Origin of the sequence: Pedobacter gandavensis, assembly GCF_032678465.1 — a bacterium.
Classification (GTDB): domain Bacteria; phylum Bacteroidota; class Bacteroidia; order Sphingobacteriales; family Sphingobacteriaceae; genus Pedobacter; species Pedobacter gandavensis_B.
In genome coordinates this window covers 57,672-171,431 of sequence record NZ_JAVTSK010000011.1, presented here as the reverse complement: position 1 = coordinate 171,431, position 113,760 = coordinate 57,672, and the positions used below count along the sequence as shown (strand labels likewise).

Below are 113,760 nucleotides of genomic sequence, written 5' to 3'. Positions count from 1 at the left end.
CCAGATTGCCTACTTTTCCTTTGAAGTGGCCATGTGGGCCGTTTACAGCTATTGCCATATGAGCGTCGTTAATGGTTTAGTGTTCAGTTAACTATCGTTCGAGATGAACTGTATGAAGATAATAAAAAACTTTATAGTGATCAGTAAAAGAGGTTATATTTTTTTAATGAGGATTCAATAACCTAATGGGTTTATTAAAGAGGCTGATTGGGCTATAAGCTATATTAGGCCCTATCAACCTCCAATAATCTATCGAGTAATACTCACATAATTATAACCTCAATAGGAAGTCACTATAGACTTCGTGTATTGGATGTCAGGGAATGGGATTTATTCAGTACGGAAGGAATAGGGAGGATTTCAGAATGATTGTAATACAATGCTATTTATGAATTCAAATGATTTATTTATAAATTCATTTAATTTTTAGCGTTATATCCTAACAATACTTATAATTAACCAGCTCTCTATGAATTTTTGGATAGCTTTCAACTAGTTCACATTTAATGTCTGAGATAGACTCTGCTAAGATAACCTAAAACTTAATAAGATGAACAAATTTTTGAAGTGCCTGTTTTTTACATTAATCTTAAATGCAACTATTGTAAATGCTCAGGATAAATCAACTACTATGGCTGGTACGATGCTTGTGAGGATGTCTGAAATCGAGATCCATCCAGAATATCTGGAGGCATATCAGGTAATTTTAAAGGAAGAAGCGCTGGCTTCAATAAAAGTTGAGCCAGGCGTTATTGCCATCTTTCCGATGTCCGAAAAAGATCGTCCTAATCAGATCAGGATTGTCGAGATCTACGCCGATAGGCAGGCTTATTTATCGCATTTGGAAACCCCACACTTTAAACATTACAAAACCAGCACATTGAAAATGGTAAAGTCGTTAAAATTAATAGATATGAATGCGATTGATCCGGAAACAATGGGTTTAATCTTTAAAAAGATGCAGAAATAATAAATCAAATAGATTTTGGGCTAAATTCATGCATAATAGATTAATGCTGATCTCTCTTCACTAATTTTTTGCCAATCCAAATCAGTAAAAGGGACAAGGCCAGAAATAAGATCAACAGGTAAAAACTGTTCATCATCACTTTGTGGTAACCCAGGGTAAGTACATCCACAAATGGATATGGATAGAAGCCGGAAAAGCTTCCTCTGACCAATATAAACACCAGGTAAGCGAAAGGATAGATCAGCCAGGAAATCGCATATGACCATTTCAGGCCAGTTTTAGGATCAAAGACCAACCAGTAAATCAGGAATAAAACAGGGATAAATAAATGGAGTAATTCATCTACAATTCGCTGTAATCCTTGTGGTTGCCAGGTAAAACGCAATATCAGATTATAAACCAGGCCAACTACAAAAATGTATAGGGTTACTGCGGTTAAGGTTCTGGATTTCAGGCTGAAAAAGTTCTCTTTTTTATTGATGTCGAAAAACAATATAGTAAAGCACAATGCCACCATGATGTTGGTTAGAATAGTGAAGTAACTGAAATACCTGGATATAGCTTCAATAACTGGTATGTCATTGTTAAGGATGATGAGGTAGAATTGTGTAATTAATGCGAACCATCCGCTTACACAGCCTGTCAGCAAAAGTATCTTATGGGTCGTACCTTTATTTCCTGTAATCATTGTATTGTTGTTTATTTCAGTCGTAATTTAGGTAGCTTTTGGATGATCTGATGTTTCATTTACCAACTGTAGTGAATTTAGCAAAATAAGTTCGACTTTATCCAGGCATGAATTCAGGTTCTAAACTGTAGGAACAATAAATTATGGAAAGTCAGCCATTCTTTTAATTAAATGTGCAAAAGGAGCTAATTTTGTCGGATCTTAATTCCTAATTTGCAGCCCATGTCTACAGAGAAAAATATCCAAAGAGTTTATAAAATGTCTTTTGCCGGAGTTTATCCCCATTACATTCAAAAAGCAGAGAAAAAGGGGCGTACTAAAGAAGAAGTGGATGAAATTATATTTTGGTTGACGGGTTATGATCAGGAACGTTTTCAATGGCACCTTGAACACAAAACAAATTTTGAAGACTTTTTTGCCCAGGCACCGCAAATCCATCCAAATGTTTCAAAAATTACTGGTGTGATCTGTGGGTATCGTGTAGAAGAAATCGAAGAGGAGCTGATGCAAAAGATCCGTTATCTGGACAAGCTGATAGATGAATTGGCGAAAGGTAAGGCGATGGAGAAGATTCTAAGAAAATAGATTAAGTTTTCTACCTTTGTAGTATTATCAATCTATTTGAGCCTTGAGTCATGTAATATCATTTTCATATATCATGTTAAATGACCTTTCCCGCCCGGGAAGGGAGTAATTACTTTTTATTTTTTACTTTACTTATTACAATATGGCTATTTCACAAAAATATGGTCGTACTTATCATTATCCGTTTTCGCAAGGGACGACTAGTGATGACAGGATACAGCAGGATTATTGGCAGCATATTCAACAAATCCCGACATTGATACATACTGAGAAACTGGATGGAGAAAACAATTGCCTGTCCAGATTGGGTGTATTTGCCCGTTCTCATGCGGCGCCTACGGTATCACCGTGGACAGAAAGTCTGAGGCGCTTTTGGCAATTGATTAGACATGATCTCGGAGATTTGGAAATCTTCCTGGAGAATCTGTATGCGGTTCACTCTATTGAGTATCGTCGACTCGAACAACATTTTTATGTGTTTGGTATTCGGGAAAATGACCGCTGGCTGAGCTGGGAAGAGAGTCAGTTTTATGCACAATTGTTGGATTTACCAATGGTTCCGGTCGTTAAAATAGAACAGCAAGCCCAAAATCAGCAGCAATTCGAAAGAGAAATGCTCGAACTCGTTAATGGTGCTGGTGCTTTTGATCCTTATGATGTAAATGATCATAAACAAACCACAATGGAGGGAATTGTGAGCAGGAATGCGGATGGCTATCCGGTAAATGCTTTCGCAGAAAATGTATTTAAATATGTACGTAAAGGCCACGTTAAAACGGATGAACATTGGAGCCGAAACTGGAAACGGGCCTCATTAATCAATGAAAGAGGTAAGTATGTGGACCTTTAGCGAAAATAAAAATTGGGAAGTGCTGGAGCAGCATTTTGAATGGATAAATAGAATGCAGGAGGTAGAGCAGGATCCTCGTTATCATGCAGAAGGAAATGTAGCTGTGCATACACAAATGGTGATCCGGGCCTTACAAAATGAACAGGATTTTAAGCAGTTATCTGCTCAGGATCAGGAGATTTTATGGGCATCGGCTTTACTGCATGATGTGGAAAAATACAGCACTACTGTAATGGAATCTGATGGGAGTATTACCTCAAAAGGACATGCGCGTAAGGGCGCTCAGTTTGCCAGGACTTTACTCTACTTACATGAGCCTGCACCATTTGAAATCCGTGAGCAAATTGTAGGGCTGGTAAAGTATCATGGTTTACCCATCTGGTTGTTCGAAAAACCAGATCCGTTAAAAGCATTGGTCAAAGCCAGTATGGAGGTAAATCTGCAATGGTTAGCTTTATTGGCAAGAGCAGATATGAAGGGCAGAGTTTGTGCAGATCAGGAAGAGATGTTGTATCGGATCGACTGTTTTGAAGAGTTTTGCAAAGAGCATAATTGCTGGGGAAAAGCTCGTCAGTTTGAATCTGATCAGGCACAAATGTATTACATGCAGCATGAGGATGCGTATCTGGATTACATTCCATTTGAAAGTCCATCGGCAGAAGTAGTGCTGATGAGTGGTTTACCAGGTGCTGGAAAGGACAGACACATTAAAACGAATTATGAAGATTGGCCGATCATTTCATTAGATCGGATCCGTCTGGAAATAGGAGTTGCGCCAACGGATAAGGCAGGTAATGGAAGGGTGATTCAGCAGGCAAAAGAACAAGCAAGGGTTTATTTAAGGAAGCAGCAATCCTTTGTTTGGAATGCCACCAATACGACCAGTCAGATGCGCAGTCAGCTGATTGATCTGTTTAGTACCTATAAAGCGAAAACCAGGATCGTATATATAGAAGTGCCCTATCAGCAGGTACAAGGGCAGAATAAAAACAGAGATGCAGTTGTACCGACTGCAGTTTTAAATAAACTGGTTCGTAAGTTGGAAGTACCTGCATTATGGGAGGCACATCAGGTAGATTATTATCTTTAGAACCTGCTATCCGCATTATTTTAATAAATTAATGCGGATAGTTTAGTTAAAATTCAAAATCCTATTTCTAATTTGCGGTCAAATTAAATAAATATATATGGCCTCAGGGATTTTTGCGATTTTGGATGATATAGCTGCGTTAATGGATGATGTTTCCATTGCGGCTAAAGTAGCAACGAAAAAAACTGCGGGGATTCTGGGGGATGATTTGGCGGTGAACGCTGAAAAGGCCACCGGTTTCCTTTCCTCACGTGAATTACCCGTGCTTTGGGCGATTACCAAAGGATCATTAATCAATAAGATCATTATTGTTCCTATTGCTTTAATACTGAATGTGTTTTTCCCGATTGCAATTAAAATTGCTCTGGTTTTAGGCGGATTTTATTTGGCTTATGAAGGAGTAGAAAAAATAGTTGAGTATTTATTTCACAGGTCAAAAGAAAGCCATGAAGTAGTAGCAGAGGTTCAGCAGGATGGCAATGAGGCAGAAAAGGCAAAGATCAAATCTGCAGTAACAACCGATTTTATTCTTTCTGTAGAGATTGTAATCATTGCGCTTGGAACAGTGTTGACAGAAACCTTGCCGATACAGATTCTAACCGTTTCAGTTGTTGCATTAATTGCGACAATCGGTGTTTATGGTATTGTGGCAATGATTGTGAGAATGGATGATATGGGTTACAAATTGATCAAACATTCTAAGGAAAAAGGAATATTGGCAAGCATCGGAACTTTACTTGTGAAGTCCTTACCGGTGATCATCAGGGTTCTGGGTGTGGTAGGAACCATTGCATTGATTCTAGTTTCTGGTGGGATCTTTGTTCATAATATTGAATTTTTACATCATTTATGGCCAAATATGCCAGCAATGCTGAAAGAAGCATTGATTGGATTTGTAGTAGGATTGTTGGTGGTTGGCGTACTCACTTTTGTGAAAAAAGTAATTTCTGCGTTTAAACGATCGTAGAGAATACAACCATTTGCTCCTTTCAAGGGCTGAGGAGCAAATGGTAGTAAAGAAGGATTAACCATCATTTCCTAACTATGGGAGTATAGGAACGGCAATTAAGGACCGTACCATCTTCGCAATTGCGGAAGCGCTAATCCCGGCATCTTCTAATAATTCCTCCATTTTTCCGGAACGCGAAATGTGTGAGACGGCCATTTTCCTGACTTGTAATATTCGCTCAGATGAACTTAGGGCGGAAATGGCAAAGTCGCCCATCCCACCATGCGCAAAATGATCTTCAACTGTGATCAGGATAGGGTATTGAGTTTCAATTATACATTTTTTTAGGCTGGATTGATCGATAGGGCTGATGCAATAACAGTCCAGTATTCTGACGTTGATTCCCTCTTTCTTTAATAAATCTGCAGCTTTCAGCGCTTCAAAAACTGTAATGCCTGATGAGGCAATGGTCAGTTGATCGTCTGCAGAGGATCGTAATACTTTTGATCCTCCTACTTCAAATGATTCCTTCTCATCGTATAAAAGGGGTGTTTTAGATCTTAAGGTACGCAGGTAAACCATTCCAGGATGATCAATCATCTTTGCGGTTAATTTTGCTGTAGACACAGCATCTGAAGGCTGAAAAATAATGGTGTCCGGCAATGTTCCAAACATAGCAATGTCTTCCAAACCCATTTGTGAAGGTCCGTCTTCGCCAATTGCAACGCCCACATGCGAACCCACAAATTTGATGTTTGCTTCAGAGACTCTGGCCATCCGGATTTGATCAGCAGCTCTGGTTAGAAATGCAGCGAAGGTGGCTACTACGGGTATTTTACCTAATCTGGATAAACCAGCAGCTACAGAAACCATATTTTGCTCAGCAATAAAGCATTCAATGAAGTGTTCAGGAATTGCCTTTAAAAAGTCTAATGAGAATGTTGAATTCTTAACATCGGCATCTAATACATAGATATCGTTATTTTCTTTACCCAATTCGGAGATGGCCTGGCCAAAAACTTCCCGTGTTGCATATTCCTGATCCTTGTTAAAAGGTAGGTTGGTACTGGAGTTTTTAGTGTGATGTTGCGGTAATAATATAGAATTGGGCTGTTTTAAATCAAAATGCAATTGATCCTCGGTCGGTCCTAATTCTGTTAATGCTTTTTTGAGTTGATCTTCATCAAGTGCTTTTCCATGCCAACCTTCTTTGTCTTCCAGAAAGGAGATGCCTTTCCCTTTAATGGTTTCGGCAATAATGGCGATGGGTTTGCCCTGTTCAGAATTCATCGCCTGATGGAAAGCGTTGTCTATTGCTTTTAGGTCATGACCATTGATTTCTATGACCTCAAAGCCGAATGCCCGAAAACGCGCTGCATATTTCTCTAGATCATGGCCAAACATGGTGGGCCCACTTTGTGCCAGTCTGTTGATATCCGCAATAGCGATCAGGTTATCCAGGTGGTGGTAACCGCAGAAATTTGCAGCTTCCCATACTTGTCCCTCAGCCAGTTCGCCATCTCCCAATAGAATGAAAGTTTTGTTGTCGATTTTTTCTCTTTTTGCCAATAACGCAAGCCCGGCACCAACTGAAAGTCCCTGGCCCAAAGAGCCTGTTGCTGCTTCCGCATAAACGAATTTCGGGGTAGGGTGTCCTTCAAAACGACTGTCGAATTTTCGTAATCTTAAGGTTTCTTCTAAAGGATAGGCGCCTGCCATGCCGAATAAGGCATATAATAAGGGAGCAGCATGTCCTTTAGAGAGTACAAAGCGGTCGTTATGTAGGTTGAGGGCTTCTTCCAGATTATAGCTAAAGTACCGGTCAAAAAGGACAGCACCAAGGTCGGCAGCAGATAAACAGGAGGTAGGGTGCCCGGATCCTGCAGTGGTAGTGGAGCGTAAACACCATTTACGAATGAGCTTTGCCTTTTGTTGTAATTCCTTATATTTTTCCATTTTCTTATCAATTGGTCTTACCATGAACAGTATCGATGAGGACGATTACTTTTTTAGGGAGTGATGATCCTTTCCCGTTGTTTTTCATTCTCATTTCTGGGATTGCCCAGATCGGTATGTGGTAAATTTTGCTGGGAGATGTTGTTTTCATTCTCATCTGCCTGATCATTCAGGTTTTCAGTAGCAGGTAATTCATGAGCAGCCCTACGGTCTGTGCTGCTATGAAATTGTGGAACATTAAGATGTTCTGGCTTTTCGGCATTATAGTCTGCCGAACCCGGTTTTGGCGTGCTGCGATTTTTCATAATGAAATTTTTTATGTGGAGCGCTCAATAAGTATAAAAGATAACATTCCGGATAGTAAATGGTTTGTGCTAAGCTGCTTAGTTCAATTCAGGGGCCTGGTCAATAAATGATGAAAACACGCTGATCCAAATTATATTTGGCGAGTCATATAAAAATGACAAACAAATGAATTGCTAAATGATTGATATTCTGACTTTTCTTTGTGTGAATTATACCAGATCAAAGGAAAGTGGGCTGTCAATAGAGGTAATTTTATTAGAATAAATGAAAATATTACAGAATTTTGAGAATATACAGCTGATGTTGGCCTGATTTTTTACCAGCCTTTTTTGGAATTTTCAGAATTAACAGAAATAATTCGTAAAACATCTTGTTTTTTGAGGGTTTATTTGATAAGGTATTGTATTTTTGCATAAAAATTCAAATAAATGACTCGTAAGAATAGTAATTCGGAAAAAACTGCGGATGTTGTATTGATTGGAGCAGGGATAATGAGCGCTACGCTAGGTGTATTACTCAAAGAATTGCAGCCGGATATCACCATAGAAATTTTTGAAAGACTGGACGTGGCTGCAGCAGAGAGTTCTGATGCCTGGAATAACGCCGGGACAGGGCATTCTGCATTTTGTGAGCTAAATTATACGCCACAATTAGCAGATGGTTCAGTAAAGACTGCAAAAGCGATTGAAATTGCAGAATCTTTTGAAGTATCCAAGCAGTTTTGGTCTTTCCTGGTTAACCATAACCTTGTAGGATCGCCCGAAACTTTTATTAAGAGTATTCCTCACGTAAGTTTTGTGTGGGGAGAGAAGAATGTTGCTTTTCTAAAGGAACGTTTTGACCGACTTCAGGAGAATCTCCTTTTCGAAGGGATGAAATATTCTGAAGATCCGGAACAATTGAAGAAATGGATGCCTTTGGTGATGGATCAACGTGATCCAAATGAGAAGGTAGCTGCGACAAGAATGACGATGGGAACAGATGTGAATTTTGGTGCTTTAACCAGAATGATGTTCAATACCCTTCAGAAAATGGATGGTGTGACCATGCATTTCTCTCATGATGTCAAAAAACTAAAGCAAAAAGATGGGCTTTGGGAACTGAAAGTGAAAAACCTGGCTACAGGAGATAAGCGTGTGGTGAAAGCTAAATTTGTTTTCATTGGTGCTGGTGGTGGCTCGATGCCATTATTGGAGAAATCCGGAATTCCTGAAGGTAAAGGCTTTGGTGGCTTCCCGGTAAGTGGACAATGGTTGAAATGTATCAATCCGGATGTCATTGCGAGCCATGAAGCTAAAGTTTATGGTAAGGCTTCGGTTGGTGCCCCTCCAATGTCGGTACCACACCTGGATACCAGAATGATCGACGGTAAAAAAGCATTACTTTTTGGTCCTTATGCTGGATTTTCAACAAGATTCCTGAAAAATGGTTCTTTAATGGACCTTCCTATGTCGATTAAAGTGAATAACATCCGTCCGATGATTTCTGCTGGTCTGGATAATTTACCATTGACAAAATATTTAATCAATCAGGTACGTCAGTCTCCGGAAGATCGTATGACCGCTTTAAGAGAATACCTGCCTACCGCTAAAATGGAAGATTGGGAACTGGAAACTGCTGGTCAGCGTGTACAGGTGATCAAGAAAGACGAAGAGCATGGTGGTATTTTAGAATTTGGAACGGAAGTGGTGACTGCTGCTGATGGTTCTATCGCGGCTTTATTGGGAGCTTCTCCTGGTGCCTCTACCGCTGTTTCTATCATGATTACTTTAATGGAGCGTTGCTTCGGCGAACAGCTGAAAAGTAAAGATTGGCAGAAAAAAATGACTGCGATGATTCCTTCTTATGGTCATGCTTTAAGCAAGAACATGAAAATGACAGCAGATATCAGATCGAATACGACGAAAACATTAAACTTACGCGAAGCGGAATAAGTTTTTAAAGATCATATATAGCATAGAAGGGGCTTTTAGTGTAGAAACTAAAAGCCCTTTTTTATGCTACATAAAATCAATGGATTATTGCGCTTCTAATATCCATTGTTGATTGGCAGTGCCTGTAGTTCCATTCATGGAGTATAGGACAAGCCTTTGACCATTTGTGCTACTACTGCCAGGATTGTCTAGAATATAATGATTAGACATATTACTCTGAATGACATATTTATTTGTGCCCACAGAGACCAGGTTCCATTGCTGGTTGATGGCATTGCTTACGGTATATTGGATCACATTAGCACCTATGGTTTGAGTTCCTCCGGAAATGTCTATGGCTTTATTGCTGTTGCTGTTGATCAGTACTGTGGCTCCATTTTGTGTGCTTAATTTCCATTTTTGTTCTGCTCCGGCACTACTGATTGATTGTACAATATAGGCGCTATTTGCCGTGCTGCTTCCTTCAACGGACAAGTATAGTCCACTGGATACATTTTTCAGTCTATACCAGGTTACAGGCGGATCTCCAGGAATCAGTGTGGAGCTGATTGCAGGAGCTACCTGGTTAAAGATATCGGTAATGGTTACCCTGGCGGTATAGGTACCACTTCCCAAGGTTACATTGCTGAAGCTGGCAGATCTTTTTTGAGGAAGGACTTCATCAATTGTATTGATCACTGTTCCAGCAGGGTCGATCAATTCTACTTTTGAAGAGAACTGAGGGGTTTTTATGCTATTGTTGGTCCAGCTGATGTAAATGGTATTTCCTGAATAAACAGCAGCTACAGATTGGGTTTCTCCAACAGTAATGACTGGTGCAGTTCCCTGATTGGTTTGTGCTGGAAGGGCTAATGTTCGGCCTGAACCAAAAGCGGCATTGGGTTGTATGCTGCCGCCATGTTCCATAAAATAGGCATCTTCTGTTGCATCATATCCGGAGTTAAAAGCACGATCGTAAATGCCATTTCTACCTTCATCACCAGAATTGGCGCTAAAACTTCTGCTGGTATGTTTTTGCCATACGTTGCTGGTACTTAGGTTCCAGCAGTCTTTGAAAAAGGCTTTCCTGATGAAACTGCCATCATAGGCCGGGTTGCCACCTGTCCAGTTTTCGAGAAAGGAATCATTTCCAGCGCCTAAAAAGGTTGTTCGCTCCGGAATGGCGAGGGTAGAAGTATGAAACCAGATGCCGGTACTCATGTTTTGAACGAATGTGCCGATAAACAGCTCTCCATTGAGCTTCCAAGACCTGATGGCAATGTTGTACCAGGTATTGAGGGCCCATTGATATGGATTAATGGTTTTGTAACCATCACCTTCACCACCGAATCTGCCGCTGATGGTATTTGTTGCGGTGTAGGCTACTCTGGAGAACACACCGCCTGCGGTATTAGGATCCCAATGTGAGGCAATCAGGATGTTTGGTGTGCCAAAAGAATTGTCTGGGGTTTGTTGAAATCCATTGTAACCCCCTGAGTAATTGTGAACAGAGAAATATTCTGCATTGGCCGATTGGGTAATCTTAATCTTGTGAATTTTTGCAATGGCATCCGAAGGAAAAGAAAAGAAAATGTGTTGTGATGGTGCTGCATTTTCGGTACCAGCGAGGGCTAAACTGCTGTTCAGTTCCCGCTGCTGCTTTTCCATGTTTTCTGCAAGAATGGACTTTTGACAGGAGCTCAGATAGGTAAATAGGAACAGCAGCAGTAAAACCGGCCTGAAATAGAGATTGGTTAATTTCATAATGATTGGGTTTAGGAATAGATTTAATTATCATATAAGTTCAGGAGAAGGATTGATAGTCAGTTGGTTTAGTGTTGCGCAAACGGTTGTGTAGGCTGGTGTGATCTGAATAAGGATTGTAGGAAAAGATATTCGTTTTTCTAAGCCCTGTCTGAGGATGTTATTTTGCTTTCTATTGTTAATTGAGAATTTTAAAAGGTTTTTTTGCCATTTATCTTTTTAACAGCCTATGCAAACGTTTGTGTAATAGTTGAGAAAGAATACAAGTACCTATAGTTTTTAGTCAAAACATTTTCATTAGTTTCGGTATTTATAAAGAAAACTAATCACAAAAGATATGACTTCAGTAAAAGCGTACGCAGCTCATAAAGCAGATAAACCATTGGAACCTTATCAGTTGACTCGTCGGGAGCCGGGTGCAGATGATGTGGAGATTAAGATTTTATACTCAGGAGTATGTCATTCAGACATTCATACCGCAAGGAATGAGTGGGGAGGTACAATGTATCCTGTAGTTCCGGGGCATGAGATCGTCGGAAAAGTAAGCCGCGTAGGGGCTAACGTTAGTAAATTTAAAGTAGGAGATACCGTAGGTGTAGGTTGTTTTGTAGACTCTTGCGGACATTGTCATAACTGCAAAGACCATCAGGAACAGTATTGCGAAAATGGCCACTCACAGACCTATAATTCCTTTGAACAGGACAAGAAAACGATTACTTATGGTGGCTATTCTACGCATATTGTGGTAACTCAAGGTTTCGTGTTGAGCGTTTCTGATAAATTACCTTTAGAAAAAGTAGCGCCATTGCTCTGTGCGGGAATCACTACTTATTCTCCTTTGAAACATTGGGGGGTGAAGAAGGGCGATAAACTTGCGGTGGTAGGTTTAGGTGGTTTAGGTCATATGGCTGTGAAACTTGCGGCTTCTATGGGTGCAGAGGTGACGATGTTGAGTCGTTCTCCAGGAAAAGCGAAAGATGCCGACGAGTTGGGGGCACACCATTTTGCTTTAACCACAAATGCAGAAACGATGAAAGGTTTGGCCAATACTTTTGATTTCATTATTGACACAGTTTCTGCAGAACATGATTATAACCAATACTTAGCTTTATTGCGTACCAATGGGGTTATGGTTTTGTTGGGCGTTCCGCCAACACCATCTGATGTACACGCGGTACAGTTGATTTTTGGCCGCCGTAGCCTGGTGGGATCTTTGGTAGGTGGAATAAAGGAAACTCAGGAGATGTTGGATTACTGTGCGGAACATGGCATCACTTCTGATGTAGAAATGATCAGAATGGATCAGATTAATGAAGCCTATGAACGTACCTTAGCAGGTGACGTCAGATACCGTTTTGTCATTGACATGGCTTCCATAGATTAAAGATTTTTTTAGAATTCTGACCCGGTAGGCATATGCTTATCGGTTTTTTTGTTTTAAGGGTGTTTTTTTATAAATTGAGGTAATTGTCTTTCAAGCCAGTTCACCGCAAACAATTTGATAGTTAAAAACGTTAGCTTTTTACACATGGAAAAAATGCCTCGCTGGTCTAGAATTGCACTCAGAATATTTGTTGGTTTAATCGCTTTTATAGCGCTTATTTTTATAGGGCTCGGTTTGTATGTCAATGCAAATAAAAAAACTTTACTGGCCACAATTACAGAAAAGTTGAATCAAAATCTGAGTGGTTCGCTCAGTATTGGGAGTATGGAGACTACCTTTTTTAAAGGATTTCCCAGGGTATCTATTAGTCTTAGAAATGTGGTGATCAAAGATAGTCTCTGGACTCGTCATCAACATACTTTACTGGATGCAAAAGATTTAGATGTATCGGTAAATACCATGGCCCTCTTGAGGGGCACTATTGAGATCAAAAAGATAGGGATCAACAATGCTAAAGTTGACTTGTTCACGGATACTACTGGTTATAGCAACACTGCTGTTTTCAAGAAAAAGGATAAGAAAAAGCCACAGTCTGATCAGGGCAGTACAGATGCACAGTTGAAACTATTCAGCCTGAATAATGTGGATTTCAGAGTCGACAATAGAAAGGGAAATAAGTTGTTTCATTTTGTGGTAGATGATCTGGAAGGAAAGATGGACTACTCCTTGTCGGGATGGGATGCTCAGTTGAAATTAAAGACACTGGCGAAAAGCATGGCTTTTAACACCAGAAGAGGTAGCTTTATTAAAGATCAGGTATTAGAGGGGCCTTTTAAGATCAATTACAATGAAGATACGGGAATAATCCTGGTGGCTCCTAATCAATTGAAAATTGGAAAAGATCCTTTTGTCATCGGGGCTAAATTTGATACTTCAAAAGAGAACACTGATTTTACGATAGACATTAAAGCACCCTCTATCTTATGGAAAGATGCGGCAAATCTTCTAGCGCCCAATATTACAGAGAAATTATTGATGTTTGATTTGAAAACTCCCATAGATGCGAGTTGCACTTTAAATGGGAATATGGGGCCAGGTGGAGATCCGGAAATTAACGTAACTGCATTGGTAAAAGACAATGTGTTGAAAACCCCTGGAGCCTTGATTGATAGCTGTAATTTTAAAGGGGTTTTTACTAATAATTATGAAAATGGGAAGGGTTTTACGGATGCAAACTCAGCGATAAAGTTGTACCAGTTTAAAGGAGCCTATACAGAAATGCCTTTTTCAATTGACACAGTGATGATCCTTAATCTCGAGAAACCTATTGCCACTGGCGTTTTCAAATCAAAATTCAGTGTTGCGAAATTGAACAAGGCCATTGGCACGGAAACCTTGAAATTTGGGAAGGGAACTGCTACGGTGAAACTGGCTTATAAAGCAGATATTGTTGATTTTAAATTACACAAACCATTCGTTACGGGCTTGATAGATGTAGTGAACGCAGATGTGAGCTATGTGCCAAGAAAATTGAATTTTACCAATACTGCGGTTTCTTTAAACTTCACTACGGATGATCTTTTTATCAAGAATATTCGTTTGCAGAGCGGAAAGAGTATTGTTACGATGGATGGCCGGATTCGTAATTTTCTGAATTTATATTATAATGATCCTGAGAAAATATTACTGAACTGGCAGATCAGAAGTCCGCAGTTACATTTAGCAGAATTTTTAGGTTTTCTGGGGACCAGAAAGCCGGCCAGGGCTACAAGAAAAACGGGTAAAAATACCAGCCTTTCTGAAGATGTTAACGACTTGTTTGAAAAGAGCAAGGTAGATATGCACCTGAGAGTAGCAAAAGTATATTATAATAAGTTTGTCGGTACGGATGTCATGGCCGATTTGTTCCTTTCTGAGGCAGGTATCGGCATGAAAAACATTAGTGTGAAACATGGTGGCGGTTCAATGAAAGTTAACGGAAATATCGTCCAAAAAGGAAATATGAATCGTTTTTTGGTGAATACCATTTTGAACAATGTGGACATTAAAAACTTCTTTTATTCTTTTGATAATTTCGGTATGACCACACTGACCTCTAAGAATTTGAAGGGCTATCTTTTCTCTAAATCAACGATAGGAGGCTTAATCACCGATCAGGGAAAATTGGTTACGAATTCCTTAGATGGTAATATCGACTTTGATTTAAAACAAGGTGCATTGCTAAAATTTGAACCAGTCAAAAGTGTTGGGAAATTTGCTTTCCCTTTCAGAGATCTGGACAACATCACTTTTAGCAACCTGAACGGGAAATTTGATGTGAGAGGTCCATTGATTACCATTGCGCCAATGCAGGTGAATACCAGTCTTCTAAATATGGACATTTCCGGCGTTTATTCGATGTCGAAAGGAACGAATATTGCCGTTGATGTACCTTTGAGGAACCCTAAAAAAGATGCGGATATTACGGATAAAAAAGAAAAAGAGGCACGTAGAATGAAAGGGATTGTCCTCCATTTACTGGCCACCGATGGGGAGGATGGTAAAATCAAAATTAAGCTCAATAAGAATAGGAATAAGGGAAAATAAATACTTGATTCTTGTTTAATCTATTTCGATTTCAAACAATGCCAGAATGATGTTCTCATAGTGCTTAGGTAAAATATCGGAGGCTTCAGGAACCACATTCCCAAGATAGTCGAATCCACATCGCTCATAATAAGCGATCAGTTTTGGATTGTCACCCCAGGTGTCTAATCTGATGTATTTCTTTTCTTTTTGAGTACCATAATCTTTAGCCCAATCTATGATGATGTTCACAAAATGATGGCCTCTGAAAGCAGGATTGGTCACAATTCGGTGAATATAAACAGCGGGATCTTTGTCTTTCTCCTTCCAGATGAGTGGGTCATTGAAATCAATCGCAAAAATACAGGCGGTTTGTCCATCAATGAGGATCTTCCATTGTCTGCTTTCCTGAATTTCTCTTTCAATTAACTGACGTTCAAATCCCTGCCAATGTTTTTTAAATACTGTCTTTTGATAGGCAATAGCATCATCATAAAGTTCAAAAATGCGCGCTATATCTTTTGGCTCAGAAGGTAGTATGGTAAAGTCTTTTAACATTATGCTTAAATTGAATTAAAGTAAAAGTCGCAATTTTATGCTAAACAGAATGGATACAGAATCAATTTATTTAATGATCACAGTTTGAATGATGACAAATAAAAACGGAATAAATTGGTAAATTTATGAATAGAGATAAAACGGTTAGCTCAATCAATTTTTGAATCTTGTAAAATTTAAATTATGAAACGTAATGCAACAGCTGTTTGGAATGGCAACATCAAAGAAGGTGCAGGACACCTGAGTACGGATAGTAAAGTATTGGATCAGACCCAATATTCCTTTAACAGCAGATTTGCCGATGGGATTGGAACCAATCCTGAGGAACTTCTGGCTGCTGCCCATGCTGGCTGTTTTACCATGAAGTTGAGTCTGGATTTGACTGAGGCGGGTTTCACCCCGGATAATCTGGAAACCAAAGCCACGATTTCTTTAGACAACGGAGTGATCAGCAGTTCTCATTTGGTGTTAAAAGCAAAAGTTCCGGGGATTACAGAAGAGCTGTTTCAGGAAATCACTAAAGGAGCAAAAGTAAATTGTCCGGTGAGTAAGGCCTTTGCGATGGAAATCACTTTAGATGCGAGTCTGGTGTAAGTAAATTAATATCTTTTAATAACTATAGGATAAAACTGTCGATTCTGAATGTTTCAATTTGATAGTTTTATCTTTTTTAATTTGTTTTATTCCGGTATATCGGAATAAAAACGATGGAACTGCTTAAACCAATTGAAAATAAAGGAATTGATGAGAAAAATAAGGTAAAATTTCTATTTTAGGCTTTCAATCGAAAAACATCAAATTCCATAGAAATGAATAAGCCGATCCTTGTTTTGAAATTAGGTACTGCCTCTATTACTACCCAAAAAGGAGAGTTAGATGAGGCTGTAATTGCCAATGTTGCCGTACAGGTGGCGCAGTTAGCGAAGGAATACCGGTTAATTCTGGTATCATCCGGTGCTGTTGCTGCAGGAAAGCAATACATTAAAAATTACAAAGGGAAAATCTCCGAAAGAAAAGCTGCGGCTGCCATCGGAAACCCCATCTTGTTAAATACCTATTCAAAGCATTTTTACCCCTATGGCATTCAGATGGCGCAGAGTCTTTGCGAGCGCCGGCATTTTTCGAACAGAACACAATTTCTACAGCTGAAAGAAACTTACGAAGAACTGTGGAAAAATGGGGTCATCCCGATTGCCAATGAAAATGATGTGGTGAGTGATCTGGAGTTGCGTTTTTCTGATAATGATGAGTTGGCTACGCTTTTAGGAGTCGGTTTTGGAGCATCGCTGATCCTTTTGGGAACTTCGGTTCCGGGGGTCCTGGATAAAGAAGGAAAAGTAGTGGCGAAAATTGATACGATTAATACTGAGGTGTTCTCTCTGGCAGACAAAAAGACTTCTGATCTTGGATTAGGCGGTATGGTTTCCAAGCTTACTTTTGCTCATCTGGCCTCTACGATGGGTATTAAGGTGGTGATTTTTGGTATCAGAACTGCCAATGGTATCCTGGATGCGGTGCAGGAAAAAACCGGGACGGTCTGTGCACCTAAGAATTGCTCCATCCCTGCAAGAAATAAATGGCTGGCTAGTGGAAGTCTGGTGACGGGCAGGCTCATGGTAGATGAGGGGGCATGTGAAGCCATTAGAAATCGTAAAAGCCTCCTGGCTGTAGGTGTAGTCTCCGTAGTTGCTGCATTTGAACACGGAGAAATATTTGAGCTGGTAGATGCTCAAATGAACATCCTGGGGGTAGCCAGGGCTAAAGCCTCCTCCGAAACAATTCAAAATAATTTAAAACAACATAACCTGGAAATTGCGAATGCCAGTGATATTGTGATATTATAAAAAAAAATGGAAGTAATAGAAAATCAGCTAATTAATGCAAAGCGCGCCAGACATGCTATTGCTTCACTAAGTGACGAAGGAAAACAGGATCTACTTCATCGTTTAGCAACGTTGATCCGGGATAGATCTACTCAGATCATTCATGAAAACTTAAAAGATCTGGAGAAAGTGCCAGATTCGGATCCTAAAAAGGATAGGTTGTTGTTAACTGAGGATCGTATTTTAGGCTTGGCCAGTAGCTTAATAGATGTGGCTGCATTATCCGATCCCACCAATCAGTTGATTTCCAGTACACGGATGGAGAATGGTTTGTTGATTCAAAAGAAAACAGTCCCATTAGGTGTAGTAGGGGTTATTTATGAATCCAGACCGAATGTGACGATTGATGTGGCTGCCTTGTGTATCCGATCGGGAAATGCTTGTCTGCTTCGAGGTGGACAAGATGCCTACCATACCAATCTCTTTTTAGTTTCCTTGATCCGGGAGGCTTTACACGAATCGGGACTGGACCCAAATATTGTACAGCAATTGCCAGCGGACAGGAAGTATATTCTCGAAATCCTGCAGGCAGAGAAATATATTGATGTCATTATTCCCCGTGGCTCCAATGAGCTGATCTCCTTCGTGCGTAAAAATGCAATGGTACCGGTGATAGAGACTGGTGCAGGAGTCTGCCATACTTACGTTGCTTCCTCGGCAAATCAGCAGATGGCTGCTGAAATCGTGCAGAATGCAAAGGTCTCGCGTCCTTCGGTATGTAATGCGCTGGATACCGTATTGGTTGATCAAAGCATTGCTGTTGATTTTCTATCCATGTTAGCCCCATTATTGTCTACACATCAGGTGGAAATTTTTGCAGATGAGGCTGCTTATTCCATCTTAAAGACCTTTGATTATCCTTGTCTGACAAAAGCGAATGTTGCCGATTTTGGCAGGGAGTTTCTTGATTATAAGTGTTCTGTAAAGATTGTGGAAAATATCACCGAAGCATTGGAACATATTTCCGAATTCTCGTCAAAGCATTCCGAAGCAATCGTTACAGAAAATACCTCGGAAGCTGAGCAGTTTCTGGAAGAGGTGGATTCGGCCGTGGTTTATTGGAATGCATCCACCCGATTTACTGATGGACAAATGTTTGGTTTGGGCGCAGAAATTGGGATTTCTACACAAAAATTACATGCCAGGGGACCTTTTGCTTTGGAAAAACTGGTGACGGAAAAATGGGTAGTGAAAGGAGTTGGGCAAATAAGAAATTAACTGTGAGTTCCCCAATTCCCCATTTGGGAAAAAAGTAGGACAATATTATTTCCCTTTTTGTAATTATCGGGATTGTTACAGGCATTTGTACGGGTAATTTAGCGTGGCTTGACTTTTGAATATTAATCAGGAAACTACTAACTTTTTCATGCAAAACTATTTAAGTCAACCTCAACCCTTATTGTTAAAAATGTTGGGGGAAATCGAGGATTATGCGATTTTATTTCTTGATCTGCATGGTTGTGTTGGCAGTTGGAACAAAGGTGCCGAAAAGATTAAAGGCTATAGTGCAGAAGAGATGGTTGGGATGGATTTCAGGGTGTTTTACACGGAGGAAGCCAGAGACAACAGAATTCCGGATCAATTGCTGGAAGAGGCCATTCTGAACGGGAAAGCCCAGCACAGGGGATGGAGAATTCGGAAAGATGGCGAACAGTTCTGGGCGCATGTCACTATTACTACAATATACGATGAAAATAATGAGGTAATCGGTTTTTCAAAATTTACAAGAGACCTTACGGATAAATTGAATGCGGAAAAGGCATTAAAGGAATATGCAAGGGGATTGGAGTTTAGAAATAAAGAACTTGAGCAATTTGTATACATTGCCTCTCATGATTTACAGGAGCCGTTACTGACTGTTAAAAATTTTGCAGGTTTGTTAAAGAAAGAGTATGGAGATCAGATTGATGAAAACGGTGCTCTATATCTGGATTATATTACCGAATCTGCGGATAAAATGAAGGTTTTGATTAAAGGGATCTTGGATTATGCGCGTTTAGGAACTCATGAGTCCAAAGAAGTGGTGGATTGTAACGATTTGTTGGATGACTTACAGCATGAACTTGCGGATAAAATAGGGGAACTGACGGTAGAAATTACCTATGGACAGCTTCCGAAGGTAAAGGGTTATGAAAGGGCTTTGAAACAACTTTTTCAACAGCTCTTCAGTAATGCCATCAAATTCAGGAAAAAAGAAGGTGTTCTGAAAATAGAGATTTCTGCATTTTATGAGGACCAGTATTGGCATTTTGAGTTTAAAGACAATGGGATTGGAATAGAAGAGAAGTATAAGCATAAGATATTTTTGATCTTTCAGCGTTTAAATAGTCAGGAGGACTATAAAGGACATGGAATTGGGCTTTCGCATTGTAAAAAGATTGTAGAGCTCCATGGGGGAGAGATTTTTGTGAATTCCGCTTTACATGAAGGGAGTACGTTTTGTTTTAGCCTTAAAAATGAGAAATAGAAATGAAAAAATTTAAGGATCTTAATTGTGTGTTGCTTGTTGATGATGATATCCCCACCAATTATATCCATCGGAAAATCGTTCAGAATACAAATATTGAGGTAGACATTAAGACAATCACTTCTGCCAGAGAAGCGTTGGATTATCTCACCTTTTCCGGGAAGTATGCAGATGATGAGCGGATGTTTAGGCCTGGGATCATTTTTCTGGACATCAATATGCCGGGAATGAGTGGCTGGGATTTTATGGAAGAATACCGTAAAATTGATGCAGTACTGAAATCGAATACGGTGGTGGTGATGTTGACCACTTCTCTTAATCCTGACGACGAATTATTGGCTTCTGCGAATCATGAAATTATGAATTACCTACATAAGCCATTAAATGAGGATGCATTTGTGAAAATTGCAGGTAAATACTTTGAGGAGATTAACAATTAATTCTATAGATTGGCGGTAAATTATTTTACGAATGAAATCTCCATCTATTAAGGATATTGCAAAAAAAGCAGAAGTATCCATTACAACAGTCTCCTTTATCTTAAATGGCAAAGCCGAGAAGATGCGCATCAGTAAGGAGGTGATCAAACGGGTAGAAGAGATTATTCTTGAGTTGGGCTTTAAACCTAATCAGGTGGCCAGAAGTTTGAGAACAGGAAATACGAAAACAATTGGATTGATTGTGGAAGATATTTCCAACCCATTTTTCTCAGGAATTGCCAGACGTATTGAAGATAAGGCCTATAAAAAAGGGTATAAGATTACGTATTCCAGTACCGAGAATGATCCGGCAAAAGCAAGGGATTTGATAGAGATGTTTAAATCCAGAAAAGTAGATGCATATATCATTGCGCCAGTTCCAGGGATTGAAGAAGACATCAGACAGTTGCTTGCAGATAAAATTCCGGTAGTTATCTTTGATAGGAATCTTGCAGACCTGGACGTGAATTATGTGGTGGTCGATAACTTTAAGGGTGGTTATTCTGCTGCAGAATTTCTGATTAAAAAGGGAAGAAAGAACATTGCTTTTGTCACAGTTGATGTTGAAGTTGATCAGATCAATAATCGTTATCTGGGTTACGAGCAGGCGCTAAAGCATTATGGCATCCAGCCCAATGAGCAAACTTTGGTGAAAATTCCATTTGACAGTACTGAAGAGGATACCAACCAGCGTTTAAAGGTCTTGTTTGAAGAGAATCCGGAAATTGATGCAGTGTTTTTTTCGACGAATTACCTGGCAGTAAGAGGACTGTTTTTCTTTAAAACTATTCAGAAACCTATTGATGATGGTTTTATGATTGTAGCTTATGATGATCAGGATGTGTTCAAGATTCATACACCTCCCATCAGTGTGGTTGATCAACCCATAGAAGAGATCGCTGAAAAAATTATTGATGTCATTCTTCAGGAACTTTCTGCGGATAGATCATTACCCCAAACTGAAAGAAGTAAGGTTATACTACCTACTAAATTTATAGAAAGATGATTTAGAGGCTTAAGCCTCTAAATCTTTCATTACTGCTTTAATTTTCTCGCCAAGTAAGGCATCTGTTTCTTTAAAGCTTGCTTTGTCTTTTAAAGGCGTGTTCACACTGCAATAGAACTTGATTTTTGGTTCCGTTCCTGATGGTCTTGCCGAAACAATACTGCCATCTTCAGTGATAAACTGCAATACATCCGATTTAGGGAAGTCTAGCTTTGTTTTTTCGCCAGTACTCAGGTTAGTTTCAAAACCCAATTCGTAATCTTTCAGTAAAGCTACTTTAGCCCCTCCAAGCGTGGCCGGTGGGTTGCTTCTGAATTTTTCCATCATGGCTTTAATTTCCTCTGCACCAGTTTTTCCTTTCTTCGTGATGGATACCAGTTCTTCTTTGTACAAGCCATATTCTACATACATGTCTAACATCGCATTGTATAAGCTGCTGCCTTTATCTTTATAGAAAGCGGTCATCTCTGCAATAAAGGCACAGGAAACTACGGCATCTTTATCTCTAACCAGTTCGCCAATCAGGTAACCATAACTTTCTTCACCACCACCAATAAAGGTTTTCTTTCCTTCCAGGCTGGTCATTAAATGTCCGATGAATTTGAATCCAGTCAGGGTATTATAGAAGGTAACGTTTTTCTTTTTAGCGATTTCTTCAATGATATTGGTGGTAACGATAGTTTTAACGATGTACTGATCGCCATCCAGTTTGCCTTTTTCTTCCCATGCGCTCAATAGGTAGTTGATCAACAGACTGCCGGTTTGATTGCCATTTAATAAGACGAATTCTCCGTCATTATTTTTTACCGCAATACCTACTCTGTCTGCATCTGGATCTGTAGCCAGAACCAGGTCTGCATCAATTTCAGCTGCTTTTTTAAGTGCCAGCGTAAGTGCTTCTTTCTCCTCAGGGTTAGGGTAAACTACCGTTGGGAAATTGCCATCCGGGGTACTTTGTTCTTCAACCAAAGTAACGTTGGCAAAACCAAATTGTGCCAATGCCTTTGGTACCAGGGTAATTCCTGTTCCATGGATAGGGGAGAACACGATTTTAAGGTCTTTCTGACGCGCAATTGCTTCAGGAGATACGGATAATTTAGTGATTTTATCTAAATACAACTGGTCGATTTCTTCTCCGATCAGTTCAATGTTTTCTGCTACACGATCAAATTTTACTTCATCAATGTTTTTGATTTTGGCTACTTCATCCATCACCATCTTATCATCAGGAGCAGTAAATTGTCCGCCATCAGCGCCATATGCTTTATAACCATTATATTCTTTAGGGTTATGAGATGCTGTTAGCATTACACCACTTTTGCAACCTAGTTCTCTGATTGCGAAGGAAAGCTCTGGAGTTGGTCTCAATGCTTTAAAGAAGTAAACCTGAATGCCATTTGCGGAGAATACATCAGCAGTAATTCCGGCAAAATAATCTGAGTTATTGCGACTGTCGTGCGCAATAGCTACTTTGATCTTTTCATTTGGATATTTATTGATCAGGTAGTTGCAAAGTCCTTGAGTGGCCGTTCCAATGGTGTATTTGTTGATTCTGTTGGATCCGGCGCCCATGATGCCACGAAGGCCTCCTGTTCCGAATTCCAGACTTCTATAGAAAGAGTCGGTCAGCTCAGTAAAAGCCTCCTTATCTAGTAATTGTTGGATTTCTTCTTTTGTTTTACTGTCGTAATTGCCATTTAGCCATTGGTGGATGGTACTTAGGGTTGCTGCTTCTAATTGCATATGATTGTGTTCTAACTTTTGATGCTTGCCGGAATAAACACATTATCCTTTACCTTGTTTTGTGAGAATAGGATAAAAATGCGGAATTCCAAATTTTATTTTGTGTATTTAGTGTTTATTATCGCCGTTTTTTTTAATTTCACGGCCACTTACAAGTATATAGCCAATTTATCAAAAAATAAAATTCTTACCTCAATTAAATGAAGATATTAAAGTTTGGAGGAACTTCCGTAGGAAGCCCTGAGCGCATGAAAAAGTTGCTGGATATTATTAATCCGGCTGAAGAGCAGATTGTGGTCCTATCAGCAGTGTCTGGTACAACCAATAGTTTAGTGGAAATTTCAGGCAAACTTTTAAAGGAGGATAAACAGGTGGCGTTAAGCTTAATTAACGCATTGCACCAGAAATATAATGAGTTCGTTATTGAATTATTGCCTGAAGAAGAATATCGTGAACAAGGGCAGGAAGTGGTAGATTATCACTTTGGCTTCCTGGCTTCATTGGTGAATGATCTTTTTACTCCAATTGAAGAAAAAGTAGTGTTGGCACAAGGTGAATTGTTGTCGACCACCTTATATCATATTTACCTGAAATCCATCGGTGTACCATCGGTATTGCTTCCGGCATTGGATTTCATGAAGACTGACGAAGATAATGAGCCTGATGTTCCGTATAGCACGAAACACCTGACTCCTTTGTTAGAGCAACATAAAGGAAATAAGTTATTTATTACCCAGGGTTTCATCTGCAGAAACAGCTTTGGTGAGGTCGACAACCTTCGTCGTGGTGGCAGTGATTATACCGCTTCACTGATTGGTGCGGCGATTCTTGCGGAAGAAGTTCAGATCTGGACAGACATCGACGGGATGCACAACAATGATCCAAGGATTGTTAAGGGTACCAAACCAATTTCTCACCTTTCTTTTGATGAAGCTGCGGAGCTTGCTTATTTCGGTGCAAAGATTTTACACCCACAATCGGTTTTCCCTGCACAGAAATATAAGATTCCAGTAAGGTTATTAAACACGATGGAGCCTTCAGCTGCCGGAACATTAATCTCTTCGGAAAGTGAAAAAGGAAAAATCAAATCTATCGCTGCAAAAGATGGCATTATCGCGATTAAGATCCAGTCGAGCCGTATGTTATTGGCTTATGGTTTCTTAAGAAGGGTATTTGAAATTTTTGAACGTTATAAAACACCAATCGATATGATCACTACTTCTGAAGTAGCGGTTTCATTAACGATTGATTTTACGGATAACCTGGATAAGATTGTAGAAGAACTTCATGCTTTCGGTTCAGTTGAGATCGACAAGGATCAAAGTATTGTTTGTGTAGTTGGCGATTTCAGCGCGCAAACGCATGGTTATGCTGCAAGAGTATTGGATTCGATTAAGCATATTCCGATCAGAATGATTTCTTACGGAGGTAGTAATTACAACATCTCTTTATTGATCAATACTTCGGATAAGACGGAGGCTTTGAAGAGCCTGCATAACCGCCTTTTTGAGTAAGAACAGGGATTTATCTCTTTCTTAGCCAGAAAATAGCGGCAACAAGAATTACAACGAGTACGATAAAGAGTTTCACTCTTCTGTCGTACTCTTTTCTACTCATTTTGTTGTTTTTGAAATCGACATAATTGCCGAAATAAATAAAACTCAGAGCAACAGCAAAAATTATTATCAGATACTTGAACATTATGTTTTCCGAAAAAGATATAGCACGTTTCGCAAATTTAGAAACACCCTTTTATTATTACGACCTAAACCTGCTGCAAAAAACATTAGATGATTGTGCAGCGGCGGCAAAGGTATATAATTTTCATGTGCACTATGCTATGAAAGCAAATTTCAATCCTGCAGTTTTACAAAAAATCAAGGCCATAGGTTTTGGTGCGGATTGTGTAAGCGGGGGAGAAGTCAATAAGGCGATTGAGCTGGGTTTCGAACCTAAACAAGTGGTGTTTGCAGGTGTTGGAAAATCGGACAGAGAAATCAATGCGGCTTTAGACCAGGATATTTTCTGCTTTAATGTAGAGTCTATTCAGGAATTGGAAGTAATCAATGAACTGGCAGGTAAAAAAGGGAAAGTAGCAAGGGTAGCCATACGGATCAACCCAAATGTGGATGCACATACGCATCATAACATCACTACGGGCTTGGATGAGAATAAGTTCGGTGTGAATTCATGGGATTTACCTGCTTGTGCAGATACCTTGAAGGAGAGCGCTCATCTTGAGTTTATTGGTGTGCATTTTCATATCGGTTCTCAGATCACTAACATGGATGTGTATAAGAATCTATGTGTCCGTGTAAATGAGTTTGCCAACTGGTTTGAAGAGCGTGGATTTATCGTGAAGGTATTGAATGTGGGTGGTGGTTTAGGTATTGATTACTATAATCCAGAACAACAGATTCCTGATTTTGCTGCATACTTTAAAGTATTCCAGGAGTTTTTAGAGATCAGATCTAATCAGGAAGTGCATTTCGAATTGGGAAGAGCTTTGGTTGGACAATCGGCTTCTTTAATTACGAAAGTGCTTTACGTGAAAAACGGGAAGAAAAAGAACTTCATCATCTTAGATGCTGGAATGACAGAATTGATGAGACCTGCTTTGTATCAGGCTTACCATAAAATCGAGAACATCTCTAAACTGGATGTTGCTGATGCGCTGAAATACGATGTGGTAGGACCGATCTGTGAAAGTACAGATTGCTTTGGTAAAGAGGTGGAGCTTCCGGAGACTTTCCGTGGAGATTTGATTGCTTTACGTAGTACAGGTGCATATGGAGAGGTCATGGCTTCTCATTACAATTTAAGAGAGAACGTGGTATCTGTTTACGATACAGAAGGATAATACTGCTTTGAAGCCCTAATGGGTATTCAAAAGAAAAGCTTGTTAGTTCAGGGGAGGTGTTCCTGATGCTAACAAGCTTTTTTTATGCCAATTGATGTAGGCTGGCGCTATGGTAATCAAAGCGCAATTAAGGTTTTAATCTTCCTCGAAAAAGTCGATCAGACCTCCAAAATAATATTCCGTTAAGCCGGCTGTGAAATCGTCATAGTCTTCATCAGGGATGTTAGTTTGTACAAACTCAAGGGAAGTTCCTTTTTTATTGTCCTGATGAAATTTGATGGTTACGATAGAAGGCTCATTTTCTTCTCCAAAATACCATTGCTGTACGATTTTTTTGCCGTGTTCAAATTCCAGGTTTTTACCTACTATATCTCCATCCCAGAAAGAGAATTCTGTACCCGGTTCTGCTGTGAATTCTACTTCCGCGCCTGTCCAGAGCTGGATACTTTGTGCTTTTGTCATCGCTAAATACACTTCTTCAGGAGGTGCAGGTAGCTGATAGTATTTTTTAAATGTCTTCATGTTCAATATTTTCTTTTTTTGAGGACCTGATTTGCTGTTGATAATCATGCGTCATGGCCGTCATCCATTCAAATTCCGGATAGGTAAATACAAATGTTTCGCGGACTCGTTTGGATTTCTTAAGGTAGAAAATCCATAAGACACAGTAGGTGATTGCAGAAAGATTGGTGATTAAATCCTCTTTCGATCCCTGAATCTTTACCTGCGATAACAATAAATAGATGCCGTAGTTTAGAATTATAAGGCAAATATATCCAATTAAGAAGGAAATGTATAGCTTGGGGAAGCTTTTACGCCGGTTAAAGAAGAGAAAAATGCCCAGTATACTAAAGCAGAAGAGCAGAGCGGATAGGATGACATCTCCGATGAACAGGATTTTACTTCCGTAGTTCAATAGGTTATGTTTTGAACTCAGCTCATCCCATACCTCCTGGGGCCAGATTGTTGAGGTCGAAATTCGCGTTAATAATTCTATCGGAATCAGGACAACATAGATGGCTAAAACAATGAGCCAACCCTTTGTAGCGGGGGCAGATTTGATTTCATCCAGGGTAAACGCATATTTTTTCTGATAAATATTAAATACGAAAATGATGGAGATGACCAGGGTGATTATAAATAATACCACCAGTAATGGGTTGAAACCGAATGGATTCTCATCTCCGCTGCCTCTGGTAATGAAATAATTGAGTTGATCCTCCACCGTTTTTTTATCTGTGACGTATTTTTTTACTTCGCTGCCGGCGATGTCCTCCTTTTTACTTTTGAAGATATAGTTTAGTGTCAGGAGCTTTCCTTCTTGATTTCCGTTGCTTTCAAAGTGAAAGTAATTATTGTCCAGTTCGAAAGGTTCGGTTGTCATATTCCAGCGTTCCGGAGTGCTGATGCGGAGTGTTTGTTCAATATTCACCGGAAATCTCAGGGAGAGCGGTTGAGTTCTGGATTTTGCAGGAACGTCACGTAGCTGGTCTCCGATGAGGTCTGCCAGGAATGCGATATAATACTTCCCATTATCACCTATTTGCCAGATATCGCCAATCTCATAACTTTCGGTAAGTTCTATCGTATTGCTCGCTTCATCATCTTTGATGAGGAGTGGGGCTTTCAGTTCTGTGTTTGGGTAGAGTTTTCCGTAATATTCTAAATAAGATTTCTCCAATCCTTCACTTCCAGAATCCGCAATTTCTGACCGGATGTTATCCGCATAATTTCCGGTGTATCTGGTTTTGACAATCAGGCTGGTCTTATTGTTTTCAGTGGTGTCAGGAAGATTGAAGCTCAGGTTGGTTACTAATTTTCCTGTTGCATTGCTCTTTACCTGTTCCAGTGCATTTGTGCCTTTTTTTAGCACAAGTGCTTTTCCATAATCAGGGAAATAGAGCTGATCTATCGGACCTCTCTGGTAGGAGATGGTAGGGTCAATCCATATTTTTTTTGCACCCAGTTCCACAAGGAGTACCACATGGTTAAAAGCAAAAGGACTGGGTAAGTATTCCGCTGTTTTGGTGGTCATATAGGTGTTGGCATAGGCCATGTAGGACTTAATACCCATCGGACTTAGTAGATGTAACAGGAGTAAGGACTTATCCTTACAATCGCCATAGCGTTGTTTCAACACCTTTTCCGGTGAATTTGGTTTATGAGAATATTGCCCGATTTCAATTCCCATATATCGGATCTCATCCTGCACAAATCTGGTGGCAAGTTCGAGGTATTTCTGTGGGTTCTGATTTGATTTCTGCTGGAGTTCCTTAACTTTTTTATCCAGTAATGTGGTATTGATATCGGAATAGTTGTTAATGGCGAGGGCCCAGTCTACCACATCAGTCCAGTTTTTATAAGTGGTGATTTGTGTTCTTTTTAGTGGGTTGTACCATGAAGGTTCAAAAGGAGCTTCTCTGTAAGTTTTGGTGAGTTTATTGTCCCATTCGTAGGTTCGAAGTCCAGCTTTATCGGTCGTCTTTACCGCTGTGTTGAAGTTGAAATTTTTAAGGTAAAGGGGGATATTCTGATCAATAATCAGGTTGCTGTAATGGTGTCCGATGCTGCTTGATCCTTCGAAGTAGAAATGCTTGAAATAATTCTTACCAAAAATAGGATTGTTGCCTTTGATGGTGTAGGCATATTCTATCCGATCCCCTTTTCTGATGTCGTCTAATAACAGAAATGCATCATAGGTTCCACTATATATAAACTTGGAGAGGTCTTTTTCTGTTTGCAGTACTTTGAATTTGTGGGATTGCAATAAGTTTTTTGGCTGGTTGTTCCTCCAAAGAATGACTTTGTGAAAGATGAGTTTTTGATAGTCAGGTTCATAGGTAATTGTGATCTCTGATCCGTTTTGAACGCCGGCATCGGAAACAATCTCCCGGATAATACGCGTGTATTCTTCCTGTAAACCTACATGATTTTGGTTTTCGTAAAGGGAGATAAAATAACCATCAGATATGTCTTTATCCGGGGGAGTGGCTCCTTTGCTGTTGGTGTTAATGGTCCAGGATGGGACCTGTGACTGGATGGTAAAGTTTTTCCCCTGGCTGAAAGCCTGTGAAATGGAAATGATGCCTAAAAATACGATGATCATCGTTTTTAGGCATTTTTTAAGAAGTATGGAGCGCATTTATTTTGATTATATGTCGTAATTATTTGAAGGCGTTTAATCCGGTTACATCCATTCCGGTGATGAGCAGGTGAATGTCATGAGTACCCTCATAAGTAACTACAGATTCCAGGTTCATCATGTGTCTCATGATGGAATATTCACCGGTAATTCCCATACCACCTAACATTTGGCGGGCATTTCTGGCAATATCCAGTGCGATTTCCACACTGTTTCTTTTGGCCATGGAGATTTGTTCTGCAGTAGCGCGGTTTTCACTTTTCAGCACACCTAAACGCCAGACTAAAAGCTGCGCCTTGGTGATTTCTGTGACCATTTCGGCCAGTTTTTTTTGCTGAAGTTGGAATCCGCCAATAGGTTTGCCAAATTGCACACGTTCTTTGGAATAGCGTAGGGCGGTGTCATAACAATCCATAGCGGCACCTAATGCACCCCAGGCAATTCCGTATCGGGCCTGGTTGAGGCAGCCTAGTGGACCTTTTAGTCCTGTGATGTCAGGGAAAATATTTGCTTTAGGAACCTTTACATTGTCGAATACCAGTTCGCCGGTGGCTGAAGCCCTTAAACTCCATTTATTATGGGTTTCGGGAGTGCTAAATCCTTCCATACCTCGTTCTACGATCATGCCTCTGATTTTGCCGCTTTCATCTTTGGCCCAAACCACTGCGATGTCTGCAAATGGGGCATTGGAGATCCACATTTTAGCACCGTTTAAGAGGTAATGGTCTCCTTTATCCTTGATGTTGGTCACCATTCCGCCCGGATTTGATCCATGGTCTGGTTCTGTAAGTCCAAAGCAACCCATCAATTCACCTGTGGCTAATTTGGGTAGGTATTTTTTACGTTGTTCTTCAGTTCCGTAGGCGAAGATCGGATACATGACCAATGATCCTTGTACCGAAGCGGTAGACCTGATTCCGGAATCACCCCGTTCGATTTCCTGCATCAGGATGCCATAGGCGATATAATCCAATCCTGCTCCACCATATTCTACCGGTATGGTAGGACCAAAAGCGCCGATTTCGCCCAATCCTTTGATCAGGTGTTTCGGAAATTCTGCCCTTTGTGCATAATCCTCGATGATTGGGCTGACTTCTTTTTTTACCCAGTCTCTTGCGGAAGAACGGATCAACTTATGTTCATCGGTTAGTAATTCATCTAGCTGATAATAGTCTGGAGCTTCGTAAAGGTCTTTTTTGGCAGATTTGTTCATATTTCAGGAGATATTAGGTATTGTCGTTTGCCTTTTTTATGGCATCAGGCTTATTCAAAGTTAATGATTTCGAGGAATGAAGTTAATAATTTAAAGGAATGGCTGGTAATAACCGTTCAAAGAATTAATTTTGTGACATGAGCAATGCTAAAAGCTATATTCAAACTGTTGCGTTAAGAGATGTAAAATGTTATGGTTTTCATGGATATTATCCTGAGGAACATTTAACAGGAATTTATTTCATGGTAGATGTTGAAGTTACATTTATCCATACAGGTGATACAGAGAATTTGAATCATACTGTAAATTATGAAGTTCTGAACACGATTTTGTTGGAAGAGATGGCGAATACACAAAAGATGCTGGAGACGGTAGTCCGCAGAATTCTGGATCGTGTGCTGGATACCTATTCGTTTTTACGCAGTGGAAAAGTTGGGATCCGGAAATTAAGTCCGGCTATGCCTGGTCAGATCGGACATTCTTTTGTCGAGCTGAGTTACGTTGCGCCTGAATAATGACCGTAATTTTATGCTCATTTTATCCTTGTAATTATTTTTCCTAAAAAAGCCTAAACCTACATATAACCATGGAATACACTAAAATTACTGCAGAGCTGCTGGATTTAATCAAAGCAGCGGTGGGTGCAGAAAGTGTTTTTACTGATGAAGAGTCTTTGAGTATTTATTGTCATGATGAGACCGAAGATTTAAAATACTATCCGGAAGTGGTGGTAAAACCACGTAACACGGAAGCGGTTTCGGCATTGCTGAAACTTTGTAATCAATATACAATACCGGTTACCCCAAGAGGGGGTGGGACGGGTTTAAGTGGTGCTGCATTGCCTGTTTTTGGCGGGGTACTTTTATCTATGGAGCGCTTTAAAAACATTATCGAAATCGATACGGAGAATCTTCAGGCCATTGTAGAACCGGGAGTGATCACGCAAGAATTCATGGATGCAGTGTCTGCGAAAGGCTTGCTTTATCCAATTGACCCATCGAGTAAAGGTTCTTGTTTTATTGGTGGAAATGTGGCTCATGGTTCAGGCGGACCAAGGGTGGTCAAATACGGTACGATCAGAGAATATATCCTGAATCTGGAAGTGGTTTTGCCGACTGGTGAAATCATCTGGACAGGAGCGAATACGCTTAAATATGCTTCTGGTTATAACCTGACTCAGCTGATGATTGGTTCTGAAGGGACTTTGGCTGTGGTAACCAAGGTGGTGACGAAGTTGATTCCAAGGTCGGAGCAGAATGTGCTGATGCTGGCTTCTTTTGGAGGTAATGAAGAGGCTTGCGCTGCGGTATCTGCAATTTTTCGTGCGGAAGTGATTCCTTCTGCTTTGGAGTTTATGGAAAGAAAGGGAGTGGAATGGGTGATTGAATTCGACAACATCAAATTTGACCTTAAAGATGGAGTCAATGCTTTTCTTTTGATTGAGTTTGATGGCAACGATATGGACAGCATTTTCAAAGATTGTGAAAAGGTGAATGCAGTATTGGAGGAATTCGGTTGTACGGATGTACTTTTCGCGGATACGGCTCAGCAAAAGGAAGACCTATGGCGAATGAGGAGGGTGATGCCGGAATCGGTAAAGTCGAACTCTATTTATAAAGAAGAGGATACGGTGGTTCCAAGGGCTGCTTTGCCTCAATTGATCAATGGAATCAAGGAAATAGGTTCTAGATATGGTTTTGAAAGTGTGTGTTATGGACATGCTGGTGATGGAAACCTTCATGTGAACATTATCAAAGGAGGGATGAGCGATGAAGCATGGCACACTAAGTTGAAAGACGGTATTGTAGAGATTTTTGAGTTGACCAGTGCTTTAGGAGGTACAATTTCTGGTGAGCACGGAATTGGATTGGTACAAAAAGACTTTATGTCTATTAAATATTCGGAACTTCATTTGAACCTGATGAGGGGCATCAAAAAGGTGTTTGATCCTGCAGGTATTCTAAATCCGGGAAAGATTTTTTAAAGTTTTATAGAGCGTCTTGCCTTTTCAAAGGGAAGACGCTCATTTTTTAATTCTCGAGCAGCTGCTCAAATGAGATCATCTTTGCTTTTTCATCGTCAGGGATAGGTGAGGAGTTTTTGCTGATGTAATCAAAGGCCACGCAAACTGTTTTTCCTTTGCTGCAAATCACTTCTTCCCCATGAACCAGCTTTACCAGCAGGTATTCCAGATCGAAACTGCTGCTGCCTATTCTTGAGGTTCTTACATACATACTGATTTTATCCTCCGGGAATATTGGCGTTTGATAATCCAGTTCTGCTTTTGCAATGACCACTCCGGTTTTTTTCCAGTCCCATTTTACAGCCGTATTCCAATACTTTACTCTGGCAATTTCCATGTAAGTGAAGTACACTGCATTATTCACATGGCCCATCATGTCGAAATCTACAAAGCGTGTTTCAATCTGTGTTTTATACTTAAAACTGTCTAAATGATTGATGATGTCTGTCTTTTTGTCTGTTGTTTTTACTTTGTTGCGCCAAAATGTCTTGAAAATCATAAAATTTGGGTTTGGTATGAGTGTTGATTAAATCGAAGTATAAAATTAAAACTTAAATAAAAAGGAGAAATAAGCGATGACACTAGTAAAATTTAATAACAGAACCAGAAACACTGCACCTTATTTTAACAATGTATTTGATTCTTTGTTCAGTGAGGCGTTAAATAAAAATTTGACCATTAACAAAGTTCCCGGAGTTAATATCCTGGAAACAGAAGCAGATTATAAGATCGAATTGGCTGCTCCTGGTTTGACTAAAGAAGATTTTCAAATCAACCTGAAGAAAGATACTTTGTCTGTATGGGCAGAGAAAAAAGTGGCTGAGACTGAGGAGAAAAAAGATTATACACGCAAAGAGTTTGATTACTTCTCTTTTGCAAGATCATTCGTGTTGCCGGAAAGTGTTGATGCAGATAAGATTACTGCAGAGTATACCAATGGAATTTTAAATATCACGATTGGCAAGAAAGATGAATCACAATCTGCTGCTAAAGAGATAAAAGTTTCTTAATTAAGAAGCGGAAGTTTTTCATAATAAGTTTGGTTTAAGGTTGGGGGACGCAGCGAGAGCTGCGTCCTCTTTTTTTGCATAAAAAAAGCGTGTGCCTTTTGGACACACGCTGTAATATGATTTCCTGTACTCTTGTTTATGAGTAACCTAGAATTTTAAGCACTTGTTTACTGTTTTGCTCTTCTCCGAATACTTCAAAGTTGAAAGTTTCATCTCTGTTTCTACGGATAATTACGTGTTTAGGGCTTGGCAGTAAGCAATGGTGAATACCACCGTAACCGCTCAATACTTCCTGATAAGCTCCAGTATTGAAGAAGCCCAGGTATTGTACTTTACGTGTTTTTGGCATAAATACACTGTTCATATGCGCTTCCTGATTGTAATAATCCTGGCCATCGCAAGTGATTCCTCCTAAATTGACACGCTCATATTCCGCATCCCAGTTGTTGATAGGCAACAGAATGTATTTCTGGTTTAAAGCCCAAACGTCTGGAAGGTTGGTGATGAATGAACCATCTAACATCAACCATTTCTCTCTGTCGTTCTGTTGCTTGCGACCCAATACTTTGTATAAAATACCTGAAGCTTCAGCAACGGTGTATTTTCCAAATTCAGTAATGATATCCGGTTCTACCACATCGTGCTCTGCACAGATTTCTTTAATCCTTTTTACGATCTCATTCACCATGTACTCGTAATCGAAATCAAATACCAAAGAATCTTTGAATGGCATACCACCACCGATGTCTAAAGTATCGAGTTCAGGATTGATTTTTTTGAACTTGCAATATAAAGTCACATATTTCTCCAATTCGTTCCAGTAGTATGGAGAATCTGTAATACCTGAATTGATAAAGAAATGTAATAGTTTTACTCTGAAGTTAGGGTTTGCAGAGATTTTATTGTTGTAAAACTCGATTACATCTTCCAAACGAACGCCCAGTCTTGAAGTATAAAACTGTGAGTCTGGTTGTTCTTCCGCAGCGATACGAATACCCAGGTTACAAGGGGTATCTAATTCTACCTCATCATCAAAAAGGTTAAATTCCTCTTTGTTGTCCAATACTGGGATGATGTTTTTATACCCGTCGTGCAACATATCTATGATATATTGTTTGTACTGATAAGTTTTAAATCCATTACAGATTACAGTAATGTCTTTAGTAAGGGCACCTTTTTTCTCCAATGCCTCAATCATAGGCATATCAAATGCTGATGAGGTTTCCAGGTGAATGCCATTCTTTAAGGCTTCTTCAACAATGTGCCTGAAGTGCGAACTTTTAGTACAGTAACAATACTTATAGTCCCCACGGTAATTGTTCTTGATGATAGCCGTTTGAAATAATAATTTGGCTTGTTGGATTTTCTTAGTTATCATTGGAAGATAAGTGAAACGTAATGGCGTACCATAGGTTTCAATCATTTCCATCAGATTGAGATCTTGAAAATACAATTCGTCGTCTATAACGCTGTAACCTTCCTGAGGGAAACCAACACTTAGATCAAGAAATTCGGAGTAACTCTGCATTTTTTATATTTTTGAACAATTATTTAAAGGGGTAGCTAATTAAATGAGTTAATTTTCGGCTCAAAGATAAACACTTTATAAAATACACTTGTATTTTTTTTTATGACTAAGACTTTAAAAATTATTGAGGTAAAATCCGAGATAGGCGCCGGTACACGGGGAGCCAGTTTAGGAGTGGATGCAATTAAGATTGCGGCGTTGGATTTTGGGAGTAGATTTTTCAAGAAACATAAATCTGTAGAAGTACCAAATGAGAACCATTTGTTGCTTGAAGGTACCGGGAGCCCATATGCAAAGCGGATTTCCGGGATATTGACCATGGTAGAGCGGGTGAGTGATCAGGTGCGTGCTACGCTGGAAGAAAAGGAGTTTCCAGTAGTTTTGGCTGGTGATCATAGTACGGCAGCGGGAACGATTGCGGGGATAAAAGCTGCTTTTCCAAAGTCGAAATTAGGGGTGATCTGGATTGATGCGCATTCAGATATGCACTCTCCATACACTACACCGTCGGGAAATATGCACGGTATGCCGCTTGCGATGTCACTTGACGAAGATAATCTGGAGTCGAAAGTGAATAAGCTGGATCAAGAAACCATCAACTACTGGTATCAGTTAAAAAACGTTGGAAATATCGCACCTAAGATTAATTATCGCGATCTTGTGCTGATTTCTGCGCGGGATATGGAGAAGCCGGAAGAATACTTGCTGAAGAAAAATAAAGTCAAGATCTTTACGACTGCGGATGTCCGGAAAAGAGGAGTAGAACGGACAGTGATTGATACCCTGGTGTATCTTGATCATTGTGATCTCATTTATGTGTCATTTGACGTAGATTCTATGGATCCTACGGCATCCAGAGGGACGGGGACACCAGTTGCTCAGGGCTTGACAGAAAGAGAAGCAGGTAAGCTGATGTCGGGTTTAATCACCAATCAAAAAGTATGCTGCTTCGAGATTGTGGAAGTGAATCCAACTCTCGACAGAGAGAATCAAATGGCAGAACATGCCTTTGAAATTTTAATTAAAGCGACGAACGCTTTTAGAAACGAGTAAATTATGAATATCGAACAACATATCACCAAAGCAACAATCGCTGCGGTAAAGCATTTATACGGTCAGGATCTTCCTGAAAATCAAGTCAGTTTACAGGATACCAGAGCAGAGTTTGAAGGTCAGATCACAATTGTGGTGTTTCCTGTCGTGCGTTTCTCCAAAAAATCTCCGGAAGTAACAGCTACAGAACTTGGTGAGTATCTGGTAGAAAACATTGAAGAAGTTACGGCATTTAACGTGATTAAAGGTTTCCTTAATTTATCTGTTGCAGATAGTTATTGGTTAAATCTATTCAATCAGGAGTTGTTGAGTCCAGAATTTGGTAAAATAGCATCAAATGGTAAAAAAGTAATGGTAGAATATTCTTCGCCAAATACTAATAAACCATTGCATTTAGGACACGTTAGAAACAACCTGTTGGGTTATTCGGTGGCTGAATTGCTGAAAGCAAGCGGTCATGAGGTAATCAAAGTGAATTTGGTGAACGATCGTGGGATTCATATCTGTAAGTCGATGTTGGCCTGGCAGAAATGGGGCAATGGCGAAACACCTGAAAGTTCAGGTTTAAAAGGGGATCATTTGGTAGGTAAATACTATGTGATCTTTGATAAAGAGTATAAAAAAGAAATTGAGGCTTTAAAAGCGGCTGGTCAGACAGAGGAAGAAGCAAAAAAGAATGCGCCTTTAATGTTGGAGGCACAGAAAATGTTGCAAGACTGGGAAGCTGGTGATGACGCGGTCATCACGCTTTGGAAAACCATGAATAGCTGGGTGTATGCCGGTTTTGAAGTGAGTTATAAAAACCTTGGTGTTGATTTTGATAAATACTATTACGAGAGTAATACTTACCTTTTAGGAAAAGGAACGGTAGAAGAAGGCCTTGAAAAAGGGGTGTTCTTTAAAAAACCGGATGGATCTGTATGGATTGATTTAACTGCTGATGGATTAGATCAGAAATTGGTATTGCGTGCTGATGGTACTTCGGTATATATCACTCAGGATTTGGGTACTGCTCAAATGAAGCATGATGATTTCGGAATGGATGAGTCTATTTACGTGGTTGGAAATGAGCAGGATTATCACTTTAAGGTGTTGTTCCTGATTCTGGAGAAATTGGGTAAAAGCTGGGCAAAAGGATTACATCATTTGTCGTACGGCATGGTAGATCTGCCTAGTGGTAAGATGAAGTCCAGAGAAGGTACGGTTGTAGATGCGGATGATCTTGTTGCAGAGATGATCGAAACAGCGAAACAAAAAACAGAAGCATTAGGAAAAGTTAACGACTTCAGTGAAGAAGAGAAAAGCGCTCTATATTATAACATTGGTTTAGGTGCTTTAAAATACTTCTTATTGAAAGTTGAGCCTAAGAAACGTTTGTTATTCGATCCTTCGGAGTCTATCGATTTTCAGGGAAATACAGGGCCGTTTATTCAGTATACCCATGCGCGTATCAAATCGCTTTTAAACAAAGCAGGTTATGATGCTGCTAAAGGTGCTGCTGAAGTCGCAATCTCTGATACGGAACGCGATATGATCATGTTATTGGCGAAGTATCCAGCCGAAATTGCTGCTGCGGCTAAGGTATTTAGTCCGGCGAGTCTGGCGAATTACCTGTATGAGGTAGCTAAAATGTTCAATAAATTCTACCATGAGGTTCCACCGATTGTGAAAGAAGAAGATGAGGCTGTGAAACATCACCGTTTAAACCTGAGTGCAGTTACGGCTGGTATTCTTAAATCAGGTATGAAAATTTTAGGTATAACTGTTCCGGAAAGAATGTAGTTTTTTCCTGATTTACGATGAAAAAGGTCCTGAGCGTTATGTTCAGGACCTTTTCTTTTTAGCCGGTTTATTCTTCTACATTGAGTTTTTGCCTACTAGCGTATTCGTACACCTGGTTGATTCTTGGTTGAAAAACCCAGGCGCCTATCAGCGGATAAAGAATGCTGAGGTCGCTCAGGTCGAAGTCGCTTTTTGAGACAGGTCTCTGTAATTCTACTTCTTTTAAGGTTCTTATCATACGATACATGGACTTGAAAAGACAGATGATGGGGTATAGGAGGATCAGTCCAATAAAGGCCAGCAGCTCAAAAAAACCGGATCCGCCATTTCCATTGATTTCTCGGAGTAGCGTGATTGTTAAGAGAAAAAATGGTGGAAAAAAGGTAAAACCCATTTCCCATTTGAACTTTTTAATGTTCATGGTGATGGCAGATGGTAAAAGTGGCTGAAGGTTAATAGTTGTGAAGTACAACCAGCCACATATCAAAGACAACGTGTAGATCCAATAACATAGTTCTACCCAATAATAATCTCCATTAGGATTCCCAAAGGAAAAGAAAAAGTATTCTAATGCCCTGGGTGCGACAAGTAAAGCAAAGAACTGCCAATGTTTTAATCCAAGTATCCAACCCGCGTTTGTATTTGGTTCCATTTTAGATAGCTATGGCGATTTAAGGAGATTTCTTTTGGTTATTTTTGAACGCCTGTTGAAGTAGCCACGTTTTTCTTTTTTCGGAAGGAAGCGAAGGTCATGGGACTTTTTTCTGGTCTTTCATCACCCAATAATACTCCCCATTGTTTAAACATGACGGTTCTGTCGAAAATTACTTTTAATACCGCAATGATCGGCATGGAAAGGAACATTCCTGATACGCCTGCTATACTTCCACCTATGACGACTCCTAGAATGGCGAATAATGCGTTGATTTTTACTTTTGAACCTACGATTCTAGGCATCAGGATATTGTTGTCTAAAAACTGAACTACAGCGATTACTGCAAGAACGGTGATTACGGGCCATAATTCTGTAGAGGAAGTAAGGGTCAGTAAAACACCGATGATGTTTCCTATTAATGCTCCAACATAAGGAATCAGGTTAAGGATGGCAAAGATGACACCGATCAATAGTGCGTGTTTAATCCCTACAAGTAACAAGATCCCCCCAAGTAAAACGGTCATATAGGTCACCTGAATCAGTAGACCTACCAGATAGTTTTTGATGATGGATTCTGTTTCATAAATGGCTTCTTTAACCTTAGGGTGATGGTCTGATTTGAACCACATAAATACGAAGCGCAATAAGATGTCTTTGTAGAATAGCATCAGGTAGATGTAAATAGGCAAAAGGCCTACAAATACAAATAATGAACTCAAGGTTACTGCGGCACCACTAGCAGCTTTTCCAGCCATGGCAAGTAGATCATCACTTTTCTTGGTAATGAATTTCATTTGATCTCCGGTAGAGATGTGGCTGATGTTGCCGAACCATTCACTAAGTGATTTTAAATGCGTATTTACATTGGATTTGATCTGTGGGAAGTCGTTTGCCAGAACTGCAATCTGTGCAGAAAAGAACCAGACAATGGAGCCAACAAATATCACCACCAATAGTATGGGTAAAATGATGGCCGCTATTTCCGGGAATTTGTATTTTCTTAGAAACCGGAACACTGGAAGTAACATAATGCTGATGAAAAAAGCCATGATCACGGGCATGATGATGTCTTTGCCTATGACAAGTATAGCTCCTACGAGTACAATTCCGAGTAATTCAATGGATCTTTTAACGGTTAGAGGGATGTCTTTCATAAGGTATCGCGCGAAATAAATAGACCACATCAAGGCTAAAACTTCAGATTTGCCCTAAAATTGATGGGTCAGGATGGAACTAATTGTAGTTTATTTGTTTTTTCAAAAACTAAACACGGTAAGGTATGAAATGTTTGGCTAGTTTTGTAAATAATCAAAACACAGAATATTTCTTCTTATGATCAGTAATGAAACTATAGTCGCCTTATCTACTCCCCAAGGAATCGGTGCGATCGGTGTAATTCGTCTTTCAGGTAAGGATGCAATCACGATTACGAACTCCGTTTTTAGTAAGGATTTGCTAAAACAAGATTCCCATACTTTACACTTTGGCCTGATCAAAGATGGTGATGTGGTGATTGATGAGGTGGTAGTTGCGCTATTTGTAGCTCCAAAGTCTTATACCAAGGAAAATGTGGTGGAAATTAGCTGCCATGGTTCAAATTATATCATTCAGCAGATCATTTCTTTGTTGATTAGAAAAGGTGCTTCTGCAGCGAAACCAGGAGAATTTACTTTAAGGGCGTTTTTAAACGGTTCTCTAGATTTATCACAAGCTGAAGCGGTGGCAGATTTGATTTCTTCGGACTCTCAGGCAGCACATAGTGTAGCGATGAACCAGTTGAGAGGTGGTTTCAGTACGGAATTGAATGTGTTGAGAGAACAATTGATTCATTTTGCTTCGATGATTGAGCTGGAACTTGATTTCGCTGAAGAGGATGTAGAGTTTGCCAATAGGGATCAATTACAGGATTTGATCAATAAGATCAATTTGGTGATCAATAAATTGATCCGTTCTTTTGAGTTGGGGAATGTGATTAAGGAAGGTATCAATACCGTAATCGCTGGTAGACCAAATGCTGGAAAATCGACTTTGTTGAACGCGTTGCTGAATGAAGATCGTGCGATTGTAAGTGAGATTGCAGGTACTACCCGTGATACGATTGAAGAGGTTTTGAATATCAATGGGATTAATTTCAGATTGATTGATACTGCAGGGATCAGAGAAGCGACGGATACGATTGAAGCAATAGGGGTAGAGAAGACGATGCAGAAGATTAGTCAGTCTGCTGTGTTGGTTTATTTGTTTGATGTGGTGAATCTTTCAGCGAGCGAAATTAGAGAGGATATCAAGAGTTTGCATAAACCAGGGATTGCTTTTATCGCAGTTGCGAATAAAATCGATCTTTCATTTACAGATAGGGTGAAGGAATTAGGTTTGCCTTCTGATATTAACTTTATTTCTATTTCAGCGAAAGAAAATCAACAGATTGAGGAGTTGAAACAGTTGTTGTATGATACTGCGGTAGGTGATAAGCTTTCTACGAACCATACGATGGTGACTAATATTAGACATGTAGAGGCTTTGCAGAGAACCAGGACGGCTTTGGATAGTGTGATCAGAGGGTTAAATAATCCGGTTACTTCGGACTTTTTAGCGATGGATATTAAGCAAGCGCTTTATTATCTGGGAGAGATTACCGGGCAGGTGACTACGGATGATTTGTTGGAAAATATATTTAGTAAGTTTTGTATCGGGAAATAATCGGTGATAACTACCACATAATTACGACAAGAATCGACAAGTAAGTTGCTTATTGTTAATAAGTTATGTGTATTTCTTTTGTCCATATCTTTGGATTTATGCTTTTGTTTTTCTGACTTTTGTAACGCATTTGTAGCTTTTTTCTCCTAAAAAATCAGTTGTAAAAATCATCTGGTAAATTATGGCGACTAAGGACATCTAATGACATTTAATAACACTTATCGACGCTTAATGACACTTAAAATGGCGAGATAACTGCGGGTGTTTTTGGATGAAATTAGGTCAAAAGTGACCGTGCTTTATACTAAAAGCAACAAAAGGATGAGTTCGAACATTAAGGTAAAAAGGATTTGCGAATTCTGCGGAAATTCCTTCTTGGCGAAAACTACGGTAACTAGATTTTGCAGCCATATATGCAACAGCAGATACGGAAAACGAAAGGCGAGAGAATTGAAAATTGAGGCTTCTGAAAAGGAAGTTGTAGAGACTATAGTAGCGGCCACTGGGAGTACAGTAGTCGCCGAATTCTTAACGGTAAAGGACGCTGCCGGATTATTGAATACTTCTGTCAGAAGTATATATAACATCATTCAAAGTGGTAGGATAAAAGCCATTCGGTTCACGCCTCGAAAAACACTGATTAAACGTGCTGATCTTGATCAGATGTTGGTGCTTCCGGAATTCCAGGTGCCTGTGCTGAAGGCACGTAAAAAAATCCTCATCCTAAATATTGTTATTCCATGGCTGAGGCCCAGGAAGAACTCAATTTTTCTGAAAAAACATTGTTGAGCTTGCTTAAGAAGAATAATATTCCTCAGTATCGGAACGGGAAGTTTAGCTATGTTTTAAAGTCTGATCTAAATAAATTTTCAAACCAAAACGATTAAGTTATGGCTAAAGTGAAAATGAGAACTATCGTGAATAACAGAAAAAGCATCGTGCTTGATTATTCACCACCACTCAGAAATCCTGCTTCCGGTAAGCTCCACCGGTTTGAAACCCTTAAATTATATATTTATGATGATCCAGTTGACCAGTGGGAGCGGCAGCATAATAAGGAAACGATGATCCTGGCCCGTACCGTTTGTGCACAGCGCCAACTGGATATTCAAAACCGTAGATTTGGCTTTCTTTCAGATGCTGTAAGAGATTCCAGTTTCATTGATTTTTTCAAAATAGAAACCCGTAAAAAGCAACAATCGCTTTCAGATGACTGGGCTATGGGTTTGAGATACTTTATCGCTTTTGCGGGTCATGATCTGAAATTTCCTGAAGTCAATGACTATTTGTGCGAAGATTACAAAATCTACTTACTTAGTGGCCCCGGAATTAGCAGGACAGGAAAGCCAATCAAGAGAAATACGGCTGTTTGTTATTATGCGAAGTTGAGGCATGTTTTAAGAATTGCCTATAAAAAGGTAATATTCAGGGGATGCAGCGCTATAGTAAAGACATACAGAGCAATCAAATAGTGTTGAATGACCAGTTGAAGTACAATTACGCTGGAAACCAATTAACCTCTGTGGTAGATAGCAGTAACAATACTTCTGCAGCTTTTCAGCTACCGGGAACAACCGCTTATGGCTATGATGTAAATGGTAATATGACATCTAGAATCAATACAGTGAATACCGGGAATAACATTTCCAGCATCTCTTATAACTATCTGAATCTTCCTTCAACAATGACTGCAGGAGGAAATGCGATTAGCTATACCTATGATGCATCAGGTATTAAATTACGTAAAGTAGTTGGTTCTTCGGTTTTGAATGAATATATTGGAGGTATTCAATATGAGCAGGGAGTATTGAAATACCTACAGACTTCTGAAGGACGTGTAGTGAGAAATAGTGATACAGACTACAAGTATGAATATACTTTAGCAGATCATTTGGGAAATGGTAGATTGTACTTTGATATTAACGGCAGCCAGGCAAGAAAGATCCAGGAAACAAATTATTATCCTTTTGGACTGGATATACAGGAAACAATTATAGGGATTGAAAACAAATACCAGTATAACGGAAAGGAGAAGCAGGATCAGGAAAAGATGTACGATTACGGCGCTAGGCTCTATGACCCGGTGATTGGGCGATTCAACGTAATAGATCGGTTTGCGGAAAAATATTATACCATGACTCCATACCAATATGGTGGTAATAATCCAATAAGTACAATTGACATTAACGGGGATAGTTTGTGGGTTACTCACCGGACTGGGTTTTTGGGATTAGGTGGTAAAGAGACACTCAGATACGAAGTTGGAAATTATTATAACAAGGACGGTTCTGCCTATGAGGGTAAAGTGAATGGATTTCTAAAGCAAACATCATCTGCTTTAAGTGATTTATCACAAACAGATGAAGGTGGTTCCCTTGTATCATCTTTAGTCGGATCAGATAATAATTTTACAATAGTTAAAGGTACTAATAGCTTTTCTGCATCTAATGTTATTGCAGCAGGAGCTAATTTAACTGAATATCAAACTGCTACAGGAAATACGCGCGGTTCTACTGGATCTGGGGGGATTATTAGTTTTGATCCCAGTACCACTACAAGTTCAATGAATACAGCTGGTAATACAAACCGACCATCGTATATAGGACTGGGCCATGAAATGGCTCACGGAAGAGATGCTAATTTTGGAGTTTTACATTTCTCAAATGATTATACTGGTGGAACAGGGGTTACCTACCAATCTCAATTTATGGGATTAAAGAAAAGTGAATGGAGAGCTGCATACTATGAGAATCTAATAAGGGGTCAGGCGGGTGTGCCATTAAGAACTCATTATGGATTATCTAATGATGTTAATACAGGTACAAGCCAAGGCCTAGGTCCTAGATTATTAGATGTAAATAATAGACCTATAAATTATTATAAATAATATGAAATACACATTGTTTGTCTTGTTCCTTTTAACTGTTAATGCATACGGTCAGGAACTATCCTTTATAAAGGATAAGAAATTCTCTGGTTATATTGTTGCAAAGGAACGTTTCGTTTTTAAAAGTGTAGAAAATCAAGATGCGAGATATACGCCATCAATAGATGATGTTAGAAAGGCAGAAAGGATATTGTCATGTAATGAGAAGTATTTGAAAGATAATCAGTCAAGTAAATTGCCTGATTATCCTGTTATTTACAAAAGTATTCGAAGGTATATAAGGCAGTACGTAGGTTTTATTGATAAATCGGGAGATCATATTATATGGATTATTCTTATTTCCAAAAAGAAAGCTGAACATGATAAAGTTGGCCGAGATATCATTCAGGCAGAGGATGGCGCAAGTAATTATTGGTCTGTTTGTATTAACATCACGAAGGGCTATATATTTGACATGAGAATAAATGGTATTGGATAACTAAGTATAGTTTATGCTTTTGTTTCTGTACCTGCAAGTTGTGTTTTTGTACGTACAGCCCTCCTTCGTCAGGTCTGGCCTACAAAAACCTGCTTGCCTTCGCTTGGGCGAAGGAAGGAAACCCTGCGCAACTTAGAGTTTTAATGCAATGGCTTAGCTTTCTGGCTATTACTTCCCTTTTAAGAGTTCGTTCTTTTCCCTTTCGGCCTGCAGGAGGCGTTCATAAAGTTCCATTACCTTATCCAGCGGGTTAAAAGTACACTGGTAGTTGAAATAGCTCTGATCGTGGAAGTAGTTGATGATTGCATCCTCAGTAAAGCTCTTGATGGCCTGGGGCGTAACCCCTAAGGCCTTTGCAACCTTGCCAAGTGTTTCCTCTTCCATGCTCTCGCTCTGCTCGATCTTATAAATCGTCTGCTGGCTGACGCCCATCTCCATTGCGAGGTGATCCTGTTTAATTCCCCTGATCTCACGGATCCGGCTGATCTTTCTGCCAATATGAATTGTTTCTACCATAATGTTTAGTTAAGGCCGCTATAAAGTAGCAATGTTGTTGTTGAAAAAATCCTTAAACTTCTTTTTGGTGAGCATGGTGTCAATGATCTTGAATACCACCGTTCGGTCTTCTTCATCGAGCTGGTTGATCAGGTTGACCTGTTCAAAATTGGGTTTGTCCTGAATGGTAACATCTGAAGGCTGATTGTCGAAATGCACCACCGGGTCAATGGTGATGCCGAAGTATCCGGCAAAGCGTTCCAGTTCATCAATAGCAATATCATGTGTATTGTTCTCCACCTTATTATAGCTAGTTAGGAAAAGATTACAGTAAGGTGTTCATAATAATTTAAATTGTATTTTGGTGTCAATGAATTGTGCTTTGGTTTTTATCATTACCTCAGATTGTAAATTGTTTATAAATTAGTTTATGATTTTTTTTGAAAAATTATTTAGTAGAAGTAAAATAGAGAAATGGGAATTAGCTCTAATGAGTAATGTACTTATAAAGCTTCCTGAAAAGTACTCCTGCTTAACGACTCAAATTAGAGATGGTCTATTTAGAGGGGTGCTTTTAGGTGTAAGTGACATACCAAATTATGTTGCATTTACTTTCAATTCTGAAGTATTAAAGAAATACGATAAGGTAGATGATGTAGATTATAAACTCACTAATATAAAAGTATATGATAATAAAATGTCTAATTTCTTACCATATGAAATTTATCTTTCAAGCGGCACAATTAGCGGATATTCATTGGGAGGAGGGAAAAAACATGATCTCGACCTAAGTAAAATAGACGTTGTAGAATTCAAAATGGAAATTTTAAATGGATCAGATTATGAAAGAATTTTGACGATTTTAAATACTTATGAACAACATTTGTTAAATCCATCCAATGTTTATTCAGTTTTTGTAGATAATAATGAGTATTTTCATATTGGTGATTCAGAAGACGGAGACTTTTTCTGTATAGACATTAATAAAAATGTTTATAAAATTACTCATGATCCATTAGAGGTTATTGCACTTAATATGCAATTAATCGATTTTTTTACTAATAAAAATAATGGTCATGAATCGTGAAATTTTAAATCTGAATTTTTTTGGGGATATGATGCTTGTTATAAGTCAGTTTGTTTTTTAATAATGTAACCCCTCCTAAAAATCGGACTGTGTAAAAGGCGAAAATTTGTAACTTTGACCTCCCCCAACTTTAGGACAATGTAAATTCGAAAATCAGGGCTTTAATTTGCTTTTTTTCCACATCTGCTGAGGTGTTAATCCTCCTAAAGAACTGTGAGGTCTAAAGGTATTATATTCTGTTCTCCAGGCTTCAACTTTTTCAACGCCATCTTCCATCGATAAGAACCGGTTAGTGTTTAGGCATTCATCGCGGAAGCTTCCATTAAAAGACTCAATATACGCATTATCTGTAGGTTTTCCAGGCCTTGAGAAATCAAGTATGACCTGATTTTCGTAAGCCCATCTATCCAACACTTTGGAGATAAATTCACTACCATTATCTACCCTGATTTTTTAGGAATGGTGTTGAATTCCTCCTTTAATCTTTCCAATACGGTCACTACTTGCTCCCCTTTAATACCTTACTCGGGGTAACATCAAGGCAAAATCTTGTATAGTTATCCACTATAGTTAAGGATCTGAATTTCCGCCCGTCAAAGAGCTGATCGGACACAAAATCCATACTCCAGCATTCATGTAAATGCGAGGGCGCTACTCTTTCTAAACGATGGGCACCGGCTCTGTTTCTTCTAGGTCTTTTGCTGCGCAGGTTCAACCCTTCAAGCTTATAAAGCCTATATACTCTATTGTAACTGTCCTTAAATCCTTCCCGTCGAAGCAATATAAAAATTCTTTCGCTGCCATATCTGACTCGGGTTGCTGCAATTTCCTTCATCCGCATTCTGATCAGTTGATCATCCCGGCCTATCTTTTTGTAATACCACATCTAGCGACAAAATTTGGTGACCGCACAAGCCCGATGCACAGAAACTTTGTAACCAGCCACTAAAGCTTCGGCCAGCCCCTTCAACTGGGCTGGCCTTAAAGCTTTTTTTGAGTATATCCTGCAGCATATGTTTGTCCAGACTTAAATCGGCTACCAATTGTTTCAGTTTAGTGTTTTCATCCTCCAACTGCCGCAAACGTCTAAGTTCTGTAACACCCAGACCTCCAAATTTCTTTTTCCAATTGTAATAAGTCGCCTGGTGAATTCCCATTTTGCGACATACCTCCTCAACGGAGACTCCAGTTTCTGCCTGTTGCAATGCAAAGGCAATCTGCGATTCTGTAAATTTGCTCTTTTTCATCTCAATTACTGTATGTTTAAGTTAAGTAATTGCAGATTTTTTCGAATTCTCGGATGTCTGGTTTTTCGCGGGGAGGTCAAGTGTAAGGTTTCCTTAAAATCAGATCATTCAAAAATAGAATTAAGTTGCTAATTTCCTGCATCAAATCTGGTTGTATTTTAAATACTAGGTGCTTGATGTCATCATCCTCAGGGCATCAAAACTTAGAAAGCTTACAACATAACTTCACTCTGTATTTTGCTGCCCTTGCCTCCTGTTGTCCCTTCACTGTTTTTTTTCGAGGCTATCTTTGCTGTTACGGATGATCTAACGAACAAACACGACCTTTCATAGCACTGCTCCTTGCAAAAAACAAGCAGCAATAACAGTCGAAAAACAAGGTTGTTGGATGAAAGTCAAATCTATATCTTTGGTAGAGGACGTTCTTTATAGCACTGAAAACGTGCAGCTGACAAAGTTTGGAAACGGCTAAAAAATTTGGTAGCCTGTACGATTATGGGAGAAGGTTCTATGACCCGGGGATAGGCAGATGGAAGGTGATTGATGCATTGGCTGAAAAGGCCAGAAGATAGTCACCTTATGTGTATGGTAATGACAATCCGGCGCACTTTATCGATGCTGATGGAATGTTGTCTCAGTCGTTCCTAGATGATATTTGGGATAAACCTTCAGAAAGTGGGACGACAAGGACTAATAATGGGAACGCAGGTTTTTCGGACGGCAATGGTGATAATGTCGTAGATCAACAACAAGATCTTACTAAGCCCCAGAGAGGAGATAAAGTGTATGAGCAGGGATCCTCGTTCTTGGCGAGATTTTGGTATGCCATTCAGCCACGAATATGGACAGACCCAGAGTCTGGTTTTAGATATAAGGTAGATGCAGATGGAAAAATTGAAGGATATACTCCATATGGAAGAGTTGGAGGTTTGGAATTCCTTTCTGGAGGAGGAGCATCTTCATTTCTAAAATACAATCCTGCGAAATTAAAAACATTGATATCTACTGAGAAAGAAGGCCAGTCCGTGGAAAAGGTAGCTTCAATTGCAGAAAAAATGAAAGCAAATGATCCGTATGTTTTTGCGGAGCCTATTTACACATATGTACATAAAGGAAAAACATACATTCTTGATGCACATAACAGGATTAAAGCTGCAATTCAAAATAATCAGACCATAAATGTAGTACAACTAAACGCAGTAGAAGCAATGAAAATATTTAAAAGTAAAGTTCAGGAAATACAAAAAAGATTATTCTAATGGAGAATTATTTAAACGAAATTTTAATTGAGTACGTAAATTTTATAGAAGAATATAAAAGCCTTATAAAATGTCAAAATAAATCGGAAGATGATTTTATCAGTATTAAAAATGGTGAAATTGGTAGTTATAGTTTTTTTTATCATGGTGCTGGCTGTAGGCTAGAAAAAGATGGTATCATCTGTGAATTTGATTTTTTACCTGAAAACGATTTCCCCATTAAATTTTCCAGCTGGAAAATGTACGAATTTATTAAAACTAACGAGAGGTGGAATAAATTAAAATTTAGTTTGGACGATGTTCATACGGGTTTACTAAAACTGGTTGAAACGAAAAGATTAGTTCTTCTGGAGATTAATGGAGTTAGCTTCCCTATTTTTCAGGTTAAGGTTTGAATAGTTATTTGAGTCATATAAATCAAAGATGATAAGAAGTAGGAGGTTGAAGCTGCAAGGTGAGTTTTATAGAGATATTTATAGTATAAATGATGTATTTGCAAAATGAACAGTTTAGCACTAACCTAATTCTAGGTAGAACTGTTGAACAATGGCTTGGTTATAAACTAGAGGATGGTTATATCGTTTAAAGATGGATAAGCATTGAGAAAGAAAGTAGTGATGAATATAGTGTTGCTTATATTGAATCTTTTGATGAGGAAGCGAACATTTCCTTGATATTTACGAGTTTTCGACTTTGGATCCGGATGAACCGCTTGGGATTGTCACTACGTTTTCTACTGTAGACGACGCTATAAGTTTTTCGTCAGATGAATATGGCGCTAAAATGGATAGCACTTTGAAAGTGCTGGGATGATACAAGAGGAGTATCGTACTTATTTAAGCGAACAAAATTAATATAAGGCCGATTATTTATGTATATTTCAATCTCAAATTCCAACAAAAAAATATTTCTAGGTGATTATTGATAGTTAGTTTTTGTTTGCACTATTTTGTTTCTCAGCTTTCATAACTGTCTAATTTATAATGTTGTTTTATGTTCTGTATTGATGAGTTTAGAAATTATTTGACAATCAGGCATAATTGTAACTAGCAACTGGAGTTGCTCCTTTTGGCTAGAGACTGTTTTCGAGAATTGAAACCAAGGTTCCTGCAGAACCTTGGTGGATATAAAATAAACTCGGAATTATGTAAAATTATTTTATCATCTTTCTATAGGTTTGTATGGTCATGAAAAGTAAAGCTATCTTTCTGCTAGTTATATTTTTGCTCAACACTGTTGTGGGGTTTGGCTGCGCCTTAGGAATGGAAGTTGATTTTCATGATCCGCACCATTCTTATAAAGTGGATAATCATTCAGACAAAGATCATGAACATCATCATGCAATAGGAAAAAGTACTCAAATTTCTGGTCAACATGTTTCACAGGAAGACCTTTGCTGCAAAAGCCTAGTCAATGATTTAATAATTCAGAGTAAGCAAATTCCAGAAAGTATTAAGTTTCAGGCGCCTGTTCCTATAATATCCCTGCCTGATTTTTCTCATTCTTTATTAGCTCCTCTAGCCAGTGTTAAGCTGGCTCAAAGTGTCTATGCTGATCATAGAGAAAGACCACCTAATCAGGACATTCGTATAGCTATTCAAAGTTTTCAGATATAGAATTTATTGTTTTTGTTAAATAGCTAGTTTACTGCTTTTAACGTACATATATGTATTGACATAGTTATAGCTATGTCTAAAAAATAGTATAAACATTAAATTATTACTTCATGAAAAAGATATTGTTCGTAGTTGCTTTAGTTGCAACTTTATGGATCAAACCTGGTTTTGCTCAGAATAGCCAGACAAAAGCTTTATTGACTTCTTATTACGACATTAAAAATGCTTTAGTGAATTCTGATGCTGGCTTAGCCTCATCAAAAGCAACTAAGTTTGCTGAAGTTCTGAATAGTATGGATAGGAGATTATTGTCCCAGGAAGAAATGAAGGCTTTTATGGGCTTTCAGGATAAACTTGGATTTGATGCCAAACAGATCTCAGAAACTAAAGATCTTTCCCTCCAACGGGAACAGTTTGCTAATTTTTCAGCCAACCTCTTTAAATTGGCAAGAGTTGTAAAGCTTAGCGAAGAGCCGGTTTATTATGATTATTGTCCGATGAAAAAGAGCTATTGGCTTTCGGATAATGCGGCAATTAAAAACCCTTATTTCGGTAAACAAATGTTAACCTGTGGGACGGTTAAGGAAACTTTAAAGTGATTCTTTTTGTTGATTGTTTAGCGCGTCCCTATACATGGGCTTCCGGCTGTATCATTAACGTCCATTTTAATAATTAATTCTACTTGAGGATATGAGAAAGATCTTTTATTCCTGAAGTAGGTAACACCTTTTAAAATAATGAAAATATCATGAAAATATCAATTTATAGCCTGGCTTTTTCTTTACTATTTCTAGCTGCTTGTTCTAGTAGTAGTAATAAAAACCAAAATGACATTACCTCTGAGGCTACAGTAAGTAAGGATGCAGGCCCGGAATCGCCTGTAAAAACTGCAGCTACTACAGAACTATTAAATTCCTACCTCAAATTAAAAAATGCATTTACTACTGATAATGATAAGGAGGCCGCAGAAGCAGGAAATGAAATGGTCGCAGGTTTTACTTCTTTTGATATAGAATCTTTAACTCCAGAACAAAGTAAAGCCTATACAGATATAAAAGATGATGCTAAGGAGCATGCAGAACATATTGCTGCAAATGTCGGAAATATTAAGCATCAGCGTGAGCACTTTGATATATTGAGTAAAGACATGTACGACCTTGTTAAACTACTTGGAGCTAATCGACCCTTATATGTTGATCAGTGTCCAATGTATAATGACAATAAGGGGGCAATCTGGTTGACTGAAGTCCGGGAAATCAAAAATCCTTATCTTGGAAAAGGGATGCCAACTTGTGGTTCTGTTAAGGAGGAATTAAAATAGTAGTCATGAAAGGTATAAATAAGATACTTCCTGGATTGCTGGTAATCCTGGTAATTGTCCAGTTTGTACATCCTGCCCACAATAAAAGTGGGCAGGATATGCCAAATGATATTTCTAAAGTTGTAGACATGCCAAATGATGTACAGGGCATCCTGAAGAAAGCTTGTTATGATTGTCATAGCAACAATACAAATTATCCCTGGTATACCAATGTACAGCCTGTACACTGGTATATGAATTACCATATACAATCTGGTAAAAAAGAACTGAATTTTAATGAATTTGGATCCTATAAGCGAAGGAGACAACAGAGTAAATTACGCGCTATAGAGAATAGTTTAAAAGAAAATAAAATGCCTTTGTTTTCCTATACCCTGATTCATAAAAATGCCATTTTGAGCGATGCGGAGAAATTGAAAATCATCAACTGGGTTCAAAATTCAAAGGATAGTCTAACCAAAAGGAATCTTAACTAACCCTTAATCACTAAAGGTATGAAAAACATATTAACAGCCTTTTTATTGATCTTTTTTACTGCAGCTTCTGCTCAGGATATGAAGGAAATGAAAATGCCAATACAAAAAAAAGAAAGTAAAGAGCCGTTACAAACGGTTTATACCTGTTCTATGCATCCTGAAATTCAGATTTCCAAGCCTGGTAATTGTCCGAAGTGTGGAATGAAACTAGTGCCGGAAAAGACCAAGGCAAACACACCAAAGCATGAGCATATGGAAATGCCTATGAAAAATACTCCTAAGAAGGATGAGATGGACAACATGGGCGATATGAAGATGGGAGATAATAGTGCTACCTTGGAAAACATCAGGAGGGCAAAGTTAAATTTAGGACCAATCAAAACGGTCTTGAGTAAAGTGCCACCACGAACGGTCCGTTATGATCTGTATGTTGCTGATACAACCGTTACCTATGGGAAGAAACCAAAAAGAGCAATTGCTGTAAATGGGCAGATACCAATGCCCACACTTACTTTTACTGAAGGTGATACTGCTGAAATACATGTTCACAATAATTTAGATGAACCTACCTCACTGCATTGGCATGGCGTGTTTTTGCCCAACCAATATGATGGTGTGCCTTATCTTACTCAAATGCCAATAGCACCTCATACGACGTTCATTTACAAGTTTCCAATCATCCAGAGTGGGACACATTTTTACCATAGCCATTATATGTTGCAGGAGCAGATTGGTATGAACGGGATGTTCATCATGAAAAAAAGAGAGGAATGGGATATACCTACCATTCCAGTTGCGATAACGGAATGGTCTGACATGAAGCCGGAAGAAATTCAGCGAAGTCTGAAGAGTGCCAATGACTGGTTTGCTATTAAAAAGGGAACTACGCAAAGTTATGCAGAGGCGATCAGGTATGGACACTTTAAAACAAAGCTCAGTAACGAATGGAAGCGTCTGAATGCAATGGATGTTAGTGATGTATATTATGATAATTTTTTAATAAACGACAAAAACCAACAATCACAACCACAATTTAAAGCAGGGGATAAAGTCAGATTGCGCATAGCCAATGGCGGAGCATCAGACTATTTTTGGTTGACCTATGCAGGTGGTAAAATTACGGTGGTAGCCTCCGATGGAAATGATGTAGAGCCATTAGAGGTGGATAGGTTGATCATTGCCGTGTCTGAGACTTACGATGTAGTGGTAACCATTCTTGAGAATAAGAGTTATGAATTTCTGGTAACACCGGAAGACAGAACCGGCTCTGCATCCTTGTGGTTGGGCAAGGGAGAAAAGGTGCGTGCTCAGAAATTACCGAAGCTGAAGTACTTTTCAGGAATGAAAATGATGAATGATATGATGGACATGGCTGGTAACATGATTCCAATGGAAGGTATGAAAATGCAAAACCAAGTCATGGATATGAATACAGTTATGTATCCGGAAGTAACAGGTGAAGAGCATTCGAAAGTAGAAACTATGCCAGGAATGAACATGGCTGCTGATGACCCGAATTTGGTCACTTTAAATTATGGGATGCTCCGTAGTCCTAAAAAAACAACTTTACCCGATGGACCTTTAAAAGAGTTGAAGTTTGATCTTACCGGTAACATGAACCGTTATGTCTGGACCATGAATGATAAAACCCTTTCGGAAAGTGATAAAATACTGATTAAAAAGGGTGAAAATGTACGGGTCGTTTTATTTAATAACAGTATGATGCGTCATCCGATGCACCTACATGGTCACGATTTTAGAATATTGAATGAGCAAGGTGAATATGCACCATTAAAAAATGTTCTGGATATTATGCCAATGGAAAGAGATACAATAGAATTTGCAGCAAATACAAGCGGTGATTGGTTTTTTCATTGTCATATCCTGTATCATATGATGAGCGGGATGGGTAGGGTGTTTAGTTATGAAAACTCTCCTCCGAATCCTGAATTACCTCATCCAGAACATGCTTATAAAATGCTTAAAGCGGATGACAATAGGTTTCATTCCATGGCAAAAGTAGGAATTGAAACCAATGGCAGTGACGGAGTAATTATGCTTTCCAATACTCGTTATCGCTTTACAACCGAATGGAGAATTGGATTTGATAAAGAAATGGGTTACGAAAGTGAAAGTCATTTCGGTAGATATATTGGACGAAATCAGTGGCTCTTCCCTTATGTGGGTTGGGATTTTAGAAAAAGAACAATTGATCCAAAAGAAAAGAACATTTTTGGACAATCCTTAACGCCGGATAATAATATTTTTGGACAGCGTAATACCAAAAATTTCAGACAGGTATTTCATCTGGGGGTACAATATACGCTTCCAATGTTAATTGTTGCAGACGCTTCAGTCGACCATAAAGGAAATGTCAGATTTCAATTGTTGAGAGAAGACATACCGATATCTAAAAGACTACGTTCTCAATTCATGGTGAATACAGATAAGGAATATATGGTTGGATTCAGATACATCGTAACTAAATATCTTGGGCTGTCCACTCATTATGACAGCGACATGGGCTATGGTGCCGGTCTAACATTAAATTATTAACTCATTAATCATCAAATTATGACGCAAACTTATAAAATAACAGAAATGACTTTTCATCTTTCTCTGGTCACTTAAATGATTAATGAGTTATTGTAACATGCTGTCAGTAAGTTGACATGTTGGGTTATTTCCTTTCGCCAGAGCTCGTCAATTTATCAACAACTAAAGCAATAGCTCCATCACCAGTTACATTGCAAGCCGTACCAAAACTATCCATTGCAATATATAATGCTATCATTAACCCAATCATCTCTTCGTTAAAACCAAGCATAGATTGTAGGATACCCACAGCTGCCATAATTGCTCCTCCAGGAACTCCTGGGGCCGCAACCATTGCAATTCCTAGCATAAATATAAATCCTGCGAAAAGCGTAAAGTCAAAAGGCATTCCCCTTAAAATCATTAATGCCATCGCACAAGCCGTAATTTTCATGATACTTCCAGATAGGTGTATTGTAGCACATAAAGGGATTACAAAACCTGCAATTCTCTCAGAAACGCCATTTTTCAAAGTCTGCTCCAGTGTAACCGGAATAGTAGCTGCCGAAGATTGTGTGCCCAATGCCGTGAAATATGCTGGTAACATCGCCAGTAATAGTTTAAAAGGATTTTTCTTTGTGATGAAGCCTGCAATAGTGTATTGAATAAGTAGTAGTAATATGTGCAAAGCAAAAATTACTCCGATGATACTTATGAATACCGAAAGGATGGAGAATACCTTTCCGCTAAATGACATACTCGCGAAAATCCCCAGGATAAACAATGGCAACAGTGGAACAATCACGTTTTCTATGAGTTGCATTATAATTGTCTGGAAGTCTTTAACTACTAATTTTAAGGTTGAGTTTTCTTGATATGAAACTCCCAAGCCAATAACAAATGCTAGAAATAAAGAGGTCATGACATCTAAAGCAGGCGGGATGCTGATACTAAAATAAGGTGTTAGCTCCGGACTAGCATTGGAAATTTGAACCAGATCATTTACATGAGTTGCCAAAAGTTGTGGAAATATTCCCGCTGCCGCAAAATAAGTGCTAAAGCCCGAAAATAAGGTCGAACCATAGGCAATAGCAACAGTAAGCAACAATAATTTACCAGCGCTTTTGCCTAAATCAGAGATAGCTGGCATGATTAAGCCCATTATAATCAAGGGAATGGCAAAGTTTAAAAACTGGCCAAAAAAATCATTAAAGGTTGTAAATATCCTGTTTATAGATTCGGGTAGAAATTGTCCGAAAAAAATACCTAGAACTATGGCAAGAAATACTTTAAATAGTAAGTTAGAAAATAAACGCTTCATTATATATGCTGAATAGTAAAAGACTATGAAAGTCTTATTGTAGAATGTGCCTGCAATATACATCAAAAAAGGCGGGCCTAAGATTTTTCAAGGCTTTTAGTTGAAAAAACTAGTATACATCCCATATATGATTCAAATCATCAGCATACCTGAACTTCATGAATATTTCAGGATCAATACACTTTCATCCATTCCCTCATTCCAATAGAATAGATGAAAATAACTGTATATTTCCAAGGTAATTGTTCAGTTTACAAAATAGATTGAAGGTCAATGATAGCAAATATAGAAATTACCAAATCAGCAACTGAAACCATTTGGCATTTTGATTACAATAAGCCTGCTATTGTTTCAATTAATGACATTTTACCTGAGCAGTCCTTACCATTACAGGGTTATTTAAAGGCAGTTGCCTGGGAAGATGTAGTAAACAAAACTGATCCACCTGTTATTGGATTCCAATATAAATTCAGTCCATCAATAACCTGGGGAGATGAATTTAACTACATGGGTACTCCTGATCCAAAGAAATGGAATATGAGTACCGGCAATGGATACTATGGCTGGGGGAATCATGAGCTTCAGTATTTCACTGGCAGATCTAAGAATGTGAAAGTGGAAGATGGTAAATTAAAGATTATTGCTTTAAGTGAGCCATACAATGGCTTTGATTATACCTCAGGAAAAATTGTTTCCAACAAAAAACAACGTTACGGCAGATATATAATCAAAGCAAAAATGCCATTAGGTACTGGACTTTGGCCGGCAATTTTTGGCTTCGGTGAGCGTCACAAAGACTATGATCTAAAAACCTGGCCCAGTTGTGGCGAATTTGACATTGTGGAAATTAAAGGACAAAATGATGGTGAAATTAACTATAATGTTCATTCAGCGAAATCCTATGGTGCTTCAAATATGGTTAGGATGCGCACCCCTGTTACACTGAACCAGTTCAATGAATATAGAATGGACTGGACCCCTGATGATATCAAATGGTACTTTAATGGAATCCTGATGCGTACTTTCAGCAACAATGGCAAAGGGTATGATGGATGGCCGTTCAATGATTACTTTGACCTAAATATTTGCCTAAGCGTTGGTGGTGATTTTGTTGGGAAAAATATCAAAAAAACTGCAATGCCCGCGGTTATGGAAATAGAATATGTTAGATACTATGGCCTGATCAATATGGATAAAAGAAGTCAGTATGTACAAAATCCAATTCAACCCCATCTTTCACCTGCATCAGCAAAGATCGTAAAAGGCGGATCGCAAACTTTTACAGTTACCAATGTACCTGCCAATTCAAGCGTACATTGGTATGCCTTAGGGAACGATCTGGGAGCTTTCGGATTATCAGGTTCTAAAATTACGATTACCCAGGCCATGTTGCAGGCAGCTGGTTATAAATCAGGGGCAGATTTTGAGTTTTTTGTGGATTTTATTGATGCAAATGGAGTCTCCAGTAAAGCAACAAGGGGAACTTTAACTATTCCGTAAGCCGAAGTATCAGATATAGGTTATTATTAAAAATAGAGGTTGAATCGATGAAACAACCTCTATAATTCTTAAATATATGCTGATTAGAAAGTTATGGTAAGTGTATATGTCTTATAGTTTACACTTGCTGGTACTTCTGAATTCCCAGTTAAATTGAAGATGAGCTTTTTTTGGCTTGCGGTTTGATTGTTGGGAATACTGCCTGGTACCAGATTTACTCGAATATAACCAAAACTACTGTTGGCAGGTAAAGTAAGTGTCCCTAGTTTTGGAATATTATAATGAGTTCCTTCAACTGCTGTACTCTTTGGATCAATAGTATAGCTTAATTCCAGATCAGATGATCTCTGAGGACCGACTAACTGGACCTTAACGCTATCATATCCAGGAGCCACAACAGTTCCCTGTGGCCTACTTTTAATAGCGGGCGAAAACTCCACTACTGTGGGCCCTTTATAAGTTTGATATTCTTTTTTACAGGCCGTAAACATCAGTGAGACCAGACCTATAACAAATGTGTATTTTAAAATCTTTTTCATTTCTTTTATCATTTAATAACCTGGATTTTGAACCAGATTTGAGTTTATATCTAATTGACCTTGCGGAATATAAGATAGGATACGCACATCTGTTGCAAAAAGAAGCGTTCCATTATCTTTTACAATATTAGCCCCACGTCTAACCAAATCAAACCAACGATCACCTTCGTAAGCCAGTTCAATTCTTCTTTCATTTAGAATCACATTTAAAAGTGCAGGACCTGTTGCTGTTGTTGGAGTAAGACCAGCCCTGATACGAATTTTATTCACATCATCCTGAGCTTTGTCGTCCTGCCCTAAACGTGCATAAGCTTCTGCTCTCGTTAGGTACATTTCAGATACACGAATCATTCTTACATTATCCAGGCCATATGCACCTCCGGATCCAGGATATTTCTGTACCCAGAAAACTGATTCGCCAGACTTAACAACCGGTATTAAAACGGCTGTTTTTCGGATATCGCCTACTTCATATGCATTCAAAAGACTGTTGGAAGGAACAACATCACCATAGCCACTTGAACTGGTTGATGAATTTCCAAGACGTTGATAAATGCTTTGAAGACTGTTTGACCCTAAACTTTCTGAGACATCAAAATTGATTTCGAAAATGGATTCTGGGCTATTCTTTTGATTGAAAATAGAAGAATAACCCGCTGCTGTTGCGGTAGAAACGAATGTTCCCACATTGGCAGTGATTGCTTCTGTAGCGTTGTTTATTGCATTTTGCCATTCCTCATTGTATAAGGCTACTCTGGATCTTAAAGCCTGAGCTGCAGCTTTTCCAATAATTGTTTTAGCCGTTAATCCATTTGGATTAGTCAAAATGCCAATAGCTTCGTCAAGATCCTTTTCAACCTGAGCATAAACTTCGGAAACTTTACTTCTCGATGGATAAGTCACCTCGGTTACACTAGAAACTCCTTTCAAAACGATAGGCACACCCAGATCAAAGTTGCCCGGCGTATGTTTGGGGTTGTATCCATATTCATTAGCCAAAGTAAAATACAATAAAGCTCTGATGAACAAGGCCTGACCTTTAATCGTGGCTTTCTGGGCTGGTGTACCATCACTTGCTTGGTCTACATTATCTAAAATCAGGTTACATTTATTAATGATAGGATAAAATGTAGTGTATTCTACAAAATGTGTACGTAATGTATTGTTGTAATCACCAACAAAGCGGTTGGAGTTGGAAACTGTAATTCTGCAGTTATCTGATAAGACTTCGGACTTGATAATGATATCCCTTCCGAAATTTCCTGAAGCCTGTAAATTACTGTACACATTTGTTAGTAAACCCTGTATGCCCGTTATGGAACTTAGCGCACCTTCGGCTGAGATAGACTGTCTAGGCTCTGTATCCAACATTTTTTTACAGGACGAGAACGTCAGTGCAGACCCTACAACCAATAATAATATATAATTTTTCATCTTAGTTTTTATTTGAAATTAAAGCCCTAATTGTACACCAAAAGTGTAGTTCTTATATTGTGGAACAATACCTGAAGAGCTACCCTGAACTTCTGGATCAAGGCCGGTAAACTTAGTTAAAGTAACCAGGTTATAGGCTTGTGCATATACCTGAAGAGATCTGAAGGTTGAACCTAACCATGCTACAGGAACCCTGTAAGAAAGGTTAATATTCTTTAACCTGATATAAGAACCATCTTCTATAAATCTGCTTGTAGCGCCATAGGGAGAAAGATAAGTGATTCCTCCTGATTGTGCGGCAGCTGGTACTCCTGTATTATAGTATGGTCTTGGTGTATCGGTGATATCACCTGGACTTTGCCATCTGCGTAATTCACTTCTATCCTGATTCCTGTCTATAGTACTGCCCATACGTCTGCTAAACTGGGCATCCACGTTATTGATTTTACTACCATACTGATATTGAATAAAAGTCGTAAGCGTAAGTGCTTTATACCTGAAGGTATTGGTTAATCCACCATATCCTTTAGGTAATTGACTGCCTAGAATTTTTCGGTCAGCAGCAGTAGGGTTATAAGTGATGTTTCCGTTGATATCATAATACATTGGATTACCATCAGCAGGGTTTACACCTGCATATTCGACAAGGAAATAAGATAATAAAGGTTTTCCTACAAAATAAGTACTGTTTAATTGCTGAAGGCCGTCATTCAGCTCTAAAAGCTTACTTCTAATGAAAGTCGCATTTAAGGTAGTTGACCATTCAAAATCTGTGCTTTTGATATTAATGGTATTTAATTCAACCTCTATACCTTCGTTTTTCAATTTTCCGATATTCGTATTTATACCTGAATAACCACTGGTAATCGGTAGGTTTCTTGACAATAACAGTTCAGTTGTCTTTTTACGAAAAGCACCTACACCTCCTGACAAGCGGCCTTTGAAGAAAGAGAAATCAACACCGACATCAGTTGTTGCTGCCTGCTCCCATGATAAATCATTATTACCCAGAGTAGGGGATATTCCAGGCTGGCCGTTATAGGAGCCTGAACCTTGATATAGCGATCTGGAGGCAAAATTTCCAATAGAAGAGTTTCCAAGAATACCATAACTACCTCTCAGTTTTAATTCATCTATCCAGGTCAGCTCAGAAAGAAAATCTTCTTTGGATAATCTCCATCCCAATGATCCCGCAGGGAAAGTACCGTATCGTTTATTTGACCCGAATCTTGATGATCCGTCACGACGCACTGTTGCAGAGGCTAAATATTTCTCATTAAATGAATAATCTGCTCTCGCAAAATATCCCGCAAGTTTGTAAGTGGTATAAAATGAATTCGCTTCTGTTTTCACAGCTGCTGATTGAAGTGTTTTGAATTGATAGCTTGGGAAACCTGTTCCAGAAGCATTATTTCCTTCATTAACCTCTTGTTTATAACTAAAACCACCGATTACATTGAGTTTATGTTTTTGGTTAAAAATATGGGAATAATTAAGCGTCTGATCGGTATTGAAGTCAGTAAACGTAGTATTGGCAACACTGGCTCTTCCACTAACAGAAGCGCCATCAGGTGTTCTTGGATCAGTATAGCTGTTTTCTGCGATATAACTGTAATTCTCTGAGAATGAAGAACGGAATTTCAGATCCGGAAGAATTTGATAGTTTAATACGACATTACCTACAACTGCTTTAGTGTTGGCTCTTTGTATATTATAATTTGCGGTCTGTACTACGTTATTGGCATATGCCCCATATAACAAAGTGTTATACGTTCCGTCTGGGTTATAGATTGGATTGATTGGAGCCATCAGAATTGCAGTTCTGTTTGGATTAGCGAGTGCCGTACCTCCTGAAGTACCATTTTGCGTAAACGAGCTTAAATTCAAACTGGTTTCAAAAGAGAATTTCGTGCTAATTTTGTGATCAAGATTTAATCTGGCAGTCGCCCTATCGAAATCCTGTCCGATCTCCTGGCCAACTAGTTTGTTATAGGCTCCTGAAACAAAGAATTTTGTTTTTTCATTTCCACCTGTTGCATTCAAAATATAGTTTTGTGAAAGACCTGTACGAAATACCTCATCCTGCCAGTCATAGGTAGGAGCGGTAGCCGGATCACCAAATGAGGCCAGTAAAGTTTGTACAGCTGCAGGCGCAGCACTAAGGCTTCCATAACGGTTCACGATGGCCTCCTTAGATAACTGAATAAACTCTGGAGTATTCAATATTGGGGCCTTTTTAATGAGGTTAGAAAAGCCAATTGAGGGATTAAAGTTGATTTGGGTTTTACCGCTTTTTCCTCTTTTTGTTGTAATGACAACAACGCCATTGGCGGCTTGAGCTCCATATATAGAAGCTGATGCTGCATCTTTTAGAATACTGATAGACTCAATATCATCAGGATTAATACCTGCAAGAGCATTTGAAGAAGCAAACTGTCTGGAATTATCTCCTGAAATTACCTGTACTCCATCCACAATGTATAAAGGCTCAGTTCCGGCAGTGATAGAACTTATTCCACGTACATTCACGGAAACCGCGGCACCAGGCAAACCACTTGAAGAGGTTACCTGAACACCTGAAGCACGTCCGGACAAAGCATTGTCGAAACTTTGTACAGGTATTTTTGAGATGTCATTCCCGGATACCTGTGAGCTGGCTCCGGTTAAATCCTTCTTAGCTTGCTTAATACCAAATCCTGAAATAACTACATCATCTAAATTATTTTCATTAGGCTTGAGCTTAATCGTGCCCATGTCCTTAGCGACCTTCAATTCCTTGATTTCATAGCCCAGATAACTAATCACCAATTCTGCCTTTTCATCTACATTCTTCAATTGAAATTGACCATTTACACTTGAAATTGCCTTTTTTCCAGTTCCCTTCACGGTAATCGTTGCACCAGGTAATGGTAGTCCATGCTCATCTGCTATGGTACCGCTTACATCAATATTAGCCCAACGATCGGCAAGTGTGTTCCAAAGGGAAGGCGCCTTTTTCGATATGATCACGGTTTTACTCTCGATCTGAAAGTTCAGTGATTGAAGTAGGAATATCCTGTCCAGTATTTCTTCAAGTTCGAGACCATTTACATGGATATTTACCGGTTTGGCGGTTTTTAATAATCTTTCTGTGATAATAAAATTGTATCCTGTTTTCTTCTTAATATCACTAAGAACTGATACTAATGGGGCATTTGATTTGGACAAACTGATCTTTTGTGCAAGTCCAGTTGCACTGACCTGCATAAAGGTAGCTGTTAAAATAACGGTGGTTAGACGCATAATAAGCCCTAATTTAGTGGCGTGTCGTTTAGGCACACGAAGTTGTCTTGTATATTTTTTATACATTTGCTTAATTCGATTGATGCGGTATGCCTCTACTTTCCAGGGAACAGGCACACGCGATTTAATTAATAAATTATTAGTGAATATGTCGGATAAGGGACCAGGAGTAGTGATCTACTTCTGGTTCTTGATTTCAGAACATAGCCATGCTTTCGATTTAGCGCTAAGGGGGGAGACTTCTTTTCATGGGTTGTTGGTTTGGTTTAAGTGATATGATTTTATGTTATTTAGAGACAAATATTTTTCGTCCTTCAATTGTGAAATTGACTCCTCCAGTTGACTCGAGCAATTGAAGTAGTTTGGCGACATTGTCGAATCGGGATAAGACGCCGACAAACCTTTCTGTAGGCCTGGATCCGATGTAAGTGACATCTACGTTATACCAGCGCTCAACCATACGCATAATACTTTCAATAGATTCATTTTCAAAAATGAACTCATTGTTTTTCCAGGCTATGGCTAGGTCTGTATCTACTTTAGTCACATTGATGCTATGATCGGTTAAAATAGACTGTTCACCGGGTTTTAGTATTGAAAACTGGTTTCCGGAGGTATTGGAGACTTTAACAGAGCCTTTCGTTAAAGTAGTCTTTAGCGCAGGCTCATTCTGATAAGCGTTGATGTTAAAATGGGTACCCAAAACCTCTACTTGTTGCCCTAGACTTTCCACAATAAATGGATGTTCTTTATCTTCGGCAATTTCAAAATAACCTTCTCCCAACAGCTCAACTCGCCTGATTTTAGAACCCGAAAAACTGGATGGATAGGTTAAAGAAGAGGCGGCGTTTAAATAAACTCTGGAACGATCTGGTAAATTCAGGATATACGTTTGGCCAGAGGCAGTGCTTAAGGTATTTATTTTTCCTTCTGTGCTACCTGCTGATCCTGAAATAGTATATTCCAATTGTCCATCTTTGGTTTTGCTAATGCTGATCCCTGCCTCCTCGGCTAGTTTGCCGTCTTTCTCCCCGCCAAGCACAATCGTTTTACCATTGGACAAGGTTAAAGTGGCGCCAGTTTTTCCGGGAACAATTTCATTATTCATTAAATTTTCCCTGGTTGCATTTTCTTCAATATAACCTGAGGTGTAAAGCCAAATACCAAACACAAAGGTAATAACCGCAGCTGCGGCCACCTTATAATTAATCCATTTTAAAGCCTTAAATTTTGTTTTTTTCGGTTCCTTAGCACTTCTCAAACGCTGGTTTATCTTTGCCCATATCGCATCTTCATTTACAGAACGGAAAACCTGTAAGTCGGAAGCAAGCTGTTCTTCTGTAAAGTCTTGCATGAATTTCCTATTGTCAGCAGAAGCAGCTACCCAATTGTCCAGTTCGGACTGTTCTTCCCTATCAATGGTGCCACGCAGTGACGCAATGATCAATTTGGAAATACGAAACTGGTCTTTTAACATAGGGATGTAGGTTTTCAATCGTACTTTAATCTATTTTATTAGTAAGACGTACGATAAAACCAAACAACCCAAAAAAAACCATTTATTTTTAAGGATTGTTCAACATCCGCATCAAAGCCAATAGCATTGCGCCTGAAAGGCCTTTTTTAATCATGCTTGTTTTCAATAATTCTGTTGCGCGGGACTTGTAATTACGAATGGTTTGTATGGTTAGACCAAGCTCATTTGCGATCTCATCTGTTTTTTTATGATCAAAGAATATCATTCTGAAAACCCGACGATAGTTTTCTGGCAGCAGTTCAATTTCGAGATTCAGCTCATACAATACTTCCGCTTTAATGATTTTGTATAATATTGTTTCTTCAGCTTGTAAAAGCTGATCAAAATACCTCTGTTGGGCAATTGACCTGACTTTGATGTGGCGGAGGTAATCCAGACAGGCGTTACGACATGCAACGTATAAAAACGCCTTAATGTTCTCTTCTCTTTCAAATTCCAGGCGACGCTGCCATAACTTGAAAAAGCACTCAGCCACAATGTCTTCTGCTTCCTGAACATCCTGTACCAAACGGAAAGAGTAGTAGGCCAAAGACTGATGATAACGTTTGAAAAAATAGACAAATGCGGAATCTGCTCCCTCGCGAAACTCACTCATTCGAAAAACTTCATCCTGTATTTCCGCTATCGGCATTAATCCCTATTTTTATCTACTCCTAAGCACAATATTATGAATTTTTCGCAATGTGCGTTAATTAATTCCCCAATATTTCGTTGTAAATAAAATAATTTACAGCCATATTTAAAAGTAAGTATGGCATGCGAAAGCATTTTTTGTAGGATATATGAACATTTTTTTTAGCGTTAGCATGAATTGGTCTTAGTTTCTTTGCAATTTCGGTCTGGCCTTTTACACACATTTAAAAGTTTTTTTGGATAAAAACCGTATTTAGGCTTAGAAATTCCCTAATATAGCGCTCAAATGGATTTTTTGTTTGGATCCTGGACGGAAATTTTACTGCATTGTAAAAACAATCAATGTTTTAAAAGCTGTTTTTCGACCAGCTTACAACCGTAGTGTATTTAATTGAATCTTAAAAAGAAAACGAAATGAATTTACAACGATTATGCTATATGTTACCTGTCGTTTTTTTGATGAACAGTTGTGGAGTCAGCAAAAAAGCAGCACATCAGGAAACCTCATTTGATCAAGGTATCGGGCAGATAAAGCATTTGGTGGTTATCTATATGGAAAATCGCAGTTTTGATAATCTTTATGGAGAATTCAAAGGAGCAAACGGCATTCAAAATGCTAAAAAAGTTAATATTATTCAAGTTGACGAGGATGGAAAACCTTATCAGTACTTACCAGAGATCCCTCGGAATAACTCCTTTCCCACAAACCTGCCAAATGCGCTATTTAACATAGATCAGTATGTTCCCTCAGACAAGGCAACGCCTGATGTTACTCACCGTTTCTTTCATAACCAGTTGCAGATTAATGGAGGAAAGATGGATAAGTTTGCGGCATATAATGATTCAAAAGGGCTTGCAATGGGATATTATAACACTAAAAAAATACCATTATATCCTATAGCCAAAAAATATACACTGTGTGATAACTTTTTTCAAAGTGTATTTGGTGGTTCCTATTTTAACCATGTTTACCTGATTTCTGCTGCCGTCCCGGTTTGGCCGAACGCTCCGGAATCACTAGTCGCAAAATTAGATGCCAATGGCAAAATGATTAAGGATGGAATAGTTACTCCTGATGGCTATGTAGTGAATCATGTATATTCCAGAAATACGCCATATCCAGCCAAATCAGATACTTCTCAATTATTGCCATCTCAAACGATGCCAACTATTGGCGAACGACTGAGCGAAAAAAATATCTCCTGGGCCTGGTATTCGGAAGGTTGGGACGATGCAGTTGCAGGTAGGAAAAACAACTTTGCCTATAATCATGAACCTTTCCTGTATTTTGATAAATATCAAGAGGGGACAGAAGGTCGGAAGCACATGAAGGATCAAAATGATTTCATAAAAGCAGCGAATGAGGGCAATCTCCCAAGCGTTTCCTTTGTGAAACCAGGCGGAGGAAATGATGAACACCCAGGTGGTTCTGCAGTGTATTCGTCAGAAGCACTCGCAGTAAATTTAATCAATGCCGTATTAGATGGTCCAAATGCAAAGGATGCATTGGTGATCTTAACCTATGATGAGTTTGGTGGCTTTTTTGATCATGTTGCCCCACCTGTTATTGATAGATGGGGACCTGGAAGCCGTATCCCTGCAATCGTTATCGGCCCATTTGCAAAAAAAGGTGTGGTAGACCATACTCCATATGAAACAGTCAGTATTCTTTCCTTTATCGAGCATAGATGGGGAATTAAACCACTAGCTGAGCGCGATAAAAATGCAAATCCGTTTAGAAATGCTTTGATATTCAAATAAACAATTGTTGATAAGGAAAAGAGCGATGAGGAGTAAAAAAATCGGAATAATAGCACTGCTATCCATAGGGCTGTTTATTGTAGGCTTTACTTCCTCTAATTCGAGTCCCAGACCACAAATAGAGGGCAATTCACCTGAAAGAAAAATTCAAAAAGTAGTTTTTAGTCAGATCGTATCTTTCCGGGAATATGTAAATGATTCGCTACTTTATGAATTGAAAAAAGATAGGCTTGATGAACAAAAAGTTCGTCAGGCCTTTTTAAAATCCAGATTGCTGCTCAAAAAATTTGAATGGGCATCTGAATATTTTACTGCCGATCTGAGCAGGAGATTAAATGGACCACCAGTAGAGGAGATTGAGAATGCGGATTTGTTGGACCCTTCTTTAGCCCGTTCTATCGATCCAATTGGCTTGCAAGTCATCGAGGAATTGCTGTATCCTGAATTTGATATGGCAAACAAAGAAAAACTTATTAAAGAGGTTCAGCATTTAATCAGAAATACAAACTATCTAATTTCCTATTTTGAGGATCACCAGTTTGCAGACTGGCGAATATTGGATGCAAGTAAGTTAGAGGTATTCCGGATCATTACTCTGGGGCTTACCGGATTTGACAATTCTCTTGCGCTAAACAGTATTAAAGAAGCCTCTGAAGCCTTAAAAAGCATGCGAAGTATCCTTTCTTTATACGTAAGTAAAGGGGATAAAAGACCTTTATTACAATACCTCGATACTTCAATTGTCTATTTGGAGCAACATGATGATTTTGACACTTTCGACAGAGCGATATTTATTACTCGTTTTGCAAATATGATCAGCACTGGAATCGCACAACTGGAGCAAAACTTACCAGGGCCTAAAATTAAATATAACCGGATGCTCAGGCAGGAGGTGGAAACATTGTTTGAATCCGATGCATTTAATGCAGATGCCTTTTCTCCAGGTCCTGAATTTCAGGTAACAGCTGCAAAAGTAAAATTAGGTGAGAAACTTTTTTATGATGCTGCACTATCGGGAAATGGCACAAGAAGTTGTGCCTCTTGTCACAACCCTGATTTGTCTTTTTCAGACGGAATGGCTAAAAACATAGAAATTCATGATCCTGGAAAACTATTGACAAGAAATGCCCCAACATTATTGAACGCTGCTTTGCAATCAAATTATTTTTATGACATGCGTGCATTAACGCTGGAGGACCAGATATTCGATGTCATCAGTAGCAGGCAGGAAATGGATGGTTCGATGGAGGCAATTATAAAATATCTTTCAGATGACAAATCCTACCAGGCTTTATTCGATAGTGCTTTTTCGGAAAGAAGGGAGCAAAGGATCAGCCAGGATCATGTGGCAAATGCACTTGCTTCCTATATTCGCAGTCTTGTTAAACTGAATAGCCGGTTTGATGAATATATGCGCGGTAAGGAAAATGCCTTGTCAACACAGGAATTGAAGGGCTTTAACTTATTTATGGGAAAAGCTAAATGTGCCACCTGCCATTTCGCTCCTTTGTTCAATGGTGTTACTCCACCAAAATACATAACGAGTGAAACGGAAGTGTTAGGTGTCCCTGTTTCTCTAGCGGATTCGACATTGGATGCCGATGTAGGTTATTACGGTGTGATTGGGATTGATGCCTATAAACATGCTTTTAAAATCCCTACAATCCGGAATATAAAAAGAACAGCGCCTTATATGCATAATGGAGCATACGCTACTTTAAACCAGGTAATGGAATTTTATAATAGTGGGGGAGCTGCAGGCTTAGGTATAAAATTGCCTAATCAAACACTTCCTGAAAAAAATCTCCAGCTCAGTGATAGTGAAAAAAAGGATATTATTGCTTTTATGGAGAGCCTAGAAAGTCAGTAATACTGAAGTGTTCCTATACAATTTCTATCACAATTAATTTTAGCCTTAAGTGATATCCTTTTCACACCCGATATTACGATAGGCTTAAAAAACTTGGTGGAGATAAAAATGTTTATTGTTCGAAAATAACCGTTTCTGAAGTAGCGCCGAGGTCGAGCAACAAGGTATTGATATTCTTCACAAATTCATCTGGTCCGCAAACATAAAAGTTTTGTCCAAAGTCAGCAATGTTTTCTATCAGGAAGTTTCGGTCAATTCGGCGCGGCATATAGCCCAATACATGTTCTCTCGTGAATGTTTTTATAAATTCATGTTTTAGCATCTTTTGGAGTTCCTCCTCCATGATCACATCCTCTGGAGTTTTATTTGAGTAAATGAGGCGGTTTCCAGCCAGATGTCTATGCTTGTTCAAATTTCTGAAGATCGAGATAAATGGGGTAATTCCAGCTCCACCGGCAATAAAAGTTCCTGGTCCTTTATATTCAATAACGCCGAAAACATCGTGAAGAATTAATTCAGCCCCTTTATTGATCTGCCCCAACATATGGGTTACACCATCATGATCCTTGTATATCTTAATCATAAATTCCAGGTCATGCTGTTGAGGTAAACTGGTAAATGTAAATGGCCGAAGTTGATCTCTCCACATAGGAAGGTTTATGGATAGATCGGTTGCCTGACCAGGAACAAAATCAAATCCCTCCGGTTTTTCAACCACAAAGCGTTTTACATCATGAGTGATAAAATGAGCTTCTAATACTTTAACAATATGATTATTCATGGGATTTGATTTTAATTATCCTTTTTAGAGGATCAAATGCATATGAGGGCTGCCAGAAATCCAGCTAATGGAAAACGATAAGACCAATTGGTTTGTCTCTGGGCATAGTTAGCGTTTATGAGTGGTTTGTAATAAACGATTTCATCGGAGAATTGTTTGCTAAGTCCCCTCGCAATTATGTTAGACCTTATATTTCCATCCTAAGCCCTTTAATAATTAAGGAAAGTTTATTAGTTTTATTTTATTAGCGCTTGAATAATCTTAAATAAGGAATCAAAAATGATGATATGATACCTAAGAGAAATAATGCGCATGGAATTTTTAATGAAACATTTGATACTGAACCTTTTTTTGAAGTCTCTCAGGATCTGATGTGTATCGCTGGATTTGACGGTTACTTTAAAAGAGTAAATCCAGCGGTTTGTAAGTTGCTGGGCTATACCGAGGAAGAGCTTTTTTCCAGACCCATAAACGATTTTGTCTACGTAGAAGATAAAAATATTACTGAAGAATTTCGAAATGACCTTAGGAAAAATATCCCACTATTAAATTTTGAAAATCGTTACCTGACCAAGAATGAAGAGGTATTGTGGTTATCCTGGACTTCAGTTCCTGTTCCTGAGGCTGAGTTGGTTTATGCAGTTGCCAAAAATGTAACCCATAAAAGAAAAATAGAAGAAGAGCGTAATCATCTGTTAATTAGCCTTTCAAAGATTAATGAGGAATTACAACATTTAACACACATGGCCTCACATGATTTGAGGGCTCCTGTAAACAATTTAATTTCATTATTTAATCTTTTAGACCTCTCTACTATTCAGGATAAAGACACTTTACAACTGATCAATGTGTTAAAGTCTACCACAGAAGAGCTGAAACTCAGTCTAAATTTTTATTTAGATGCAGCATGTCAGAAAAAGAGTATCCATGTACCAACAGAAAATTTGAGCCTTCATGATTCACTGAATGGGGTATATCATTCTATTCAATCGCTGATTCTCGAATCAAAAGCAGTCATCAATATTGACTTTTCTGAATTTGAGACAATCAATTTTAATAAGGTTTATATGGATAGTATATTTTTGAATTTGATAACTAATTCTATCAAATATGCAAAACCAGGGGCTTATCCTGATATTTCTATTGTTACAAGAAAGACGGACGGTAAACATCAATTAATTTTTTCTGATAAGGGTTTGGGATTTGATATGGATAAGGTTAAGCATAAATTGTTTGGCCTTCACCAGACCTTTCACAACCATGCGGAAAGTAAGGGAGTGGGACTTTTTCTGATTTACAATCATATCAATAGTTTAGGGGGACATATTGAGGTTGAAAGTAAGGTCAATCAAGGGGTGAAGTTCATAATTACATTTTCCTGAATATAGCTGATTTAATGCAATAAGTTATACCTTTTACTTTCATTTAGACAAGACCGGAACTCATTTGTTTTTAAGAGCTCTTCGCTCAGCGTATTCATCCAAAAATTATAGGTAAATCCGAAGTTCAAACTTAAATCAGGGCTACTTGTTAATTAAGGTAGTTGTGCTGTCTAAGTTCAAAGACGCAGTATGATTTACAAAAATCTTTTTATTAAAAGTAGAGCTTATGAGTACAGAAAATTTAAATCATCGTGAAGCGATAGATAAATTAAAAACCATGGTCGATAAGATTGATATTGGGATGATGTGTACCAACACTTCTAAAGTAGGGAATCTTCATGCAGTACCTATGAGCCGGCAGGAGGTAGATGATGAAGGGAACTTATGGTTTTTGTTTTCTTCAGAAAGTGAGACTTATAAGAACCTCCTGGTCAGCAATCAAATCAGTGTTTTATACGCTGATATTAGTAATTATAATTTTCTTAGTATAAATGGAGTTGCAGAAGTTACTAAGGATCAGGTAAGGATAGAGAAATACTGGAACAAAATGATGGAAGGATGGTTTGAAAAGGGAAAGGAAGATCCAGTCATCAGAATTTTAAAAGTGATCCCTTCCGAAGGTCATTATTGGGATAATAAATCGAATAAATTAGTTACTTTCCTGAAAGTGGCCGCGTCTGCAGTTTCTGGTCAGAAGCTAGATATTGGTCGCGAAGGTGATCTGAATATATAGGAATGCAACCAATTAAGCAGCCCTACTAAGGGGCTGCTTAATTATATAATGAAATATTAAATAGGTGCTGTACCATTTTTGTACAACCTGACATCTCTCCATTGCACCACAGCTTTACCTGTTTTCATGGTGCCATAACATCCATACTTCATGTAATTTGTGGCATCTTCAGTGTCGGCTTTTTCGAACTTTTTTACGCCATCGATATAAACAATTATCTTGTTGCCCGCATCTTCTTGTAAATGAATCACATTGATGTGAACTTCTTTGTTGTAAACTCCGGTCGCCAAAACAAAGCTATTAGAGATTTTCAATGTTCCTCCATTCTCCGCGAACCCGCGAATCATCAGTTGTGTCGCATTTTGTGATGTACTCCCGAAAATCTGCATCAGACTTTCATCATTTAGTGGAGCATCAAATTTTACATAACCAGAGAATTGTCTGCTTCCTGTGCTATAATTGTCCTCAATCCTAATTTCTGAGCGATTTGATTTTGTTGTTAAAATTTGAAAGGTTTCAGTGAGTGTGGAGCTATCATAACTGTAATCTGAGCAGATCACTGGAGAACATGCGGATTTATAAGAGGTCCATGCAAATGTTTTTAGACCGACGTCGTCATCCAAATGAATTTTTTTAACTGGGGTATACAGTGTCCAGCCGTTACCTAAATCATCAGTTGCCTCGTTTATTTCAACAATGTTGTCTATCACATTTTTCTTTCCACATGAAGTGTTTAAAGAAAGCGACAGGAGCAAGAGGTAAATTAAATAATTAGATTTCATCATACAATAAGGTTTATAGTTGATGATGAAGTTATCATTGCTATAGAATAAAATTATCTATTTGATTGGCAAGGTGTTGAATCAAATTGGCAACAGGACCGAATATCTTCAATTCTCCGAGGAATACCTTAAAATGCCTCTCCAAGGTTAAATGAGAAGCTCTTATAGCCTTTACTCATTCCGTAGTCAATGCCTATATTGGTGTTGGATCCTTTATTAAATTTGAGGCGTATACCCGTTCCAGCTGCTGGCTTCCAGGAAGAAAATAAGCCATGTGAACCGCTTACCGAATTGACATTGGTAAACACTACAAATCCAACAAGCCCATTACGGCTAATGTCTCGCCTGTATTCCGTTTCCAGGTAAAAAAGGCTTTTCCCTCTATAGCGATTTTGATCTATCCCCCTTGCCGATCGGTTATAAGGATCCCAGCCTGTACTTGGCAAATCTAGGTATGGGGTTTTAGAATCCAATACGGTCCATAAGTATGACCAGAAGGCAAGGGTGTTTTGCTGGTTGGGTTTATCCTTGTTCATTGAAATGTATTTCCTGACATCAAGATATAAAGACCTCCAGGTGTTGTTGCTGCCTAGAAGTGTAGGATTGATTCGGTATACCAGGTTCGCATACATTCCGGGCAAAGGATTTATAGTATTACTGCGTGTGTCATAAACCAGATTTAGACTTAGGCCGGAGGAAACCGAATTGCTACCTGTCCCATACTTATAGCCTGTATAGTTGGCCAGGTCTATTTCCTCATTTTCAGGTTTAATATTAAATCTATAATCAAGATGATAACCTAGTCCTGCGTAAAAGTAAGGGCGAATCCGTTTCAATGCGTTCTGATAAAAACGGATGTATTTATAGTCCAGTAATACCTTATCCTGTTCAGATCTGCTGTTACCCAGACCCCAGGTGTATTGAGGATACACTAAAAAGCGGGTATCTCCCTGTATTAGCCATTTATTATCTGGCAACCAGACGTTGCTGCGGATGGGGATACCAAATCTGGAGCCAAGATTCCAGTAAGGTGTAAAGGTTGCTGTGGACAGATTGGTACTGGCTTTTGGGCCAAGATACATAGCCGCAGTAGTGCTGGTGATTAAAGCTCTGCCGGAGCCTCCAGGTACGGATGCTCCTATAGGTAATATTGAAAAATAAACATGCTTTCCTTTTTGTTCTTTTATTTTTCCAGGCTTTATGCGGAAAAGGGATTTGGCCACATCTATCAAGTCAGTTTGTTTTGCAGTGTCCAGAATCTGGTTGTTTTCCGGAAGAACATTTGCTGCGTTTTGGGCATGAATTCCGAATGGAAATAGCATCAATATGAAAGAGGTTTTTATAACAGATTTTAAGCGGATCATAAGCAATAAAGATGATTAATAAATTATAGAGAATTGCGTTTCAGCTCTTCCTCTAACTTGGTTGACAAAGGTAGGTTGTTGTGTACCCATAAAAGACCATTATTCAGGCAAATATACAGAAAGGGTATAATAAGGGCTTGGCATGTTGTTGACATGTTCTTGGGATGTTCTTGCTATGTAGTTGGTATATTCCTGAATATAGCAACTACGTAGCAACTATATGGCAATAACATGCCAAGCCCTTGTTATACCCTTAGTATGCATCCTTACTCTAGCAGTTAAATACCCGAATTTTGTGGGTGGCTGGACCTGGATGTCTTTTCTATTACAAGGATTTCGCTCATTATTATTGTCTAAATGTTGGTCGATTACCTAATTAACAATTGCTGAAAGGAAGAGTTTTGTACTGAAACAAATCTCCTGCCCGGCGGTTTTTAATTGGAGATATGAATTAATAAATCTGCACATGACGCTGAAAGCATATACTGAAAAACGGGATTTTAGTAAAACAAAAGAACCGAAGGCCGGAAAATCTAAATCTCAGGATAAGCTACGTTTTGTAATTCAAAAACATGATGCCTCTCGTCTACATTACGACTTTCGTCTGGAAATGGAAGGGGTATTGAAAAGCTGGGCTGTACCTAAAGGGCCTTCAATGGATCCAAAAATTAAACGTCTGGCCATGATGGTCGAAGATCATCCCTTTGATTATAGAGATTTTGAAGGGAACATTCCTAAAGGCGAGTACGGTGGTGGTACTGTAATAGTTTGGGACGAAGGAAGCTATGAACCAATTGATCTGATCAAGGGAAAAAAAGCTCAGGAAGAGCATTTGCTGGCTCAATTGAAAGCAGGTTCATTGAAAATTGTATTGCATGGAAAAAAGCTTAAAGGGGAATTTGCTTTGGTTAAAACGCATGGAATGGCGGAAAATAGTTGGCTCCTGATCAAACATAAAGATGATTATGCCACTACTGTAGACATCGTCAAAAAAGATAAATCTGTGCTTTCAGATAAGACCATCGAAGAGGTGAATAGGAGTGCTGATGTAAAAGCCCTCCTAAAAAAGGGAAAGAAATCAAAAATTCCAATTGGAATAAAGCCTATGCTGGCAAGCCTGGTTGATGAACCCTTTAATAATGCGGGTTGGATTTATGAAGTGAAGTGGGATGGTTACCGCGCTTTGGGCTTTAGTCTGAAAAATGGAGATGTACAGTTATTGTCGCGCAACAATAAGCAGTTCAATAAAAAGTTCTATCCCATATTTGAACTGATGCAAAGTTGGAAAATTGATATCGTAGTAGATGGCGAGATTCTGATTCTCAACGAAATAGGGATTTCCAATTTCGAAGATTTACAAAACTGGAAAACTGAAGCAGATGCTAAGCTGATATATTATGTGTTTGATTTGATCTGGTTTGAAGGAAAGGATCTGACCGGATTACCACTTGCTGAACGTCAGGCAATTTTAGCCAGGGTGTTACCTCAACATGATGACAGGATACGAATCAGTAAAGTATTTAAAGGCAAAGGAGGCGAATTTTTCGAGGCTGCTACCAGAATAGGACTGGAAGGAATCATTGCAAAAAAGGCAGATAGTGTATACCAGCCCAACATGCGATCCTCCGATTGGTTAAAAATTAAAGTTCAGCTTCGTCAGGAAGTGGTGATTGCAGGTTTTACCAAAATTGAAGGGACATCGAAGCGGTTTAGTTCTCTATTATTGGGTGTTTATGAAAATGGAAATTTTCAGTATGCTGGTAAAGTTGGAACAGGTTTTAATGAGAAGGAGCAACAGGAAATGATGAATTGGTTTGAGCCCCTGATTATTGATAAAAGTCCTTTTTCAGTCTTGCCGCCTCTAAATAAACCTTCAGGTTTCCGTACCAATCCCCCAAAACTGAAGATTATCTGGCTGAAACCAAAGCTGGTGTGTGAAGTCGGATTTACAGAAGTCACTCATGATGGCGTTTTTCGTCATCCTTCGTTCAAGGGAATGAGGATGGATAAAAAAGCAAAAGAAGTAGTAAGGGAGACAGCAGTAGCAATCAACGCAATTCAAAAGCATCAGCGTGCTTCGGCGCTGCAACCAGCAAAAGGAACAAGCCGGAAGGCCTTACTTAATCCAAAGGACGACACTCAGCTGCGTAGCCTGAATGGCCATGAATTGAAATTTACTCATTTGAACAAGTTGTATTGGCCAGAAGATAAGGTAAGCAAGCGGGATATGTTCAATTATTACCATCAGATAGCTCCATACATTTTACCTTATTTGAAAGACCGGCCGATGTCGCTGAACCGTTTTCCAGGAGGGATTCATAGCAAAAGTTTTTATCAAAAGGATATGAAAGGTAAGGCGCCGGATTGGGCAGAAACTTTTCCTTATATTACTAATGACGGCGAACTTAAAGAATACCTTTTGGGGAATGACGAAGCTGCATTGCTTTGGATGGCTTCACTGGGATGCATTGAAATGAATCCATGGTTTTCGAGAAGCCAATCGCCGGATAACCCCGATTATTGTGTGATTGACCTGGATCCGGATAAAAATACATTTGATCAGGTGATCCAGGTAGCGCAAATGCTGAAACAGATTCTGGATCAGATAGAGGTACCCTGTTTCCCTAAGACTTCAGGCTCTACCGGAATGCATATTTATATTCCTTTGGCCGCGAAGTATGATTATGATCAATCTCAAATGTTTGCGAAGATCATCCTGAATTTAATTCATCAGGAAGTACCTGAGTTTACTAGCTTAGAAAGGATGGTGGCTAATCGTAATGGAAAAATGTATCTCGACTTCTTACAGAACAGACCTGGTGCAACCATTGCTGGTCCTTATTCTTTGCGACCCAAACGCGGGGCAACGGTTTCGATGCCTCTGGTTTGGGAGGAGGTAAAACCTGGAATGAAGATGACGGATTTTACGATATTCAATGCCCTAGATCGCCTGAAAGAAACTGGTGATCTTTTTAAAGGAGTGTTGGGGAAAGGAATTGATCTGACTAAAGTAATTAAGAAGGCGATGAAAATATTTTAAATCCTCCCATAGGCGCTGGCTATTTAACAACGTCAATAGCGCCTCTCTTTTTTGATGACTCCGAATTTGTCAAAGTGGTTGATTTGCTTTTGCCCCAGCTGTGGTCTTCTCTAAAATCTTCATCGGGGTGAAAGAAGTAGTTCTTTCTTTTAAAACTCCGGTTTACCTTGGCATCCGAATTGATCCTTTCATTAGATTTTGCTACCATAACTTTACAATTTTAAATACTCCTCTTTAAATCAGATGATTCGATTCGTAAGTATAACATTCATAAATAGATATGGTTTGTGTTGAATGCAATTATTCAAAAAAATAAATATTTCTGAACAGGATTACTCTCGGGATTAGGTAACATTTTTGCTTTTGGAAAAACTATTGCTGTAAGGCTAAAGACAATCCTGAATGCACAGCTGTTTTTTAGCCCTTATATAGCCCGACTCGTGATTCTTTTCCTGAGCCAGTAATTGCCCAGGTACCAAAAAAAGCAACCGCCGATGGAATCACCCAGCCAAGTTCATATGAAAAGAGTGGGATATGATTCAATGCTTCAAGATTATTATCGCTAAGCAGCGAGAAGTGTTTAAATAAATAAAGGATCGCAATAAGCGTTGATGCGATTAGTGCATAAATATATGGTTTTCGGTTTTTGACCATAGCACCGAAGAAGACTGAATAAAGCACCAGGGTGATGGTAATTGGATAAACGAAACTTAAAATAGGATAGGCAAAAGTGATGATGTTATCTACCCCGGTAATGGAAAGTACACAAGAGGCGATACAACAAATGGTTACCAATAGTTTATAATCCAGTTTTCCCTTGCTAAGTGAAGAAAAAAAAGTTCCAAAAGCTGTGACAAGCGCAATGGAAGTAGTTAAACAAGCAAGCGCGATACAGATCGCGATTCCTATATTTCCGTATGGCCCTAAAATAGAGTGGGAGATTTTCATCAGCAGTTCAGAACGCTTGATGGAGTTGCCCGATACTCCAGAAGTGGCGCCGAGGTAAATGAGTCCTCCGTAGATAATAAACAGAAAGGTGGAAGATAATGCACCAGCGGTAATGACCACCTGCATTTTAGCGCGGGAGTTCTGGTAGCCTTTTACCTTGGCTGCGGTAATGATAATCCCTGCGAAGATCACAGAAGCCAGAACGTCTAAAGTTTGATACCCGTCAATAAAACCCAATGTGAACGACTGACTACTGCTGAGCACGGAATCTTTATAGCTGTCTGTTGGCGAAAGTATCCCTGTTAGTATCAGTACAATAAGCAAAGCTATCAGCAGCGGAGTGAGTATGTTGCCGATAATATCTACTACACGGGAAGGTCGAATGGTTAACAGCCAGGTCACTATAAAAAAGATCACTGAGGTCAGAATTGGCCCGGATGATGGAAATGAAGGTAAAACCCCGACTTCATAGGTCGTAGCCGCTGTGCGCGGAATGGCAATCAAGGGTCCTATGCAGAGCATGATGATGGTTCCTAAAACTGGAGACAAGCGAGGATGAATTTTAGCTGCGAGGTCTTCGAATTTTTCTCCTGCATTCACTACAGAAAGGATTCCTAGGAAGGGCAATAAAATACCGGTTAGTCCGAATGCCAAAATGGTGACCCAAACATGGTTTCCTATTTGTATTCCTATATAAGGAGGGAGTAATAAATTACCTGCTCCGAAGAACATAGCGAAAAGGGCAAAGCCAATGGTGAGGATATCTCTTGTCTTTTTATTTAACATTCTTAATTATTACTGAAGCTTCCATCTAAAAAGTGTGCAAAATAGCTATTTTTTTGCTTTAGAATCCTAAAATTGTATTGATTATGCGCCATTCAAAAGAATTTCCTATGTTTAGGGCTTAATAAAAAATCATTGTCACTGAATTCTGTTCCTAATGAAATCTTTTTACTCCGTAAGGTAGCTGCTGGAGATGAAGATGCTTTCTCGAAATTATTTGAAGATTACCAACAGCAGGTTTCGGGATTTGTATTTTCTATTATAGGGTCTAAGGAACTTAGTCAGGAAATCGTACAAGACATATTCATCAAGATTTGGCAAAAAAGGGAAGAATTGCTGGAGATTCAAAAATTTGATGCATACCTCTTTGTTCTGAGTAAAAATTATACATTAAACTGTATTCGTAAGATCCAGCGGGAGGAGAAAAAAGCAACAGCATATAATAACATAGCACCTGATGTGGAACAGCAGCAGAGTGATATTGAAAATGATGACTACCTGGATTTGATTGAAAAAGCCACTTCAGCCTTACCTCCACAACAGCAACGTGTGTTCCGTCTTCGAATGGAGGGACTGAAAAACCATGAAATTGCTGCCCAGCTTAAGATTAGTTCAGATTCTGTAAAGAAGTACCAGCAACTGGCTTTAAAGAGTGTGACTACCTTTGTAAAAATGCATCTTTCCTACCTGGCATTGTGGGTGATGATGGGTTTTATGCAAAAATAATTTTCTGACATCCACTTTTCTATAGTTTCGGTGTCTTTATGTTTAGATACCGACAAATAATGAATTTACGAATCGTTTATTTAAGGGCAAGGCAACGTGCCCATACGCTTAGCGAGCTACAACAAAAGGAACTGTTAACTTTGTTGGCAGATCCTTCTAATGCATCAGATTTTGAGGAGCTAACGGCGGAAATCTGGGGAAATCCAGAATCGAAGGTTCCTGTTTTTAAACCTGAAGAAAGTAGGGCCATGCTCAAACATATACTTGCGGCGAATAGGGTATCTCCTGAAGAAGTCCAAAAAACAGTCAGATTGAGGCCAAACCTGGTCCCAATATGGCTCAAAATAAGTGCTGCGGTAATATTGATCAGTTTGTCAACGGTTTTGTTTTTTTATATCTCTACCATAAATAATTCCAAAAAGCCGGAGGCCGTATCTATGATTGGTCCGGGAGCTGACAAAGCTTTTCTTACTATGGCAGACGGAACCAGGTTTAGTTTGGCCGATATTGAGCTGGGAAATGAGGCGAAGTACCGTTCCAATGGATTTTCTAAAACCAAGGATGGTTTTCTCCAGTATAGCCCTGTTGCGCAACAAATCAATTCCAGTGTGAAAGCTTTGAATGTATTGGTGACCCCTAAGGGTGGTCAATATAAAATTATGTTGCCAGATGGGACAAAGGTCTGGATGAATGCAGCCAGTACGCTCCGATTTCCTCTGGCATTTGAAGGGGGGATACGCATGGTAGAAATAGAAGGGGAAGCTTATTTTGAAGTGGCAAAAGATAAAAGTAAGGCTTTTAAGGTCCGTAGTTTCGACCAGCTGGTTGAAGTTTATGGCACCCATTTTAACATCAATAGTTATCCTGAAGAGGGCAGGGTAGTCACAACACTGCTGGAAGGATCTGTTGCAGTAAGTGATTCTAGGTCGGGAAAGCGCCTAATGCTTAAACCAGGAGAACAATCCGTGCTGGCCAATGGACTTTCTTTATCGGCGGGACAGCTGGAAGAAGCAGTGGCATGGAAGGAAGGGTATTTCTTGTTTGAGCATGAAGAACTTGGCAGTATTATGCGTAAAGTATCGCGCTGGTACAATATTGAAACCCAATTTAAAAATGAGGAACTGAAACGTGTACGTTTTGGAGGTACTGTAGACCGGTTTCAGAATCTGGGCGATGTATTGCGCATGCTGGAGCTGACCGGAGACGTGAAATTTAAAATTGAAGGAAGAACCGTTATAGCTTATAATTAATAATTAACCAAACCAAACAAGAGATGACAAAAGAAATTAGAGAATCTGGACCTTAAAGTAGGGGCTTGAACAGTTATATAGAAACAAGGGCGCTTCCGACGCCCCTGCTCTGATGCTTGTTCAATCTGATGGCTACGCGCCAGCAAAAATTACTTCAGAATTTTTCACGATAAACAAGATTATAAATGTATAAAATTTATACTAGAATCATACTGCCATATGTGTCGGTTTTCCGGCGCCCATTTGAGGCAGATAAAACACAAATAATTATGCGATTGAAACTGATCAGCGTAATCCTAATGGCAACTTTTATGCAGGTTAGTGCCAATGGTTTTGCGCAAAGGGTCTCATTAACCAAGCAAAATATCAGCCTGGAACAGCTGTTTACAGAAATCAGAAAGCAGACGGGGTATAATGTGCTCTGGTCTGTAGAACAGGTAGATGAACATTGGAAAATGAATGCCAATTTTAACAATGCGCCAATAACAGAAGTGCTGGAGAAATCACTTTTGAATTATGGATTGACTTATATTTTGGAAAACAAAACCATTGTGATTAAGTCAAAAAAAGCTTCAAAATTAAGTGAGGTATTAATTGCAGTGCTTCTGGACATTACTGGTAAAGTAACTGACGAATCTGGTAACCCATTACCTGGTGCAGTAATTCGTGTTAAGAATACTAAAATTGGATCGAGCACTGGTAATGATGGTTTGTTTGCACTCAAGGGTGTTCCTGAAAATTCAATACTCAGCATTTCCTACATCGGTTACCAAAGTCAGGAAGTAAAAGTGGAAAGCTCAAAATTTGTGGAGGTTACTTTAAAGCCAGGTATGGTGAATCTGGAGCAGGTGCAGGTGCTTAGTAACGGTTATCAAAACATTAAACGTCAGCAGTTGACAGGTGCGTTTGCAACTTTATCTGGGGATGACTATAAGCAGAGTATTCCGGTAAACAGTAATGTACTTGAGAATATGGAGGGTAAACTGGCTGGATTGGTGATGAATGTAAATGCCTCAGGCAGTCAGGACAGTAGTCCGATTAGTATTCGTGGGGTGTCTACTTTCAATGCGGTAAAATCTCCTTTAATTGTATTGAATGGTTTTCCAACTGAAATCAGTCTGGAGTCGATCAATCCTTACGATGTAACTTCTGTTACTGTATTGAAAGATGCTGCTGCTGCTGCTATTTATGGCGTGCGTGCTTCGAATGGGGTAATAATTATCATGACTAAGAAGGGAGTTGAAGGAGCACCAAAGTTTCAGCTCAATACCACCATATCATTTAAGCCAAAGCCGAATTTTAATAAGCTGGATTTACTTTCTGGTCGCGGCTTTGTTGATCTGGAAGCCGCTTTGGCAAAGAATAACATTGTCAATAACTACATGACTAAGGAAAATTTTGATTTTGAGGGAGGAACCTATACACCAGTATATGGCGCTGTTGATGATTTATTGAATGGTGTAATTACACAGGAACAAGCTGATGCAATCTTTAATCAATATGCTGCATATGACAATACAAAAGACTACCAACGTTTGTTTCAGCAAAACCGTTATCTAAGGGCATTGGATTTAAATGCGAGTGGTGGAACTAAAAATTCAACCTATTTCTTTGGTGTAAACCGAGTAGATAATGACCAGCTGGTCAAAGGTTCTACCTTTAATAAAACGAGCTTAACTTATCGTGGATCGATGGATTTCCTAAAGATACTTAGTCTTGATGTTCAGGGAATTTATACAAATACAAACGACAGAAGTCCTACTGCTCCAGACTATATGGCTATCAAACCATACGAAGGATTTTTGGATGCAAACGGTGCTGCTGTTGCTACTTTTCTGAGACCTTACAGCAATAGCCCTTATTTTGGATATGATGGTATTTATGGTAGTATAAATGCAGAGAAAAACCAGCAGAATATTGCAATGGGACTTTATGATGGTAATTATTACCCTTATAATGATTTTCTGGATTATAGCAATGTAACTAAAGACAACAATTTCCGCTTTCAGGGAAACCTTAAGGCTAAAATTACCAAAGACCTGAATCTGGAGATTGGCGCTGCATTTGAGAAGGGATTGAGTACGAATAATTTTACTTCTTCAGAATCTGCCTACGAAAACAGAATGCGCTTAAACTACTTTGCAAAGGCAGGTTTAAACGGACCTGAGTTTAGAATTCCTAAAGGAGGTTCAAACCAGGTCAATAATTACACTACCGAAGCTTATACCATTAGGGCGCAGGCAACTTATAGTAAGTTATTTAATGATAAACATGATTTGTCACTTCTGGCAGGTGCAGAACAGCGAAAACTTGTTTACCATACTGAGCGCAATACTTTGTTTGGCTACGATGAACGCTCTTTAACTTCTAAGCCATTTGATGCAGCAATTTTAGGAAACTATAATTTTGCGCCAGATTATATGTATGAGCTGATTCCACTATCTGGCTACCTGATGGATTATTCTTCTTACAGCGACTTTTTTAATCAGACTTATCGTGACGATCGTTTTGTCTCAGCTTATGCAAATGCTGCATATACTTATGACAGTAAATATAGTTTTACAGGAAGTTTAAGAATTGATCAATCAAACTTATTTGGTTCGGATCCTAAATTCAGATACACGCCATTGTGGTCATTAGGAGCTGCATGGAATATTAAAGGAGAAGAATTCCTTAAAAATGTTACCTGGCTGGATGAGCTTAAATTAAGAGTGGCCACAGGTTATAATGGCAACATTATTAAATTGAGCGGACCTTATAACATTCTGAACAATAGGATAAATAGTCAGGCACAACCAGAACCTATTCTTGGTTACTATGTGCAGACACCGGCAAATAGTGGGTTGAGATGGGAAAAAACAATCAATTATAACTTCGGACTTGATTTCGGTGTCAGTACAAGCCGAATTTCAGGAAGTGTGGATTATTATATTAAACATGCGGAAGACGTGTTCTCTTATCTTGCTACAGATGCAACAAAGGGTTTCTCAAACCAATTGGTTAACAACGCTGAGATTATGAACAAAGGCTTGGAGTTGAGCCTGAGAAGTGCAAATATTATTAATGACAATTTTGCATGGAGAACGCAGCTTACTGCTTCATTTAACAAGAATAAAGTGCTGAAGTATAGAGTAAATACCTCAGCTGCGACATTTAATCAGGTAAACGGCGGGCAGAGCGTAGAGGGGTATCCTCTGAACGCCCTCTTTACCTATAATTACAAGGGGCTGAATGAGTTCGGGCAGCCAATGGTTGATGATGGAAATGGGAACAATGTGATACTGAGAAATAATTTCGGTGATGTGGTGGATATTCCTTTGTCGGCCTTACACTATGCAGGAACTACCGATCCCAAATATGTGGTAGGTTTAACCAACCAGTTTACTTTGGGGAATTTTGATCTTTCGATGTTATTCATGTATTATGGAGGGCATATCGCAAGGATTGCTCCACCAAACTATAATGCATTCCGACCAATCAATGGCGCACAAAATTTCTGGAAACAAACAGGAGATGAGTTAATAACCCGCATGCCAGGTATACCAGTTTACGGTTCTGAAAATTACTTTGATTATGCAGCGATTAATGGCTATACGTATGCGACAGAGTTTGTAAGAAAGATGGATTTTATCGCACTGCGTAATGTAACCTTAACCTATAAACTGAGCCCTGCGTTTTCTAAAAAGCTGGGTTTAGATCAAACCAAACTTTCTATTCAGGTTCAGAATCCTGTGAAATATGTATTTAGCGGAAATGATGTAGATCCGGAAACCATCGACTTCAGAAGTGGTGTTCGCAATTTTGCTGTCCTGCCTGCCTATACTTTTTCTTTAACTACTAATTTTTAATAATTGCTATGAAGAAGATATATACTATAGTACTCTTTTGTACTGTGATGATCAGTGTTTCCTGCAGTAAATTTCTTGATGTAAAGCCTGTTGGAATTATCATTCCTGAAAAAACGAATGATTATGAGTTATTACTGAATGATATTAATATTACCCGCTCATTTTATTCAAGTACTATTTTCACCTATGATGACATCAGCAATGTGACTTTTACGCCGCAGACGGAAACATCCATTGATGCCAATCTTTATTTTTGGAAAACCTATTTGGATGTAAATTCACAAAGCAGGCCAGCAGCCTGGGCGGATTACTATAACAATATTAGTAATTTAAATGTGATTTTGGAAGGCGTACTTCGTGCGACTGATGGAACTCCGCAAAAACGTCAACAGATTTATGCAGAGGCATTGGTGGCGCGGACTTTTCCATACTTCCATTTGTTGAGTCTATTTGCAACAGCTTATGATCCTGCTACAGCAACAACCGATCTGGGATTGCCATTTGTAGTGTCCACAGATCAAAATGCTGCTTTACCAGAGCGTATGACGCTAAAGTCGCATTATGATCAGTTAATTGCAGACATTTTGAAAGCGATTCCTGATTTACCTACGCAAAATATCAATAAAACGAGAATTACTAAGAACGTAGCTTATGGAATGCTATCGCGCATTTATATGAGTATGCGTGATTATCCGAATGCTTTAAAGTATGCAGAATTGGTAATTGGAAGTGGTAATGCTGTGGTGTTAAATTATAATGATTATGCCTCTTCAAATGAACTTCCACAAACCAATGTAAGTCCTGAAGAATTGTTTTTACGCTATTCAACGAATTCCAGATATAGGTTTTCAAATGAGTTACTGGCTAAATTCGATCAAAGTTCTGATTTAAGAATGAAGCTATTCACTGTAACAGATGCCGGTGTAGTGAGTTTCCAGAACGCCAATTATAATCCAAACCGTGGCATTACCTATGCTGAAATTTATTTGAATCAAGCAGAATGTCTGGCAAGGAGCGGGGCGATAGTTCCGGCTCTGGAGGTCTTAAATAACACTATTCGTGTAAATCGCATAGCCGCGGAGGCTTATGAGCCCCTAGAGGCCAACAGCCAGGAAGAAGCCTTAAATCTGATTTTATTGGAACGTCGCAGAGAGTTGGCCTTCAAAGGTTTGAGGTGGAGTGATATGAAGCGCCTTGACAAAGAAAACAGGATGCCACCTGTAGTTCGTTATGCGCCGAATGGTACCACTGTATTTGAAACCTTAGCCTCAGGCAGCCTGAAATATACCTTTCAGATTCCTTTACAAACCCAATTGTTCAACCCAAATATGAAATTAAATCAAAGATAATCAGATGAAAAAAATAATCATATATAGTTTGTGCCTTTTACCTTTCATCAGTGCAGCACAAAGTCCATTTACATTAACAGGAAAAATCGGCAATTATTCATCACCAGCCAAAGTATTTGTCAGTTATGCCGGAGGGCCTACAGGAAATCAGTTGGTCAGAGATTCTGCAGTACTAAACAATGGCGTATTTATCATTAAAGGACCTGCGATTAAGGAACCTAAAGCTATAGAGCTCCACTTTAGTCCTAAAGGTCATAGCAGGAATAAGTTGATTATGGATGCTTACAATACCTATAATAATCTGGATCATATTGATCAATTTAAAATGCTGGTGCAATCTGGAAAGAATGAAATCAGTTCAAAAGATTCATTAAAGAACAGTGTAATTGCTGGAAGTCAGATTGAATTACAACGGAGGAAATTTGAAGCGTTTATTCAACCGGTTTCTGTACCGTTGATTCTGGAGGCGCGCAAATGGCTAGCTATGAGTGAATTGAAAGCTAAAGGTGAGGCTATTGATGAGCAGGCTTATATGGCTTCGCTGGAAAGAAGGTTGGTGCTGGAACGTGCTTATAAATTAAAATTAGCAGATTTTGTCCTAGCGAATCCTGCTGATTATTTCAGTGCAGTTGCATTGACTAAGCTATTGTCGGCGGGTACGCAAGTAACTGCTATGGATAAGCAAAAGGCTGCTGATTTACTTGTTGTGAAAGGCTTGTTGAAGGTTCTAACACCGAAAGTAAAGCAGTATCAGGTTTTTGCAGGTGTTCAATATTACATCGACGAACTGGAAAAGAAACCGGTAGATGTTGATTTTAAAGACTTCAAGCAATTCAGCCCGGATGGGAAACCGGTAAGCTTGAGTGATTTCAAGGGTAAGTACCTGTTTGTAGATTTTTGGGCATCCTGGTGTGGTCCATGTCGTGGGGAAAATCCGAATGTACTACGTGCCTATAACAACTATAAACAAGATGGATTGGAGATTTTAGGTGTTTCTTTTGATGATAAAAAGGAGGCCTGGCTTAAAGCAATAGAGGAGGATAAAATGCCATGGACACAAATTTCTCTGCTTAAAGGTTTCCAGAATGAAGCTGCTGAATTATACCATATCCAGGGTATTCCTGCCAGTATACTGATTAATCCGGAAGGCAAGATCATTGCATATGATCTTCGTGCTGAGGATTTAGAAAGAAAGCTGCTGGAAATATTTAAACACTAATACCCGATAGGTAAACCTAATTATTTATATGAACAAACCATTATTTAAAATTAGCCTGATTTTCGGGCTGATTTTTTTTACGGCGTTATTGGCCGTAGCACAAAACAAAAAGTATGTATGGAAAACAGGCACATCCGCTGGCTATACCTATAAATACATTACAAATGATCCTGCCAAGGCTAGATTTTATACTTTAAAAAATGGTCTTACTATCATCCTCAGTGAGAACAATAAAGAACCAAGGATTACCTCCAAAATCGCAGTGCGGGCGGGGAGTAATACAGATCCAAAAGAACATACCGGTTTGGCCCATTATCTGGAGCACCTATTGTTCAAAGGAACAGATAAATATGGTTCTCTGGACTGGTCAAAAGAGCAGCCCCTAATTCAGGAAATCGAAGATCGATACGAACAATACAACAAAACTACGGATGTGGGCAGGAGAAAGGCGATGTATAAAGAAATCGATTCCGTATCGGTATTGGCCTCAAAATATGCCATTGCTAACGAGTATGATAAGTTGATGGCTACAATGGGGGGGCAGGGTACGAATGCGCATACCTGGGTAGAGGAGACGGTTTACGAGGAAGATATCCCTGCCAGTGCTGTAGATAAGTTTCTTACCGTCCAGGCAGAACGTTTTCGCAATCCGGTGTTCAGATTATTTCATACCGAATTAGAAGCTGTTTATGAGGAGAAAAATGAGTCTTTGGATAATGATGGCTGGAAAATACAGCAGGCCATGCACAGTTACTTGTTTCCGACCCATAATTATGGTCAACAGAGCACCATTGGTACAATTGCACACTTAAAGAACCCTTCTTTGAAAGCGATTAGGCAGTATTATAACGATTATTATGTGCCAAATAATATGGCGGTAATTATGGTGGGCGATTTTAAATCCGATGAGATGGTAATGAAGATCGATCAGCATATGGGCTATATGAAGGCGGCTGCGGTAAAGGAATATCAACCTGTGGCGGAAAAACCATTGACCGGACCGATCGTAAAGGACATTTATGGTCCAACCTCTGAAAGCCTGGCCATCGGTTATCGCATTGGAGCTAATGGAACAAGGGCAGCATTGATGGCTGGTCTTGTAGCTGAAATTTTATCAAATGGGAAAGCCGGTCTATTGGATTTAAACCTCTCGCAACCACAAAAGGTGTTACAGGCGGGCGCGTATACCAGGCAATATAAGGACTATGGGATATTTTCAATTTATGCAGCACCTAAGGAAGGTCAAAGCCTGAAAGAAGTGAAGGATTTGGTATTGCAGCAAATTGAACTGCTGAAAAGCGGAAACTTTAGTGATGCATTGTTAAAGGCTATTGTAGCGAATGAGAAGCTTAGCGCTTTAAACAATATAGAAGATAATGCTTCAAGAGCGGAAGATTTAATGAGTGATTATATTAAATCTAACACTAAAAACTGGGGGAAGGAAGTTTCCCGAATTGATGATATCTCAAAGGTTAGCAAGTCAGAAATTGCTGCTTTTGCAAAGACTTTCTTCGCGGATAATTATGTAGTACTAAACAAATATCAGGGAGAGGCTGCTGAGATTGAAAAAGTAGAGAAACCGCCGATTACTGCGGTGGAAACAAATGCAGGAGCTCAATCTGATTTCCTGAAGATGGTAGCTAAGATTCCAGCTCAGACCATTGCTCCTGAATGGCTTGATTTTCAGAAGGATATTCAGCATGGGAAATTTGGAGAAGCAGAAATTTTAGCGGTAAAAAACACAGACAACCAGTTATTTCGTCAGTATTTTCAATTCGAAATGGGTAAATGGAATAGTAAATTATTGCCAGTAGCTGCAGCTTATCTTAGTTTCTTGAGTCATGACAAAAAGTTTTATGAACTGGCTTGTAAATTCTTTTTGAACGTGGATAATCAGGTGACCACTGTGGGTTTGACTGGATTACAGGAAAACTATGTTAAGGCAATGGAGCTGCTAAATGAGGTGTTGTTGAATGGCGAGGTAAACCAGGCTGCCTTTACTGCAATGAAAGAAAATCTGCTGAAAAATCGTCAAAACAACAAGTTGAATAAGGGGAGTATAATGCAGGCCATGTTGAGCTATGCTACTTATGGTAAAAACAATCCTTATAATTTCACATTAACCGATGATGAAATCAACAACTTAAAACCTGAGGAATTGATTGCTGTACTTCGGAATCTTTTTTCTTACAAGTACAGTGTAATTTATTATGGTCCGGTTGGATTGCCTGAGTATAAAGTGATGCTCGCAAATGTTCATCGGCTGCCTACAAAGTTTAGCGCTTACCCTGAGGCCATCAGTTTTAAAAAGGTGGCACAAAATGAAAACAAAGTGCTATTCACCGATTATAACATGGTACAAGTCGATGCAAGCTGGTATCGGACTGCAAATCAATATGTACCTGCACAAGAGGTTACGGCCGATTTATTTAATAACTATTTCGGTTTTGGGATGGGCTCTGTGGTTTTTCAGACTTTGCGCGAATCAAAAGCTTTAGCTTACAGTACAAATGCAGTTTATGGAAAACCAAGAAAAAAAGAAGATCAGTTTTATGTGACTGCGTTTATCGGCTGTCAGGCAGATAAGGTGGATGATGCAATTAAAGGCATGAATAGCTTATTGAACGATTTACCTTATAATGAAAAAGCATTTCAGTCTGCTAAAATGAGTCTTTCTAATCAGCTAGAAACAGAACGCATCATGGAAGACCGAATTATATTCAGTTTTATTGATGCCAGGCGTAAAGGCCTTGATTATGATTTAAGGAAAGAGGCTTATGCTGCAATTCCTAAGATTTCCTTTCAGGACATTAAAAAGCTACATAATGATTATTTTGCCAACCAGGCTTATACTTATTGTATTGTAGGAGCTCAAAAAAAACTACCACTTTCTCAACTGTCTAATTATGGCAAAGTTGAACAATTGTCTTTAGAGACTCTTTTTGGTTATTAAATCCAGATCAGGGCCGGAAAAGCCGGCCCTGAATCCCTGTTGATTCCTCTTCTTTTTTTAAATCCCTGATATCACGTATTTGTATAAAATAAACGTAAAAATTGGAGGTCCAAAACTTGATTAATACTGCAAAGTATAATATTAGTGTATCAATAATAGCAGATGATGTCAGAAGAAACCTTTCCCTTGCCTCAAAATGAGATGCAAAGATTATTGAATTTGTCTGAGCTTGACTTGGATTATTCCGAACTTTTTGAAGAGTTTAAAGATCTGGCGATGCTCGCTGCTAAAATAGCAGGAACGGATATATCGCTGATTAACCTCATAGATTCCTATACCACATGGACGATTTCTGGTTATGGGTTGGACATACAGCAGGTACCCAGAGAAGAGTCCCTGTGTCAATATACTATTTTAGGGGAACCGCAATTTGAAGTTTCAGACCTTACAAAGGATCAGCGATTTGAAAATAAGGATTTTACAAAGCCCCCAATGTCACTTCGCTATTATCTTGGGGTTCCACTTACAGGTCCTGAAGGTTACCAGATCGGTTCTTTGTGTGTGGTACATACGCAACCTAAGCATATGAGTCCTGAGAAAATCGAGATGCTGAAAATTATTGCAAATCAGGTCATCAATCGCATTCAAACGTATCGGGCAATCAATGAATTGAAAGGGCAGCTAAAAAATGCCAACGTTACAAAAAGTAAGGTTGCGCATGATATTCGTGGACCCCTGGCAGGAATTATTGGCTTGTCCGATATTATTGTTCAACAGGGCAATGAAAATAAGCTGGACGAAGTCCTGGAATTCATTCAACTGATCCACAAAAGCAGTAAGTCATTGCTCGAATTAGCGGATGAAATCCTTACAGAAGATCAGCAAAATAAGAAATTGGCACAAAATGAAGTGAACCTGAGGGTTTTCAAATGTAAGTTGGAGGATCTTTATGGCGGACAGGCTAAGAACAAAAATATTAATCTGGAAATAGAAGTGATAGAAGGAAATACCTTATGGGCTTTCCCAAAAAATAAGTTGCTGCAAATTACAGGAAATTTGATTTCCAATGCAATCAAATTTACTCCGGAGAATGGAAGAGTTAAAGTTGAATTAAGTTTAATTGAACAAAAGGATCAACATCTGCTTGATTTAAAGATCTCAGACACCGGTGTAGGCATCAGCGCAGAGGCTCTTAAGCACCTGGAAGAAGGAAGTAATTCAAGTACTAAAGGAACCTCTGGCGAAAAAGGATATGGTTTTGGATTGGAATTGGTGAAACATCTGGTAAAAGGTTTAGGAGGCTTTCTTGACATTTACAATGTGGTTGGATCCGGCGCATGTTTTAATGTGAAAATACCTTTCCAAAAGCAAGCTTTCTAAAATTTAGCCCAGGTGCTCAGCTGAACCGTTTGGATCCATCCATACATATTCCCAATGATGGCCATCAAGGTCTTCAAAGCTATGTTGATACATAAAGCCATAGTCGCTTGCAGGATTTGGTATGCTGGCACCTGCTGCCTCCGCCTTGTTTACCATTGCGTTAACGGCATCTTTGCTATCTGCAGATAAGCAAATGGAGCATTCCACTGCTTTGTGGGCATCCACAATTTCTTTTTTTGTGAAAGTTTGAAAGAAAGTTTCTGTTAGGAGCATGATGAAAATGGTATCACTGATGACCATACAGGTTGCTTTCTCATCCGTAAACTTCGGGTTAAATGTGTAGCCCAGCTTGCTGAAAAATTCTACAGATCTTTTGAGGTCTTTAATGGGTAGGTTTACAAAAATTTGAGTTGCCATAATTTTCTGGTTTATATTTAAAGTTACCGTATTTGCAGGTATCTGTAGATGTGCAAAAATGACAAGTTATGGGGGGAAACGCGACTACTAGAATTTTCTATGGAGGATCCTAAGTCAGTTTATTAAATATATTTGTGACCACTTGCGGTAATTCATGAATTGCTTTCTCAGGGTTGTCTACCACTCCTTCAGCCCAACCCCTCCAGATGACTTTAGAGGATTTACGATCGATGAGATCGATCAGAATGGTGCCTTCTTTTACGATCATTCTTCTTTGAGCTGCCCCAACATATATTGGAAATGGATTGTAATACGAGTAATAAAAAGCTGAACGACCTCGATAATAACCTATTCTTGGACCCATCATCCATGGGGAATAGTAATAGACAGGGTCGTTATAAAACCTGACATCCCGATTGACAACAGCAGTATAACGTACCAGTATATCAGGTTTTTCATTGTCAAGCGTAAAGCCTCTTTTGTTGAGTTCCTGACTTGCGGTTTCTACAATGAGATCAGTAGCAATATCATTTTTATAGATATTTGAGCTTTTGGATTGTCCCTCAGGAATCCAGGCATAAGTTTTATAGTTTTTGTCCAGTGGTTTATTACTCACTGCATAATAATTATAGGGCGAACAGGCAGTTAGCATAGCTAACAGAGCCAGTAACAGAAATAGCTGCTTTTTCATTTTGATGTGTGTTTAAATAAAGTAGAAAAATAACCATGTCTTTTTATGAGTTAATTTACGAAATTTCAGGAGTAAAAGATGGGTTTCAGAGTAGGAATTACACAGCAATGACCTATTGAAATCCTAAAAAAAACAGTAATAATCGTTGAATCCGGAAATGTATAATGCCTATATCTTCCTGGGAGCACAATAAAAGTACATTTCCAACGCTATTATTGCATTATGAATTTACCGATGCGCATCACATTTGATGATAGAGACCACACCTACGTTGTTTTAACGAAGGGAATAACAAAAGAAACTACTGCAATCCAGATTAATCTAAATAGCACAGATTACCAGTTAGTTTGTAACTCAAAAGGAGACTGGGATGTTGCTGATGCGACGATAAACAATCATCCAGGTTTATTAAAAGCGATAGGCAGAAACATCAAACTCCGATATAGGTTATAAACCAGGGCGCTGATTGTTTTTAGCTAAAGTATCAAATTCAACTTTACCTGTATTCATATCATAAATCGCCCCAATGATCTTTATTTCTCCCGTTTCCTCCATTTTTTTTAAAATTGGACTATGAGAACGGATGTTATCGATGGTTAACCTCACATTACTATCGCAAACTGCGGCAACAAAATCTGCATTTTTTGAAGTTTTTTGGCCATCATAGTGTTGAGCAGCTAAGGATACTGCAGGTTGTATTTTATGGAGTAATCCGGTGATATTACCTAATTCTACACCATCAATTGCAGCCTTTATCGCACCGCAATATTGATGTCCCAATACAACGATCAATTTAGCTCCGGAAACTTTACAGGCATATTCGAGGCTTCCTAGTATGTCTTGATTACTGATATTTCCGGCCACCCTGGCCACAAATAAATTGCCAATCCCACTATGAAAGACATCTTCAACTGGAACCCTAGAGTCCAGACAAGATAAAATAGCAGCTTTAGGATATTGACCAAGAGAGGCTTTACGCACTCGTTCGGTATTGTTTCGTATAGTCAGCATATCCTCTGTAAAGTCTTTATTACCCTGCTTTAACCGATCCAGAACCTGTTCCGGGCTCAACAATTTCTGTTGCTCTACTGTTAAAACATCTGTATTAATCACCTCGCTTTTATCAATGGTGATGGTGCTGCTGTCCTTTTTTTCAGCTGCTGAAGGGTTCGAAACGTTCTGGCAGGAAGAAAAGGCCAGAAAAAGTAACGATGCCTGTAATAATCGTTTCATAGAAATAATTACAATTACTGAGTTTATAAACGCTTGCAAATAAGGGGATTGTCGGATTGGTTTTTAGCCGTTCCTTAAATTTAAGGATAAAAATTCGAATTTGAAAGTGCTTAATTAAGGCTAAATTGCTACCGTTAATGATTGGATAATACCAACCGGATTTTTCTCTGCTTAATTCCCGGAATTTATTGGGAGGCTTTCGCAAAGTATTCTGCATCTGTAACGGATGCAAACCATTTTGTCGGACCCTTTTGCCGGCCGGTAATCGCAACCTGCACAAAAGAACTGTCTGTGCTTGCACCATGCCAATGAGGAATATTTGCCGGACATTTAACCACGTCACCTTTGCGCAAGATTCTTTTCTCCTGACCTTCTTCCTGATAATAACCAAGGCCTGCCGTGACAAGGATAATTTGACCGGCGGGATGCGCATGCCATTTACTTCTGGCTCCCGGAGCGAAAGTGACATTACCAACTGCAGTTTCATTTAGAATATCCGGATCTACGAGAGATTTCAGCCAAACCTCACCTGTGAAATTACCATTTGTATTTTTTTCTCCTTTTGGAAAAATTATTGTAACATTTTTTAATCCCGGGCTGCGATCAGTCAGAGGATTGTGGCAGGCATAAAATACCGGTATAAATAATGCAAGAGTTATTCCGTTGATACATTTCATAGGGGCCATTAGTCAGTTTTTTTATTAAATTTTGGCCTTACTTTTTAGGACTTTTTGTAAAATTTTTTGGGCGCTGTTTGCCTCAGCCTTACCAATGCGCTGTCTGATCAGGACTCAAGCCAACATTCAGGGCAATGTTAAAATGGGAGCGTAGCATAGGTTCCACTTCAAAAGCTTACCTTTCGCTGTGAATGCGGCAATAGTCACCAGACTTTTTTCTTTGGAACTCAGCCTTGTATTGTTAGTTTCCTGTGCCTTCAACAGGAAAGAAATTGAATTTAAAATGATGACTAAAGCAATGGTCGACTTAATTTTTCTCATATGGTCTTTTGATAGCTTTGATTCTCTTTATTTACCTCCAGGGCTAACCACCTTGGTAAAAGACAAGGAACCTAGTTTCCATTCTCCATCATGTTTGATATAAACTTCTGTTACCATAAATGGGTTCCTTACTTCATTGCCACCAACTACCGCTAGTAAATCAATCCGGTTTAAAAGAATAGCGGTATCATCAATTACTTTTAGGGATACCTCATGGATATCCGCTTTTTTATACCAGATACCTCCGTTTTTGATGATATTGATTTCCTGTTGTTTTCCCCAGGATCCACCCATGTGAACAAACATGGATTTCTCATGAAAGAGTTTATCCAGAGCTTCTACATTTTTTTCTGCCATCCAGGTCCATTTATCTTTAGAAAGTTTAAAGAGCTCCTGATCTGCAGTTGAATTTTGTGAAAATGATGATTGTGATGCCATAACAAATAGAAATAGGGAAATGGTTAATGATTTCATAAGATTTGGTTTTATTTTAGTATGAATTATAGGTTTTTAAAACGATTCAACCAGTCCTTTACTGCTACCTGAGTCTGCTTCTCCTTATTGCCTTCCATGACGAATAGAATGCCGTCCCTTTCTTTGCCCCCCTGGGTACTGAAACCTGCCAACACTTTACTATCCGGACATAACTTTTTAAGGGTTTCAAAGCTGTTGCCTATGCCATAACCAGCATTGGTATTAAAGGGGACTACTATTTTTCGGCTGAGATCGTATTGTTTCAAAAAGCTTTTAATGGGAGGCGGTAGTTGCATTCCCCAGGTCGGAAATCCGACAAAGATGATATCGTATTTTTCTATACTGGTGATTTTTGTTTTCAGAGGAGGCAGAAAACCGGTTTCATTCTCAGTTGCCACCTGATTTACTGTAGCCTTGTAATTTTCAGGATAGGGGTTCAGCAATTCCAATGCGATGAGATCACCACCAATTTGTTTATGGATGATTTCTGCGACAGCCCTGGTATTTTGTGTTCTCGATAAATAAACGATCAACACTTTTTTATCTGTTAATGATGCTGGTTTTTCGGGATCTTTTTCTTGTGCTCTTGAGCAGGAACTCAGGATCAATAAAGAGGCAAATAACAATAAGGAATATGTTTTTAAAGTGTCCATTTCTTTATGATTTGTTGATGACATCAATTAATCCAGCCTTTTTTTAGCTAACCAGCTGGACAAAACATCTGCCACTTCAATGTTATTCAAATCAGCAAAGGGAAAGTGGGTATTGCCGTTTATCCCAATTTCTGGCAGATGTACTACGGTAGCATCACCTCCATGTTTATTAATGGTAGTTGCCCATATATTTGCCATTTCGAGGCCGGAACGCCAATGATCCATATTCCAAATATTAGTCGGTGATTTGGCGATATAATCTCCATAGTAAATGACGATTGGTAGTTTAGTGAGTTTCATAAACTCCGCCAGAGGGATTTCTGTACCCTTCAGCTCAGCAAAGAGTCCTGTAGATTTTATCGGTTCCGGAAGTTCTCCCGTTGGGAATACGAATCCGCTATAAGGTTCGTAGGCTATAACCGCTTTGACTTTTTCATTTTTAATTGCCGTCAGCCAGCCTGGACCGCCACCTTGTGAATGGGTAATCAGGATGCCTTCTCCAACCTGATCAAATAATTGCGACACTGCAGCGCTGATCACCTGTGTATCAAAAGGTCCCGTATTTGGCGTCATCTGTCTATAAAACTGTTCAAGGGAAGCCGGGTCTTTTGGAAACTGTACATTTGGAAAATAATCGGGATAATTTCCAATCCTGAATTGACTGAACCAGAATTGTTCATCGGGGCTAATGTTAATGGTTGCTGCCACCGAACTTTTTCCGGCATCACCGCGTCTCGGCTGGTCGAGGAGGTAAATACTAAAGCCTCTTCTTAGAAAAATATTCTGGAATCCTTCTCTGCCATCAGGAGTGCTTTCCCATGTTTTTTTTGATTGTCCCGCTCCATGCAGAAAAACCAATGGATATTTACGGGCCTTTACTGGAATCTGGTAAAAGACATAAGCATGGTCAGCATGAAAAGTCTGTCCACTGGGTTTCAATGCCTGATCCAGGCTGAAAGTTCCGATCTCAGTAAATTTTGTTCCTCCAACAGCATAGCTGCCTTGTTGGGCAATGGTTAAAGGTTTCTGTTTTTGCTGCGCATGAAGTGATATTGTAGCAGCCAACATGAATGTAAATGTTCCCAGATAGCAGATGAGTTCCTTTTTCATATCAATTTTCTTTCGGGCTGATCGCCTCCATAAAATCTTATATTTTATGATATAAATTTCAAGAATTTAATCGCAGCTTTTTTGCAAAGCAGGATCAACACGAAAACATGATGCTTTAAGGCGAAAAGCAGGCTTTAATGATCTGCTGATTATTCGTTTACCAGCCATTCTTTAAATTCAGAAGCTTTGTTCTTACTGATGTAAATTCTTTCAGGTAAATCTCTGTCTAGGGTAAGGAGTAAACGGCTGTCAAACCATACAGTAATATTTTTGACGGCATTACGGGCAATGATGAATTGCTTATTGGCACGATAAAAATTGGCAGGATTTAAAGTGGAAAAAATATGCTCCAATGTTTTTGGGTAAGGAATAGTGCTTCCATCGGATAACCCGACAACCGTATTTTTATCTGAAGTATAGAAAAATGAAACCTCTTGCAGGTCAACTGGTAATAGTTTGTCTTTATGAGGGATTAAGAGTTTATTTTGATAACGGGGGCCTGACGCCAGTTGGTTGACCCTCGACAAATATTCGACAATATTGCTACGGGATAATTTCCTGAATTTCTGAAGTGCACGGTCTAATTCCTGAGTTTTTATGGGCTTCAGGAGATAGTCTATACTGTTTACTTTAAATGCTTCAATGGCATATTCGTCGTAGGCGGTGGTAAAAATAATAGGGATCTCAATTTCAATATGCTCGAAAATTAAGAAAGCCGAACCGTCGGATAAATGGATATCCATTAAGATCAGATCGGGTAGGGCGGAGCTATTTAACCAGTTAATGGTTTGGCTCACACTTTCTGTATTGCCAATCACCTCTATAGCAGGGTCAATTTCACTTAAAATCTCCACTAAACTCTCGTAAGCAGCTGTTTCGTCCTCAACGATCAGTATTTTCATATGGTTAACCTAATGGTAAATAAACATTAAAAACATTCCCTTTGTTCTCCACCCTGATTTGCTTGTCCATTAATAACTGAAAACGACCTTCAAGATTCTCCAGTCCTGTTCCATTGCTTAATGCCGGACTTAATTTAGGGTAAATGGGGTTGGAAACTACCAGCTCATCCTTTTCATTCATGAAAATACGGATCAGCATCTTATGTTCGCTGTCGATCATATTATGAACCACGATATTATCAAGTAGGGGAAGAATAGAAAGCACGGGAATTTTTTGTGTTAATGCCCTGGGATCAATGTCAATCTGATACTCTAGTTTATTTGCAAAACGAACTTCCATCATATAACGAAAGGCATCTACAAAACTAAGTTCCTCTCCTAAAGTCACCAAACCTTTTTTGTCGCTTTGAAGGATGTATCGAAACACATCAGACAACTTATTTACATAGGTTAATGTTTCTTCATTATTTTTTTTCCGGATCAATGAGGTCAGGCCATTCAGCGAGTTAAAAAAGAAATGCGGATTAATCTGATTTGTCAGGGCATCATAACGACTTTGCAGGTTTTTTATCTTCAGTTCCTCTATTTCCTGTTCTTTTTTTCGTTGTTCGGAATACAAAGTCAGGATATGCCCCATAAGCGTATTTAAAATAGAGACAATAAAGAACTGAAATAGCACCAGGCTACCATAGTGCTTAACTTTTTTATAAACCAGAAAAGAGATGCCACCATAGATGATAAATGCAGCAAAAGAGATGATGGTATTGTATACAAAACGCTTTTTGAAATCAGTCGTTTTAATTTGATGGAGGTTGATTTTGATCAATAAGAACACCAATGTAACCAGGAAGGCATAACGCAATATAACGAAAGCAATGTAGTTTATTTTCCCTGATTCGCCCAGCTTTTCCAAGTCGAATGGAATCCAGGTGAGGTCCGGATACATCACAAAACGGGCAGCAATTAAGCTGATGAAAAGCAACTGGTAATTATTGTATTTTTTTAGCAATTTGTTTTTTATTAAGGGGGATCAAATTGATCTGTATAAAACATTTCGGAGCTATACAAAATTAAGCATTCCAATATAGAATGCTTAATTAACTTTACTCTGACTGAATTCATTAACTATCCTATATAATGAACCACCAGACAAACATCAGGAAAATAGTTTATCCTGACGCTTAGGCAGGAGGCAAAGCGAAAATCATGGGAGTAAAAACGAATAAATGATAAAATTATTTGTACAACACGAGGGAATAGTGAGCCGGGCAGAGCACCGGCATTCGCATGGATGACGATTTCATGAGCAATGGTTTTGTCCATCTTTTTAATTCAATAATCTATTCTTTTCTGAAAAAATGCCTCCTATCTTTCCTGTATTGAAGGTCTGTAATTTTTTAAGAAAGCTCATATGAATAAATTGTTTTTAATGCTGTGTTTAATGGGATTCACATTAATCGCTCAGGCGAAAGAGATTAAAATCTTAAGCCCTGATAAAAAAATAGAATTAACCATCAGCACAAATTTAAGAAACGAAAAGAGATTAAGTTATACCATCGCCTATAAGGGCATTCCTGTTATTGCGAGCTCTCCATTAGGACTTGAATTTGAACATGAAAAACCATTAGCGGAAGATCTTTCCATCCACTCCGTTAAAGAAAAACACAGAAAGGGGACCTGGAAGCCTGTATATGGTGAAAAAGAATTTTATCTGGATCATTACAATGAGGTCAGCATTCAATTTAAAGAAGAGAAATTGCCTTATCGTGTATTTTCGATAACGTCCAGAGTTTATAACGAAGGAGCCGCTTTTAGATATAATATGTTGACTGATAAATTAGTTACTGTTACAAAGGAGCTGACTGGTTTTAAATTTAAAGCAGACTATCCATCCTGGGTTGCTGGGGCTGCGCAATCGAAATATAGAAAGGCGAGCATTAGTCAAACTGGAAATGGTACAGAACGCCCTTATGTAATAGAAATGAATTCGGATTGCTTTGTTGCATTAGGAGAAGCCGCATTGGTAGATCATGCAAGAATGAAATTTAGTCCTGCCCCAAAAGACAGTCTTATGCTACTGACAACTTTGGATGGGAAATCAGTTTACAAGGATAACTTTTCCACACCATGGCGTTATGTGATGATCGCGGAATCTGCAGGAAAATTGTTGGAAAACAATCATTTTATATTGAATCTAAATGAGGCGAATGCTATAAAGGATCATTCCTGGATAAAACCTGGAAAAGTGATTCGTGAGGTAACTTTAACGACAACTGGCGGGAAAGCCTGTATAGATTTTGCTGCCAGACATAATTTGCAATATGTGGAATTTGATGCAGGATGGTATGGCCACGAATATGATGATGCAGCCAGTGCATTGGCGGTAAATGTCGATCCTTCAAGGTCTCCGGGGCCTTTGGCATTACAGGAGGTGATTGCATATGGAAAAAGTAAAGGCGTTGGCATATTGCTCTACGTAAACCAACGGGCTTTATCGAAACAATTAGATACCATACTGCCATTGTTCAAGTCCTGGGGAGTGGTAGGAATGAAATATGGTTTTGTAAATGTAGGCAGCCAAATCAGTACTTCCTGGTTACATGAAGCTGTTCGAAAAGCTGCTGATCATCAGTTAATGGTAGACATTCATGATGAATACCGACCAACTGGTTATTCCAGAACTTATCCGAATTTATTAACTCAGGAGGGCATTAGAGGAGAAGAAGAGCGTCCGGATAACCAACAGGTATTGACCACCATGTTTACCAGAATGATTGCAGGTGCTGGTGATTTTACCAATTGTTATTTTGTACCGAGTGTCTATGAAATGGGCTCTCATGCTTCTCAAATGGCAAAAGCCATCTGTATTTATAGCCCATGGCAGTTCATTTATTGGTACGACCGGCCATTAGGTTCTCCTATCAAAAAGGGAGGAGCCGGAGCATGGGCTTCAGTGATTGAAGAAATTCCGGACCTGAGTTTTTATGATGCTTTGCCAACAGTATGGCATGATACCAAAGTGATCAATGGAAAGATCGGAGCATTTGGAACAATTGCGCGAAGGAGTGGCGAAAACTGGTTTGTGGGTACTTTGACGGATGAGGCCATCAACTTTAAACTACCGCTTGATTTTCTGGAAAAAAAGCAGCAATATGAAGCCACAGTTTATACAGATGATGCTTCATTGGCAAGTCCTACAAAACTTGCCATTAAACGGATGAAAGTAGATGCATCCAGCATCCTGGATATACACTTATTGGAAAAGAATGGGCAAGCCTTCATCATCAGGCCAATTAAATAGTAAAATCCCCGGATAATCCATCCTTTAAGCTAATCGTCTATTGTTAAGAACTCATTAGCAAGGTATTTTTACGGCTGTATATAGTAAAACTTAAGAGTTGGAAACAACTCTTTTTTTGTAGGAATTTTTTATAAAATTTAAATATAAAAGCAGTGGGAATTAAAAAGTGGATGGTTTTGTTGGGCTTTTCTTTAAGTACATACTCAACTTTCAGTCAGCCTAAAATATTATGGAAAATAGGCAAAAGGGACAATACAGCAAATGAATTTGCATTGGCTGCCAATAGTGGTTATACGGCATTTATACAACGTTTCGGAGGCGAAAATTTAAATTATTATATCGGTTATTCCCAGCCTGAAAAGCACTGGTCTTATGTGTTACCCGGACCTTTGGATAGCTGGGCCGGAGGTGGCTATTGGGCTGGTTTTCACCCCCGTCATTTTCCCAGGATATTCTTCAACCTAAACAAAGGAATGGCGAAATCTGACTACCAGCTTCTCATCAATTTTGCTGATGCCAATACCAAAGCTGGAACGGTGCTGATGCTGGATATTAATGGCCACCAACAGGAATTTTCACTAAAAACGGGGAGTGGAAATGGTATTAAGGGTGATTATACGCAGGCCAAAGTACAAAGTATAAAAGTTCCTGTTCCGGCTTCCTGGATTAAGGAAGGTATGAATACCCTCCAGCTTTCTAATGTAAAAGGATCATGGGCAGTATTTGATAACCTGGAATTTTATGGAGCTCAGCAACAAAGTATACGCAAAGCAAGTAATTCCCTGATCCTTTCCGTAGCCCCCGCAAGCTTTGAAGTTTTAAAAGAGGGTAAAAGAGTACAACCTTTGCTGGTGGATATTCAGCAGATTGATCATGATCAGGAGTTGAGAATCACGATCGATGATGTGCTGGTTGCCAGAAGACTTGTGGAAAGCGGACATAGTATTTTGGAAATTCCGATGCCTGCTGTTCATAAAAATAAATCTGCTGTAGTAAAGCTATTGTCAGGTAATCAGCTGATCTATTCACAAAAAATCAATCGCTCTAAACAGCATTTGCAGCAGCCATCAGATTATGTCGATTTGTTAATGGGCACCGGGAATTCCAGATGGATGTTTAAACCGGGACCATCATTACCTTTCAGCATGGTGCAAATGGCGCCGGATAATCAGGATGAAATCTGGAAGGCAGGATATGAATATACTGTCGATAATATTATGGGCTTTAGTCATTTTTCAGACTGGACGATGTCTGGATTATTGCTGATGCCTACCGCAGGTCCCCTGCAGGTAAATCCTGGTACTGAAGAGCAACCGGATCTGGGTTACAGGTCTAGAATTGATAAGAAAACAGAATCGGCAAAAGTCGGAAAATACAGCGTATTTCTAACCGATACGAAAATCAAGGCGGAGATTTCTGCCACCAGACATGCAGCAATTCAGCGCTATACTTTTCCAAAACTGGATACTGCCCGCATTTTAATCGATTTGTTTACTCCGGCAGAATATCCTCAGAATTTGGTTAATGCATTGGTAACCAGGTGTAGCAACCAAAAAATTGAAGGACATGCTACTTATTACAATGCATTTACCGGCTATTCTTTGCAGCAGCAGTATACCATTTATTTTGTGCTGGAATTTGATCAGCCTTTTGAAAGTATGGGTGGATGGGTAAACGAAGGGGTAGCACCTGTGACCGGTTATATCAATGGATGGGATAGAAAGCATGTGTTTAAAACCGAACCACTGATCAGCAATAATATTTCTAATATTAGGGGCAAGGGAGACCTTGGCGTATTTGTGAACTTTAAGACTAAAGCAGGAGCTCAAATACAGGTTCGTTCCGGCGTGTCGCTGGTGGACATCGAAGGTGCCAGAAATAATCTGAACTCTGAGTTAACTAAGCCATTTGGCTGGAATTTTGAAAAGGTAGTAGATAATGCAAGAAACATCTGGAATGAATACCTGGGGAGAGTGGAGATTGAAACGGATGATTACCTGCAAAAGAAAAAGTTCTATACCAATTTGTATCGTGCGATCGGAGCGAAGGCTATCTGGAGTGATGTTGATGGCAGATATGTAGATGAAAAGGAGGAAATTAAAAAACTGGATCGACCGGAAGATGTCATCCTGAGTGGAGAGTATTGGAATACTTTCTGGAACAATCAGCAGCTATTTAACCTGCTTGCTCCGGAAATGTCTTCAAAATGGGCAACTTCGGCCATCTCATTGTATAAAAATAGTGGCTGGTTCAACACAGATCCGGCGGGTATTGAGCATACTGGTGTAATGGTGGCCATGCATTTAGCTTCACAGATCCAAAGTGCCTGGCAGAGTGGAATAAGGGATTTTGATTTCAATCTTGCTTATTCCGGCTTAAAGAAAATGTTAACCACAGCGCCAGAAAAATATGAAGGTGGTGGTACTGTAGGAGTAGAGGACATCATTCCCTATATGAAATATGGTTACATTCCTTCTGGGACAGGTGAGGTATCCAATACAATGGAATATGCCTTTGACGACTGGACCTTATCCCAAATGGCTTTAAGTTTGAACAAAAATGAAGACCATCAATATTTCCTTAAAAGATCGGAAAGTTGGAAAAAACTGATGGATCCGGAGACTGGATTTATCAGGCCTAAAGATAAAGAAGGTAATTGGATCAGCCCATTTGATCCTTTTCATACCCCAGGATTTGTAGAGGGAAATGCCTTTAATTATACCTGGTTTGTTCCTCATGACCCAACCTCGCTGATCAGCATGATGGGGAAGGACAGATTTGTTGAACGATTGAATGGGGCAATGGAGAAATCTGCCATTGCTAATTTTAATGCTGCTGGAGATAATTTTGATTTGTTCCCGGTAAACCATGGCAATCAGCCAACCATGCAGGTTTCTTACCTGTTCAATTGGGCACAAACACCCTGGTTAACTCAGAAATGGGCAAGGGCGCTACAAGAGCAGTATTATGGTACGACGCCTTATGACGCCTACCTGGGAGATGAAGATTTGGGGCAGATGAGTAGTTGGTTTATTATGAGTGCGCTTGGTCTTTTCCAGATGGATGGTGGAACTTCCATCAATCCTACTTATGAAATTGGGAGCCCAAGATATCCTAAAGCAACTATTAAATTAAACCATCAATATAACAGAGGTGCCCAATTTGTGATAGAAGCAAAGTATGCCTCTAAAAACAATAAATACATACAATCTGCAAGTCTGAATGGTAAAGCCCTGGAAAGTTTTAGAATTCCTCAATCGGAATTACTGAAAGGCGGTAAACTGGTGCTGACGATGGGAGCCCAGCCCAATAAGCAATGGGGATTAAAGCCTTAAACACAGCATGATGAAGATGTTATTTGGATTTCTTTTTGTGCAGTTGATTGGCCTCTCCGTCATTGCCCAGGTGCCATATTATAAGAATAACTGGAGTAAAGCGCCTGTTAAAATCCCTGGAGATGTATCTGTTGATGCACCATTAATGGGAAATGGATCGGTTACCATGACTTTAGGATATCAGGGAAACCAGTTGTCTTTTTACCTGGCTCGTAACGACTTTTGGCGTTTGAGATCAAAAGCTGATGGATTATCTGGTCCCAGGTTAGCCGGTATTCTGGAATTAAAACTGAAGGGTTTTGAGCATGCAAATTTTACTGCGGAGCAATTACTGAGTAATGGCAGGACCAGCAGTTTTTTAAAGAATGGCGATCAGGTTTTAGCGGTTAAATCCTGGGTGTCTGCCACAAGTGATCAGGTTTTTATAGAGCTGAAAGCCATAGAAAAAGCGCTGAGTGTTTCGATTGGGCTCACTGCTCCGCAAAACAGCATGGCCAAACTAAGTACAGGTAAGGCTGCTGAAATTCTTTGGTTGAACCGTGCTTTTAGCGACAGTGTCGATATTTCTACTTCAGTTGCAGTAGCAGTAAAGGTTTTGAATGCAAGGAACACAAAACTGTTGCTTAGTCCGGGGAAACCGGTCATTATTGCGATAGCCGTAAAAAGTAATTTTAACGAAAAATTACCTTTGAAATCAGTATTGGATCAGATGAAACATATCAATACTGCTTCGATCAGCAAAAGTTCAGCAGCACACGACAAGTGGTGGAAAGGATATTGGAATAAATCTTCAGTAAACGTTCCTGATACTGTGTTGATGAAAGCCTATTATCAAGGATTATATACGATGGCTGCATGTAGCAGAGATGTTAAATTTCCACCAGGGATATTTGGCTGGACAACTACAGACTCGCCAGCATGGAATGGTGATTATCACCTGAATTATAATTTTCAAGCCCCTTTTTATGGCTTGGTTTCGGGCAATCGTTTAGAGCAGGCTAAACCTCATGATGCCCCACTTTTGGATTTTATGGCCAGAGGGGAGTGGTATGCAAAAAATGTGAGCCTAACCCGGGGGATCTTATATCCGGTTGGAATTGGACCACTAGGGATTGAGGTAACAAAAGATTTTATAAAATACGACAATGGGCAGGATTTTGAACAAGGAGGTTTGTTCTTCGGACAGCGTTCAAATGCGGCTTATGGACTGTTGAATATGGCGCAATATTGGCGCAGTACCTATGATATGAATTATGGGAGGGAAATTTATCCCTATGCACTTGCCGTTGCCAGCTATTGGGAAGATTACCTTAAGTTTGAAGATGGCAGATATGTCATCTATGGGGATGCAATTCATGAGGGATCAGGAAAGGATAAAAATCCAGTGCTATCTATTGGTTTGATTCGGAATGCTTTGAACCTGATGATGGATTTAAGTAATTCCTTAAAACGAGATACGGACAGACAGGAGAAATGGCAGCATATCCTGGACCATCTCAGTGATTATTCCTTTCAGATAAAAAATGGAAAAAAGGTCTTTCGTTATACAGAAGAAGGGATTGACTGGTGGCCTGGAAATGGTTTGGGGATTCAACAGATTTATCCTGGTAATGCAATTACATTGGATAGTAAAGCGGAATTATTATCAGTTTCAAGAAATACCATTGCTTTGATGCAGAGATGGAATGATTCCAATACCAGCAATAGTTTTTTTATGGCTGCGATTCGGGTAGGGTATGATCCAGAAATCGTTACAAATGAACTCCATAAATATGCATTGAGGACTTATCCAAATGGTTTCCAGTTGAACAATCCACATGGGATTGAAAATAGCTGCACTGTTCAAAATGCCTTAAATGAAATGCTATGTATGAGTGTTGGGAATGTAATCCGCTTGTTCAATATCCCGAAGGATCAGGATGCAAGTTTTAAGAATATCCGGGCATGGGGAGCTTTTCTTGTTTCCGCACGATTGAAAAATGGGTTGATCTCTGATGTTGAAATTAAAAGTGAGCAAGGAAAACCATGTACCATCATTAACCCATGGAAGGATCAAAAAGTGGTGCTGATCAGAAACGGAAAAAAAGCAGAGATTTTGAAAGGAAACAGGATTTCATTTCCTACTGAAAAACAGGAGACTATCGAATTAAAACAATTGTAAAATTTCAATTCAAGATAAATTCCCTGTTTTTACAAGATCAATACTCCCATAGGCATTTAGACTTGTCTTGAAAGAGTAACACACACAAATCCTAATTAAATTTAAATGAAGAAACACTTTTTACTTTTTCTGTTGCTCATTGCTGCTCAGGTATTGCTTGCGCAAAAAAAAACGCATTCAGTTTATACACCTGATAATGGTAATGGAACTTTCAAAAACCCTTTGATGTGGGGAGACTGGCCTGATCCGGATATCATTCGGGTAGATGATTACTTTTATTTTGTTTCCACCAGCATGCACTATGTGCCAGGGAGCCCCGTAGCCAGATCCAGGGATTTGGTGAACTGGGAAATGCTGAGCTATGCAGTGCCTAGATACGAGGAAGATTCAAGATATGATATGAAGGGGGGAAATGCCTATTTAAAAGGTTCATGGGCCAACACCATTCGTCATCACAATGGAACGTTCTATGTGGGGTTCTGTACACCAAATACTTCCAGAACTGAACCAGGGCATTTTTCCATTTGTACCGCCAAAGACCCGAAGGGCCCATGGAAAAGAACCATTTTTAAAGAGTACATGTATGATCCGGGATTGTTCTTTGATGACGATGGCAAAGTATATGTGGCCCATGGGCAGGAACGGTTGTTCATTACAGAGTTGAATGCTGATGCTTTATCAGTGAAAACTCCTCAAAGGGAAGTTTACAACAATCGTGCATTTCCATATCTGGAAGGTTCGCATATGTATAAAGTGAATGGGAAATATTACATGATGGGTTCTACAGGGGGTACTACCGGCCGACAAATTTGTTTAAGGTCGGATCATATTTATGGACCGTATGAAGCTAAGGAGGTGATCAACGACGATCATACTTATCCTGGTAATGGTTTGCATCAGGGTGGGATGGTTCAATTGAAGGACGGCAGTTGGTGGTTCATCATCATGCAAGACCGTGGTCCAATTGGCCGCGTTCCAAACCTGGAACCAGTAAGCTGGGTGGATGGCTGGCCAATGTTGGGAGAGAAAGGAAAAGGAGTAGAAACTTTTAAAAAACCAGATGTAGGAAAAACTTATCCAATTCTGGTTCCGGCAACATCTGACGAATTTAACACTGCCGAACTGGGCTTGCAATGGCAATGGAACCATAACCCGGATGATAAGAACTGGTCTCTTACCGAGCGTAAAGGTCATTTACGTTTGAAAGCAGGTAAAGCAGCAAAGCTTTCAGAAGCGAGAAATACGCTAACACAGAGGGTTCAGGGGCCCTTCTCAAGTGGCACAGTTGAAATAGATGTGGCTGCCTTAAAAGATGGAAATATTGCAGGTTTTGGTATTTTCCAATTTCCCTATGCTTTTGTTGCAGTTCAACAGAAGGAGGGGCAAAAATCCATTGTCATGGTAAATGATGATAAAACCATTACTTCCATTCCCTTTAAAGGAAATCAGCTATGGGTCAAAGCAAGTGTTACCCATATCGGATTTACGGCCTCTTTTGCCTACAGCTTAGATGGAAAGAAATTCCAGGAAATTGGGAACAAGTTAAATATGGCATTGGGACTGGATTGGACAGCCAATCGCTTTGCTTTATTTAATTATAGCAGGGAGGAATCAGGGAACTCTGGCTATGCGGACTTTAATTGGTTCCACTTTGATCACAAATAATATGCTGGAGATCATAGGAGCCTATAAACATTTACCACATTTGGGAAGAGGTAACTGAAAATATTATTGGTTAAATAAATTATCTATCTCATTAGAAAAATACATGCGTACCATCCATTGCACTTCTTTTTTTATCTGCTGCTTATTATTGATACAAACAAAACTACTGGCTGTCAATCCCAAGCAGAGCCGCCAAAAACTTAATTTTAACAGCAACTGGGCTTTTCATTCTGGTGATGTCAATCATGGGGAAGCCATAGGTTTTAATGATCGTTTCTGGGAAGCAATAACGATTCCTCATGTGATGCGGCTGGAGAAAAAACACAATGGAGGAGGAGCCATTTATCAGGGGGTTGGTTGGTACAGAAGGTATTTTAAACTGCCGGAATCTCTTCAAGATAAACGTCTTACTATTCATTTTGAAGGTGTACAGATGAATTGTGAGGTATATCTGAATGGAACGAAATTAACCAGTCATTATGGAGGATACATGGGCTTTTCTGTAGACATCAGTCAGCAGGTGAAATTTGGCCAGGACAATGTACTTGCGCTAAAAGTGACAAATGTAGATGACCCATTAACTCCTCCAGGAAAACCGATGCAGAAATTGGATTTCAATTACTATGGAGGAATTTACCGAAATGTATCCTTACTTGCAACCGAAAAAATTTATGTATCAGATGCACTCGAAGCCAATAAAGTGGCTGGTGGTGGCTTGCTGATCAATTACACACAGGTAGATAAGCAACAAGCTACACTTCATGTTCAAAGCCATATTGTGAATGGGTCTGATAAAATTGCTACAGTAAAATTACTGAGCATTTTAAAAGATAAAAATCATCAGGAAGTGGCTAGAGTGACGGTTCAAAATAAGATTAATGCTCATGGAGAGTATACTTTTCAACAGGAGATGAAAATTTCTAATCCTAAATTATGGCATCCTGAGCACCCTTATCTTTATCATCTGGAAAGTCTGGTCTATCAATCAGGGATACTGACCGATCGGGTAGTTACAAATACGGGAATTCGGTCGATTGCTTTTAAATCTGCTACAGGAAAAGCCGATGGTTTTTACCTCAATGGAGAGAAGTTATATTTGAGAGGCGCGAACAGACATCAGGCTTATCAATATGTAGGCGATGCTGCCAGTGATGGTATGCAAAGGAGAGATGTTAAACTACTCAAGGCAGGAGGGTTTAATTCAGTTAGAGCCGCTCATTACCCGGCCTCGCCGGCCTTTTTGGATGCCTGCGACGAATTAGGTTTATTGGTAATTCAATGCCAGCCAGGATGGCAGTTTTACAATCGGGATCCGGTTTTTGTGAACCGTTCCTTCCAGGACATCAGAGAAATAGTTCGCAGAGACCGGAATCGCCCTTCGGTTTTTTTATGGGAAACTTCTTTAAATGAATCCCCAACTCCCGCAAGCTGGATGAAAGATGCAGTGGCAATTGCACACCAGGAAATGCCAGGAAATGCCAGGAAACCAATTTTACACTGCCGACGATATGAACAGTCGTAGTAAAGACACTTATGATGTGTTGTATAAAGTGGTGAATCCTGATGGAACTGACCCTATGCCGAATAGTCCATCGTTTACCAGAGAGTGGGGGGATGCCTGGTTTTCTGATGCAAGTAAAGAAAACAGCTTAAGAGCATCCCGGATCTATTCTGCAAAGGGGATGATCAACCAGGCGCGATTACGACAAAATGCACTGAATGGTGAAACCAGTGAAGAAAAAGGTGGGTATTGGGACCATGCAGGTCTGGATGCAAACCCTAGAATGGGTGGTTATTTCTTATGGAGCTTTAACGATTATACACGAGGTTCTGATGCTATTACAGCCTTTAGCGGTGTAGTAGATATAGATCGATATCCAAAGTTTGGATATTACCAAATGCAATCCATGCAAAGACCCAATAAAAGCAATCCTGGAATGGTCTTTATAGCCAGTTATAACAACCGCCCGGATTTAGATTCAAACATCATGGTATTTTCTAATTGTGATGCGGTAAAGCTATATCGCAATGGTCGGTTTGTGCAAGAAATCACAAGAGAAGCACAGGCAAAAACAGCGCCTCATATTTTTTCAAAAGGGGGAAGTCCCTATTATATTTTTCGTTTAGGCGGTTATCAGTTCGGGACACTCAAAGCAGAAGGTTTGATCAATGGAAAAGTTGTGGCAGTTCATCAGGTGCAGAGTCCTGAAAAAGCTGCGCGCCTGGCAATTGAATTGGGAGATCAGGGGATTCCAGCTGTTGCCGATGGCTCGGAAATGATTTCTGTGTACCTAAAAGTACTGGATAAGAAGGGAACATTAATCGCCAATAAAATGGGATTGGAGTATTTTGATATGGAACTGGAAGTCAGTGGAGAGGGGAGTTTGATCGGAGCTCCGGGTACACAGGTGCTGCGCACTGAAGGCGGTTTGGCTTATGCATTGATTCGTACTTCTAAAAAAGCAGGTAAGATCACGATCACCGCAAAGGCTAAAAATTTAAAATCTGCAAGCTTAAGTTTTAACACCCTGCCTTCAACAGCTATTTTTGTACCTGATGGTAAACATGCAGTCTGGAGCAATACCAATGTACAGGCTCCGTCAACCAAAGCACTTATTGCTACTGCTGGAATTGTTGCCCCTCAGAAACTGGACCTAAAGAATGCCCTGATTTCTATCATGGACGATCCCTCAGAACTGGTCAGCCAAGTGATTGACGACAATTTAAATACAGTATGGCAGACAAAAAACACGGCTTTCCCCATCGTTTTGATGATTGATTTAAAACAAGCATATCCACTTTCTGATTATCAGATTTTCTGGGGAAAAGACAGTGATTGGTATACGCATTCGATCATGGTTTCTGAAGACCAGCTGAATTGGATTTCTCAAATTGAAAATAGCGAAATTTCTGGTCAGGATTATGGACTGAAGAAACTAAAGTCCTCCAAAGTCCGGTATTTGAAATTGATCATTTCAGCTATCAGACCAGAGAAAAGTAGGGTAGCGATCAGAGATATGCTATTGTATACAAAACCCAATAAACCTTAACACAACATAAAAAATTAACAACAGGTGCAGATTTCCAATTGTACTTTTAGATTCGCCTTTTAAAGTTCTATAAATTGACAAAGGAATTTTAAAGTAATTATGAATAAGGGCTGTTGATTTAAATAACCCTTATTTTTTATGCTGTCTCCTATACTGCGAAGGCGTAAGATTTAATACGACTTTAAATTGTTTGCTAAAATTGGCCCAGCTGTTGTAACCACTATTATAGCAAATGTCTAAAATTGCCCGGTCGGTATCCCTTAATAGTTTACAGGCATGACCGATTCTAAGTTCCTTAATGAAATCAAGATAACTTTTTTTGATGTTTCTTTTGAAGAAACGACAAAATGCAGGGACAGACATATTCGTAATTGCAGCAATCTCATTCAAAGAAATAGGATTTAAAAAGTGTTTAAAAGAGTAATCTATAATCGCTTCAATTACTGAGTTTTCTGCTGAACTGTTTGTTGTACTACAAGCCATCGTGATTACTTTTTGCTCAGCAGACAGGCTGATTTTTAACATGCAGTTTAACAATAACTGGATTCGGTCCATGCCTTCTGCACTTTCCAATCTCCTGATCATTGTGGCAATTTCATGGGATAAATCCCCCTCTAATTGTATTCCCGTATTGTTTTGTGCTAATAACTTCGCTATAGGTTTAATTTCTGGTAAGGATAAAAAACGATCTCCCCAAAAATCAGTTAGAAAATGAATCACAATGGCACTGCCAATGGTTTGCTTTTCTTGTTTTCTGAACCAATGGGGTACTTCGCCCTGTAGGAAATATACATCACCTTCTTTATACTCTCCAATATAATCGCCAATCAACGCAGTACCATTTCCTTCTGTAATCAGGATCAGCTCACATTCCAAGTGCTTGTGCCAGGCCGTCTCAAAATCTGGCGTTCTATATGTCCGACACGCAAAGGAGTGGTGTTCCTCGACGTATATTTTTTGTATAAGAGTTTTCATTCAGGCTGTTTGTGTGTGATTCGACTGCTATTTTCACCTAAAATACTGCAATTTAAACTGATAATTGATCAGATAGCGTATTTTTTTATCTAAATAGTAGTTGAATGAACGGAGGCTAATGCCGTACATTTAATTTAAGGTTAGGGATAGGTGCAGAAAAGATTTTAAAATAAATAACACACAAATTTATTTATATGAATGAAATTTTAATTGGCGCTGATTATGGAAAATAACAGCTATGATGCTATTGTTGTAGGCTCTGGAATTAGCGGCGGCTGGGCCGCTAAAGAGCTTTGCGAAAAGGGATTAAAAGTACTGATGTTGGAACGCGGTGGACCTTATGATCATGTTAAAGATTATAAAACCACCCATAAAAATCCCTGGGAACTGGAGCACCGTGGCAGAACTACTCAGGAACAAAAAAAGAAATATCCGGTTATTCACCGTGGTTGGGCAGCCTCAGAAGAAGTTATGGATGGCTGGGCAAATGAACAGGATTGTCCATATACAGAAACCAAGCCTTTTACCTGGTGGCGTAGCTACCGCATGGGGGGGCGATCCATTTTATGGGGTAGACAATCCTACCGTTGGAGTCAGATGGATTTCGAGGCGAATGAGAAAGATAATGTGGGTGTTCCATGGCCTATTGGCTATGATGATCTGGCGCCCTGGTACGACCATGTAGAGAAATTTGCCGGAATCAGCGGTTCTATTGAGCAGTTGCCACAATTACCCGACGGACAATTCTTACCGCCGATGGAGTTGAATTGTGTAGAAAAGGACATCGCCGAAAGGATAAAAAAAGAATACCATCAAAAAAGACATCTGATCATAGGCAGAGTGGCCAACCTTACCGCTGAGATTCCTGGCAGAACAAAATGCCAGTTTAGAAACCGCTGTTGGGAGGGATGCCCTTTTGGAGGATATTTTAGTACCCAATCTTCTACCTTACCTGCGGCGATGAAAACCGGAAACCTGACCGTTCGTCCTTATTCTTTGGTGAAGGAAGTGCTGTACGATAAGCAGACCAAAAAAGCCACTGGAGTGGAGGTGTTGGATACGGAGACCAACCAAACCTATGAGTTTAAAAGCAAGATCGTTTTTCTGTGTGCTTCCACTTTAAATAGTGCCTGGATATTGATGAACTCGGCTACAGATGTCTGGCCTGGAGGGATGGGTAGCAGTAGTGGGGAATTAGGACACAATGTGATGGATCACCATTATAATATTGGTGCTTCCGGAACGGTAGAAGGTTATGAAGATCAATATGTCTATGGCAGAAGAGCCAACGGATTTTACATCCCAAGATTTGTAAATATGGGAGGAGATAAAAGAGATTATTTACGGGGATTTGGATACCAGGGCGGTGCAGGCCGGCAAGGTTGGGGCAGAGAGATTGCTGAATTGAATTTAGGAGGCGATTTGAAAGATGCCCTGACTGAACCTGGTCAATGGACAATCGGAGCAACCGGTTTCGGTGAAATTCTTCCTTACCATGAAAATAAAGTCTCACTGGATAAAACAGTAAAAGACAAATGGAGATTGCCTGTGTTGAACATGGATGCGGAATTGAAAGAGAACGAGTTGAAAATGCGTAAAGATATAAAGGAAGAGATGCAGGCTATGTTTGAAGCTGCTGGTGTGAAAAATGTGAGCACCTATGATGGTGGACATGCATTAGGTCATGGCATCCATGAAATGGGCACTGCCAGAATGGGTAGAGATCCTAAAACTTCAGTCTTGAATAAATGGAATCAGGTATGGGATTGTACCAATGTTTACGTCACAGATGGTGCGTGTATGACTTCCTCCGCTTGTCAGAATCCCTCGCTGACTTATATGGCTTTAACCGCCAGA

At 39.2% G+C, this 113,760-nt stretch carries 93 protein-coding genes and 1 pseudogene (1 of these 94 cut by a window edge); 56 read left to right on the top strand and 38 right to left on the bottom strand.

The window, feature by feature from the left end; genetic code table 11:
- The first annotated feature begins 550 nt into the window (after positions 1-550).
- A complete protein-coding gene (locus R2Q94_RS18860) occupies positions 551-970 on the top strand; it encodes a putative quinol monooxygenase (protein ID WP_316823036.1) in 420 nt (139 codons plus the stop codon).
- Positions 971-1,010: 40 nt separating this feature from the next.
- Here R2Q94_RS18860 and R2Q94_RS18855 read toward each other — a convergent pair whose 3' ends face one another.
- Positions 1,011-1,658: a Pr6Pr family membrane protein gene (locus R2Q94_RS18855; RefSeq protein ID WP_316823035.1), complete on the bottom strand. Its 648-nt coding sequence runs from the start codon at positions 1,656-1,658 to the stop codon at positions 1,011-1,013.
- Between the two features lie 222 nt (positions 1,659-1,880).
- Here R2Q94_RS18855 and R2Q94_RS18850 point away from each other — a divergent pair, with 222 nt between their 5' ends.
- The 4 genes from R2Q94_RS18850 to R2Q94_RS18835 all read left to right on the top strand — a co-directional run bounded on the left by R2Q94_RS18850 (position 1,881) and on the right by R2Q94_RS18835 (position 5,150).
- A complete protein-coding gene (locus R2Q94_RS18850; protein ID WP_316823034.1) occupies positions 1,881-2,243 on the top strand; it encodes a DUF2200 domain-containing protein in 363 nt (120 codons plus the stop codon).
- A 142-nt stretch (positions 2,244-2,385) separates the two neighbouring features.
- Positions 2,386-3,093, top strand: coding sequence for an RNA ligase family protein (locus tag R2Q94_RS18845; protein ID WP_316823033.1), 708 nt, complete (start codon positions 2,386-2,388; stop codon positions 3,091-3,093).
- Positions 3,065-4,183 carry an AAA family ATPase gene (locus tag R2Q94_RS18840; RefSeq protein WP_316823032.1) on the top strand — a complete coding sequence of 373 codons (1,119 nt, stop codon included), beginning with the start codon at positions 3,065-3,067 and terminating at the stop codon, positions 4,181-4,183. The genes R2Q94_RS18845 and R2Q94_RS18840 overlap by 29 nt, the downstream gene beginning before the upstream one ends.
- A gap of 97 nt (positions 4,184-4,280) precedes the next feature.
- A complete protein-coding gene (locus R2Q94_RS18835; protein WP_316823031.1) occupies positions 4,281-5,150 on the top strand; it encodes a DUF808 domain-containing protein in 870 nt (289 codons plus the stop codon).
- A gap of 75 nt (positions 5,151-5,225) precedes the next feature.
- Here the strand turns inward: R2Q94_RS18835 and R2Q94_RS18830 are convergent, their stop codons facing one another.
- Entirely contained in the window at positions 5,226-7,088 is a 1,863-nt protein-coding gene (locus R2Q94_RS18830; protein ID WP_316823030.1) for a transketolase, read from the bottom strand.
- A gap of 53 nt (positions 7,089-7,141) precedes the next feature.
- Entirely contained in the window at positions 7,142-7,393 is a 252-nt protein-coding gene (locus R2Q94_RS18825; RefSeq protein ID WP_316823029.1) for a hypothetical protein, read from the bottom strand.
- 429 nt (positions 7,394-7,822) lie between these two features.
- Between R2Q94_RS18825 and R2Q94_RS18820 the strand changes: the two genes are divergently transcribed.
- On the top strand, positions 7,823-9,328 hold the full coding sequence (locus tag R2Q94_RS18820; RefSeq protein WP_316823028.1) for a malate:quinone oxidoreductase: 1,506 nt from the start codon (positions 7,823-7,825) through the stop codon (positions 9,326-9,328).
- An 84-nt stretch (positions 9,329-9,412) separates the two neighbouring features.
- Here the strand turns inward: R2Q94_RS18820 and R2Q94_RS18815 are convergent, their stop codons facing one another.
- Positions 9,413-11,071 carry a DUF3472 domain-containing protein gene (locus tag R2Q94_RS18815; protein WP_316823027.1) on the bottom strand — a complete coding sequence of 553 codons (1,659 nt, stop codon included), beginning with the start codon at positions 11,069-11,071 and terminating at the stop codon, positions 9,413-9,415.
- 337 nt (positions 11,072-11,408) lie between these two features.
- Between R2Q94_RS18815 and R2Q94_RS18810 the strand changes: the two genes are divergently transcribed.
- Both R2Q94_RS18810 and R2Q94_RS18805 read left to right on the top strand, forming a co-directional pair.
- Positions 11,409-12,455: an NAD(P)-dependent alcohol dehydrogenase gene (locus R2Q94_RS18810; protein WP_316823026.1), complete on the top strand. Its 1,047-nt coding sequence runs from the start codon at positions 11,409-11,411 to the stop codon at positions 12,453-12,455.
- Between the two features lie 144 nt (positions 12,456-12,599).
- On the top strand, positions 12,600-15,041 hold the full coding sequence (locus R2Q94_RS18805) for an AsmA family protein (RefSeq protein ID WP_316823025.1): 2,442 nt from the start codon (positions 12,600-12,602) through the stop codon (positions 15,039-15,041).
- A 15-nt stretch (positions 15,042-15,056) separates the two neighbouring features.
- Here the strand turns inward: R2Q94_RS18805 and R2Q94_RS18800 are convergent, their stop codons facing one another.
- Positions 15,057-15,578, bottom strand: coding sequence for a GNAT family N-acetyltransferase (locus R2Q94_RS18800; RefSeq protein WP_316823024.1), 522 nt, complete (start codon positions 15,576-15,578; stop codon positions 15,057-15,059).
- Between the two features lie 183 nt (positions 15,579-15,761).
- On the opposite strand from R2Q94_RS18800, the gene R2Q94_RS18795 reads away from it, so the two are divergent.
- The 6 genes from R2Q94_RS18795 to R2Q94_RS18770 all read left to right on the top strand — a co-directional run bounded on the left by R2Q94_RS18795 (position 15,762) and on the right by R2Q94_RS18770 (position 21,413).
- Positions 15,762-16,172: an OsmC family protein gene (locus R2Q94_RS18795; protein WP_316823023.1), complete on the top strand. Its 411-nt coding sequence runs from the start codon at positions 15,762-15,764 to the stop codon at positions 16,170-16,172.
- A gap of 215 nt (positions 16,173-16,387) precedes the next feature.
- Positions 16,388-17,422: a glutamate 5-kinase gene (gene proB / locus R2Q94_RS18790; protein WP_316823022.1), complete on the top strand. Its 1,035-nt coding sequence runs from the start codon at positions 16,388-16,390 to the stop codon at positions 17,420-17,422.
- 6 nt (positions 17,423-17,428) lie between these two features.
- Positions 17,429-18,679 (top strand): glutamate-5-semialdehyde dehydrogenase, encoded by a 1,251-nt coding sequence (locus R2Q94_RS18785; RefSeq protein ID WP_316823021.1) that lies wholly within the window; start codon positions 17,429-17,431, stop codon positions 18,677-18,679.
- Between the two features lie 148 nt (positions 18,680-18,827).
- Positions 18,828-19,928: a sensor histidine kinase gene (locus R2Q94_RS18780; protein WP_316823020.1), complete on the top strand. Its 1,101-nt coding sequence runs from the start codon at positions 18,828-18,830 to the stop codon at positions 19,926-19,928.
- Between the two features lie 2 nt (positions 19,929-19,930).
- Positions 19,931-20,368, top strand: a complete 438-nt coding sequence (locus tag R2Q94_RS18775; protein WP_316823019.1) for a response regulator — start codon at positions 19,931-19,933, stop codon at positions 20,366-20,368.
- Positions 20,369-20,399: 31 nt separating this feature from the next.
- On the top strand, positions 20,400-21,413 hold the full coding sequence (locus R2Q94_RS18770; RefSeq protein WP_316823018.1) for a LacI family DNA-binding transcriptional regulator: 1,014 nt from the start codon (positions 20,400-20,402) through the stop codon (positions 21,411-21,413).
- A 9-nt stretch (positions 21,414-21,422) separates the two neighbouring features.
- Here R2Q94_RS18770 and R2Q94_RS18765 read toward each other — a convergent pair whose 3' ends face one another.
- Positions 21,423-23,156: a phospho-sugar mutase gene (locus tag R2Q94_RS18765; protein WP_316823017.1), complete on the bottom strand. Its 1,734-nt coding sequence runs from the start codon at positions 23,154-23,156 to the stop codon at positions 21,423-21,425.
- A 200-nt stretch (positions 23,157-23,356) separates the two neighbouring features.
- Here R2Q94_RS18765 and R2Q94_RS18760 point away from each other — a divergent pair, with 200 nt between their 5' ends.
- The gene (locus R2Q94_RS18760) at positions 23,357-24,670 is read left to right on the top strand and encodes an aspartate kinase (protein WP_316823016.1); all 1,314 of its coding nucleotides are present in this window, start codon (positions 23,357-23,359) and stop codon (positions 24,668-24,670) included.
- Positions 24,671-24,858: 188 nt separating this feature from the next.
- Positions 24,859-26,016 carry a diaminopimelate decarboxylase gene (gene lysA, locus R2Q94_RS18755; protein WP_316823015.1) on the top strand — a complete coding sequence of 386 codons (1,158 nt, stop codon included), beginning with the start codon at positions 24,859-24,861 and terminating at the stop codon, positions 26,014-26,016.
- 135 nt (positions 26,017-26,151) lie between these two features.
- On the opposite strand, the gene R2Q94_RS18750 is transcribed toward lysA, so the two are convergent.
- From R2Q94_RS18750 to R2Q94_RS18740, 3 genes are read right to left on the bottom strand one after another with little or no spacing between them, the layout of a single operon-like run.
- Complete coding sequence (locus R2Q94_RS18750; protein WP_316823014.1) at positions 26,152-26,538, bottom strand: SRPBCC domain-containing protein; 387 nt, start codon at positions 26,536-26,538, stop codon at positions 26,152-26,154.
- A complete protein-coding gene (locus tag R2Q94_RS18745) occupies positions 26,525-29,122 on the bottom strand; it encodes a DUF3857 domain-containing protein (RefSeq protein ID WP_316823013.1) in 2,598 nt (865 codons plus the stop codon). The genes R2Q94_RS18750 and R2Q94_RS18745 overlap by 14 nt, the downstream gene beginning before the upstream one ends.
- A gap of 58 nt (positions 29,123-29,180) precedes the next feature.
- A complete protein-coding gene (locus tag R2Q94_RS18740; RefSeq protein WP_316823012.1) occupies positions 29,181-30,371 on the bottom strand; it encodes an acyl-CoA dehydrogenase family protein in 1,191 nt (396 codons plus the stop codon).
- A 137-nt stretch (positions 30,372-30,508) separates the two neighbouring features.
- Here R2Q94_RS18740 and R2Q94_RS18735 point away from each other — a divergent pair, with 137 nt between their 5' ends.
- Positions 30,509-30,886 carry a dihydroneopterin aldolase gene (locus tag R2Q94_RS18735; protein WP_316823011.1) on the top strand — a complete coding sequence of 126 codons (378 nt, stop codon included), beginning with the start codon at positions 30,509-30,511 and terminating at the stop codon, positions 30,884-30,886.
- A gap of 71 nt (positions 30,887-30,957) precedes the next feature.
- Positions 30,958-32,355, top strand: a complete 1,398-nt coding sequence (locus R2Q94_RS18730) for an FAD-binding oxidoreductase (protein ID WP_316823010.1) — start codon at positions 30,958-30,960, stop codon at positions 32,353-32,355.
- A gap of 46 nt (positions 32,356-32,401) precedes the next feature.
- Here R2Q94_RS18730 and R2Q94_RS18725 read toward each other — a convergent pair whose 3' ends face one another.
- Positions 32,402-32,893 (bottom strand): acyl-CoA thioesterase, encoded by a 492-nt coding sequence (locus R2Q94_RS18725; protein WP_316823009.1) that lies wholly within the window; start codon positions 32,891-32,893, stop codon positions 32,402-32,404.
- 76 nt (positions 32,894-32,969) lie between these two features.
- On the opposite strand from R2Q94_RS18725, the gene R2Q94_RS18720 reads away from it, so the two are divergent.
- Entirely contained in the window at positions 32,970-33,404 is a 435-nt protein-coding gene (locus R2Q94_RS18720) for an Hsp20/alpha crystallin family protein (RefSeq protein WP_316823008.1), read from the top strand.
- Between the two features lie 136 nt (positions 33,405-33,540).
- On the opposite strand, the gene R2Q94_RS18715 is transcribed toward R2Q94_RS18720, so the two are convergent.
- A complete protein-coding gene (locus tag R2Q94_RS18715) occupies positions 33,541-34,932 on the bottom strand; it encodes an arginine decarboxylase (RefSeq protein ID WP_316823007.1) in 1,392 nt (463 codons plus the stop codon).
- Positions 34,933-35,034: 102 nt separating this feature from the next.
- Between R2Q94_RS18715 and R2Q94_RS18710 the strand changes: the two genes are divergently transcribed.
- Positions 35,035-35,985, top strand: coding sequence for an arginase (locus R2Q94_RS18710; protein WP_316823006.1), 951 nt, complete (start codon positions 35,035-35,037; stop codon positions 35,983-35,985).
- A 3-nt stretch (positions 35,986-35,988) separates the two neighbouring features.
- Positions 35,989-37,767 (top strand): arginine--tRNA ligase, encoded by a 1,779-nt coding sequence (gene argS / locus R2Q94_RS18705; protein ID WP_316823005.1) that lies wholly within the window; start codon positions 35,989-35,991, stop codon positions 37,765-37,767.
- 67 nt (positions 37,768-37,834) lie between these two features.
- Here the strand turns inward: argS and R2Q94_RS18700 are convergent, their stop codons facing one another.
- Entirely contained in the window at positions 37,835-38,419 is a 585-nt protein-coding gene (locus tag R2Q94_RS18700; RefSeq protein WP_316823004.1) for a hypothetical protein, read from the bottom strand.
- 38 nt (positions 38,420-38,457) lie between these two features.
- Positions 38,458-39,576, bottom strand: coding sequence for an AI-2E family transporter (locus R2Q94_RS18695; protein WP_316823003.1), 1,119 nt, complete (start codon positions 39,574-39,576; stop codon positions 38,458-38,460).
- Between the two features lie 178 nt (positions 39,577-39,754).
- Here R2Q94_RS18695 and mnmE point away from each other — a divergent pair, with 178 nt between their 5' ends.
- From mnmE to R2Q94_RS18670, 6 genes are all read left to right on the top strand, one after another.
- Positions 39,755-41,122: a tRNA uridine-5-carboxymethylaminomethyl(34) synthesis GTPase MnmE gene (mnmE, locus tag R2Q94_RS18690; RefSeq protein WP_316823002.1), complete on the top strand. Its 1,368-nt coding sequence runs from the start codon at positions 39,755-39,757 to the stop codon at positions 41,120-41,122.
- 321 nt (positions 41,123-41,443) lie between these two features.
- Positions 41,444-41,911, top strand: a complete 468-nt coding sequence (locus tag R2Q94_RS18685) for a helix-turn-helix domain-containing protein (protein WP_316823001.1) — start codon at positions 41,444-41,446, stop codon at positions 41,909-41,911.
- Positions 41,863-42,009: a helix-turn-helix domain-containing protein gene (locus R2Q94_RS22245; RefSeq protein WP_410478575.1), complete on the top strand. Its 147-nt coding sequence runs from the start codon at positions 41,863-41,865 to the stop codon at positions 42,007-42,009. The genes R2Q94_RS18685 and R2Q94_RS22245 overlap by 49 nt, the downstream gene beginning before the upstream one ends.
- Positions 42,010-42,012: 3 nt before the next feature.
- Positions 42,013-42,594 (top strand): phage integrase SAM-like domain-containing protein, encoded by a 582-nt coding sequence (locus tag R2Q94_RS18680; protein WP_316823000.1) that lies wholly within the window; start codon positions 42,013-42,015, stop codon positions 42,592-42,594.
- The gene (locus R2Q94_RS18675) at positions 42,555-44,009 is read left to right on the top strand and encodes a M91 family zinc metallopeptidase (RefSeq protein WP_316822999.1); all 1,455 of its coding nucleotides are present in this window, start codon (positions 42,555-42,557) and stop codon (positions 44,007-44,009) included. Before R2Q94_RS18680 ends, R2Q94_RS18675 begins: the two co-directional genes overlap by 40 nt.
- Before the next feature lies 1 nt (position 44,010).
- Complete coding sequence (locus tag R2Q94_RS18670; RefSeq protein WP_316822998.1) at positions 44,011-44,487, top strand: hypothetical protein; 477 nt, start codon at positions 44,011-44,013, stop codon at positions 44,485-44,487.
- Positions 44,488-44,655: 168 nt separating this feature from the next.
- On the opposite strand, the gene R2Q94_RS18665 is transcribed toward R2Q94_RS18670, so the two are convergent.
- Both R2Q94_RS18665 and R2Q94_RS18660 read right to left on the bottom strand, forming a co-directional pair.
- Positions 44,656-45,003 carry a helix-turn-helix transcriptional regulator gene (locus R2Q94_RS18665; protein ID WP_316822997.1) on the bottom strand — a complete coding sequence of 116 codons (348 nt, stop codon included), beginning with the start codon at positions 45,001-45,003 and terminating at the stop codon, positions 44,656-44,658.
- 18 nt (positions 45,004-45,021) lie between these two features.
- Positions 45,022-45,282, bottom strand: a complete 261-nt coding sequence (locus tag R2Q94_RS18660) for a hypothetical protein (RefSeq protein WP_316822996.1) — start codon at positions 45,280-45,282, stop codon at positions 45,022-45,024.
- A gap of 130 nt (positions 45,283-45,412) precedes the next feature.
- Between R2Q94_RS18660 and R2Q94_RS18655 the strand changes: the two genes are divergently transcribed.
- Complete coding sequence (locus R2Q94_RS18655; protein WP_316822995.1) at positions 45,413-46,069, top strand: hypothetical protein; 657 nt, start codon at positions 45,413-45,415, stop codon at positions 46,067-46,069.
- A gap of 153 nt (positions 46,070-46,222) precedes the next feature.
- Here R2Q94_RS18655 and R2Q94_RS18650 read toward each other — a convergent pair.
- Positions 46,223-47,316: pseudogene (locus tag R2Q94_RS18650) on the bottom strand (IS3 family transposase).
- 581 nt (positions 47,317-47,897) lie between these two features.
- On the opposite strand from R2Q94_RS18650, the gene R2Q94_RS18645 reads away from it, so the two are divergent.
- The 7 genes from R2Q94_RS18645 (at position 47,898) to R2Q94_RS18615 (ending at position 54,544) form a co-directional block, all read left to right on the top strand.
- Entirely contained in the window at positions 47,898-48,575 is a 678-nt protein-coding gene (locus R2Q94_RS18645; protein WP_316822994.1) for a hypothetical protein, read from the top strand.
- The gene (locus R2Q94_RS18640; protein WP_316822993.1) at positions 48,575-48,970 is read left to right on the top strand and encodes a DUF6896 domain-containing protein; all 396 of its coding nucleotides are present in this window, start codon (positions 48,575-48,577) and stop codon (positions 48,968-48,970) included. The genes R2Q94_RS18645 and R2Q94_RS18640 overlap by 1 nt, the downstream gene beginning before the upstream one ends.
- A gap of 792 nt (positions 48,971-49,762) precedes the next feature.
- Entirely contained in the window at positions 49,763-50,191 is a 429-nt protein-coding gene (locus R2Q94_RS18635) for a hypothetical protein (protein ID WP_316822992.1), read from the top strand.
- 110 nt (positions 50,192-50,301) lie between these two features.
- Positions 50,302-50,790 (top strand): DUF3347 domain-containing protein, encoded by a 489-nt coding sequence (locus R2Q94_RS18630; RefSeq protein WP_316822991.1) that lies wholly within the window; start codon positions 50,302-50,304, stop codon positions 50,788-50,790.
- 149 nt (positions 50,791-50,939) lie between these two features.
- Entirely contained in the window at positions 50,940-51,512 is a 573-nt protein-coding gene (locus R2Q94_RS18625; RefSeq protein WP_316822990.1) for a DUF3347 domain-containing protein, read from the top strand.
- Between the two features lie 5 nt (positions 51,513-51,517).
- Entirely contained in the window at positions 51,518-51,988 is a 471-nt protein-coding gene (locus R2Q94_RS18620; RefSeq protein ID WP_316822989.1) for a heme-binding domain-containing protein, read from the top strand.
- Between the two features lie 18 nt (positions 51,989-52,006).
- On the top strand, positions 52,007-54,544 hold the full coding sequence (locus R2Q94_RS18615) for a multicopper oxidase domain-containing protein (RefSeq protein WP_316822988.1): 2,538 nt from the start codon (positions 52,007-52,009) through the stop codon (positions 54,542-54,544).
- A 124-nt stretch (positions 54,545-54,668) separates the two neighbouring features.
- Here R2Q94_RS18615 and R2Q94_RS18610 read toward each other — a convergent pair whose 3' ends face one another.
- Positions 54,669-55,844, bottom strand: coding sequence for a dicarboxylate/amino acid:cation symporter (locus R2Q94_RS18610; RefSeq protein ID WP_316822987.1), 1,176 nt, complete (start codon positions 55,842-55,844; stop codon positions 54,669-54,671).
- A 273-nt stretch (positions 55,845-56,117) separates the two neighbouring features.
- On the opposite strand from R2Q94_RS18610, the gene R2Q94_RS18605 reads away from it, so the two are divergent.
- Positions 56,118-57,344 (top strand): glycoside hydrolase family 16 protein, encoded by a 1,227-nt coding sequence (locus R2Q94_RS18605; RefSeq protein WP_316822986.1) that lies wholly within the window; start codon positions 56,118-56,120, stop codon positions 57,342-57,344.
- A gap of 83 nt (positions 57,345-57,427) precedes the next feature.
- Here R2Q94_RS18605 and R2Q94_RS18600 read toward each other — a convergent pair whose 3' ends face one another.
- From R2Q94_RS18600 to R2Q94_RS18580, 5 genes are all read right to left on the bottom strand, one after another.
- Complete coding sequence (locus tag R2Q94_RS18600; protein ID WP_316822985.1) at positions 57,428-57,883, bottom strand: hypothetical protein; 456 nt, start codon at positions 57,881-57,883, stop codon at positions 57,428-57,430.
- A gap of 12 nt (positions 57,884-57,895) precedes the next feature.
- Entirely contained in the window at positions 57,896-59,317 is a 1,422-nt protein-coding gene (locus R2Q94_RS18595; RefSeq protein ID WP_316822984.1) for a RagB/SusD family nutrient uptake outer membrane protein, read from the bottom strand.
- Between the two features lie 18 nt (positions 59,318-59,335).
- Positions 59,336-62,665, bottom strand: a complete 3,330-nt coding sequence (locus R2Q94_RS18590) for a TonB-dependent receptor (RefSeq protein WP_316822983.1) — start codon at positions 62,663-62,665, stop codon at positions 59,336-59,338.
- A 220-nt stretch (positions 62,666-62,885) separates the two neighbouring features.
- On the bottom strand, positions 62,886-64,094 hold the full coding sequence (locus R2Q94_RS18585) for a FecR family protein (protein WP_316822982.1): 1,209 nt from the start codon (positions 64,092-64,094) through the stop codon (positions 62,886-62,888).
- A 70-nt stretch (positions 64,095-64,164) separates the two neighbouring features.
- Complete coding sequence (locus tag R2Q94_RS18580; protein WP_316822981.1) at positions 64,165-64,767, bottom strand: RNA polymerase sigma-70 factor; 603 nt, start codon at positions 64,765-64,767, stop codon at positions 64,165-64,167.
- 416 nt (positions 64,768-65,183) lie between these two features.
- Between R2Q94_RS18580 and R2Q94_RS18575 the strand changes: the two genes are divergently transcribed.
- Both R2Q94_RS18575 and R2Q94_RS18570 read left to right on the top strand, forming a co-directional pair.
- Positions 65,184-66,530, top strand: coding sequence for an alkaline phosphatase family protein (locus R2Q94_RS18575; RefSeq protein WP_316822980.1), 1,347 nt, complete (start codon positions 65,184-65,186; stop codon positions 66,528-66,530).
- Positions 66,531-66,555: 25 nt separating this feature from the next.
- Positions 66,556-68,400 (top strand): cytochrome-c peroxidase, encoded by a 1,845-nt coding sequence (locus tag R2Q94_RS18570; protein ID WP_316822979.1) that lies wholly within the window; start codon positions 66,556-66,558, stop codon positions 68,398-68,400.
- 112 nt (positions 68,401-68,512) lie between these two features.
- Here R2Q94_RS18570 and R2Q94_RS18565 read toward each other — a convergent pair whose 3' ends face one another.
- Complete coding sequence (locus R2Q94_RS18565; protein ID WP_316822978.1) at positions 68,513-69,181, bottom strand: FAD-binding oxidoreductase; 669 nt, start codon at positions 69,179-69,181, stop codon at positions 68,513-68,515.
- Positions 69,182-69,468: 287 nt separating this feature from the next.
- On the opposite strand from R2Q94_RS18565, the gene R2Q94_RS18560 reads away from it, so the two are divergent.
- Both R2Q94_RS18560 and R2Q94_RS18555 read left to right on the top strand, forming a co-directional pair.
- The gene (locus R2Q94_RS18560) at positions 69,469-70,563 is read left to right on the top strand and encodes a PAS domain-containing sensor histidine kinase (protein WP_316822977.1); all 1,095 of its coding nucleotides are present in this window, start codon (positions 69,469-69,471) and stop codon (positions 70,561-70,563) included.
- Positions 70,564-70,789: 226 nt separating this feature from the next.
- Complete coding sequence (locus R2Q94_RS18555) at positions 70,790-71,296, top strand: pyridoxamine 5'-phosphate oxidase family protein (RefSeq protein ID WP_316822976.1); 507 nt, start codon at positions 70,790-70,792, stop codon at positions 71,294-71,296.
- Between the two features lie 56 nt (positions 71,297-71,352).
- Here the strand turns inward: R2Q94_RS18555 and R2Q94_RS18550 are convergent, their stop codons facing one another.
- Both R2Q94_RS18550 and R2Q94_RS18545 read right to left on the bottom strand, forming a co-directional pair.
- Positions 71,353-72,081, bottom strand: coding sequence for a hypothetical protein (locus R2Q94_RS18550; protein ID WP_316822975.1), 729 nt, complete (start codon positions 72,079-72,081; stop codon positions 71,353-71,355).
- Positions 72,082-72,206: 125 nt separating this feature from the next.
- Positions 72,207-73,400, bottom strand: coding sequence for a BamA/TamA family outer membrane protein (locus tag R2Q94_RS18545; protein ID WP_316822974.1), 1,194 nt, complete (start codon positions 73,398-73,400; stop codon positions 72,207-72,209).
- Between the two features lie 508 nt (positions 73,401-73,908).
- On the opposite strand from R2Q94_RS18545, the gene ligD reads away from it, so the two are divergent.
- Complete coding sequence (ligD, locus tag R2Q94_RS18540) at positions 73,909-76,482, top strand: DNA ligase D (protein WP_316822973.1); 2,574 nt, start codon at positions 73,909-73,911, stop codon at positions 76,480-76,482.
- Positions 76,483-76,501: 19 nt separating this feature from the next.
- On the opposite strand, the gene R2Q94_RS18535 is transcribed toward ligD, so the two are convergent.
- Together R2Q94_RS18535 and brnQ are read right to left on the bottom strand one after the other, a co-directional pair.
- Entirely contained in the window at positions 76,502-76,690 is a 189-nt protein-coding gene (locus R2Q94_RS18535) for a hypothetical protein (protein WP_316822972.1), read from the bottom strand.
- Positions 76,691-76,899: 209 nt separating this feature from the next.
- Positions 76,900-78,216, bottom strand: coding sequence for a branched-chain amino acid transport system II carrier protein (brnQ, locus tag R2Q94_RS18530; RefSeq protein ID WP_316822971.1), 1,317 nt, complete (start codon positions 78,214-78,216; stop codon positions 76,900-76,902).
- Between the two features lie 132 nt (positions 78,217-78,348).
- Here brnQ and R2Q94_RS18525 point away from each other — a divergent pair, with 132 nt between their 5' ends.
- The 7 genes from R2Q94_RS18525 to R2Q94_RS18495 all read left to right on the top strand — a co-directional run bounded on the left by R2Q94_RS18525 (position 78,349) and on the right by R2Q94_RS18495 (position 90,938).
- On the top strand, positions 78,349-78,939 hold the full coding sequence (locus R2Q94_RS18525) for an RNA polymerase sigma factor (protein ID WP_316822970.1): 591 nt from the start codon (positions 78,349-78,351) through the stop codon (positions 78,937-78,939).
- 59 nt (positions 78,940-78,998) lie between these two features.
- Positions 78,999-80,189 (top strand): FecR family protein, encoded by a 1,191-nt coding sequence (locus tag R2Q94_RS18520; protein ID WP_316822969.1) that lies wholly within the window; start codon positions 78,999-79,001, stop codon positions 80,187-80,189.
- A 269-nt stretch (positions 80,190-80,458) separates the two neighbouring features.
- Positions 80,459-84,037: a SusC/RagA family TonB-linked outer membrane protein gene (locus tag R2Q94_RS18515; protein ID WP_316822968.1), complete on the top strand. Its 3,579-nt coding sequence runs from the start codon at positions 80,459-80,461 to the stop codon at positions 84,035-84,037.
- 8 nt (positions 84,038-84,045) lie between these two features.
- The gene (locus R2Q94_RS18510; RefSeq protein ID WP_316822967.1) at positions 84,046-85,386 is read left to right on the top strand and encodes a RagB/SusD family nutrient uptake outer membrane protein; all 1,341 of its coding nucleotides are present in this window, start codon (positions 84,046-84,048) and stop codon (positions 85,384-85,386) included.
- Positions 85,387-85,390: 4 nt separating this feature from the next.
- Positions 85,391-86,605 (top strand): TlpA disulfide reductase family protein, encoded by a 1,215-nt coding sequence (locus tag R2Q94_RS18505; RefSeq protein WP_316822966.1) that lies wholly within the window; start codon positions 85,391-85,393, stop codon positions 86,603-86,605.
- Positions 86,606-86,633: 28 nt separating this feature from the next.
- Positions 86,634-89,558 carry a M16 family metallopeptidase gene (locus R2Q94_RS18500; RefSeq protein ID WP_316822965.1) on the top strand — a complete coding sequence of 975 codons (2,925 nt, stop codon included), beginning with the start codon at positions 86,634-86,636 and terminating at the stop codon, positions 89,556-89,558.
- A 162-nt stretch (positions 89,559-89,720) separates the two neighbouring features.
- Positions 89,721-90,938, top strand: coding sequence for a GAF domain-containing sensor histidine kinase (locus R2Q94_RS18495; RefSeq protein ID WP_316822964.1), 1,218 nt, complete (start codon positions 89,721-89,723; stop codon positions 90,936-90,938).
- Positions 90,939-90,941: 3 nt separating this feature from the next.
- Here R2Q94_RS18495 and R2Q94_RS18490 read toward each other — a convergent pair whose 3' ends face one another.
- Positions 90,942-91,355, bottom strand: a complete 414-nt coding sequence (locus R2Q94_RS18490; RefSeq protein ID WP_316822963.1) for a VOC family protein — start codon at positions 91,353-91,355, stop codon at positions 90,942-90,944.
- Between the two features lie 109 nt (positions 91,356-91,464).
- Positions 91,465-92,046 carry a DUF4136 domain-containing protein gene (locus R2Q94_RS18485; RefSeq protein ID WP_316822962.1) on the bottom strand — a complete coding sequence of 194 codons (582 nt, stop codon included), beginning with the start codon at positions 92,044-92,046 and terminating at the stop codon, positions 91,465-91,467.
- 222 nt (positions 92,047-92,268) lie between these two features.
- Here R2Q94_RS18485 and R2Q94_RS18480 point away from each other — a divergent pair, with 222 nt between their 5' ends.
- Positions 92,269-92,499, top strand: a complete 231-nt coding sequence (locus R2Q94_RS18480; RefSeq protein ID WP_316822961.1) for a hypothetical protein — start codon at positions 92,269-92,271, stop codon at positions 92,497-92,499.
- Here the strand turns inward: R2Q94_RS18480 and R2Q94_RS18475 are convergent.
- From R2Q94_RS18475 to R2Q94_RS18440, 8 genes are all read right to left on the bottom strand, one after another.
- Positions 92,494-93,279: a carbonic anhydrase family protein gene (locus R2Q94_RS18475; RefSeq protein ID WP_316822960.1), complete on the bottom strand. Its 786-nt coding sequence runs from the start codon at positions 93,277-93,279 to the stop codon at positions 92,494-92,496. The genes R2Q94_RS18480 and R2Q94_RS18475 overlap by 6 nt on opposite strands.
- Positions 93,280-93,464: 185 nt before the next feature.
- Positions 93,465-93,965 (bottom strand): cupin domain-containing protein, encoded by a 501-nt coding sequence (locus tag R2Q94_RS18470; protein ID WP_316822959.1) that lies wholly within the window; start codon positions 93,963-93,965, stop codon positions 93,465-93,467.
- Between the two features lie 117 nt (positions 93,966-94,082).
- Entirely contained in the window at positions 94,083-94,277 is a 195-nt protein-coding gene (locus R2Q94_RS18465) for a hypothetical protein (RefSeq protein WP_316822958.1), read from the bottom strand.
- A gap of 27 nt (positions 94,278-94,304) precedes the next feature.
- Positions 94,305-94,751 carry a nuclear transport factor 2 family protein gene (locus R2Q94_RS18460; protein WP_316822957.1) on the bottom strand — a complete coding sequence of 149 codons (447 nt, stop codon included), beginning with the start codon at positions 94,749-94,751 and terminating at the stop codon, positions 94,305-94,307.
- 26 nt (positions 94,752-94,777) lie between these two features.
- A complete protein-coding gene (locus R2Q94_RS18455) occupies positions 94,778-95,404 on the bottom strand; it encodes a flavodoxin (RefSeq protein WP_316822955.1) in 627 nt (208 codons plus the stop codon).
- A gap of 27 nt (positions 95,405-95,431) precedes the next feature.
- Positions 95,432-96,514, bottom strand: coding sequence for an alpha/beta fold hydrolase (locus R2Q94_RS18450; protein WP_316822954.1), 1,083 nt, complete (start codon positions 96,512-96,514; stop codon positions 95,432-95,434).
- A gap of 149 nt (positions 96,515-96,663) precedes the next feature.
- The gene (locus R2Q94_RS18445; RefSeq protein WP_316822953.1) at positions 96,664-97,416 is read right to left on the bottom strand and encodes a LytTR family DNA-binding domain-containing protein; all 753 of its coding nucleotides are present in this window, start codon (positions 97,414-97,416) and stop codon (positions 96,664-96,666) included.
- 4 nt (positions 97,417-97,420) lie between these two features.
- Entirely contained in the window at positions 97,421-98,425 is a 1,005-nt protein-coding gene (locus R2Q94_RS18440; RefSeq protein ID WP_316822952.1) for a sensor histidine kinase, read from the bottom strand.
- A 432-nt stretch (positions 98,426-98,857) separates the two neighbouring features.
- On the opposite strand from R2Q94_RS18440, the gene R2Q94_RS18435 reads away from it, so the two are divergent.
- The 6 genes from R2Q94_RS18435 to R2Q94_RS18410 all read left to right on the top strand — a co-directional run bounded on the left by R2Q94_RS18435 (position 98,858) and on the right by R2Q94_RS18410 (position 110,928).
- Positions 98,858-100,717, top strand: a complete 1,860-nt coding sequence (locus R2Q94_RS18435) for a glycoside hydrolase family 97 protein (protein ID WP_316822951.1) — start codon at positions 98,858-98,860, stop codon at positions 100,715-100,717.
- Positions 100,718-100,869: 152 nt separating this feature from the next.
- Positions 100,870-104,052, top strand: coding sequence for a GH92 family glycosyl hydrolase (locus tag R2Q94_RS18430; protein WP_316822949.1), 3,183 nt, complete (start codon positions 100,870-100,872; stop codon positions 104,050-104,052).
- Positions 104,053-104,062: 10 nt separating this feature from the next.
- Positions 104,063-106,213, top strand: a complete 2,151-nt coding sequence (locus tag R2Q94_RS18425) for a glycosyl hydrolase family 95 catalytic domain-containing protein (protein WP_316822948.1) — start codon at positions 104,063-104,065, stop codon at positions 106,211-106,213.
- Positions 106,214-106,318: 105 nt separating this feature from the next.
- The gene (locus tag R2Q94_RS18420; RefSeq protein WP_316822947.1) at positions 106,319-107,878 is read left to right on the top strand and encodes a glycoside hydrolase 43 family protein; all 1,560 of its coding nucleotides are present in this window, start codon (positions 106,319-106,321) and stop codon (positions 107,876-107,878) included.
- Between the two features lie 148 nt (positions 107,879-108,026).
- Positions 108,027-109,400 (top strand): glycoside hydrolase family 2 protein, encoded by a 1,374-nt coding sequence (locus R2Q94_RS18415; protein WP_316822946.1) that lies wholly within the window; start codon positions 108,027-108,029, stop codon positions 109,398-109,400.
- Positions 109,387-110,928 (top strand): discoidin domain-containing protein, encoded by a 1,542-nt coding sequence (locus R2Q94_RS18410; protein ID WP_316822945.1) that lies wholly within the window; start codon positions 109,387-109,389, stop codon positions 110,926-110,928. Before R2Q94_RS18415 ends, R2Q94_RS18410 begins: the two co-directional genes overlap by 14 nt.
- A 129-nt stretch (positions 110,929-111,057) precedes the next feature.
- Here the strand turns inward: R2Q94_RS18410 and R2Q94_RS18405 are convergent, their stop codons facing one another.
- Entirely contained in the window at positions 111,058-111,903 is an 846-nt protein-coding gene (locus R2Q94_RS18405; RefSeq protein ID WP_316822944.1) for an AraC family transcriptional regulator, read from the bottom strand.
- Positions 111,904-112,125: 222 nt separating this feature from the next.
- Here R2Q94_RS18405 and R2Q94_RS18400 point away from each other — a divergent pair, with 222 nt between their 5' ends.
- Positions 112,126-113,760, top strand: the 5' portion of a protein-coding gene (locus tag R2Q94_RS18400; RefSeq protein ID WP_316822943.1) for a GMC family oxidoreductase. It continues 45 nt past the right edge of the window; only the first 1,635 of its 1,680 coding nucleotides appear in the window; it begins with the start codon at positions 112,126-112,128; the stop codon falls past the right edge of the window.

Coding starts and splice junctions, on each gene's coding strand:
- R2Q94_RS18860 (WP_316823036.1), top strand. CDS start 551: ATGAACAAATTTTTGAAGTGCCTGTTTTTTACATTAATCTTAAATGCA.
- R2Q94_RS18855 (WP_316823035.1), bottom strand. CDS start 1,658: ATGATTACAGGAAATAAAGGTACGACCCATAAGATACTTTTGCTGACA.
- R2Q94_RS18850 (WP_316823034.1), top strand. CDS start 1,881: ATGTCTACAGAGAAAAATATCCAAAGAGTTTATAAAATGTCTTTTGCC.
- R2Q94_RS18845 (WP_316823033.1), top strand. CDS start 2,386: ATGGCTATTTCACAAAAATATGGTCGTACTTATCATTATCCGTTTTCG.
- R2Q94_RS18840 (WP_316823032.1), top strand. CDS start 3,065: ATGAAAGAGGTAAGTATGTGGACCTTTAGCGAAAATAAAAATTGGGAA.
- R2Q94_RS18835 (WP_316823031.1), top strand. CDS start 4,281: ATGGCCTCAGGGATTTTTGCGATTTTGGATGATATAGCTGCGTTAATG.
- R2Q94_RS18830 (WP_316823030.1), bottom strand. CDS start 7,088: ATGGAAAAATATAAGGAATTACAACAAAAGGCAAAGCTCATTCGTAAA.
- R2Q94_RS18825 (WP_316823029.1), bottom strand. CDS start 7,393: ATGAAAAATCGCAGCACGCCAAAACCGGGTTCGGCAGACTATAATGCC.
- R2Q94_RS18820 (WP_316823028.1), top strand. CDS start 7,823: ATGACTCGTAAGAATAGTAATTCGGAAAAAACTGCGGATGTTGTATTG.
- R2Q94_RS18815 (WP_316823027.1), bottom strand. CDS start 11,071: ATGAAATTAACCAATCTCTATTTCAGGCCGGTTTTACTGCTGCTGTTC.
- R2Q94_RS18810 (WP_316823026.1), top strand. CDS start 11,409: ATGACTTCAGTAAAAGCGTACGCAGCTCATAAAGCAGATAAACCATTG.
- R2Q94_RS18805 (WP_316823025.1), top strand. CDS start 12,600: ATGGAAAAAATGCCTCGCTGGTCTAGAATTGCACTCAGAATATTTGTT.
- R2Q94_RS18800 (WP_316823024.1), bottom strand. CDS start 15,578: ATGTTAAAAGACTTTACCATACTACCTTCTGAGCCAAAAGATATAGCG.
- R2Q94_RS18795 (WP_316823023.1), top strand. CDS start 15,762: ATGAAACGTAATGCAACAGCTGTTTGGAATGGCAACATCAAAGAAGGT.
- proB (WP_316823022.1), top strand. CDS start 16,388: ATGAATAAGCCGATCCTTGTTTTGAAATTAGGTACTGCCTCTATTACT.
- R2Q94_RS18785 (WP_316823021.1), top strand. CDS start 17,429: ATGGAAGTAATAGAAAATCAGCTAATTAATGCAAAGCGCGCCAGACAT.
- R2Q94_RS18780 (WP_316823020.1), top strand. CDS start 18,828: ATGCAAAACTATTTAAGTCAACCTCAACCCTTATTGTTAAAAATGTTG.
- R2Q94_RS18775 (WP_316823019.1), top strand. CDS start 19,931: ATGAAAAAATTTAAGGATCTTAATTGTGTGTTGCTTGTTGATGATGAT.
- R2Q94_RS18770 (WP_316823018.1), top strand. CDS start 20,400: ATGAAATCTCCATCTATTAAGGATATTGCAAAAAAAGCAGAAGTATCC.
- R2Q94_RS18765 (WP_316823017.1), bottom strand. CDS start 23,156: ATGCAATTAGAAGCAGCAACCCTAAGTACCATCCACCAATGGCTAAAT.
- R2Q94_RS18760 (WP_316823016.1), top strand. CDS start 23,357: ATGAAGATATTAAAGTTTGGAGGAACTTCCGTAGGAAGCCCTGAGCGC.
- lysA (WP_316823015.1), top strand. CDS start 24,859: ATGTTTTCCGAAAAAGATATAGCACGTTTCGCAAATTTAGAAACACCC.
- R2Q94_RS18750 (WP_316823014.1), bottom strand. CDS start 26,538: ATGAAGACATTTAAAAAATACTATCAGCTACCTGCACCTCCTGAAGAA.
- R2Q94_RS18745 (WP_316823013.1), bottom strand. CDS start 29,122: ATGATCATCGTATTTTTAGGCATCATTTCCATTTCACAGGCTTTCAGC.
- R2Q94_RS18740 (WP_316823012.1), bottom strand. CDS start 30,371: ATGAACAAATCTGCCAAAAAAGACCTTTACGAAGCTCCAGACTATTAT.
- R2Q94_RS18735 (WP_316823011.1), top strand. CDS start 30,509: ATGAGCAATGCTAAAAGCTATATTCAAACTGTTGCGTTAAGAGATGTA.
- R2Q94_RS18730 (WP_316823010.1), top strand. CDS start 30,958: ATGGAATACACTAAAATTACTGCAGAGCTGCTGGATTTAATCAAAGCA.
- R2Q94_RS18725 (WP_316823009.1), bottom strand. CDS start 32,893: ATGATTTTCAAGACATTTTGGCGCAACAAAGTAAAAACAACAGACAAA.
- R2Q94_RS18720 (WP_316823008.1), top strand. CDS start 32,970: ATGACACTAGTAAAATTTAATAACAGAACCAGAAACACTGCACCTTAT.
- R2Q94_RS18715 (WP_316823007.1), bottom strand. CDS start 34,932: ATGCAGAGTTACTCCGAATTTCTTGATCTAAGTGTTGGTTTCCCTCAG.
- R2Q94_RS18710 (WP_316823006.1), top strand. CDS start 35,035: ATGACTAAGACTTTAAAAATTATTGAGGTAAAATCCGAGATAGGCGCC.
- argS (WP_316823005.1), top strand. CDS start 35,989: ATGAATATCGAACAACATATCACCAAAGCAACAATCGCTGCGGTAAAG.
- R2Q94_RS18700 (WP_316823004.1), bottom strand. CDS start 38,419: ATGGAACCAAATACAAACGCGGGTTGGATACTTGGATTAAAACATTGG.
- R2Q94_RS18695 (WP_316823003.1), bottom strand. CDS start 39,576: ATGAAAGACATCCCTCTAACCGTTAAAAGATCCATTGAATTACTCGGA.
- mnmE (WP_316823002.1), top strand. CDS start 39,755: ATGATCAGTAATGAAACTATAGTCGCCTTATCTACTCCCCAAGGAATC.
- R2Q94_RS18685 (WP_316823001.1), top strand. CDS start 41,444: ATGAGTTCGAACATTAAGGTAAAAAGGATTTGCGAATTCTGCGGAAAT.
- R2Q94_RS22245 (WP_410478575.1), top strand. CDS start 41,863: ATGGCTGAGGCCCAGGAAGAACTCAATTTTTCTGAAAAAACATTGTTG.
- R2Q94_RS18680 (WP_316823000.1), top strand. CDS start 42,013: ATGGCTAAAGTGAAAATGAGAACTATCGTGAATAACAGAAAAAGCATC.
- R2Q94_RS18675 (WP_316822999.1), top strand. CDS start 42,555: ATGCAGCGCTATAGTAAAGACATACAGAGCAATCAAATAGTGTTGAAT.
- R2Q94_RS18670 (WP_316822998.1), top strand. CDS start 44,011: ATGAAATACACATTGTTTGTCTTGTTCCTTTTAACTGTTAATGCATAC.
- R2Q94_RS18665 (WP_316822997.1), bottom strand. CDS start 45,003: ATGGTAGAAACAATTCATATTGGCAGAAAGATCAGCCGGATCCGTGAG.
- R2Q94_RS18655 (WP_316822995.1), top strand. CDS start 45,413: ATGATTTTTTTTGAAAAATTATTTAGTAGAAGTAAAATAGAGAAATGG.
- R2Q94_RS18640 (WP_316822993.1), top strand. CDS start 48,575: ATGGAGAATTATTTAAACGAAATTTTAATTGAGTACGTAAATTTTATA.
- R2Q94_RS18635 (WP_316822992.1), top strand. CDS start 49,763: ATGAAAAGTAAAGCTATCTTTCTGCTAGTTATATTTTTGCTCAACACT.
- R2Q94_RS18630 (WP_316822991.1), top strand. CDS start 50,302: ATGAAAAAGATATTGTTCGTAGTTGCTTTAGTTGCAACTTTATGGATC.
- R2Q94_RS18625 (WP_316822990.1), top strand. CDS start 50,940: ATGAAAATATCAATTTATAGCCTGGCTTTTTCTTTACTATTTCTAGCT.
- R2Q94_RS18620 (WP_316822989.1), top strand. CDS start 51,518: ATGAAAGGTATAAATAAGATACTTCCTGGATTGCTGGTAATCCTGGTA.
- R2Q94_RS18615 (WP_316822988.1), top strand. CDS start 52,007: ATGAAAAACATATTAACAGCCTTTTTATTGATCTTTTTTACTGCAGCT.
- R2Q94_RS18610 (WP_316822987.1), bottom strand. CDS start 55,844: ATGAAGCGTTTATTTTCTAACTTACTATTTAAAGTATTTCTTGCCATA.
- R2Q94_RS18605 (WP_316822986.1), top strand. CDS start 56,118: ATGATAGCAAATATAGAAATTACCAAATCAGCAACTGAAACCATTTGG.
- R2Q94_RS18600 (WP_316822985.1), bottom strand. CDS start 57,883: ATGAAAAAGATTTTAAAATACACATTTGTTATAGGTCTGGTCTCACTG.
- R2Q94_RS18595 (WP_316822984.1), bottom strand. CDS start 59,317: ATGAAAAATTATATATTATTATTGGTTGTAGGGTCTGCACTGACGTTC.
- R2Q94_RS18590 (WP_316822983.1), bottom strand. CDS start 62,665: ATGTATAAAAAATATACAAGACAACTTCGTGTGCCTAAACGACACGCC.
- R2Q94_RS18580 (WP_316822981.1), bottom strand. CDS start 64,767: ATGCCGATAGCGGAAATACAGGATGAAGTTTTTCGAATGAGTGAGTTT.
- R2Q94_RS18575 (WP_316822980.1), top strand. CDS start 65,184: ATGAATTTACAACGATTATGCTATATGTTACCTGTCGTTTTTTTGATG.
- R2Q94_RS18570 (WP_316822979.1), top strand. CDS start 66,556: ATGAGGAGTAAAAAAATCGGAATAATAGCACTGCTATCCATAGGGCTG.
- R2Q94_RS18565 (WP_316822978.1), bottom strand. CDS start 69,181: ATGAATAATCATATTGTTAAAGTATTAGAAGCTCATTTTATCACTCAT.
- R2Q94_RS18560 (WP_316822977.1), top strand. CDS start 69,469: ATGATACCTAAGAGAAATAATGCGCATGGAATTTTTAATGAAACATTT.
- R2Q94_RS18555 (WP_316822976.1), top strand. CDS start 70,790: ATGAGTACAGAAAATTTAAATCATCGTGAAGCGATAGATAAATTAAAA.
- R2Q94_RS18550 (WP_316822975.1), bottom strand. CDS start 72,081: ATGATGAAATCTAATTATTTAATTTACCTCTTGCTCCTGTCGCTTTCT.
- R2Q94_RS18545 (WP_316822974.1), bottom strand. CDS start 73,400: ATGCTATTTCCATTCGGAATTCATGCCCAAAACGCAGCAAATGTTCTT.
- ligD (WP_316822973.1), top strand. CDS start 73,909: ATGACGCTGAAAGCATATACTGAAAAACGGGATTTTAGTAAAACAAAA.
- R2Q94_RS18535 (WP_316822972.1), bottom strand. CDS start 76,690: ATGGTAGCAAAATCTAATGAAAGGATCAATTCGGATGCCAAGGTAAAC.
- brnQ (WP_316822971.1), bottom strand. CDS start 78,216: ATGTTAAATAAAAAGACAAGAGATATCCTCACCATTGGCTTTGCCCTT.
- R2Q94_RS18520 (WP_316822969.1), top strand. CDS start 78,999: ATGAATTTACGAATCGTTTATTTAAGGGCAAGGCAACGTGCCCATACG.
- R2Q94_RS18515 (WP_316822968.1), top strand. CDS start 80,459: ATGCGATTGAAACTGATCAGCGTAATCCTAATGGCAACTTTTATGCAG.
- R2Q94_RS18510 (WP_316822967.1), top strand. CDS start 84,046: ATGAAGAAGATATATACTATAGTACTCTTTTGTACTGTGATGATCAGT.
- R2Q94_RS18505 (WP_316822966.1), top strand. CDS start 85,391: ATGAAAAAAATAATCATATATAGTTTGTGCCTTTTACCTTTCATCAGT.
- R2Q94_RS18500 (WP_316822965.1), top strand. CDS start 86,634: ATGAACAAACCATTATTTAAAATTAGCCTGATTTTCGGGCTGATTTTT.
- R2Q94_RS18495 (WP_316822964.1), top strand. CDS start 89,721: ATGATGTCAGAAGAAACCTTTCCCTTGCCTCAAAATGAGATGCAAAGA.
- R2Q94_RS18490 (WP_316822963.1), bottom strand. CDS start 91,355: ATGGCAACTCAAATTTTTGTAAACCTACCCATTAAAGACCTCAAAAGA.
- R2Q94_RS18485 (WP_316822962.1), bottom strand. CDS start 92,046: ATGAAAAAGCAGCTATTTCTGTTACTGGCTCTGTTAGCTATGCTAACT.
- R2Q94_RS18480 (WP_316822961.1), top strand. CDS start 92,269: ATGAATTTACCGATGCGCATCACATTTGATGATAGAGACCACACCTAC.
- R2Q94_RS18475 (WP_316822960.1), bottom strand. CDS start 93,279: ATGAAACGATTATTACAGGCATCGTTACTTTTTCTGGCCTTTTCTTCC.
- R2Q94_RS18470 (WP_316822959.1), bottom strand. CDS start 93,965: ATGGCCCCTATGAAATGTATCAACGGAATAACTCTTGCATTATTTATA.
- R2Q94_RS18465 (WP_316822958.1), bottom strand. CDS start 94,277: ATGAGAAAAATTAAGTCGACCATTGCTTTAGTCATCATTTTAAATTCA.
- R2Q94_RS18460 (WP_316822957.1), bottom strand. CDS start 94,751: ATGAAATCATTAACCATTTCCCTATTTCTATTTGTTATGGCATCACAA.
- R2Q94_RS18455 (WP_316822955.1), bottom strand. CDS start 95,404: ATGGACACTTTAAAAACATATTCCTTATTGTTATTTGCCTCTTTATTG.
- R2Q94_RS18450 (WP_316822954.1), bottom strand. CDS start 96,514: ATGAAAAAGGAACTCATCTGCTATCTGGGAACATTTACATTCATGTTG.
- R2Q94_RS18445 (WP_316822953.1), bottom strand. CDS start 97,416: ATGAAAATACTGATCGTTGAGGACGAAACAGCTGCTTACGAGAGTTTA.
- R2Q94_RS18435 (WP_316822951.1), top strand. CDS start 98,858: ATGGGATTCACATTAATCGCTCAGGCGAAAGAGATTAAAATCTTAAGC.
- R2Q94_RS18425 (WP_316822948.1), top strand. CDS start 104,063: ATGAAGATGTTATTTGGATTTCTTTTTGTGCAGTTGATTGGCCTCTCC.
- R2Q94_RS18420 (WP_316822947.1), top strand. CDS start 106,319: ATGAAGAAACACTTTTTACTTTTTCTGTTGCTCATTGCTGCTCAGGTA.
- R2Q94_RS18410 (WP_316822945.1), top strand. CDS start 109,387: ATGAACAGTCGTAGTAAAGACACTTATGATGTGTTGTATAAAGTGGTG.
- R2Q94_RS18405 (WP_316822944.1), bottom strand. CDS start 111,903: ATGAAAACTCTTATACAAAAAATATACGTCGAGGAACACCACTCCTTT.